The sequence below is a fragment of the Roseibium sp. genome (genome assembly GCF_039982295.1).
Taxonomy (GTDB): Bacteria; Pseudomonadota; Alphaproteobacteria; order Rhizobiales; family Stappiaceae; genus Roseibium.
This window is the reverse complement of sequence record NZ_JBDWYP010000037.1, coordinates 1-111620: the sequence shown is the minus strand read 5'-3', so window position 1 is coordinate 111620 and position 111620 is coordinate 1. Positions and strand designations below refer to the sequence as shown.

97 protein-coding genes and 3 pseudogenes are annotated in these 111620 nt (G+C 58.8%); 61 read left to right on the top strand and 39 right to left on the bottom strand.

The genetic code is table 11. The features are described 5' to 3' along the window. Positions 1-66 precede the first annotated feature (66 nt). From ABJZ52_RS07385 to ABJZ52_RS07345, 9 genes are all read right to left on the bottom strand, one after another. Positions 67-1278 carry a tyrosine-type recombinase/integrase gene (locus ABJZ52_RS07385; protein WP_348322592.1) on the bottom strand — a complete coding sequence of 404 codons (1212 nt, stop codon included), beginning with the start codon at positions 1276-1278 and terminating at the stop codon, positions 67-69. 1027 nt (positions 1279-2305) lie between these two features. Further along, positions 2306-2449, bottom strand: a complete 144-nt coding sequence (locus ABJZ52_RS07380; RefSeq protein ID WP_348322591.1) for a hypothetical protein — start codon at positions 2447-2449, stop codon at positions 2306-2308. A gap of 125 nt (positions 2450-2574) precedes the next feature. After that, a complete protein-coding gene (locus ABJZ52_RS07375; protein WP_348322590.1) occupies positions 2575-2943 on the bottom strand; it encodes a copper-binding protein in 369 nt (122 codons plus the stop codon). A gap of 73 nt (positions 2944-3016) precedes the next feature. Then, positions 3017-6187: an efflux RND transporter permease subunit gene (locus ABJZ52_RS07370; protein ID WP_348322589.1), complete on the bottom strand. Its 3171-nt coding sequence runs from the start codon at positions 6185-6187 to the stop codon at positions 3017-3019. After that, on the bottom strand, positions 6184-7812 hold the full coding sequence (locus tag ABJZ52_RS07365) for an efflux RND transporter periplasmic adaptor subunit (RefSeq protein WP_348199501.1): 1629 nt from the start codon (positions 7810-7812) through the stop codon (positions 6184-6186). The genes ABJZ52_RS07370 and ABJZ52_RS07365 overlap by 4 nt, the downstream gene beginning before the upstream one ends. Further along, complete coding sequence (locus ABJZ52_RS07360) at positions 7809-9188, bottom strand: TolC family protein (protein ID WP_348199499.1); 1380 nt, start codon at positions 9186-9188, stop codon at positions 7809-7811. The genes ABJZ52_RS07365 and ABJZ52_RS07360 overlap by 4 nt, the downstream gene beginning before the upstream one ends. 842 nt (positions 9189-10030) lie before the next feature. After that, on the bottom strand, positions 10031-10294 hold the full coding sequence (locus ABJZ52_RS07355; RefSeq protein WP_348199498.1) for a thioredoxin family protein: 264 nt from the start codon (positions 10292-10294) through the stop codon (positions 10031-10033). A 22-nt stretch (positions 10295-10316) separates the two neighbouring features. Next, positions 10317-11069, bottom strand: coding sequence for a MerC family mercury resistance protein (locus ABJZ52_RS07350; RefSeq protein WP_348199563.1), 753 nt, complete (start codon positions 11067-11069; stop codon positions 10317-10319). Next, positions 11056-11475, bottom strand: coding sequence for a heavy metal-responsive transcriptional regulator (locus tag ABJZ52_RS07345; RefSeq protein WP_348199562.1), 420 nt, complete (start codon positions 11473-11475; stop codon positions 11056-11058). The genes ABJZ52_RS07350 and ABJZ52_RS07345 overlap by 14 nt, the downstream gene beginning before the upstream one ends. Positions 11476-11585: 110 nt before the next feature. On the opposite strand from ABJZ52_RS07345, the gene ABJZ52_RS07340 reads away from it, so the two are divergent. The 12 genes and pseudogenes from ABJZ52_RS07340 to ABJZ52_RS07285 all read left to right on the top strand — a co-directional run bounded on the left by ABJZ52_RS07340 (position 11586) and on the right by ABJZ52_RS07285 (position 18634). After that, positions 11586-11939 (top strand): hypothetical protein, encoded by a 354-nt coding sequence (locus tag ABJZ52_RS07340; protein WP_348322588.1) that lies wholly within the window; start codon positions 11586-11588, stop codon positions 11937-11939. 137 nt (positions 11940-12076) lie between these two features. Continuing rightward, positions 12077-13504: a multicopper oxidase family protein gene (locus ABJZ52_RS07335; protein ID WP_348487732.1), complete on the top strand. Its 1428-nt coding sequence runs from the start codon at positions 12077-12079 to the stop codon at positions 13502-13504. Between the two features lie 12 nt (positions 13505-13516). Further along, positions 13517-14236, top strand: a complete 720-nt coding sequence (locus tag ABJZ52_RS07330) for a c-type cytochrome (RefSeq protein ID WP_348322586.1) — start codon at positions 13517-13519, stop codon at positions 14234-14236. Positions 14237-14284: 48 nt separating this feature from the next. After that, entirely contained in the window at positions 14285-14734 is a 450-nt protein-coding gene (locus ABJZ52_RS07325; RefSeq protein WP_348322585.1) for a DUF411 domain-containing protein, read from the top strand. After that, positions 14731-15180: a c-type cytochrome gene (locus ABJZ52_RS07320; RefSeq protein ID WP_348322584.1), complete on the top strand. Its 450-nt coding sequence runs from the start codon at positions 14731-14733 to the stop codon at positions 15178-15180. Before ABJZ52_RS07325 ends, ABJZ52_RS07320 begins: the two co-directional genes overlap by 4 nt. Next, positions 15177-15320 carry a hypothetical protein gene (locus ABJZ52_RS07315; protein ID WP_348322583.1) on the top strand — a complete coding sequence of 48 codons (144 nt, stop codon included), beginning with the start codon at positions 15177-15179 and terminating at the stop codon, positions 15318-15320. Before ABJZ52_RS07320 ends, ABJZ52_RS07315 begins: the two co-directional genes overlap by 4 nt. After that, a complete protein-coding gene (locus ABJZ52_RS07310; protein ID WP_348322582.1) occupies positions 15313-15900 on the top strand; it encodes a DsbE family thiol:disulfide interchange protein in 588 nt (195 codons plus the stop codon). Before ABJZ52_RS07315 ends, ABJZ52_RS07310 begins: the two co-directional genes overlap by 8 nt. Continuing rightward, positions 15897-16454, top strand: coding sequence for a TlpA disulfide reductase family protein (locus tag ABJZ52_RS07305; protein ID WP_348487731.1), 558 nt, complete (start codon positions 15897-15899; stop codon positions 16452-16454). Before ABJZ52_RS07310 ends, ABJZ52_RS07305 begins: the two co-directional genes overlap by 4 nt. Positions 16455-16461: 7 nt before the next feature. After that, complete coding sequence (locus tag ABJZ52_RS07300) at positions 16462-16749, top strand: hypothetical protein (RefSeq protein WP_348322580.1); 288 nt, start codon at positions 16462-16464, stop codon at positions 16747-16749. An 82-nt stretch (positions 16750-16831) separates the two neighbouring features. Beyond that, positions 16832-17416 (top strand): SCO family protein, encoded by a 585-nt coding sequence (locus ABJZ52_RS07295; protein WP_348322579.1) that lies wholly within the window; start codon positions 16832-16834, stop codon positions 17414-17416. Next, positions 17413-17913, top strand: a pseudogene (locus ABJZ52_RS07290) (copper chaperone PCu(A)C). Before ABJZ52_RS07295 ends, ABJZ52_RS07290 begins: the two are co-directional and overlap by 4 nt. Before the next feature lie 91 nt (positions 17914-18004). Next, on the top strand, positions 18005-18634 hold the full coding sequence (locus ABJZ52_RS07285; protein WP_348322578.1) for a class I SAM-dependent methyltransferase: 630 nt from the start codon (positions 18005-18007) through the stop codon (positions 18632-18634). Between the two features lie 208 nt (positions 18635-18842). On the opposite strand, the gene ABJZ52_RS07280 is transcribed toward ABJZ52_RS07285, so the two are convergent. From ABJZ52_RS07280 to ABJZ52_RS07260, 5 genes are all read right to left on the bottom strand, one after another. Further along, the gene (locus tag ABJZ52_RS07280) at positions 18843-19376 is read right to left on the bottom strand and encodes a hypothetical protein (protein WP_348322577.1); all 534 of its coding nucleotides are present in this window, start codon (positions 19374-19376) and stop codon (positions 18843-18845) included. Between the two features lie 144 nt (positions 19377-19520). Then, a complete protein-coding gene (locus ABJZ52_RS07275) occupies positions 19521-22181 on the bottom strand; it encodes a TRAP transporter large permease subunit (RefSeq protein WP_348322576.1) in 2661 nt (886 codons plus the stop codon). A 2-nt stretch (positions 22182-22183) separates the two neighbouring features. Further along, on the bottom strand, positions 22184-23197 hold the full coding sequence (locus tag ABJZ52_RS07270) for a TRAP transporter small permease subunit (protein ID WP_348322575.1): 1014 nt from the start codon (positions 23195-23197) through the stop codon (positions 22184-22186). Between the two features lie 9 nt (positions 23198-23206). After that, positions 23207-23746 carry a signal peptidase II gene (gene lspA, locus ABJZ52_RS07265; protein ID WP_348322574.1) on the bottom strand — a complete coding sequence of 180 codons (540 nt, stop codon included), beginning with the start codon at positions 23744-23746 and terminating at the stop codon, positions 23207-23209. 310 nt (positions 23747-24056) lie between these two features. Beyond that, the gene (locus ABJZ52_RS07260; RefSeq protein WP_348322573.1) at positions 24057-24680 is read right to left on the bottom strand and encodes a cation transporter; all 624 of its coding nucleotides are present in this window, start codon (positions 24678-24680) and stop codon (positions 24057-24059) included. Positions 24681-24798: 118 nt separating this feature from the next. Between ABJZ52_RS07260 and ABJZ52_RS07255 the strand changes: the two genes are divergently transcribed. Further along, positions 24799-25236, top strand: coding sequence for a helix-turn-helix domain-containing protein (locus tag ABJZ52_RS07255; RefSeq protein ID WP_348322572.1), 438 nt, complete (start codon positions 24799-24801; stop codon positions 25234-25236). Between the two features lie 162 nt (positions 25237-25398). Here the strand turns inward: ABJZ52_RS07255 and ABJZ52_RS07250 are convergent, their stop codons facing one another. The 3 genes from ABJZ52_RS07250 to ABJZ52_RS07240 all read right to left on the bottom strand — a co-directional run bounded on the left by ABJZ52_RS07250 (position 25399) and on the right by ABJZ52_RS07240 (position 27445). Further along, positions 25399-25857 carry an ion channel gene (locus ABJZ52_RS07250; protein WP_348322571.1) on the bottom strand — a complete coding sequence of 153 codons (459 nt, stop codon included), beginning with the start codon at positions 25855-25857 and terminating at the stop codon, positions 25399-25401. A 72-nt stretch (positions 25858-25929) separates the two neighbouring features. Continuing rightward, positions 25930-26316: a hypothetical protein gene (locus ABJZ52_RS07245; RefSeq protein ID WP_348322570.1), complete on the bottom strand. Its 387-nt coding sequence runs from the start codon at positions 26314-26316 to the stop codon at positions 25930-25932. A gap of 184 nt (positions 26317-26500) precedes the next feature. After that, complete coding sequence (locus tag ABJZ52_RS07240) at positions 26501-27445, bottom strand: DMT family transporter (protein WP_348322569.1); 945 nt, start codon at positions 27443-27445, stop codon at positions 26501-26503. Between the two features lie 58 nt (positions 27446-27503). On the opposite strand from ABJZ52_RS07240, the gene ABJZ52_RS07235 reads away from it, so the two are divergent. The 25 genes from ABJZ52_RS07235 (at position 27504) to ABJZ52_RS07115 (ending at position 51008) form a co-directional block, all read left to right on the top strand. Next, positions 27504-28214 carry a lycopene cyclase domain-containing protein gene (locus ABJZ52_RS07235; protein WP_348322568.1) on the top strand — a complete coding sequence of 237 codons (711 nt, stop codon included), beginning with the start codon at positions 27504-27506 and terminating at the stop codon, positions 28212-28214. Positions 28215-28257: 43 nt separating this feature from the next. Next, positions 28258-28944 carry a DUF6629 family protein gene (locus tag ABJZ52_RS07230; RefSeq protein ID WP_348322567.1) on the top strand — a complete coding sequence of 229 codons (687 nt, stop codon included), beginning with the start codon at positions 28258-28260 and terminating at the stop codon, positions 28942-28944. 128 nt (positions 28945-29072) lie between these two features. After that, the gene (locus tag ABJZ52_RS07225; protein ID WP_348322566.1) at positions 29073-29426 is read left to right on the top strand and encodes a YHS domain-containing protein; all 354 of its coding nucleotides are present in this window, start codon (positions 29073-29075) and stop codon (positions 29424-29426) included. Further along, on the top strand, positions 29419-29748 hold the full coding sequence (locus ABJZ52_RS07220; protein WP_348322565.1) for a DUF5676 family membrane protein: 330 nt from the start codon (positions 29419-29421) through the stop codon (positions 29746-29748). Before ABJZ52_RS07225 ends, ABJZ52_RS07220 begins: the two co-directional genes overlap by 8 nt. Before the next feature lie 50 nt (positions 29749-29798). Beyond that, the gene (locus tag ABJZ52_RS07215) at positions 29799-31163 is read left to right on the top strand and encodes an MBL fold metallo-hydrolase (protein WP_348322564.1); all 1365 of its coding nucleotides are present in this window, start codon (positions 29799-29801) and stop codon (positions 31161-31163) included. A 33-nt stretch (positions 31164-31196) separates the two neighbouring features. Then, complete coding sequence (locus ABJZ52_RS07210) at positions 31197-32711, top strand: thymidine phosphorylase family protein (RefSeq protein WP_348199004.1); 1515 nt, start codon at positions 31197-31199, stop codon at positions 32709-32711. Beyond that, entirely contained in the window at positions 32708-33598 is an 891-nt protein-coding gene (locus ABJZ52_RS07205; RefSeq protein ID WP_348322562.1) for a ribose-phosphate pyrophosphokinase, read from the top strand. Before ABJZ52_RS07210 ends, ABJZ52_RS07205 begins: the two co-directional genes overlap by 4 nt. A gap of 117 nt (positions 33599-33715) precedes the next feature. Further along, positions 33716-35530: a DUF3141 domain-containing protein gene (locus tag ABJZ52_RS07200; protein ID WP_348198550.1), complete on the top strand. Its 1815-nt coding sequence runs from the start codon at positions 33716-33718 to the stop codon at positions 35528-35530. After that, on the top strand, positions 35530-36744 hold the full coding sequence (locus tag ABJZ52_RS07195) for an acetate/propionate family kinase (protein WP_348322561.1): 1215 nt from the start codon (positions 35530-35532) through the stop codon (positions 36742-36744). The genes ABJZ52_RS07200 and ABJZ52_RS07195 overlap by 1 nt, the downstream gene beginning before the upstream one ends. Then, the gene (locus tag ABJZ52_RS07190) at positions 36731-37747 is read left to right on the top strand and encodes a bifunctional enoyl-CoA hydratase/phosphate acetyltransferase (RefSeq protein WP_348198552.1); all 1017 of its coding nucleotides are present in this window, start codon (positions 36731-36733) and stop codon (positions 37745-37747) included. The genes ABJZ52_RS07195 and ABJZ52_RS07190 overlap by 14 nt, the downstream gene beginning before the upstream one ends. A 5-nt stretch (positions 37748-37752) precedes the next feature. Further along, positions 37753-39516, top strand: coding sequence for an alpha/beta fold hydrolase (locus tag ABJZ52_RS07185; protein ID WP_348198554.1), 1764 nt, complete (start codon positions 37753-37755; stop codon positions 39514-39516). A gap of 57 nt (positions 39517-39573) precedes the next feature. Beyond that, complete coding sequence (fabI, locus tag ABJZ52_RS07180; protein WP_348322593.1) at positions 39574-40356, top strand: enoyl-ACP reductase FabI; 783 nt, start codon at positions 39574-39576, stop codon at positions 40354-40356. Positions 40357-40467: 111 nt separating this feature from the next. After that, positions 40468-41565, top strand: coding sequence for a hypothetical protein (locus ABJZ52_RS07175; protein WP_348322560.1), 1098 nt, complete (start codon positions 40468-40470; stop codon positions 41563-41565). Between the two features lie 25 nt (positions 41566-41590). After that, positions 41591-41890: a DUF2933 domain-containing protein gene (locus tag ABJZ52_RS07170; RefSeq protein ID WP_348198969.1), complete on the top strand. Its 300-nt coding sequence runs from the start codon at positions 41591-41593 to the stop codon at positions 41888-41890. Then, on the top strand, positions 41887-42540 hold the full coding sequence (locus tag ABJZ52_RS07165) for an isoprenylcysteine carboxylmethyltransferase family protein (RefSeq protein WP_348198970.1): 654 nt from the start codon (positions 41887-41889) through the stop codon (positions 42538-42540). The genes ABJZ52_RS07170 and ABJZ52_RS07165 overlap by 4 nt, the downstream gene beginning before the upstream one ends. Before the next feature lie 47 nt (positions 42541-42587). Further along, a complete protein-coding gene (gene petA / locus ABJZ52_RS07160) occupies positions 42588-43142 on the top strand; it encodes a ubiquinol-cytochrome c reductase iron-sulfur subunit (protein ID WP_348322559.1) in 555 nt (184 codons plus the stop codon). Next, a complete protein-coding gene (locus ABJZ52_RS07155; protein ID WP_348487730.1) occupies positions 43139-43564 on the top strand; it encodes a hypothetical protein in 426 nt (141 codons plus the stop codon). The genes petA and ABJZ52_RS07155 overlap by 4 nt, the downstream gene beginning before the upstream one ends. Positions 43565-43628: 64 nt before the next feature. Next, entirely contained in the window at positions 43629-44051 is a 423-nt protein-coding gene (locus tag ABJZ52_RS07150) for a cytochrome c (RefSeq protein ID WP_348198974.1), read from the top strand. Positions 44052-44095: 44 nt separating this feature from the next. Beyond that, positions 44096-45265, top strand: a complete 1170-nt coding sequence (gene nhaA, locus ABJZ52_RS07145; protein ID WP_348487729.1) for a Na+/H+ antiporter NhaA — start codon at positions 44096-44098, stop codon at positions 45263-45265. Between the two features lie 82 nt (positions 45266-45347). Then, the gene (locus ABJZ52_RS07140) at positions 45348-45752 is read left to right on the top strand and encodes a hypothetical protein (protein WP_348199735.1); all 405 of its coding nucleotides are present in this window, start codon (positions 45348-45350) and stop codon (positions 45750-45752) included. A gap of 23 nt (positions 45753-45775) precedes the next feature. Next, positions 45776-47110, top strand: coding sequence for an APC family permease (locus ABJZ52_RS07135; RefSeq protein ID WP_348199736.1), 1335 nt, complete (start codon positions 45776-45778; stop codon positions 47108-47110). A 136-nt stretch (positions 47111-47246) separates the two neighbouring features. After that, entirely contained in the window at positions 47247-49691 is a 2445-nt protein-coding gene (locus tag ABJZ52_RS07130; protein WP_348487728.1) for a heavy metal translocating P-type ATPase, read from the top strand. A 4-nt stretch (positions 49692-49695) separates the two neighbouring features. Further along, on the top strand, positions 49696-50088 hold the full coding sequence (cueR, locus tag ABJZ52_RS07125; protein WP_348487734.1) for a Cu(I)-responsive transcriptional regulator: 393 nt from the start codon (positions 49696-49698) through the stop codon (positions 50086-50088). After that, positions 50088-50564 carry a cytochrome c gene (locus ABJZ52_RS07120; protein WP_348487727.1) on the top strand — a complete coding sequence of 159 codons (477 nt, stop codon included), beginning with the start codon at positions 50088-50090 and terminating at the stop codon, positions 50562-50564. Before cueR ends, ABJZ52_RS07120 begins: the two co-directional genes overlap by 1 nt. Positions 50565-50684: 120 nt before the next feature. After that, positions 50685-51008: an SHOCT domain-containing protein gene (locus ABJZ52_RS07115; RefSeq protein WP_348487726.1), complete on the top strand. Its 324-nt coding sequence runs from the start codon at positions 50685-50687 to the stop codon at positions 51006-51008. A 116-nt stretch (positions 51009-51124) separates the two neighbouring features. On the opposite strand, the gene ABJZ52_RS07110 is transcribed toward ABJZ52_RS07115, so the two are convergent. Continuing rightward, complete coding sequence (locus tag ABJZ52_RS07110; protein ID WP_348487725.1) at positions 51125-51511, bottom strand: hypothetical protein; 387 nt, start codon at positions 51509-51511, stop codon at positions 51125-51127. Between the two features lie 219 nt (positions 51512-51730). Between ABJZ52_RS07110 and ABJZ52_RS07105 the strand changes: the two genes are divergently transcribed. The 5 genes from ABJZ52_RS07105 to ABJZ52_RS07085 all read left to right on the top strand — a co-directional run bounded on the left by ABJZ52_RS07105 (position 51731) and on the right by ABJZ52_RS07085 (position 57415). Continuing rightward, positions 51731-52357, top strand: a complete 627-nt coding sequence (locus ABJZ52_RS07105; RefSeq protein ID WP_348487724.1) for a cupredoxin domain-containing protein — start codon at positions 51731-51733, stop codon at positions 52355-52357. Positions 52358-52380: 23 nt separating this feature from the next. Further along, a complete protein-coding gene (locus tag ABJZ52_RS07100) occupies positions 52381-54300 on the top strand; it encodes a copper resistance system multicopper oxidase (protein ID WP_348487723.1) in 1920 nt (639 codons plus the stop codon). Between the two features lie 2 nt (positions 54301-54302). Continuing rightward, on the top strand, positions 54303-55016 hold the full coding sequence (locus ABJZ52_RS07095; protein ID WP_348487722.1) for a copper resistance protein B: 714 nt from the start codon (positions 54303-54305) through the stop codon (positions 55014-55016). 281 nt (positions 55017-55297) lie between these two features. After that, complete coding sequence (locus ABJZ52_RS07090) at positions 55298-56584, top strand: multicopper oxidase family protein (protein WP_348487721.1); 1287 nt, start codon at positions 55298-55300, stop codon at positions 56582-56584. Between the two features lie 57 nt (positions 56585-56641). Beyond that, positions 56642-57415, top strand: coding sequence for a TVP38/TMEM64 family protein (locus ABJZ52_RS07085; protein WP_348487720.1), 774 nt, complete (start codon positions 56642-56644; stop codon positions 57413-57415). Here ABJZ52_RS07085 and ABJZ52_RS07080 read toward each other — a convergent pair whose 3' ends face one another. Both ABJZ52_RS07080 and ABJZ52_RS07075 read right to left on the bottom strand, forming a co-directional pair. Continuing rightward, a complete protein-coding gene (locus ABJZ52_RS07080) occupies positions 57416-58765 on the bottom strand; it encodes an ATP-binding protein (protein WP_348487719.1) in 1350 nt (449 codons plus the stop codon). A 40-nt stretch (positions 58766-58805) separates the two neighbouring features. Next, positions 58806-59750 carry a response regulator gene (locus ABJZ52_RS07075; RefSeq protein WP_348487733.1) on the bottom strand — a complete coding sequence of 315 codons (945 nt, stop codon included), beginning with the start codon at positions 59748-59750 and terminating at the stop codon, positions 58806-58808. 53 nt (positions 59751-59803) lie between these two features. Between ABJZ52_RS07075 and ABJZ52_RS07070 the strand changes: the two genes are divergently transcribed. The 7 genes from ABJZ52_RS07070 to ABJZ52_RS07040 all read left to right on the top strand — a co-directional run bounded on the left by ABJZ52_RS07070 (position 59804) and on the right by ABJZ52_RS07040 (position 68351). After that, on the top strand, positions 59804-60937 hold the full coding sequence (locus tag ABJZ52_RS07070) for a porin (protein ID WP_348487718.1): 1134 nt from the start codon (positions 59804-59806) through the stop codon (positions 60935-60937). Positions 60938-61173: 236 nt separating this feature from the next. Continuing rightward, on the top strand, positions 61174-61473 hold the full coding sequence (locus ABJZ52_RS07065; protein WP_348487717.1) for a hypothetical protein: 300 nt from the start codon (positions 61174-61176) through the stop codon (positions 61471-61473). A 298-nt stretch (positions 61474-61771) separates the two neighbouring features. Next, on the top strand, positions 61772-62122 hold the full coding sequence (locus tag ABJZ52_RS07060; RefSeq protein WP_348487716.1) for a hypothetical protein: 351 nt from the start codon (positions 61772-61774) through the stop codon (positions 62120-62122). An 81-nt stretch (positions 62123-62203) separates the two neighbouring features. Further along, positions 62204-63424 carry a TolC family protein gene (locus tag ABJZ52_RS07055; RefSeq protein ID WP_348487715.1) on the top strand — a complete coding sequence of 407 codons (1221 nt, stop codon included), beginning with the start codon at positions 62204-62206 and terminating at the stop codon, positions 63422-63424. Further along, the gene (locus ABJZ52_RS07050; protein WP_348487714.1) at positions 63421-64698 is read left to right on the top strand and encodes an efflux RND transporter periplasmic adaptor subunit; all 1278 of its coding nucleotides are present in this window, start codon (positions 63421-63423) and stop codon (positions 64696-64698) included. Before ABJZ52_RS07055 ends, ABJZ52_RS07050 begins: the two co-directional genes overlap by 4 nt. Before the next feature lie 18 nt (positions 64699-64716). Further along, complete coding sequence (locus ABJZ52_RS07045; protein WP_348487713.1) at positions 64717-67914, top strand: CusA/CzcA family heavy metal efflux RND transporter; 3198 nt, start codon at positions 64717-64719, stop codon at positions 67912-67914. Next, positions 67914-68351, top strand: coding sequence for a hypothetical protein (locus ABJZ52_RS07040; RefSeq protein WP_348487712.1), 438 nt, complete (start codon positions 67914-67916; stop codon positions 68349-68351). Before ABJZ52_RS07045 ends, ABJZ52_RS07040 begins: the two co-directional genes overlap by 1 nt. Positions 68352-68478: 127 nt before the next feature. Here the strand turns inward: ABJZ52_RS07040 and ABJZ52_RS07035 are convergent, their stop codons facing one another. Then, positions 68479-69363, bottom strand: coding sequence for a hypothetical protein (locus tag ABJZ52_RS07035; RefSeq protein ID WP_348487711.1), 885 nt, complete (start codon positions 69361-69363; stop codon positions 68479-68481). Between the two features lie 109 nt (positions 69364-69472). Here ABJZ52_RS07035 and ABJZ52_RS07030 point away from each other — a divergent pair, with 109 nt between their 5' ends. Further along, positions 69473-71410 (top strand): hypothetical protein, encoded by a 1938-nt coding sequence (locus ABJZ52_RS07030; protein ID WP_348487710.1) that lies wholly within the window; start codon positions 69473-69475, stop codon positions 71408-71410. 164 nt (positions 71411-71574) lie between these two features. After that, positions 71575-72366 (top strand): hypothetical protein, encoded by a 792-nt coding sequence (locus ABJZ52_RS07025; RefSeq protein ID WP_348487709.1) that lies wholly within the window; start codon positions 71575-71577, stop codon positions 72364-72366. A gap of 113 nt (positions 72367-72479) precedes the next feature. Here ABJZ52_RS07025 and prfB read toward each other — a convergent pair. Further along, positions 72480-72650: pseudogene (prfB, locus tag ABJZ52_RS07020) on the bottom strand (peptide chain release factor 2); the annotation flags it as partial. A 48-nt stretch (positions 72651-72698) separates the two neighbouring features. Between prfB and ABJZ52_RS07015 the strand changes: the two are divergent. From ABJZ52_RS07015 to ABJZ52_RS07000, 4 genes are all read left to right on the top strand, one after another. Then, on the top strand, positions 72699-73082 hold the full coding sequence (locus ABJZ52_RS07015) for a helix-turn-helix transcriptional regulator (RefSeq protein WP_348487708.1): 384 nt from the start codon (positions 72699-72701) through the stop codon (positions 73080-73082). Beyond that, complete coding sequence (locus ABJZ52_RS07010; RefSeq protein ID WP_348487707.1) at positions 73082-74365, top strand: type II toxin-antitoxin system HipA family toxin; 1284 nt, start codon at positions 73082-73084, stop codon at positions 74363-74365. The genes ABJZ52_RS07015 and ABJZ52_RS07010 overlap by 1 nt, the downstream gene beginning before the upstream one ends. Before the next feature lie 136 nt (positions 74366-74501). Then, positions 74502-74813 carry a hypothetical protein gene (locus ABJZ52_RS07005; RefSeq protein WP_348487706.1) on the top strand — a complete coding sequence of 104 codons (312 nt, stop codon included), beginning with the start codon at positions 74502-74504 and terminating at the stop codon, positions 74811-74813. A gap of 51 nt (positions 74814-74864) precedes the next feature. Next, positions 74865-75032 (top strand): hypothetical protein, encoded by a 168-nt coding sequence (locus ABJZ52_RS07000; RefSeq protein ID WP_348487705.1) that lies wholly within the window; start codon positions 74865-74867, stop codon positions 75030-75032. A gap of 71 nt (positions 75033-75103) precedes the next feature. On the opposite strand, the gene ABJZ52_RS06995 is transcribed toward ABJZ52_RS07000, so the two are convergent. From ABJZ52_RS06995 to ABJZ52_RS06930, 14 genes are all read right to left on the bottom strand, one after another. After that, entirely contained in the window at positions 75104-75514 is a 411-nt protein-coding gene (locus tag ABJZ52_RS06995) for a hypothetical protein (protein WP_348487704.1), read from the bottom strand. A 29-nt stretch (positions 75515-75543) separates the two neighbouring features. After that, positions 75544-76374: a hypothetical protein gene (locus ABJZ52_RS06990; RefSeq protein WP_348487703.1), complete on the bottom strand. Its 831-nt coding sequence runs from the start codon at positions 76372-76374 to the stop codon at positions 75544-75546. Between the two features lie 27 nt (positions 76375-76401). Continuing rightward, on the bottom strand, positions 76402-76812 hold the full coding sequence (locus ABJZ52_RS06985) for a hypothetical protein (RefSeq protein ID WP_348322464.1): 411 nt from the start codon (positions 76810-76812) through the stop codon (positions 76402-76404). 225 nt (positions 76813-77037) lie between these two features. Then, positions 77038-77724, bottom strand: coding sequence for a hypothetical protein (locus tag ABJZ52_RS06980; protein WP_348322465.1), 687 nt, complete (start codon positions 77722-77724; stop codon positions 77038-77040). Next, positions 77711-78169, bottom strand: a complete 459-nt coding sequence (locus ABJZ52_RS06975) for a hypothetical protein (RefSeq protein ID WP_348322466.1) — start codon at positions 78167-78169, stop codon at positions 77711-77713. Before ABJZ52_RS06975 ends, ABJZ52_RS06980 begins: the two co-directional genes overlap by 14 nt. 4 nt (positions 78170-78173) lie before the next feature. After that, on the bottom strand, positions 78174-78413 hold the full coding sequence (locus ABJZ52_RS06970; protein ID WP_348322467.1) for a helix-turn-helix domain-containing protein: 240 nt from the start codon (positions 78411-78413) through the stop codon (positions 78174-78176). A gap of 104 nt (positions 78414-78517) precedes the next feature. Further along, complete coding sequence (locus tag ABJZ52_RS06965) at positions 78518-79447, bottom strand: hypothetical protein (RefSeq protein WP_348322468.1); 930 nt, start codon at positions 79445-79447, stop codon at positions 78518-78520. An 877-nt stretch (positions 79448-80324) separates the two neighbouring features. Further along, positions 80325-80963 (bottom strand): DNA-binding protein, encoded by a 639-nt coding sequence (locus tag ABJZ52_RS06960; protein WP_348322469.1) that lies wholly within the window; start codon positions 80961-80963, stop codon positions 80325-80327. Further along, positions 80938-82128, bottom strand: coding sequence for an XRE family transcriptional regulator (locus ABJZ52_RS06955; protein WP_348487702.1), 1191 nt, complete (start codon positions 82126-82128; stop codon positions 80938-80940). The genes ABJZ52_RS06960 and ABJZ52_RS06955 overlap by 26 nt, the downstream gene beginning before the upstream one ends. Beyond that, on the bottom strand, positions 82112-83500 hold the full coding sequence (locus ABJZ52_RS06950; RefSeq protein ID WP_348415816.1) for a hypothetical protein: 1389 nt from the start codon (positions 83498-83500) through the stop codon (positions 82112-82114). The genes ABJZ52_RS06955 and ABJZ52_RS06950 overlap by 17 nt, the downstream gene beginning before the upstream one ends. Further along, on the bottom strand, positions 83497-84072 hold the full coding sequence (locus ABJZ52_RS06945; RefSeq protein WP_348415818.1) for a hypothetical protein: 576 nt from the start codon (positions 84070-84072) through the stop codon (positions 83497-83499). The genes ABJZ52_RS06950 and ABJZ52_RS06945 overlap by 4 nt, the downstream gene beginning before the upstream one ends. A 230-nt stretch (positions 84073-84302) precedes the next feature. Then, a complete protein-coding gene (locus tag ABJZ52_RS06940) occupies positions 84303-85736 on the bottom strand; it encodes a UvrD-helicase domain-containing protein (protein ID WP_348415820.1) in 1434 nt (477 codons plus the stop codon). Next, the gene (locus ABJZ52_RS06935) at positions 85723-87546 is read right to left on the bottom strand and encodes an AAA family ATPase (RefSeq protein WP_348487701.1); all 1824 of its coding nucleotides are present in this window, start codon (positions 87544-87546) and stop codon (positions 85723-85725) included. Before ABJZ52_RS06935 ends, ABJZ52_RS06940 begins: the two co-directional genes overlap by 14 nt. Continuing rightward, a complete protein-coding gene (locus ABJZ52_RS06930) occupies positions 87482-89770 on the bottom strand; it encodes a helix-turn-helix transcriptional regulator (protein WP_348487700.1) in 2289 nt (762 codons plus the stop codon). The genes ABJZ52_RS06935 and ABJZ52_RS06930 overlap by 65 nt, the downstream gene beginning before the upstream one ends. A 262-nt stretch (positions 89771-90032) precedes the next feature. On the opposite strand from ABJZ52_RS06930, the gene ABJZ52_RS06925 reads away from it, so the two are divergent. Together ABJZ52_RS06925 and ABJZ52_RS06920 are read left to right on the top strand one after the other, a co-directional pair. Further along, entirely contained in the window at positions 90033-90152 is a 120-nt protein-coding gene (locus tag ABJZ52_RS06925) for a type II toxin-antitoxin system prevent-host-death family antitoxin (protein ID WP_348199538.1), read from the top strand. Between the two features lie 23 nt (positions 90153-90175). Then, a complete protein-coding gene (locus ABJZ52_RS06920; RefSeq protein WP_348415826.1) occupies positions 90176-90724 on the top strand; it encodes a hypothetical protein in 549 nt (182 codons plus the stop codon). A 258-nt stretch (positions 90725-90982) separates the two neighbouring features. Here ABJZ52_RS06920 and ABJZ52_RS06915 read toward each other — a convergent pair. From ABJZ52_RS06915 to ABJZ52_RS06905, 3 genes and pseudogenes are all read right to left on the bottom strand, one after another. Then, positions 90983-91278, bottom strand: a pseudogene (locus ABJZ52_RS06915) (integrase core domain-containing protein); the annotation flags it as partial. A gap of 43 nt (positions 91279-91321) precedes the next feature. Next, positions 91322-92491, bottom strand: coding sequence for a tyrosine-type recombinase/integrase (locus ABJZ52_RS06910; RefSeq protein WP_348487699.1), 1170 nt, complete (start codon positions 92489-92491; stop codon positions 91322-91324). Between the two features lie 259 nt (positions 92492-92750). Further along, the gene (locus ABJZ52_RS06905; RefSeq protein WP_348415830.1) at positions 92751-93800 is read right to left on the bottom strand and encodes a helix-turn-helix domain-containing protein; all 1050 of its coding nucleotides are present in this window, start codon (positions 93798-93800) and stop codon (positions 92751-92753) included. A gap of 278 nt (positions 93801-94078) precedes the next feature. On the opposite strand from ABJZ52_RS06905, the gene ABJZ52_RS06900 reads away from it, so the two are divergent. The 3 genes from ABJZ52_RS06900 to ABJZ52_RS06890 all read left to right on the top strand — a co-directional run. Further along, on the top strand, positions 94079-94360 hold the full coding sequence (locus ABJZ52_RS06900) for a hypothetical protein (protein ID WP_348415832.1): 282 nt from the start codon (positions 94079-94081) through the stop codon (positions 94358-94360). A gap of 29 nt (positions 94361-94389) precedes the next feature. Further along, on the top strand, positions 94390-96327 hold the full coding sequence (locus tag ABJZ52_RS06895; RefSeq protein ID WP_348415834.1) for a hypothetical protein: 1938 nt from the start codon (positions 94390-94392) through the stop codon (positions 96325-96327). Positions 96328-96404: 77 nt separating this feature from the next. After that, a partial coding sequence (locus ABJZ52_RS06890; protein WP_348487698.1) for a ricin-type beta-trefoil lectin domain protein occupies positions 96405-111620 on the top strand: 15216 nt, incomplete at its 3' end.

Genomic DNA, 111620 nt, shown 5'->3' with positions numbered 1-111620 from the left:
GCGTCGGGTGCGTAGATCTTCGAGTATTCGCTTTTGTCGATGATGTTTTTCATCTGACTGATCCTCCTATCCGGTCGACCGACCTGCCAAAATTTCGCCGACGGCCTCGGACGCTTGATGGACTGGGTCCTGTGCCAGATGCGCGTAGCGCGCCGTTGATTGCGGGCTGGAGTGGCCCAGGAGGCCGCCGATGATCTGCAGAGGTATGCCGGCCGAGGCGGCCGCACTGGCAAAGCTGTGACGCAGATCATGAATGCGCACGTCCTCCAACTTGGCAGCCTTGCGAATGCGGCCCCAAGGCTTCTGCAAATTAACCAAGTGTGTCCCGTCCTTGCGGCCGGAGATGACGTAGGCGTTATCGACGATGTTCTCATCCTTACGCTGGCGGGCCTCCGTCAATTCCTTGGTCGTCTTCGCAAGCTGCTTGAGGACTTCGATCGCCGGCTCGTTGAGCGGGATCGCCTTGAGGCCTTTTGCGTCCGTTTTGTGGTTGGCCAACAGGAGACGCTTGTTGGCGAGATCGACGGCTTCCCATTCGAGCGTGAGTATCTCGCTCAGGCGGCAGCCGGTGAGGACAAGCAAGCGAATAGCGCCTGCCTGATATGGATCGATGAGTTTCAACTGCTCCTGCTCGTCGATGACGCGGAACAGGCCTTTCAGTTCCTCGGGCGTGAGATAGCGCTGGCGCTTGCGCTCGCGATAAGGCTTCACCGGCAGTGCCGGATTACGGTGCGGCTCGATCAGCCCCCATTGGGCCGCCTTGTTGAACATCGCCTTGACCAATCCCAGAACCCTGTTGGCGTTGTAGGGCGTGTTTTTGAGCTTGCGATGCAGGGTGGCCACGTCCTGCGCCGTCAGCTCGTTTATCTTTCTAGCACCAAATGCTGGTCGAATGTAGCGATCCAGCAACCAGATATGCGCGTTCTTGGTGCTTTCCTTGCACCGGCCTTCACAGTGGTCCTCGAGATACCGGTCGGCCAGTTCACGGACCGTGTCACCCTGACGCAGCTGGGCGCGGGCGTCGGAGGGATCATTTCCGAGGGAGATACCGCCGCGGAGGCGTATGGCCTCGCCCCGAGCCTGGTCGAGGGTGAGCTGTCCGACCCGACCTAGGGTATAGCGGCGCAGGCGCCCGAACTTGTTGCGGTATTGCAGGATGAAAATCTTGGTGCCGCTCGGGCGCACCCTTACGCCGAAGCCGGGGAGGGTCGAGTCCCACACGCAGTAGTCCTTTTCCAGAACCTCGAGAGACTTGATGCGAGCCTTGGAGAGTTTCATGGGACTGACCTTGTGGAAATCATATGGAAATCAAACCAGGGGTAATTCTGGACTCCGTTTGAAATCCACGTCAAGCCTAAAATATGATTCAATACATTGAAAAATAACAATAATTATATCTCCTGCAATCTCCCTCATGCTCCTGCAATCAATCGACCGTTAAACTCATAACCTGAAGGTCGCAGGTTCAAATCCTGCCCCCGCAACCAATAATATCAACGCCTTAGAGAGAAATCTCTAAGGCGTTTTTTCGTGCGGGTAAGCTGGAGGTAAGCGGGAAATCCGACTTGGTGGAAAAATGATATGCAATTTAAAGAGTTTGAGTTAGCGACTTAGTCGATGTTCTCGTCGAGAAAACGGCGGATCTTCTTAAGTGTTTTTGAGGTCGGGGAGTCGTAGGCCTACGGGATATGGTATGCTGACCAGTAGACCGTCCAATCGCTCAGCCCAACCATGACGGTTAAGAAATGAATATCGCCCGGGCGCGGGGCGTCGATGTGTTTTTGTGGTGAACGCTGAACAGCGCAAGGCGACGTCCATGTGGAAGGTGTCGTCGATTCTTCCCAGAGACTGGAACCGGATGTCGGATCAATGGGTGGACGATGGAGAAGTAGTCTGTAGTCGATCCCGGATTTGGGAACCGTATCCAACGAGATCATAGCGCATCCAAATGACAATTTTTTACTTTAGGTACCCATGATCGGGATGGCCGGGCTTTGTGAGCGCTTAGAGGAACTCTGATGCCGGGAGCGTCGCCGATGTCTTCGGGTGGCCTTCGCCACTAGCCGCGGAGAAAGTGAGACAATTGTTGCCGGGGTCAGTTGTGAAGAACTCCAGCACCCGGAGATAGTGCGCTCAGTCGTCACCCAGATGGTAGACGTAGAGGAACTCGATGCTCCCCGTCTCGCACAGCTTGCTGAAGGCAGGCGCTGGAGGCCTTGTACATATGGTCATCGCTGAAACCGGCGTTGACCGGCAGGCCGTAGAGGTGGTCGTCAACGTCGAACTCCCAATGGTGCACGTCGTGTCACAGGAACGCCACCTGGATGGCGAAGTGCAGGCCCTTTAAGGTCATCGACAACGGCATCTCAATCTCGCGCCAGGGCGCGGATTTGAGGTCGAGTAGGGTGACGCGCAGCCGGACAGCGTCGGGCTCAGTGGAGATGCTCATCGGTAAGGCTCTTCGCACCAGTTCCAGGGCAGTAGCTCGTAGATTTGATGGAGTTGACTTGGTGGTTGGCACGACCACGTGATCGAATGATACAGCTTACGGCAATCCCTGGGTCGGTGGAGTCATCATCTCACGCTGGTAATAGCGTACCCCTTGCCCGATTGCACAAAGTCAAAGTCGACGGTTTTACCAACACTGAGTTTTTCCAGCAGGGCCTTATCCATGACCATGAAGCCCATCGTCATGGACGGCCAATTCAAGGTGCCGACAGGCTCGTGGGCCAACGTCACCATGCCACTGCTGCCATCGACCTTGGTCACCTTACCCCTTGTGGAATGGATCGTTTGGTCAGCGGCAGGCTTGTCCATCCTGTTGTTTTCCATAGTGCCCATCGGCATGTCCTTCATGTCGTTCATCATCTTTTGCTGAGCCGTGGCCGGGGCTGCGGCAATCGCCAGGAAGGCGGCACAAAGAACGATCGTTGATTTTTTCATCAAATTCTCTCCACAAGTTGGTGAAAGGTTGCAAGCTGGGGTCTGGCACCGCCGATTGACCCGAAGATATCCATCACGCGGTATCGGCAGATGACGGAATCAGTTGATCCGCCGCCTGTCGTCCTTTGCGCCGTCGGCGCATTAGGTAGTAGGCGGCGGGTATCACGAACATCGATAACAAGGGCGCGGTGATCATGCCGCCGACCATCGGCGCGGCAATGCGCTGCATGACCTCGCTGCCGGTCCCGACGCCCCACATGATCGGCAGCAGGCCGGCCAGAATCACCGCGACGGTCATGGCTTTCGGCCGCACGCGCAGAACCGCGCCTTCCCGAATGGCGTCGAGCAAGTCCGCCTCGCTTGTCAGACCTTGTTCAATCCGCGCGGACCATGCTTGCTTCAGGTACAGGAGCATGATGACCCCGAATTCGGCGGCTACCCCCGCAAGCGCGATGAACCCGACCACGCCGGCGACGGAAAGATTGTATCCGAGGCCGTAAAGAAGCCAGATGCCGCCGACCAGCGCGAACGGCAGGGTGGCCATCAGCAGCAAGGCTTCGCCGAAGCTCTTGAAGGTCAGGTACAGCAGCACGAGGATGATCAGGAGCGTAAAGGGTACGACAACCTTGAGTTTGGCGCTCGCGCGCTCGAGAAACTCGAACTGTCCGGACCACGTAACCGAATACCCCGGCGGCAGATCGACCTGTTCGCTCACCCTTTGTTGCATTTCGCGAACTGCTGAACCGAGATCCCGCCCACGCAGGTCCACGTATACGAACCCGGCCAACCTAGCATTTTCGCTGCGAAGCATCGGGGGGCCATCGTTAATCCGGATGTCGGCGACGTCACCCAACACCAGTTGCTGGCCACGAGGCGTGACGATGGGCAGGGCACGAAGCCTGTCGAGAGAGTCGCGCGTCTCACGGGGATAACGCAGATTGATGGGATAACGCTGCAACCCTTCGACCGTCTCACCAATATTCTTTCCCCCGACGGCGGAACTGACGACGGACTGAACGTCGGCGATATTCAACCCGTAGCGGGCGGAAAGCTCCCGCTTGATGTCCACATCGACGTACCGGCCACCCGTCATACGTTCGGCGAAGGCGCTGGTCACACCGGGCAGGTTCTTGACGGTCCGTTCAATTTCGCCGGTGAGCCTGTCTATGACCTTCAGATCGCTCCCGAGAACCTTGACACCAACCGGGCTCTTGATCCCGGTCGCCAGCATATCGATGCGGTTGCGGATGGGCGGTATCCAAATGTTCGTCAGTCCCGGCACGCGCACGGTTCTGTCGAGTTCCTCGACGATCTTCTCGGGCGTCATTCCGGCGCGCCATTCATCACGGGGTTTGAATTGGATCGTCGTTTCGAACATCACCAGGGGTGCCGGGTCGGTGGCGGTGACCGCCCTGCCGGCTTTTCCGTATACGGTCGCGACTTCGGGGACAGTCTTTATCAGGCGATCCGTTTGTTGCAGCAACTCGGCGGCCTTTCCCGCAGACAGGCCAGGAAGCGCCGTCGGCATGTAGAGCAGGTCGCCTTCGTCGAGCGGCGGCATGAATTCGCTTCCGATATGCTGCAACGGCCACAAACTGGCCACGAAAAACAGCGCGGCCACAACAATAGTCGACCTGGGAAACCGCAACACGACTTCAAGCATCGGCCGATAAACCGCGATCAGTCCGCGATTGATGGGGTTTTTGTGCTCATCGGGGATGCGGCCGCGAATCAGATACCCCATCAGCACCGGGATCAACGTGACGGCCAAACCGGCGGCTGCGGCCATTGCATAGGTCTTGGTGAAGGCCAGGGGAGAGAATAGCCGCCCCTCCTGCGCTTCGAGCGCGAAAACCGGCACGAACGACAGGGTGATGATCAGCAGAGAGAAGAACAGGGCCGGGCCGACCTCTGCCGCGGCATCACCGATGACCCGCCACCTTGCCTCTCCCGCCAGTGGCTCATCCGGGTGTTTATGACGCCAGTGCTCCAGGTGCTTGTGCGCGTTTTCGATCATCACCACGGCGGCATCGACCATTGCTCCGATGGCGATGGCGATCCCGCCCAGGGACATGATATTGGCGTTCACACCCTGCCAATTCATGACCATGAAGGCGGCAAGAATACCGATAGGCAACGAGACGATCGCGACCAACGCCGACCGAAGATGAAACAGGAAGATTACGCAAACCGCCGCGACGACAAGAAATTCCTCGAACAACTTGAAGCTCAGGTTCTCGATGGCACGTTCGATCAGACCCGCGCGGTCATAGGTCGGAACGATTTCAACGCCGTCCGGTAGGCTCGATTTCAGGGTTTCCAGCTTGTCTTTGACCGCTTGGATGGTGGAAAGGGCATTCTCGCCGGATCTCATCACGATCACACCGCCCACCGCTTCGCCCAGTCCGTCCAACTCACCGATCCCGCGCCGCATTTCCGGACCGATCTGGATATGCGCGACATCGCCCAGGACCACCGAGACACCGGCATCCGTGGTCATCAGCGGTATGGTTCGGAAATCGTCCAGGGATTGAAGGTAGCCGGAAGTCCGAACCATGAACTCGGCCTCGCCCATTTCGAGAACCGAGCCCCCGGCCTCCTGATTGGCTCGACGAATGGCGTTCACGACAGTTCCGTGGGCGATCCGATAGGCGGCCAGCTTGTCGGGATCCAGAACCACCTGGTATTGGCGCACCATGCCGCCGATCGTCGCCACTTCGGCTACGCCGGGAACCGTCTTGAGCTCGAATTTCAGGAACCAGTCCTGAAGGCTTCTTAGCTGCGACAAGTCCTGCCGGCCGGACTTGTCGACCAAGGCGTACTGATAGATCCAACCGACACCCGTGGCATCGGGCCCCAGGGCCGAGTTGGCACCGGGCGGCAGGCGTGATTGAGCTTGGTTGAGGTATTCAAGAACCCGGGATCGCGCCCAATAGAGGTCGATTCCGTCCTCGAACAACACGTAGACATAGCTGTCACCGAAGAAGGAATAGCCGCGCACCACCGCAGCGCCGGGCACCGAGAGCATCGTGGTCGTGAGAGGATAGGTGACTTGGTTCTCCACAAGCTGCGGCGCCTGGCCGGGCCACGTCGTCCGGATGATCACCTGGGTGTCGGACAGGTCCGGAAGCGCGTCCAGGGGCGTGCGGGTCAATGAAATGATCCCCCAGGCGGTAAGCAGCAGGGTGGCCAGCAAGACCAAAAAACGGTTGGCGATCGACCAGTAAATTAGACGGGCGATCATTTCGACTCTCCCGCGGAGGGTCCGTTCCGGGGCGTCAGGGAAACGATCATTGGCGCATCTCCCTCCTGCAACTGGAACCTGATCTCAATCTCGTCGCCGCTCCGCACGCCGGGCATCTTGATCTGGGGGGGCAACTTGAAATCCATGGTCATCGCCGGCCATTGCAAGGCCTGGATCTCGGGATGCACCAAGGTCAGGGCATCGGCCGACACTGCCTCGACACGCGCGGTCGTTTCATAGGTCCTGGCCGCATTGGACTCCGGCGTGCTCATTGGCGGCGGGGACATGCGTGCCTCGACTCCCTTCAGGCTGGCCTCGGAATCGATAAGAAACTGGCCGGATAGGACAACCTTCTGGCCTTTTAAGAGACCGCTTATAATCTCACTCCGGCCATTCTGCTCCCTACCAACCTCTACTTCGGTGGGGCGGAACCCGTTATTGTCCTCGGCCACCATAACCAAGGTGCGTCGGCCTGTTCTGATCAGCGCTTCGGAAGGCACCAACAAAACCATTCTGCTTTGCTCATCCAGAAGACGCATCCGCACGAACATTCCGGGGACAAGAAGTTCCTCTGGATTTGCCAATTCCAAACGCGCCTTGCGCGTTCGGGTCGTGGGGTTCACCTCGGGCAGCAGGGCCTGTACCTTGCCCTCGAATATCTTCCCGGTCAGGCCGGGCGCCTGCGCCGAAACCGGACTTCCCGCGCGCAATTTCGCCGCCTGGCTTTCTGGCACTTCGGCATGCGCCCACACCGTCGAAAGGTCGTTTATCCGGGCCAGAAGCATTCCCGAATTGACCGTGCTGCCCTCGCGGGCCGTCAATTCGGTGACGACGCCGTCATGCGGTGCGACGATCGTGGTGCGCGCCTGCACCTTGCCCGTGCGTTCGACATTCTCGATCTGGCGATCATCCATGCCGGCTTGCCGCATGCGTTGCAGAGAGGCCTCGACAAGAGGTTGAAGATCGCGCCCTTGCATTCGACGGACGCTAAGGTAGTCCTCCTGTACGGCAACCCAGTCGGGTACATAAAGTTCGAACAACGGTTGACCCTTGGTGACGCGGTCCAACGTCGCGCGGACATGCAGCTTCTCGACAAACCCGGTCGCGCGGGCCTGGATGGCAGACTGACCGCGTTCGTTCCAGGCGATGGCGCCGACCGCCGAAACTTCCTGCGAGAGGACGCCGTCAACGACCTCTCCGACGCGAAGGCCGAGATTTTGCTGGATACGCGGGCTGACGGTCACGGTTCCCGGGTCCGATCCCTCGCCCCCCGAATACGCGGGGACGAGCATCATATCCATGAACGGCGACTTGGCCGGGGAATCGAACTTTTTCCCCGGCACCATGGGGTCGTGATAATAGAGAATCCGACGATCTGTCAGGGGGTCCGTATCACCGGCCTTGAGGCCGCTTTCCATGTGGCGGCGGGTCGCTCTTTCTCCTTCGGGAATTCCCCAACTGGAAGGGTCTTCTGGCGCCGCGACGGTCATCGCCTGTGCCTCCATCAAACCAACCGAAGGAGATTGGGGCGCCGCGTGCGACATGCCGAGGCGATAAAGCCCAAAGCCGGCCGCGGTGATCACGCTGATCGCGAGCAGGCTCATCGATATCTTTTTGCTGTTCATTGTCCCGGCTCCTTGTCGGATTTGGAATTGGTTGCATCGGCTGACGCATCGGGTTCAGGTATGAGAAACTCCAACCACGCCCAGATGGCTGCGGCCTGTTTTTCGATTCGCAATCTCTCCAACTGGGTGTTGATCTCCATACGCCGGGCCTCCAGCACGGTCGCCAGTGTCCCCTTGCCGCCGCGGTATGCCGCAACGGATGCGTTGGTCCTCTCGGTGGCCAGGGGAATTAACGACTGGTCGTAGTCCCGCACCCTCATCAGGTTGGAGCGCCAAGTCGCCAACATGCGCTCGACTTCCGAATGATGCTCGCGGCGCATCTCTTCCCGCTCGGCCCGTATCTCGGCGACTTTTTCGAGGCGCGCGGCGAGTTCTCGGTCCTGGCGGTTTTTTTGGTTCCACTGAAGCGGGATAGACGCGCCGACGGAGACCATGTCGCTGAAGTTGTCACCTCGCCTGCTGAACATAAGGGAGAGGCTCCAGTCGGCGTTCTTGTCTTCCCTCGCGACCTTGACCTCGGCCAGCGCGACCTGCTCCTTTGAGTTCAGGGCTTGAATTTCAGGATGCAAATCGACTTGGTGCGCTGTGTCTAGTCCGTCCCAGCCGATATTGCTCAGGGCCGGTGCGGTGCCCAGCGGCAACCTCGCGCTCTCTCCAATCCATCGTGCCAAGAGAGTGGTGGAATTGCTGACATCCGCTCGCACCTCGTGAATTCGATTGTCGATGCGGGAAATCTCCTCTTGTGCCGCGATAACGTCTTTTTGCGGGCCTCGACCGCTTCGATAAGCCGTGGAAACAGCCTCTGCTGTAAGGACGGCTTCTTCACGCTGGCGTTCGAGCAGGTTCAATATGCGCTGTTGATAAAAGCGGTCGAACCAGGCACGCGCGGTTTCGGTTCGAAGACGCGCCAATTCCATGGACCGCATTGCCGACGCCAATTCTGCCTCGCGTTCAAACCGGTCGCGTCGGGCATCCCTTTTGTCACTTCCGATGAATGTCTGCGTAAGGCCGACCGAACGCATGGTCATGAAATCGTCGGTCAGGCTGTAGCGCATTGAACCAGTGACAGGCAGATTGTCGATCGAGAACCGGAGAACAGGGTCGGGCAGACTACCCGCCGACACCGCCCTTTCGCGGGATGACCGGCCCCTGGCGTCTTTAGCGTGCAAACTGAATGAACGTTCTTCCGCCAACCGAAGGGCGTGATCAATAGTCAATTCGGCTGATGGTTCAGGCGCCTGCGCGAGAGGCTCCTTGGGGAAAACGATCGTTAACGCGGCGACGGCAACAAGAAAAATTGAAAAGCCGCGGAAGGATTGAGCGAGAAAAGTGGGGGGCCCTTTGGCTTCCCGCGGGGACTCTTCACCCTTCGGCACTGGGACAGCGGCCAGGAGTTCGTGTTTCTCCGCGACACCATGAGATGGTGGCACAAGTGTGACGAGGGCAAGCCCAGGCATTCCCGGAGCCAACCTCTTGATGACGGACATATTGTTCGATCCTTCTTGGCGGACGGCCATCGGATGCCGCCGGAAACGGTGCACGCATACGCGAGACTAGCGGCCAGGCTCAGGCCCGGTCCAAGGCACGCGCAGAGGTCATCGAAGGATCAGGTTCGTGGGGGAGGGAATAACAGACCGATTGCCCACGAACGCAGGTTCTCGGCTTTAACGAGTCGAAGCGCGATGGTCTCCTGATCGGGAAATTCGTGCGTTGATGCACCAATGATCAAGGGAACAAGACAGGTTGAAACGCAGAACTCAGGCGGGCAGGACTGTTCCGTCGCGCAACAAGAACCTTCCGCTTCTCCGTGTCGGGCCGCATCGTTCTGACAGCTGATGACGTCCACTTGGCCAACGCTGGCGCCGCCTGATGTCGATAAGCTACCCGAGTCCGCCCACGCAGCGACCACAGGTGGAAGCAACAAGGCAGATACCAGTAAAATCGCTGAGATCAGACGAGGTAAAAATCGCATCAGGGTTACAGAGCCAACAATCTGAAGCAGGGAAGGCGATAAGGTACGATATCAAATTTTTTTTGCGGCGCACCATCTTTGTTTTCGCAGGGCATCATATTTTTGTGACCGTACGACAACCTCATCGCATCGGGCCGGAAAACCGACCAATCCATGGGGTCGAGCAAGAAATAGGCCGATCTCTTATGATATTCAAGGAGCCGAAGATCAAGTTCCAGAGGCCAATGACATATCCGCCATGCGGGGCTATGGTTGCCCTATTCCTGCGGTTCGAAGGGCGTCTTCGGTCACGCCTCGACCGGCACAACACGAGGCCAGAACGCCGTCAACCGCCACGGCGGGCAGCGTGCGCACGCCCAAGTCCTTGGCCCTGGCGATCACCTCGTCCTCTTTCATATTGAGGATGGAAACCTCGCAGTTTGAACAGGCCATCTGGTTGACCAGCTCAATGGTGTCCTCACACAAGCCGCATCCGGCACTGAAAACTTCGATCTTGCGTTTCTGGGGCATCGTCAAAATCTCCTTCGTTGAGTCATGAGGTTACGTATTCGTCCTTAATGTTCGCACAAGCAGGACAGCCCGCTGTTTGGCCCGATTGGCTTTTGCTTCGCATCGGCCAGGTGTTCCACAGGGACGCGGCAACGAGAACGCCAAGACCAGCCCACATGGCCGGGTCGCTGTCGAAGCCGAACTTGCCGATCAGCACGATCCCTGCGCCGACAACACCCAACCCAAACGGACCGTACCCGCGCCGTGTCGTCGCCCGGTAAGCCAATGCAGAAACGGCAACGGCAAGAAAGGCACCGGTGAGCGGCAATAGAAACGGGGTATAGTCGATAAATCCGATGCCAAGACTGCTGAACAAACCGGCATAGGCCGGCCAACAGGCGGGGCAGGCCAGTTTCGGCAATAAAGCCGCCCCGATGGACGGCACCATGGCCGCATTCAAATGCAAGGTTCCGGAGGGCTTGCCGGGTTCATAACCTGGCGTCAACGCCGTCACGATCTGGTCAAGCGGCGGCACGCCACGCGCATCGCCTTCCAACGTGTATATGCGGCAACACGAACTGGCTTCTTCAAGGGGAAGTCCCGACACGTCCTTACCATCGACCAAGATCGTCGGAGAGCCATAGGAACGAACGTGGTCGGGCGTATCTGGGGCACCAACCTCCCATTCCGACCAAGCAGGAGCCACACCGGCAGCGCCAAACGCCGCTATCAACTGTTTTCGGGCCGCCGCGATATTCGGGCATGATTTTTCATAGACGAATTCAACGGTCGGCATTTGCGGGCCCTTTCCTGGCTTCCAGGGCATCAAGAATCGGACAGGCACTCACTGGCCCTGTGCTGGGGCACGCATTCGTCCATGTGCTGAGGACATCCCGCATTCGCGATAAAACATCGATCTTCTCCTCGATTTCGCTGAGTTTCCCCAGCGCCCGGTCCCGAACATCGCTGCACGATGCCCCGGGATCGGTTTTAAGTGAGAGAAGGTCTCCGATATCCCGCAAGGTGAACCCAACATCCTGGGCGCGTTTGATGAACTGAATATGCCGAACGACCTCAGGCGCGTATTTCCGATAGCCGTTCGCGTCCCGATCAGGCGTTTCAATCAACCCTTGCTGTTCGTAGTAACGCAGGGTTTCGACGCTCACGCCGCCTTGCCGGGCGACATCTCCGATGTTCAACATTTCTCAGTATCTCCGTCGATTCCGGACAGCGTAAACCCTGTAGTATACTTTAGGGTCAAGGGCGAAATTTGCCTTGATCCGGCCATGATTGATGGCAACACTTCCGACCGATGAGACGACTGCTGCGATCCCGCCTTCTGATTGTCGCCCTGCTGCTTGCAGTGGGCGTGGGGTCCGTCGTCTCGGTGGTCCAGGCGGGACAAATGCGTGTCGACATGGCCATGACCGGCGATGTTCAAGGTCCCGATGGCGATAGCTGTACTGCGTGCGGCACCGGCGGTGATGGGGCAAAGGCATCGATAGATTGCGTGTCGGCCTGTCACCTTTCCGCAATCGATATGGTCGATGGCCGCGCGGCCGTCGGCATGGCCGATGACCGAACGTATCCCCTAGATCGCAGGCAATTCGCGCGGTCATCCGGGCCTCTGCTCGACCCCTCTCCCCCAAAATCCATTCTCGGTTAGTGCGCAGCCGGCGAAAGCCTTTGCTTTTGCCACGCGTCACGTCTTAGGCCCGCCTCCTCCATACGGGGCAGGTGAGGCTTTGTTGGTACAGGCTCGTCAGCCTGTCCGCCTCCATACCCGAGAATGGACATCATCTAATGAAAAACACGTTCAACAACGGCCTGTCGCGCCGTTCCTTCCTAGCTGCCGCCGGCGCCGCGGCAGGGGTGGCTGCCGTGCCCGCCTGGGCAGCACCTTCGCTTCCCCTGCGTCAATTCGATTTGGACGCCGGCCCCGGTGCGACCCACCTAGTGGACAGTGACGGGGCGAAAACCAAAGTCTGGTCGTACAATGGTCGCGTGCCCGGCCCGGAAATCCGGATACGCCAAGGCGAACGTCTGCGCGTCGCCGTGCGCAACGGACTGACCGAAGAGACGACGGTTCACTGGCACGGGCTTCGCGTGCCCCATGCGATGGACGGCGTGCCACATCTGACGCAAAAGCCCATCGCGCCCGGCGAAACCTTTGTCTACGAGTTCGATGCACCCGACGCCGGGACTTATTGGTATCACCCTCATCAGCGGAGCTTCGAGCAGGTCGGGCGTGGCCTTTACGGCCCCCTGATCATCGAGGAAACGAACCCGCCCCAAGTGGACCATGATGTGACCTGGGTATTGGACGACTGGCGCTTGCTGAAAGATGCGCAGATCAGCGAGGATTTCGGGAATCGCCATGATATGAGCCATGCCGGCCGCATCGGCAACACGGTTACGGTCAATGGCCGGATCACCGATATATTCGAAGCCAGGGCAGGCGAGCGTATCCGCCTGCGCCTGATCAATGCCGCCAACGCCCGTATCTTCGGCCTGGAATTCGAAGGTCATACACCCTGGGTCATCGCCTATGACGGCCAGCCGGTTGACCCGCACCAGGTGACGGGACGGTTGGACATCGGACCGGCCATGCGGATCGATCTGATCCTCGACCTGACCGGCGATCCGGGCGATGCCTTTGCCGTCAGGGATACCTTCTACAGTCGTCTGAAATACCGACTGTTGAATGTCGTCTACGGGCCCAAGCGGTTGCGGGAAAAGCCGATGCGCGAGGTCGCGGCGTTGCCCGACAACACCATGCCCGAACCTGACCTGGCTTCTGCCGAGCGTCATCACATCGCGTTCGGCGGCGGCATGATGGGCGGTATGTCCATGGCCAAGATGGGCGGACGTGAGGTCGGCATGATGGAAATGATGCGGAACGGCAAGGCCTGGACGGTCAACGGCGTCGCCGCCACGGGTCACGTCATGGACCCCATTCTGACGCTGGCGCGGAACCGCTCCTACATCCTGGCTCTGGACAACCAGACGGCTTGGCACCACCCCATCCATCTGCATGGACACTCCTTTCGCGTGATCAGCCGAAACGGCGAGCCGACCCGTCATAAGGAATGGCAGGACACGGTTCTGATGGCGCCGCGCGAACAGGTCGAAATCGCCTTCATCGCCGACAACCCCGGCGGCTGGATGTTCCATTGCCACATCCTGGAACACCAGGCCGGCGGCATGATGGGTGTCATACAGGTGACATGAGGAGGGCCGGAAATGAGACGAAATCTATTCTCCACGGCCGGCGCGATTATCGCGGCCTTGTTCACCGGATTTATCGACACGGCGCGGGCGGACGGCGACCCTGACCGTGGTCGAAAAGCCTTTTTGCAATGTCTGTCCTGCCATTCGGCCCGTCCCGACCTCCACAAGACCGGCCCCAGTCTGGCGACGGTCGCCGGGCGGAAAGCCGCGACGGTTGAAGGATTCGGGCGATACAGCGATGCCCTTAAGGCTTCCGGCTTGGTCTGGAGCGATGAAAAACTGGACGCCTGGATGCTCGATCCCAGGGGGCTGGTTCCCGGAACGTCCATGAACATTCCGGGCATCAAGTCGACGTCCGACCGTCGGGATATCATCGCCTTTTTGAAGGCCGTGAAAGCTGAACAGTCAGCTGAAAGGTCACCGGCGCCTTCAAATGAATCCGGTGGCAGCATGATGATGGGGGATCGCCCTATGCCTGATCTGGAAGCACTGGGTCCGGAGCGTCAGGTCGCGTCGCTGACCTACTGCCGAGGCACCTATCATGTGCGTACGGTAGCCGGGCAGGTTCAGAAAATCTGGGAGTTCAATCTCCGGTTCAAATCGGACTCTAGTGATAAGGGGCCGATGGCGGGGAAGCCGGTGATCATCCCCAAGGGCATGAGGGGGGATCGATTCTTCGTCATCTTTGCCCAACCGTCCGAGATCAGCCCGTTCATCGAAAACCGATGCTGAATCAGTCCGGCGTAACTCAGTTAATCTAGTGTCAAAAAGGAAATGATCATGACCATTAGAAACCGAATTCAAGCGGCCATCTTTGCGGTCTTGCTCAGCGCTGTTACTGCCGTTTCTACTCTTGCGGCCGACCGGCCTGACGCCACCATCATCAAGAACCCGCAGTGCGGCTGTTGCGAAAGCTACGCCGACTACCTTCGCGAGAACGGCTTCAAGGTAACGGTCAAGGCATCCCACGACCTTACCTTGATGAAGCGTGAGATGGGCGTGCCTGATGACTTCGCGGGCTGCCACACCATGGTGCTCGACAAATACGTTGTCGAAGGCCACGTCCCGGTTTCCGCTATCGACAAGCTTCTGACCGAACGCCCGGACGTCAAGGGAATTTCCCTGCCGGGTATGCCGCAAGGGTCGCCCGGAATGTCGGGCACAAAGGCAGCCCCCTTCACCGTCTACCAATTCGGCCAAGGGCCGGCAAAGGTCTTCACGGTCGAATGATGGAGGATTTCAACCCAACCGCCTTCATGCTGGTTGCGGCAACCGTCGGGTCAATTTCCCTGCCGGTTGCCGCGCAATCACCCGAGACGGACAACCTTGCCCGGGGTCGCACGCTTTACCAAACCCACTGCGCCAGCTGTCACGGCAAGAACCTGAAAGGGCAGCCTGATTGGCAGATCCGCCGGCCGGACGGCCGTCTGCCGGCCCCGCCGCATGATCGGACGGGACATACCTGGCACCATCCGGATGCGCACCTGTTCCGGATGACCAAGCACGGTCTTGTTCCGCCGTTGGCACCGGCGGGATACGAAAGCGACATGCCGGCGTTCGGCGACATCCTTTCGGACGACGAGATCTGGTCCGTACTCGACTTCATCAAAAGCACCTGGCCGGACCGTTTTCGGCGCCGGCAGCAGGACGTCACCAAAAGGGCGAATGAGAAATGAGCAATATGATGGGAACCGATTGCGCGATGGGCTGGGGCATGATCCTGGCAGGCGCATTAGCCGCCGGACTGGCGTTGTTGGTCGCGGCCGCGTTGATCAAGTATCTGTTCAGCAACGGCGGGAGAAACCGCCATGAGTGAAATGCTTCTTGAAGCAGGACAAAGGCGTCGCACAGCGCTTTTGTTCTGGGGGCCCGTGGTGGTGTTCGCGGGCTTGGCCGTGGCGTTGGGCTGGGGATTGACGCGCGATCCGAAGGTGCTGCCCTCGGCCCTGATCGACAAGCCGGTGCCCGAGTTCAATCTGCCGCCGGTCAAGGGACGAACCTCGGGCCTCGCGTCGGCGGATCTCTCGGGTGAGGTGTCTATCGTCAACGTATTCGCTTCCTGGTGCCTACCATGCAAAGCGGAACATCCGATTTGGATGGATCTCAAGGCGCGGAACGTCGTGCCCATTCACGGGCTAAACTATAAAGACACGCCCGATGATGCCTCGGCTTGGCTCAACCGGCTTGGCGATCCCTACAAGCGGACAGGCGCCGATCTCGATGGCCGTGTCGCCATCGACTGGGGTGTCTATGGCGTGCCGGAAACGTTCATCGTCTCCGCCGACGGGCGTATCGCCTACAAGCACGTGGGGCCTGTGACACAGGAAATCGTGGACGGCACGCTCATGCCCATCGTCGATCGCCTGCTGCGGAAAGCTGATGGAGCAAAGTCATGACAGTCATGACGCGCCGCCGGGCCATGACGGTTATGGCCGCAGCATCCGTGGTGTTGCCGGCTGCCGTCGCAGGCGCCGCGGGAACGGCTAAGACCTTTAGCCTGCACGATGCACCATTGCCAATGTCGGAGGTCACATTTACCCACGAAGACTGTCGGCCCGGGGCACTCGCGGACTTCAGGGGCAAACATGTGCTCCTGAACATATGGGCGACATGGTGTCCACCCTGCCGCGAAGAGATGCCGACGCTAGACCGCCTGCAGGGCCTTCTGGGCGGCAACGACTTTCATGTGTTGCCGCTTTCGATCGATCGGGCAGGGGTGAAGGTCGTGCGGGATTTCTATGCAAAGACCGGCATCGAGAACCTGAAAATCTACATGGATCAGAATGCACGGGTCATGCGTGTCCTGAAGTTAGGCGGTTTGCCGACGACCTTCCTGATCGACCCAAGCGGGCAGCAGCTCGGCCGGTTGGTTGGTCCTGCGGAATGGGATGCGCCGGATTTGGTCACCCTGTTCCGGGACCGGATTGCGTCAGCAAAGAATCAAAGGTGATAGAGCGATGAAGAATGGTCAACAAGCAGTGCTCGCGGTTGCAACCGCTCAACGCGCCGTCAACAAGCTCTGGCCCTATGTCACCGGGCGCCGTGGTTGGATTCTGTTCGGGCTCGCCGCCATCGGTGGCGGCCTGGCGATGAACTGGGGCACGGTGGTGGCGCTGGGCTTGGCGCCGCTTCTTCTTGGTGTTCTGCCCTGTGTCGCCATGTGTGCGCTGGGCATGTGCATGAGCGGGGGGAGCGGAAAATGTTCGTCCAAGCCAGGGGAGAAGGAAAAGCCAGACGATGTCTGACAGCACTTCCAGCGCGCCGAAGGATAGCCCCCGTCTCCGGGGTGTGCGATGGGCGGCTTGGGGACTTGTCCTGATCACGGCCATGGCTGTGGCCGGTATCGTCGGCTGGAGTACCTATAAGCCGGAACCGCCGTTGCCCACGGCACGGCAACTCGGCCAAGCCATGATCAAAAGCCAATTCACGCTGACAGATCACCACGGACGTAACGTCACAGAGCAGGACTTCCATGGACGATGGCAGCTGGTGTTTTTTGGCTTCACATTCTGTCCCGACGTCTGCCCGACAACGCTCGCGGTCATGGCCCAGGTTCTGGATATTCTGGGGGAGGACGCGAACAAGGTGGCACCGATGTTCATCACGGTTGATCCGGAGCGCGACACACCCGAGGTATTGGCTGAATATGTCGGGGCCTTCCACCCGGATATCGTCGGCCTTACCGGCACGCCTGAGCAGATCAAACAGGCTGCGAAGTCATTCCGGGTTTTTTACGGGAAAACCGAGAGAGCCGATGCGCCGGGCGGCTACGTCATGGGGCATTCGGGGTACATGTACCTGATGACGCCGGACGGCTCGTACGACGCGGTGTTCTCGGAAAACCTTCATCCGCCGGAGAAAATCGCGGCGGAGATCCAACGTCGCCTGAAGAACGAAAGAATTGAAAAATGAAATCACTGAAATTGAGTCTGTTCGCCTTCATTGCTGCCTTCACTCTGCTGATACAGGCACGCGGCGCGTCAGCAGGAGACGCTTCAATTGTCATTGAGAAACCTTGGGCGCGTGCGTCTATCCTACAATCGCGGCCGGGTGCCGCCTATTTGACGATCCGCAATACCGGCACGAAATCGGATCGACTTCTAAAAGTCACGTCACCAGCTGCGGGCATGGTGATGATCCATGAATCCAAAGTCGCAGACGGCGTCGCGTAAATGCAGGACCGCAATGAGGTGACTATCCTACTAGGAGCCGAAGTGGTCTTCCGCCTGGGCGGGCTGCATCTCATGCTCATAGAATTGCATGAGAAACCACGAAAGGGTGTAAATCTGACTTTGGCTTTGGAGTTCGAGCATGCCGATTCTCGAGCTTGGGGCGACCAGCCCGGAATAACCCGGCCACAAACCGCTTCGTATAGGTCCGTGCGATATAGGTCAATGCGATGGAATTGACTGTCGGGTTTTCTTGCAGAGTGTAAGACACTTGAATATAGAACGGCCAGACTTTGCGGCCAATCTGCCGGGCTGAAGGGAATGATTTGCTATGAATGATCGTCATGAGCATTGGAATGACGTGTATGGGGCCCGCGAAGAGACTGCGCTAACCTGGTTCGAGGCAATCCCCACCGTATCTCTCGAACTGATCCGTAAGTACGCCGATGCAAACGATCCTATCCTGGATGTCGGCGGTGGCGCTTCCCGGATCGTCGACAGCTTGATTGATCTCGGCTTCAGCCGCATCTCGATCTTGGACCTATCCGAAGCAGGAATGAATGTGTCACGCTGCCGACTGGGGTCGCGGGCAGACAAGGTAACGTGGATCACAGAAGACGTAACCAAATGGGTTCCCGATCAGCCCTACCGGCTCTGGCATGATCGAGCGGTGTTCCATTTCCTGACATCAAAAGACGACTGCAGGGCCTACGTTTCGAGGATGCTGTCAGCGCTCGAGCCCAGTGGAATTGCGATTATTATGACGTTTGCAGAGGACGGGCCGGAGATGTGCTCCGGGTTGCCTGTTATGCGTTATTCGCCCGAAGACCTGGTAGCCACCTTGGAAGAAATCGCACCGGGTGCTTTGAAAACGGTCGATATGCGGAAGCATGTGCACATGACACCCAAAGGGAACGAGCAGAGGTTTCAGGTTTCTGTCTTACGGAAGGCTGATCAATAAGATTTAGTTTGATCGCAGGCGCTAGGTGAAGAAACCTCCCCACTCAGAACCTGCGATCCTGATTCTCCCCTCGTTTACCTCGAATTTCGCCCTGCCAATTGTGTTGCTCGCTAACTACCAGCTTGCCGAATAAGAGGCGTAGTTGAATTTGAACATGATCAATCTCAGTTCACCTAGGCAATGGAAAAGGTAAGTTAAATGCCGTCACCTATTGAACGATCTGCATCCAGCCGGTGTGCCGGTCGACCTTGAGCTTCTGGACGACCTTTCCGTCTTTGTCCGTGATTTCGACCTCGATCACATCACCCTCTTTCTCGCTGACATTGCCAAGTTTGACGTTCTGGTTTCCGCTCCAGGCCAAGCGGTGCTCCATCATATGCTTAACTTCATCGGCCGTCAGGTCGCGGCGCAGAACCTGCATCCCTCCCCAACCGCCCATCATGGGCATTTGGCTTCCCATCATGCCGGACCCCATCATCGGCATCTGGCCCATCATGCCGTACCCGCCCATCATGGGCATTTGGCCTCCCATCATGCCGGGCCCCATCATCGGCATTTGGCCCATCATGCCGTAGCCGCCCATCATGGGCATTTGGCTTCCCATCATGCCTTGGCCCATCATCGGCATTTGGCCTTGGCTGGAATTCGAGTTTCCGGAGCCATGGGCGAACGCCGATGTGGTGATCGACATGGCCAAAACACAGGCCACGGCCAATCCGGCCAGCTTCGTTTTACGTGTCATGATCAATCTCCTCTCACACTTTTTCAAAAGACGCGCCGAAATAACGACATCTTTCTTAAGGCTAAACTATTCTCGGTGTCGGTACTTTGACCTGCGTCAACTCCAGTATTGTTTGTTCGTTGAGCATCGCACCGTCTGGCCATCTCAAAAATTCAAATAGATATCCCGGGGAGTCGCAACGCAGTTGGAAATTTCGGATGCCACGCGATCTGAAAGCCTCGAACGCCCCCGGATTCCTATGGTTTCCGCGATGGCGGTCTCATAAGCCATTAGGCTGCCCAAGACTTCTTGCGCTGCGCGGATGCGCCAAATCCGTTCCTTGGCGACAACAGCAAGCGCGCCTTGAACCTTTTCAGCAATCGCGGTGCGAGCGGTCGGGTTAGCACGCAAAACCCGGCGCGCTTGAGTTAGGGCATTTTCTATTTCCGTGGAATGGCGGACCAGGGCTGCCTGGCCATAGGCTGTTTTCAACCGATCTATCAGATCGTCCGCAGGCATCACCTCCACATTCGCCTTTAACTCTTGCAAAGCCTTTTGGAGGGAACCCACACGGTCTCCGTCATTGATCGCCTGGATCGCTTCGACCACGGGGCCATGAGCCGCATCAACGGTTCGTCGATAACGAATACGTGCGTCATGGTGAGCCTTCAGCTTAGCCGCCATGTCGGTCCGCACATCCGTCCAGCCTGCCGGAATTTGGGCCGTTAGTTCGGCGCGTTCGTTTGTTAGGGGCTTTATGCGCGCTTCTGCCCGCCGACCTTCCTCGGACGAGGCCGCCCTACCGGCCCAGGAAATGATAGCCCGGTTTTGCTCGATCTTCTTGTCGATCCGCCGAATATCGCGTTCGATCCGCCGCACCCTGTCGTGGACCGGCCGGTAGGTCTGCGCCGCCGTGTGTATCGCCGCAGCGGTTTCGGTGATTCGTTCCATCGTCGGAAACGCATTTTCCGCTTTCTCGAAGCTGCGTATTAGTTCGTTCTGAAGGTATGAAGGAAGTCCCTCCAGATTGATGTTCCGGGCTTTGCCGATGGCTTGCCTTATGGTCGTCCCGTTTATTTGAAACTCGTCCCTTATAAACTCTTCCATGCAGTACTGAAGCCGAGGATTGGTTGGCGGCGGTGAAGCCTCCGCCCCGAGCGAAACACGGGTCGGAAGATAGGTCACCAAGGTCGGATAGGCCGCAACCACACCAAGGACCAGCAACTGAATGGCGATGAAAGGCACAACGCCCTTGTAGATGTCGAGCGTACGGACGCCTTTCGGCGCGACCCCGCGCAAGTAGAAGAGTGCAAAACCGAAGGGCGGCGTTAGAAACGAAGTCTGAATGTTCAGCGCGATCATAACACCGAACCAGACAGCGGCGACGTTTGCTGCGGGGTCGGTCAGCAGAATCGGCGCGATGATCGGGACAACAACCACGGTGATTTCCAGAAAGTCGAGGAAAAATCCGAGGACGAAAATGATGATCATGGCGACTGCGAACTGACCCCAGAACCCGCCCGGCAGGCCACGCATGAAATCACGCACCAGGTCCTCACCGCCGAACCCCCGGAATGCCGCTGTCAGCATGACCGCACCGATCAGGATGGCGAACACCAGGGAGGTCGTCTTGGTCGTGTCCTCCAACACACGCTTTAAGGTGCCGCCGGTTGCCCATGTGCGCCAGAGGCTCCAACCGAGGGCGATGGCGAGGGCGCTTGAGGCGACTGCGGCGAGCACGATGCCCGCGATGTCTGCTGTGCCTTCGATCTTTCGCAGATTGACGTGGAAAAGGGCATTGATGATGCCAAGAGCAACTAGGGCGGCGATGGCCAGTAGGGTCGGCCAGAAGGCATCACGCTGACCTTCACGCAGGCGGTATCCGGCCATCATGGCCGCCCCTGCGGCACCGACGGCGCCGGCCTGATTGACCGTGGCGATGCCGGCGATGATCGAACCAAGAACCAAAAGAATAAGGGTCAGGGGCGGGGCCAAGGCGATGAGCAGCGCCGTAACGGCATTCTTGCCAGAGATATCTGTATGCCTGTGCACCGGTGCCAGGTCTGGCCGCAGATAGGCCGTGACGAGGATATAGAGGACATAGAGGGCGATAAGGACCAATCCCGGCACGAGAGCGCCCATGAACATCTCGCCTGCGCTGACCGATGGCACATCGAACTGGCTCGGCATCAGCAGGTCATCTGTCACGGTCTTGTAAAGGGCCCGCCGGGCGGCGTTGGCTTCGTTGACGGCGGTGGTGAGTTGGTGGACCAGGATCAGCAAGACGATCGACGGCGGGACGATCTGGCCCAGCGTGCCCGTGGCTGCGACAATGCCCGTCGCCATGGGCTTGGAATAGCGGTTCCGTAACATGGTCGGTAGCGAAATCATGCCCATGGCGATCACCGTCGCGCCGATCACGCTGGTGGTTGCCGCCAGCAAGGCGCCGACCAGGACGACCGAGACGCCGAGCCCACCGCGCACCGTGCCAAACAGACGCGCCATGGCGACGAGAAGGTCTTCGGCGACGCGCGACTTCTCCAGCATCAGGCCCATGAAGATGAACAACGGCACGGCGATCAACACATCCGTCCCGTCATTGTTATAAATTCCCCGAATGTTCATCGCTCCAGCGGATAGCCATTCGCTAGGGCCTCCGCCGTGGATAAAGAATGCATCCGGGTTTCCAGTGACCACCAGACCGGCGAACGCGGCCAGGCTGACGGCGACGATCGCCGAACCCGGAATGGCGAATGCGACGGGAAAGCCCGAGCCGAGGGCGACGGCCAATATCACGACCAGTAGGACGAGGAAAAAGAGTTCCATCCTCAGCCCCCCTCAGCGCCGCCCGTTGGCGTGGGCTCGCCCAGCACGTCGGCCATTCCGCCGAACATCATGCTGACGAATTGAATGATGAGTGTGACCGCGAACACCCCGACCAGTACGGTCATCAGGTACAGGATGTACATGCCGTCGCCGACGCCTTCGATCTCGAAGGTCCGCAGGGCGCTGTTGAGGATGCCGGTGCGGCCTGCCGTGCCGACGCTCAGGATTAGCCAGCAGAACGGCATGCCGAGCACCAGGGCACCGATGGCGTTGACCAGCCCGCGACGGCGGGGATTTGATTCCACGTAAAGCAGATCAATCCGCACATGGCCATCCTCATAAAGGGTGTAGGCGCAGCCCAGCATGAATAGGGCCGCATACCAGAAGCGGACCAGATCGCCCATGTAGGTCTGTTCGTAGGAAAACTCGAAGCGGAACAGCACGATTAGTAGTTCGGCGACGACGATCATCAGGACCAGCCAAGGTAGCGCTAGGACCCGTGTGCGAAGCGCGATGGCGAGCCCGATTGCGACCAAGGGCATGTGCACATAGGCACCGCGCAATTCCGCGCGCCCCAGAGTATCTGCCAGCGGCGCGCCGACCAGGCCGATCAGGAGTTGCTCGCCCTTCAGAAAGGCAAGAGTGAAGTCGACCAGACCGATCAACAGAACAGCCCAGAACCCGGCGCGGATGAGCACGGCATTGAGCCCAAAGACCCGCTGGTGGTCCGTTCTAAGGCTGCGGTCCCTGGTGCGTGCGACATGGGCGGCGGCGGCCAGTACGGCGGCAGCGTAGATGGCCACCTGTAACCAGATGCGGGGATCGTGGCCGCCAGTGGACGGGTTGGCCAAAATCCTGACGCCAGGCCATCCAAGCCAATTGGTCAGGAAATTATTGAATAGAAAGGCGGCAAGTACGCCAATGATGGCCCAACCAAAAATTCTCGTCAGGGCTATGGGGAAGTTCGGTATGGAAGCAAAGCCAGCATTTCGTTTGTTCTGCTTAAGCTCCGGCATGATGCCCCCTTAACCCTTATTTTTCGTGCCGTTCAGGAACGTCGACGTCAAAATTAAAAACGCGCCGATGAAAATGAAAACATCGGCAGCGTTGAAAGCAGGCCAGTGCAGTCCTTGCCAATGAAAATCGAGGAAATCGGTTACAGCACCTAGTCGCCAACGATCGATGATGTTGCCGAGTGCGCCGCCCGCAACCAGGGCCAGTCCTCTGCGCTCTCCCGGCAAGCGGGATCTTAATGCCCAGGTCATCAGCAGACTGGCGATCGCAAGGGAGAGAAGAGCCAGTGTTCCTGGTCGGGAGGCAAAAAAATCCTGAAACATGCCGAAACTTACGCCGGTGTTGAAGGTCAACATCAGGTTAAAAAAGGAAGTCACCTCGATCACTCTCGGCGGGTCCATCACTCTGGTAAGGATGATCCACTTAGTCACCTGGTCGCCAGCCGTCGCCCCTGCCGCCAGGAAAAACGGCGAAAGTGTATGCAAGCCGGTCTGCCGGCAGCGATTACCGAAGATTAGTCTGGGCAATGTCGCGCCAATCCATTTCTCCACTCCTTACCTCCCGGCCATCGTTGTCTCTAATTTACAATCGATATGGCCGATGCCTTTTGACGCTTCTGGGGGACTGATCGAATCGTAAAAAAAGACGGTGCAGAACGCCTCCCCCGAGCTTTTTCATTTAAAGCACCTCTGTTCAGCGCCTGCGCCGCCAACAGGAAAACCAACGGCTTCGATACGCACCTCGTCAATTCGAAATCTAACCGGCGCGCATATAGCAACTTCAAAGCTATCCAGCCTCCTGTTTGGTATCTCCCCTTTGGCACTCGTCGATATTCTTATTCTCATGTTTTCCAAGTGCCGTTTAGCCGGCCTGCGTGCTGGTCCACTCCGATCTTGCCTGGAGGACAATCTGCGTTGCCGACCAAAGAAACAGCCCGGCCATGAGGGCAGCGACGATAAGGTCGGGCCATGCAGTGCCGGTAAACCAGACACCTGCCGCTGCCAACATAACAGCCACGTTTCCGATGGCATCGTTTCGGCTGCAAAGCCAGACAGAACGGACATTCGCATCCCCGTCTTTAAATCGCCTCAACAAGAGGACACTGATAATATTGGCGGCCAGCGCCATGAAACCGATTGCGCCCATGATTGTCGCCGAAGGCATACCCAGAATTAGGACCTGATATGCTGTTGAGCCGAACACCCAAAGCCCCATAGCGCCGAGACTGAACCCTTTCGCGAGCGCTGCCATTGCCCGAATTCTGACAGACATGCCGATGACAAATAAGCTGATTGCATAGGTTACGGTGTCACCAAGAAAGTCGAGCGCATCTGCTTGCAAGGCTTTCGACCCAGCAAAAGCGCCCGCGGCCATTTCGACGAAGAACATTGAGCCGTTAATCGCGATAACAACCCATAGCGCACGTTTGAAATCCTTTGAAACTCCATCGAATTTGGCAGTATCTCCGCAACAATTGGCACTCATATGGATCGGTTCCTTTAATCCGTGATGGGCACGTTCATTGAAACTGTCCGCCGCTTTGCATTCGTCGATCCGCAGATGCTACAATCTACAATCGTTGTAGGAGCAATAGGAAAAACTGATGACCGTTGAAAGCACCCCCATCGGGGAATTGGCTGAGCGTGCCGGATGTACGGTCCAGATCATCCGCCATTACGAGAAAATCGGACTGTTGCCGGAGCCAAGACGGACCAGGGGCAACCGTCGCATCTACTCCGAAGATCAAGCATCTCGGCTGGTTTTCATTCGCCATTGCCGACAACTGGGTTTCAGTTTGGACAATATCCGCCAATTGCTGTCGTTCTGCGGTCAGTCCAATCAGTCATGCGCGCAAGTAGACATCATCGCTCGCAAACACCTCGGTCACGTTCAGGAACGACTCGCGCGCCTTCGGTCTATGGAGCGTGAACTCAAGCGCATGATCAACCAGTGTAGCGGCGGCAAGGTGGCGGAATGCAAAATCATCGAGGTCTTGGCCGATCACTCGAAGTGTATGAGCGATGACCATTCATCTGCCTGATTTTACCGTGTTTTCTGTTAGAAACGCCTTCGTGTGACATTTCCGCCCAGCTACACGAAAGTGTCTCGCGATCGAAGGTCAGGAGCGTGTATTCGTACGCTTTAAAGCATCAAATAGCTGTACTAGGTTGCTGTTCTTGAAGTGACCAATTAACGGCTAGGTTCACTTTAGCTTGCGCCAAACGGGTTCCACACAGGTCTGCCAGGACCAAAGTTTTACCATGGCGATATAATTGAATGATGCGGACCAAGCAATCAGCAACAGGCCGTTCAGGGTCTCGATTCCTGTGATGAAGCGCAAGTGATCCGACGGCACGATGTCGCCCATGCCGAGGGAGGTATAGGCGACAATCGAGAAATAGAAATAATCCAATGGCCCCACGATCTGAAGGCCTTCGAGGCTGCCGATCTCAAGCATTCGTTCCCCGAGGACATAGGCCGCTGCATATAGGGCAACTTCAACGACATGGGCAGAAAGGGTCAGCAGCCATATGATCAGAATTCGTCGCTCCGCTGTCATCGCAATGTTCGACATCCCGCCGGACAGCCATCGAAAGACGGCGTAATGCAGGAGGAAAGTCGTGATAACCAGAAAAACCGACATGCCCACTGCGGCGCCCATCTAAACCTCCCCTCGTTTTGTGTTCGCAGAGAACCCCACTGTTGCGTTTGGCATCGTAGAGCTGACATCTCTCTAGGGCTCTATCAGCTTAATATCCTCTCTTGTCCCGAGAACCGTCATCGCCCGCCCGGGATCGATCATCGAAATGAAGACCGAACGTTCATAGGCGTCGGTGATAAGGGAGGCTTGCCGCACGAGCTCTTCCTGGCGTTGCCGATAGCGATCAAGGCCCTGAGTATCTTCCAATATTCGATTTACGGTTTCCGGGTCTCTGACGAACGTCGCGAACTGCGGCCGACGCTCTGCTCCCTTGATGCCCCTCGCCTCACTTTCCCGAAGATCAAGGCGATCCGCCTGATCTGCAGCCAGAGGCGCCGATGGGGCAATCGCAGCCTCTGTCCCGACCGTTGGGATGGGCGGAATAAGGCCAGAATAAAAATCTGTCTGAATGCCGATCATCGAAGTCACTCCATTCCATTGGTTCTCCGATGGTTGCCAACATAGGACCTCCAGTCGCCGGAGGGTCAAGGATAAGATTGAAGAGAATGACGTAAGACCAATCGATCAGGGCGACGTGACGAGCCGTACACTGGCGAAGTCTGCGTCTGCGAGCCGAAGGCATGGAGATGACGTGAAATTATAATTAGTCGGCAGGCGACGATGCGGCCCGATGTCTGTTGAGTGAAAGCGTATCACCTGACCGGCTTACCAACGTCACGCCGACGATCGTCAACGGTATGCCGATAAAATGTGCCCACCCGAACGTTTCGTCAAAGAAGGTCATGCCGAGAAGAATACCGAATATCGGCACGAGAAAGGCGAAGGCGTTCGCCCGGTTGAGCGGGGTGTGTTCGAGCGCCGAGAACCAGAGGTAATACGCAAGAGCCGTCCCGAAGATACTGAGACCGAGCAAAGAGGCAACGAAGGCAGGCGTCCATTGCACGCTTGCGGGATCTTCCAGGTACCAAGCAGCTGCCCCTAAAGGAATGCTCCCGATAAGCGTTTGCAGGCCCATCGCCATCAGCACGTCAACCTTGCCGGCGATTTTCTTGATCAAGACGTTGCTGATCGTGATTCCGACTGCCGCCAGCAAAATGTAGGCGATACCCAGGGCGTAGGTTTCCCCGCCAGTTAAAAAGAACTGCGGGACGGCGATCACCACGATCCCGACAAATCCCAAAAGCAATCCAAGCTTCCCCCGAACGGAAACGGTTTCGCCAAGCATGAGTGCGGCAAGGAACGCCGCCATGAGCGGCTGTGTATTGGCGACAACCGTTGCGACGCCAGGCGTCACGAATTCAGCGGCATGGAACATGCCGAGGAATCCGAGGCTCGTTGCGCCCAGGCCGATAAAGGTGATGATGGCCCAATCCCTTCCGGTGGCGGGAAGAGGGCGGCGAAGTGCGGCCGCAAGGATCATGAGCGCTGCGCCCGCGATAACCGCGCGCAAGGCTGCGAAGGTCAAATGCGGCGAGAACCCGATCCCGGCCGTGATGAGCGGAAAGCACGACGCCCAAAGCACCATCACCACGAGAATCTGCAGCGTCGAAATGCGCGAGACGGAAGATTTCGGTTGGTCGGAATCCATTTAATGCGCTACCTCGATTTTATCGTGTTCCAGGAGGTGTAGCAGAAGGAGGCATGTCATGCATGAGCTGGTGCCGGAAAAATTCGTGTGGTTTGTCTGGGCGTCCGCATTCCTTGTTCCGTGGATGGTGGCTTTTGGCGCGTTCCCGGCCCATCGCAGAGTAATTCTTTGGGCGAGCCTGTTTACGACACCGTTCGGTTTGACGGAGCCCTTGTTCGTGCCTGAGTATTGGAACCCACCCAGTCTCTTCGATCTCGCGCAACGGACGGGGTTCGATATCGAAAGCCTCATTTTCTGCTTTGGCATCGGCGGGGTCGGCGCGGTTTCGTACAACATCCTGACGGGAAAAAGTCACGGACGAATGAGTTCGATGGCGCGCCGGCTCGCAAGTCATCGGTTTCATTTTTGGGCCGTGGCGACGCCGTTCCTTGTGTTCCCTGTCCTCTATCTGATGGAGTGGAACCCCATCTATCCGGCGATCGTCGCCATGGCATTGGGCGCCGTTTCGACGATGCTCTGTCGACGCGACCTGATTTCCAAAACTTGGGTCGGAGGCGTGTTGTTCCTTGTCTATTACCTAGTCTTTCTTGCCGGACTGGAGTGGCTGTCACCTGGTTACATCGGCAAGGTTTGGAACCTTGAGTCACTGTCCGGAATATTGATTTACGGCATGCCCATTGAGGAGCTTCTTTTCGCCGTCATGTTCGGCGCCTATTGGTCCGGGGTCTATGAGCATTTCACATGGCGGCGCGTGACAGATATACATTGAGGACTGAACTTATGAGCATGATCTGAAATGGCCCGCGCGAGAGATGTGTTTTTCTGAAGCCGTGAGTTTCGCGACCGGCGGCGTGTTGATCGCCGGCGGCGGTTTCGCGACCTATAAGGCCGCGGCGTTGAACAGGCGTTACCTCCCCTTCGCGTTGATGCCCGCGATGGCTGGCGTCCAGCAGTTGTTCGAGGGGCATGTCTGGATGGGATTGAATGTCGGCGATCCGACAATGGTCTGGTGGGCGGCGCTCGGCTTCATGTTCTTTTCCTGGTTCATGTGGCCTGCCTGGGTTCCCTTCAGTGTCTATGTATTGGAGCCTCCGGAAAGTCGTCGTAAAAAAATGTTCCTGTTGTTTGCGGTCGCCGGTGTCGCGTTGGGCGGCGTTCTCTTCGTGCCGCATCTTTTGAACGCGGATTGGATTGATGTCGGTATCAACAACCGGTCCTTGGCGTATGAAGACACCATGTTCCTCGACTATCTCATGCCGCGCTGGATGACATACTTGATCTATCTTTTCCTGATCGTCGCGCCGACGCTTTTGTCGACATACCTTCATGTCCGCTGGTTTGGGGTAACGCTGATCGTCACGCTTACCGTCGTCTATCTGTTCTTGAGCTACGCCTACATATCGTTTTTCTGTTTGTTGGCTGGACTTGGTACCCTCCATCTCATCTACATCATCCTGCGCAACAAATGCCGCAGGGAATGCCCGGTGTTGTTTTCATAGTAACCGCGCATTCCATTCTAGAAACGCGACCTAGAAACTCTTGACCCTCCGGTTGCAGGAGGGGGCATGTTCATTCTGTTCCCACCGAAGTCCGTAGGCGGGAAGGCGAACAAGGGAGTTCCGATAAAATGGAAGCTCTGGTCTACTTCGTCATCTGGGGCGTGTTTATCTTTCTCATGATGCGCATGGGATGCGGCAGCCATGTCATGGGGCATTCGCATCGACATGGCGGTGCCGGCGAGGAAAAAGGTCAAGATGCCGAAAGGCGGCAGGACTTGAAATGGTATCCGCCGGCAGAAGATATCGATCCCGTCTGCAAGAAGCAGGTCAGAACCGCCGACGCGAAGCCCAGCGTTTACGAAGGCTACGTCTATTACTTCTGCTCGCGCGAGTGCCGGGAGCTTTTCGAGACCAAACCGGACCTCTACGTCGGGCAGAGTGACGATGCTTCTAACCCGAGATTGGAGGCGCACAATGCCTAATCCGTCAGATACAAAGGTCTCTGAACCAGCCCGCCCCGGGACGCCACTGGCCGGCTCGAGCCGAGTTTCCCGCATGCCGGTCATGGCGCTTGGCAACAGCTTATGCGTCTTCTTGGCCATCACCTATCTGCTTTGTGTCGGCTTCGACCTGCTGTTCCCTGATTATGCCATGTACCGTGTCTGGCAGCCTCTGTTGCCGGGCTTTACCTGGCTGACATGGCCGAGCTTCTTCCTGGGTCTCGTCGAGAGCGCTGCGTACGGGTGGTACGTCGCGTTGGTGTTCGGGCCGCTATACAACTTCTTCGCCTCGCGGAAAGGTTAAAACCTCTCCAGAGCGATGCCTCTCATGTAAATACTCATTCGGAGTCAGTCATGACAGCGCAGCTCACGTTCCTTGGAGGTGTCGGCACCGTCACCGGATCAAAGTATCTGCTTACATTTGGTGGCCAGCGGGTGCTTGTCGATTGCGGCCTGTTTCAGGGTTTCAAGAAGCTGCGTCAGAAGAACTGGGCCCCGCTGCCAATCGAGCCGAGCGAGATTGACGCCGTGGTCCTGACGCATGCGCACCTTGACCACTCGGGATATCTTCCTCTCTTGGTCAGGAATGGGTTCAAGGGACCTGTCTACGCCACCTCTGCGACGACTGAATTGTGTGGGATCCTGCTGCCGGATAGCGGTCATCTGCAGGAACGCGACGCGGAATTTGCCAATCGACACGGCTTCTCCAAACACCGGCCGGCCGCCCCTCTATATACTGAAAGGGATGCGCGGAATTGCCTTGGCCACTTCCGCGCATGCCCATACGAGGTCGACACCGAAGTCATTGATGCGCTTCAAATAAGATTCCTGCTGGCGGGGCATATTCTTGGCTCTGCGTTCGTCCGTGTGTCATTCGGCGGTCGATCACTACTGTTTTCCGGCGATATCGGGCGCCCGAACAGCGCGACGATGGTGGATCCGACGATCGTGCGCGGCGCGGACTATCTCATCATGGAGTCGACCTACGGAAATCGCCTTCATGATCGGGTGAACGTAGAGGACGCTTTGGCCGAAACGATCTCAAGGGTGGCTGCCAGAGGTGGAACCGTCCTGATTCCGGCTTTTGCTGTCGGCCGCGCCCAGTCGATCCTGTTTCATCTGCAGCGGCTCAAGGCGTCGAAACGTATACCAGACCTCCCGGTGTTCTTGGACAGCCCCATGGCTGTCAGCGCCAGCGAGGTTTTCTGCCGCCACATGAAGGAACACCGGCTGACTGCCGAAGAGTGCCAGGCGGCGTGCAACGTCGCGACCTACGTAAGAGAAGCGGAGGAATCGAAAGCGCTTGATGAAAACCCGATGCCTAAGATCATCATATCGGCAAGCGGTATGGCGACAGGCGGGCGGATACTTCATCACCTGAAGTTCTATGTGCCGGATGAACGGCATGCGGTGTTGTTTACGGGGTTCCAGGCCGGCGGAACGCGCGGCGCCAGCTTGGTGGCAGGTGTAAAGTCGGTGAAAATACATGGACGGCATATTCCCATCCGCGCGGAGATCGCGAACCTCTCCATGCTGTCCGCGCATGCCGATGCGGACGAAATCCTGACCTGGCTCGGCAATTTCACGCAGCCTCCTAAACGGACCTACATCACCCATGGTGAGCCGGATGCTTCCGAAGCGCTGCGCGTTCGCATCTCCGATGAATTGCAGTGGCCCTGCGTCGTGCCCGAGTATGGCGACCAGGCCACGCTTGATTGAGCCGTGGATAAGACGCTGGAAGTAGGACGTCGCGTGAAAGATACAGCTACAAACTCCTTGCGCCTGAAGCGCCTTGGGATCGATACGCAGCAGGAAGCGGTCATCTATATGCGGAGCGATTGCCACGTCTGCCGCGCGGAAGGGTTTGCCGCCATGGCCCGTGTCTGCGTGACTGCCGGCGACCGATCGATCATCGCCACGCTGAACCGCGTGAAAGGCGATTTGTTGGCGGAAGGAGAGGCGGGGCTGTCAGAAGCTGCTTGGGGCAGATTAGATGCCCAGGAAGGCGACATGGTGGCGATCGGGCATCCCCGCCCGCCGGACTCCCTGAGCCTCGTTCGTGCGAAAGTCTACGGTTCGGAGTTTTCGGACACAGGTTTGGAAGAGGTCATGCAGGATATCGTGGCAGGCCGCTATTCCGACGTTCAGGTCTCCGCTTTCATCACCGCCTGTTCATCGCACGGGTTGAAACGGCGGGAAATTGTTGCCTTGACCCGCGCCATGGTCTCCGTCGGAGACACTTTGGACTGGGGAGCATCACCGATTGTCGACAAACATTGCGTCGGTGGTCTACCCGGAAATAGAACCACCCCAATCGTGGTCGCAATCATGGCGGCCTGTGGGCTGACCATGCCCAAGACGTCTTCCAGGGCAATCACGTCACCCGCCGGTACAGCGGACACGATGGAAACGCTGGCGCCGGTCGATCTTAACATCGATGCAATGCGGCGCGTGGTCGAGCGTGAAGGCGGGTGTATCGTCTGGGGAGGTGCCGTCTCCCTTAGCCCAGCGGATGACATCCTGATCCGGGTCGAAAGGGCCTTGGACATCGATGGGGAAGGGCAACTCGTTGCGTCGGTGCTATCGAAGAAACTATCCGCAGGATCAACGCACCTCGTTCTCGATATTCCTGTCGGGCCGACGGCCAAGGTGCGAAGCGAAAAGGATGCGCAATCCCTCAGCGAAAACTTGACCGCTGTGGCTTCCGAGATTGGTCTGAAGTCGACTGTTTTACAGACCGATGGGCGGCAACCGGTCGGGAACGGGATCGGGCCCGCTCTGGAAGCCTTGGATGTCCTCTCCGTGTTGAAGGGAAAGCCGGACGCGCCGCATGATCTTAGGGCGCGATCGGTCGCGCTCGCGGCCGCTTTGCTCGAGTTGTCGGGTGCTGCTGGCTCCGGCATGGGCTTTCAGAGAGCCGAAGAAACTCTGGATAGTGGCGCGGCATGGGCCAAGTTCCAGGCTATATGCGAGGCGCAAGGGGGTATGCGGACGCCGCCTGTTTCATCCCAACGACGGGTAATTGACGCAGACGTTTCCGGCGAAATTCTAGGCCTCGACAACCGTCGTCTGGCCAAGGCGGCGAAACTTGCGGGTGCGCCGGACGCGAAAGCGGCAGGTGTGCAATTGCACACACGACCCGGGGACCAGGTGGAGAAGGGGGCGCCGCTTTTCACGCTTTATGCTGAGACGCCGGGCGAGTTGGCTTACGCGCTGGATTACATCGAGCATCATCCGCCCATCTTCGATATCGGAGTTCCGGGATGAGCGCCATCGTGTACCCCCTGCCGGGAAACGAAGTGGTTGCTCATTCGCTTGCCGCAGAAATCGATGGTGAGATCGGAAAGCTCGTTGTGCGCCGCTTTCCCGACGGTGAATCCTACTTCCGGTATGAAACGCCCATCGATGGAAGAGAGGTCATCCTCGTCGCCTCGTTGGACCGTCCCGATGAGAAGGTTCTGCCGGTGATATTCGCGGCCGGGACGGCGAAGGAACTTGGTGCGTCGAAAGTCGGGCTTGTTGCGCCGTATCTCGCCTATATGCGCCAGGACAAAAGGTTCAATCCGGGAGAAGCGGTGTCGTCCATCTATTTCGCCAAAGTCCTCTCGTCATGGATTGATTGGCTTGTCACGATAGACCCTCATCTCCACCGGCGCAGTTCACTTGACGAAATTTATTCGGTGCCGAGTGCCACCGTGCACGCGGCCCCGTTGGTCTCTGAATGGATAAGAGGAGCGATCTCAGCACCTTTGTTGATCGGTCCCGACAGCGAAAGTGAACAATGGGTTGCTGCTGTTGCGGCGGATGCCGGGGCGCCGTTCGTCGTCTTGGAAAAGACGAGGCGAGGAGACCGTGACGTCGAGGTCACGGTTCCCGACGTGGACAAATGGCGCGACCGAACGCCGGTTCTGGTGGACGATATCATCTCGACCGCGCGTACGATGATCGAAACGGTTGGGCATGTCCGGGCGGCCGGCCTGCAAGCGCCGGTTTGCATCGGCATCCACGCGGTATTTGCAGACAATGCTTACGTGGAATTGAAGCAAGCCGGCGCGGGTGAAATTGTGACCTGCAACACGATCGGCCACGACAGCAATCGGATCGATGTCTCAGGATTGATCGCTTCGGCCGTCCGCCGGGTTTTACCCATTTAGATTAGCCTTGACCCTCCGGTCGCCGGAGCCATTAAGGATAACGCGTTACGTTGATGGCCATAAATTCGGATGGCAAACCCCAAGTGACCAGTAAGGTTCTGCAGAGGTGTATTCCCGATGAACGAAACAACGAAACGAAGGCATGCAGTCCGGGGGAACGCGGGAGATTCGACCACCAAGGTCGGAAAGGCAGCGCAATCTAGTCGAGCGAATCAGGCATCGCCGGAACTGTTAGGCGTTCCGGGAGAAAAGGTAGTTCAGGCTGCCGAATATGGGCGAGATCTCTGGCAGCGGTCGATACTGTTTCTGGACACGCTTCGTGAACGCGCCAACAACATGTTGGACCATGAGCGCGCTGGCCTGCCGCCTTTGCTCGATTTCAAATATGAGATGATCCTTGATGGGCGCGATTTTGAGGCTCCTTCAAATTATGCGCTGTTGCGGATTACGGAAGTTGGCGATGATTGTTGGGACGATTGCGTCGATCCAGAAAAACCACCTGTCATCGTTATTGATCCACGCGCAGGGCACGGACCGGGTATCGGAGGATTCAAACACGACTCCGAAGTCGGCATGGCCCTACACGAAGGTCACCCGGTTTACTTCGTAATGTTCTATCCCGAACCATCGCCTGGCCAGACGCTTGCGGACGTGTTGCATGCCCTCCGGCGTTTCGTCGATGAGGTTGCTCAGCGCCACCCTAAAACACCTCCCATATTGTATGGAAACTGCCAAGCCGGTTGGGCGGTGGCGATTTTATCCGCGGATTGCGAGGGCTTGGTCGGCCCGGCTGTGCTTAACGGCTCGCCAATGTCCTATTGGGCGGGGGAAGCCGGCGTTAATCCGATGCGGATAACCGGCGGGCTTCTCGGTGGCGTTTGGCTCGCACATCTTGCCGCCGATCTCGGTAACGGGCGTTTCGATGGCGCGTGGCTTGCGCAGAATTTTGAGAATCTGAAGCCGGAAAAGGCAATCTGGGAAAAGTACGCCGGACTGTTCGCCAAGGTCGATACGGAGCGCGAGCGGTTTCTTGAATTTGAACGATGGTGGAACGGGTTCTATTTCATGAGCCGCGAGGAAATCGTCGCGATCGTCGAAAACCTGTTCATCGGCAATAAACTTGAAAATGGCGAATTCCGAATTTGCAACGGCTGTACCGCTGACCTTCGGCGAATTCGAAACCCGCTCGTCATCTTCGCCTCCTACGGTGATAACATCACCCCGCCGCACCAGGCCTTGGGATGGATCCCGGCCGTGTACAAGGATACGGATGACCTGAAGCGCGCAGGGCAACGTATCGTCTATTTGACGAACCCGCATGTCGGGCATCTTGGGCTATTCGTCTCGGCCAAGGTCGCTCGGCTTGAACACCGCGCGATCCTTGAAAGCCTTGATGAGATCGAAGAGTTGAATCCCGGGCTCTATGAGATGCAAATCGACAACCCGAGCGGCGATCCGGACTGCCATAAACCGCAATTTTCCGTCCGGTTCATAGAGCGCAAAGTCGAGGACATCGACTTTGCGAAACAACCGGAATCTTTCGAACGGGTTCGAGCAGTGTCGGAGGCGAATGAAGCTTTCTATCGGACGTTTGTGAGCCCTTGGGTGCAAGCCGCGACAAATCCTTGGATCGCGGAAACCCTCAAATGGCAGCACCCCATGCGTGTCAGCCGCTATGTATTTTCGGAAGTTTTTAACCCTTGGATGAGGGTTGTCGCGGGTCTCGCCGACGTGGTGGCAAAAGAGCGGCGACCGATGTCCGACAACTACCCAATGATAAAGAATGAGCGGGAATTTTTCGGCCGTGTGTCCGAGGCAATGGAGATGGTCCGAGAGTTGCGCGATGCGGGCAACGAGCACGTGTTCCGCTTGCTCTACGGCCAGAACTTGTTTGAGCCCTCCCAAAAAAAGCCTGGCAAAGATGAGCCGTGATGATGGTTGAAGAGGCGATCATTGTTATCAACTGTGGGTCATCAAGCGTAAAATTTGCGCTTTTTTCTCCTGAGTTCGAGAGTTCTGTGCGGATTGCGCGTGGCGCGGTCGAGCGGATCGGCATAGGTGCCGGCCGGTTTTCAGTGTTGGATGGTTCCGGCGCGACCATTTTAGACGAGACACTCGAAGTTGAAAGTCACGCTGCCGCCATCGACGCGCTCCTCGACTGGCTTCAGGGCACCCAATACATGCCTGTGTCCGTCGGGCACCGTATCGTCCATGGCGGCGAAGAATGCGATTGCTCGCTCATCATCACTTCCGACTTGGAAGATCGCCTAAGCCGACTGATCCCTCTTGCCCCATTGCATCTCCCGCATAACCTGACGGGTATCAAGGCGATGAAATTGCGTTGTCCGGAACTTCCGCAGGTCGCCTGTTTCGACACGGCGTTTCACCATGGACTTCCACGCGTTGCACAGTTGACCGGACTGCCTCGCCGGTTCGATGACGACAGCATACGACGGTTCGGTTTTCATGGCTTGTCCTATGAGTACGTTGTCGAGCAAGTGCGTCGTTGGCATGGCGATGAGGCGGCGGACGGGAAGATCGTTGCCGCGCATTTGGGCAACGGCGCGTCCATGACGGCGATCAAGGGGGGACGGAGCATCGAAACCTCAATGGGGTTCAGCACCCTAGCGGGCCTTCCCATGGGGACGCGACCTGGAGATCTCGATCCCGGTGCCGTCCTTTACCTTCTGATGGAAAAGAACCTAACTCCCGCCGAACTGCAGCATATCCTTTATCGTGAATCCGGGTTGCTCGGCCGGTCCGGCCTAAGCCGAAACATGCGGGATCTTCTGGCGCAACAGGATCTACCCGAGGCGGCTGAGGCGATCGAGTTTTTCTGCCATCACGCTCGGAGGCATCTAGCCGCGCAGACGGCGTCTCTCGGCGGTCTCGACCGGCTCGTCTTCACCGGTGGAATTGGTGCGAATTCGCCTGAAATCCGCGCCCGAATTTGTGAGGGATTGTCCTATTTGGGTGTCGAAATCGACCCAGAGAGAAATGCCCAAAACCTTCCGGTCGTATCTACTGATCGGAGCCGCGTCCCCATTGATGCGTTCGACACGGATGAGGAATCAGTGATCGCTCGGCATGTCCGGACGGTTTTGGAAAGCGCCTCGGGGAAAGGGGAACTAAATGCCTGTGCATAGTCATGCTGAGGGGCTCGAAGAACTGGTTGAGCGTGCAGAAAAGCTTCCGCCGATCCGAATGGCCGTAATCGCAGCAGACCAGGCACTAGTCCTTCAGTCTGTCGTACAAGCTCGGAAGGCCGGTCTTATTGTGCCGCTCCTCATCGGCGCGCCGGACGAGATTGTTGCATGCGCCGGTGAAATTGACGCCGATATCACCGGTGTTGAAATCATCACTGCAAAAGATGCGGAGGAAGCGGCTCGGGTTGGCGTTGACCTCGTTCGTGGTGGACGAGCAGATGCACTCATGAAAGGGCGAATTCACACAGACGCTTTGATGCGGGCGGTTCTCGATTCTGATCGCGGGCTCAGGCTGCCCGACCAGCGTGTCAGTCACGTATTTGTGGTCGATATCCCGACCTATCCGAAATTGTTGGCGATTACAGATGCGGCGATAAACATTTCTCCGGACCTAAACGCGAAGGCGCAAATTCTTCAGAACGCCATCTCGCTCTTTCATCTCCTTGGCGTCGCTAGACCCAAGGTCGCAGCGCTCTCGGCTGTTGAAACGGTGAATCCGGCGATTGTATCGACGGTGGACGCGGCTTGCCTCGCGTTGATGGCAAGACGGGGGCAAATCTCCGGCGCTGCCATTGATGGCCCCATGGCCTTTGATAATGCGATCTCGAGTGACGCTGCAAAGGTGAAGGGGATCGTGTCCGAGGTCGCGGGAGATGTCGATATTCTCCTCGTTCCCGATCTCATATCCGGCAACATCTTGGCCAAGAATCTAGAATATCTGGCAGGCGCCACGGCGGCGGGTATCGTATTGGGATTGTCCGCGCCGGTCGTCCTAAGTTCGCGTGCCGATCCGACTCAGGCGCGCTTGGCGGCAATGGCGCTTGCCGTCCTAATGCATCAGTCATCGGCGGCTCAACGACGACAAGGGCGCGAGGAGGAACTCGAGTCTGCGATTCACTGTGCAGCCCAACCTGAAAGCGCCTGTTGTCCTATTGGAGCGTGAACAAAATGAAGAATGGCCTGGAGTGTGAGGCGCCTGATCTCAAGTATGCCCCCAAAACCCAACCTTCGTTGGATCAACCGCTGAATGCTGCGCTTGGGCGGGTAACTGGTGGGATTAGCCCCACAGCTCTCTTTCAGGCGTACATCGATTGGGCTCAACATCTCCTTATGTCGCCGGACAAACAGATTGAACTTGCACTCAAGGCACAACGAAAGTTGTTGCGGTATATTGAATTCAGCCATAGTGCCTGTTGCGACCCTCAATGCGCACCATGCATCGACCCTTTGCCCCATGATAAGCGGTTTGTGGCTGAGGAATGGCAGGATTGGCCTTATCGGCTTGCCTACCAAGGGTTTCTTCTTACCCAGCAGTGGTGGCACAACGCCACGACCCAGGTTTCCGGCGTCTCTAAACATCATGAACAGATAGTTTCCTTTGTCGCCCGCCAACTACTTGACGTTGTTTCGCCGGCGAATTACCCGGCGACCAATCCGGAGTTCCGAAAGGCAACGCTGGAAAGCAGAGGTCATAACCTGGTTCAAGGGACGCTGAATTTTGTAGAGGATTGGAAACTGGCCCTTCAGGGTGAACGCCCGTCCGCAGTAAAGCAGTTCCAGGTCGGGCAAAATCTGGCCGTCACGCCAGGAAAGGTCGTTTTCCGCAACGAATTGATTGAACTTATCCAATACACGCCAGCATCCGGAAAGGTTTATCCAGAGCCGATCCTGATCACACCGGCTTGGATAATGAAGTACTACATCCTCGACCTCAGCCCTGGAAATTCACTGGTCAGGTTTCTTGTCGAGCAGGGACACACGGTTTTCATCATCTCCTGGAAAAACCCGTCGGTGGAGGACCGCGAACTCAGTCTGGAAGACTACCGTTTGCTTGGTGTGATGGCGGCGCTTGATGCGATCTCTGCGATCATGCCTGGGAGGGGCATCCACGGCGTCGGATATTGTCTCGGCGGCACTCTTATGGCTATCGCGGCCGCGTGGATGGCCCGTGAGGATGATCGTCGTTTGGTATCCTTGACATTGTTCGCTGCGCAAACCGACTTTACCGAGGCTGGCGAACTTATGCTGTTTATCGATGAGGCGCAGGTCAACTTCCTCGAGAATATCATGGCAGAGACAGGATACCTGGACACCAAGCAAATGGCTGGGGCTTTCCAGCTCCTGCGCTCCAACGACTTGATATGGTCAAGCATGGTGAACGCATACCTGTTCGGCGAACGACTGCCTATGATTGACCTGATAGCCTGGAACGCAGATGCAACACGGATGCCGTCGAAAATGCATTCAGAGTATCTCCGTAAGCTCTTCCTGAATAATGACCTTGCCGACGAGCGCTATGTCATCGGCGGTCGAGCAATCTCATTGCGGGACATCCGTATTCCGATATTCGCGGTCAGTACTTTGTCCGATCATATCGCTCCGTGGCGCTCCGTATATAAAATCCATGCTCAGACCAACGCCGATGTCACCTTTGTTCTATCTACTGGTGGTCACAATGCCGGCGTCGTTAATCCGCCAGGCAACGCGAAGCGATCCCACCAAATCGCCGCTCACGATGATCTCGAAGCCTATCTCGATCCTGATTCCTGGCAGTCACAGGCGGACAATCATGAAGGATCTTGGTGGCCCTGTTGGCGGAAGTGGCTTGCGACGAATTCGGGAGTACTGGTCGACCCGCCTCGAATGGGGGCTGCGCGGAAAGGCTATAAACCGCTCTGCGATGCCCCTGGGACATATGTCTATATGCAGTGAATTGATGGCGACGTGAGATTGGTTCACTCGCTCGAACTGCAGGAGGAGTATCAGAGAATGGAAGTCATAGATTTGAATGGCCGGAAAGGACTGGTCGTTGGTATTGCCAACGAGCACAGCCTTGCTTGGTCGGCGGCGCAGCGTTTCCGGAATGCTGGCGCCGAACTGGCGATTTCCTACCTGAACGACAAGGCGATGCCGTTTGTTGAGCCGCTTGCCCGCGAAATCGAAACCCCGGTTTTCCTTCCCTGTGACGTCTCCGTCCCCGGGCAATTGGAAAAGTTGTTTGACACGATAGCGGAAAAATGGGGTCGACTGGATTTTCTTCTGCATTCGATCGCTTGGGCCCGGAAAGAGGATCTGCATGGCAGGCTGACCGACTGTTCGAGCGATGGGTTCGCTGAATCAATGTTGATATCTTGTCATTCCTTTATCCGCATGGCCAAGCTTGCCGAGCCATTGATGCAAGAGGGCGGCAGCCTGATGACTCTAAGCTACTACGGTGCTGAGAAGGTGGTAGATCACTACAATGTCATGGGGCCTGTGAAGGCTGCTCTCGAAGCATCAGTTCGGTACTTGGCACATGAACTCGGACGCTCTTCCATTAGAGTGAACGCCATCTCGGCGGGCGCTGTGGCAACACGCGCTGCTTCCGGGATTGAGCATTTCGACGAACTCCTGAATGAAACGGTGCTAAAGGCGCCGCTTCGGAGAACCGTCGAATCCTGTGAAGTTGGGCGCGCCGCATTGATGTTGGCGAGCGATTATTCTTCCGCCATTACAGGTGAAACGCTCCACGTCGACGCCGGATTTCATATTGAGGGCATGGTTTTTCATTGAGATTTGGTCGCGGGGCTGTTTGCGACCGAGGCAGAAAATTTTGACTTGACCCTCCTGCTGCGGGAGCCCTCATACAAAGATTTATTCGGTTTTGAGCGAATGGAGAGGGTTATGTTTCAGCAATCGATCAGTCGAGTTTCGGAGGCCCGCGCAACAGGATTGGGCTTTCTTATCATGGCGGCCTATTTCGCGATGGCTGCGCTTTCCTCGGCCTCAGCCGGAGAACGGAATGTGGTTTTTGTCCCCATGGGCGGCAACAATGAAATCGCGGTTATCGATGTCGATACAAACAAGGTCGTCGAGCGCATCACCGGCGTACCGGCTGTCCACGGGCTTGCCAAGACGCCCGACGGGAAGCTCCTTATCGCCGGCAGCTTCACGGAGGTCGAGCCCGGCGCCACAATACCTGAACGGCCTGCGGGTGTGTCGGCGGAAGACCATGCCGCGCATCACGCGAAATCGGCAAGCCGACCAGTGGCGAAGAGCGCCGTCATAAGCCGCGTAACCTTCATCAAGGTCAAGGACCGTTCCGTGGTTCGTCGGGTCGATGTTCCGGGTGGAGTTCATCATGTTGCTGCGTCGCCCAATGGTTTCTTCGCCGCTGTGACCCATCCCAATCAGGATGCGGTATCCGTGATCGATATTCGGACGTTCACGGTCGTTGCGACCGTCAAGACCGGGGCCGTGCCCAACTATGCCGCCTTTTCTCAGGACGGAGCCCGCCTTTACATCAGCGATTCCGGTGACAACTCCGTCAGCATTGTGCGCACGGCCAACTGGCGGGTTTCCGACAGGGTGAAGGTTGGAGAAGCCCCGGAGCACCTCGTTGTTCGAGATGATCTCGGAAAGATGTTCGTCAACAACGTCGGCGACGGCACTGTGTCGGTCATTGACCTTAAGCACCTTGCCGTTGCCAAGGTTTTAAAGGGCGGTGAGGATCCGCACGGCATCGACGTGTCTGAGGACGGCCGGACGCTCTTTGTGAGCGCCAAGGGCGCGAACAAGCTCATTGCGATCGATCTGAGTTCCGGTGACCGGCGCGAACTAACGTTGGCACCGCAGCCCTACCATCTGGCGGTGATCAAGGGCCAAGGCGTGATCTATGTCTCGAGCGTCGAACTGCCGAAGCTATGGGTTGTCGATGCGAAGACCCTGAAACTGACCGGCACGATCGACGTCGGCGGCAAGGGACATCAGTTAGTTCAGTAATGGGCTTCAGTTGGAGGGCGATAAAATGGCTGAAAGACATTCCAACGGCATATTGAGCGGGTTGTTTTCGCGAAGCGGCTTGGTCCTTGCTGGGTTTCTCGGTGTTGCCGGATACTTTCTCTGGACCGAGCATCAGGCGCACGTGGCCAGTGCGTTACCGTATCTTCCATGGCTTCTTATTCTTCTGTGTCCCTTGATGCACCTCTTTATGCACCACGGGCACGGTGGCCATGGCGGCCACGAGGGGCACGAAGGCCACCAATCGGAAGGGAAGGCCGAGGGCGGTCGGGACGAAGGCAATAATCGTGGAGGACCAAGCGCATGAGCGAGACAACTAACGCCTACGGTCTTTGGTCCCTTGTGATCATTAACTCCGCGGTATTTATCATGTTTGCCTTCAGTTTCTTCAAGCCACAGACGGCAACGGACTGGCGGTCCTTCGGGGCGTTCAGCGCGTTCCTGGTCGCGTTGTTCACTGAGATGTATGGCTTTCCGCTAACCATCTACCTTCTATCCGGCTGGCTTCAGAGCAATTATCCGGGGATCGACTGGTTAGCTCATGATTCGGGCCACCTGCCCGAGATGATCTTCGGCTGGCAGGGCAACCCGCATTTCGGTCCATTCCATATTCTGAGCTTCGCATTCATCCTGGCGGGATTCGCGCTGATTTCGTCCGCTTGGCGCATTCTTTACCAGGCGCAGAAATCCGGCACGCTGGCGAGGACAGGCGCTTATGCGAAGGTCCGTCATCCGCAGTACGTTGGATTTATCGCCATTATGATCGGATTCCTTTTTCAGTGGCCGACGGTTCTGACGCTGGCGATGTTCCCGGTCCTCGTCTGGATGTACGTCCGGCTGGCATATGCGGAGGAACAGACGGCGCTAAAGGAGTTCGGCGCCGAATACGAAGACTACCGGTCCAGGGTTCCGGCGTTTATCCCTCGGTTTGGGAATTTGGTCGATACGACGACATAACCGCATCCGGGGTTAACGACCAAGCTAAGTGAGCAGGTTGTTTCACGATGATGAAATCAGAAGGACATATTGAAAGCCTCAGGATTGACGAGCGGTCGAGACGCGATTTTCTGATCGTCTCAACATCGACGCTCGCAGCTACCGGCGTGGCTTTGTCGGTTTGGCCGTTGATCGACAGCCTTAATCCGGCATCCGACACGCTCGCGCTCGCATCGACAGACTTGAACCTGCGGCCTATTGAGCGCGGCCAGCGGGTTACGGTCGTTTGGCAAGGCAAGCCGGTATTTGTGGATCGTCGTACTCCGGAGGCCGTTACAAAAGCGAAGGCAGATGATAGCGCGGCCTTGCCGGATCCGGAGAAGGATGCGGACCGGGTCCAAAGGGAAGAGTGGTTAATTGTCGTTGGGATTTGCACACATCTGGGCTGCATTCCCCTTGGTCAGCGAGAAGGGAGCCGGCGAGGCGATTTCGGCGGCTGGTTTTGCCCCTGTCATGGGTCTCACTACGACACCTCCGGCCGCATCAGGAAAGGGCCGGCGCCGCGCAATCTGGTCGTGCCGCCATATGCTTTCCCCAACCCTGAGAAATTGGTGATCGGATGACATTGGAAATGGAAGGATTTGTTATGAGAACAAAGTTGACCGGCGGGGCGCACGCTTTTCGTCGATATGGTCTCGCTTTCCGGTTCTTCGTCGTGGCGGCGGTGGCGGTGGTCTCAGTTACGGCGGTATCTAGCGCGCGGGCTGAGATGAGTGCGGACGAAATTCGAAATAAAGTCGCCGCTGACTACGGTGTTACGGTTCTGAAAATAACACCTGTGGAGAGCGCGTCAGGCACTCGTTATGCCGTGACCGTGATGGCTCCTGGTGGCAACCGGAACCATGCGTTTCAAGTCAACACCATCGTGGTTGATAGTGAAACCGGCAAACCGGTGATTCTGTATGGCCATACCGGCGGGCAACAGCAATCGGCGGCGCCGTCGATTTCACACCGCACGCATCCACGCATGGCTGGGGATGAATAGAATGATCGGGCAGAGCTGTTGAACACCAGAGATGTCGTCGCCGTGGAGGGGAGTAGTGAAGATCATGGACAAGGTGCCCGCTATCTTTGTGAGTGCGTTTGTCATAGGCGGCATTGCCATCATCGGTTGGAAGATTTTCTCCTCGGAACGGGCAGACACGGTCGTTTCGGTGAAGGTGCCCACGCTGTCGCAGCCGGCGAAGGCCGGCAAGGCGGCGTTCGATGCGACCTGCGCTCAGTGCCACGGTGCTAACGCCGCCGGATCTGACAAGGGGCCGCCTCTGGTACATGACATCTACAATCCCGGCCATCATGCAGACTATGCGTTCGTACTTGCGGCCCAGCGGGGCGTGCGGCAACATCATTGGCCGTTCGGTGACATGCCGCCGCAGCCACAGGTGAGCGAGGCGGATATCGGGGCCATTGTCCGCTACATTCGCGAGTTGCAGGCCGCTAACGGAATTGGATACCGGCCACACAACATGTGAAGTGGCCGTGTGCATTCCTCCAACCTCTGTTTCTGAGAGAATAAATGAAAAGCCTGCTTCGCAGTGATCAAGGTGCCGGCATCGTCATGCTTGCATTCATGGCGCTTGCTTTGGTCGCTGCCAATTCACCCTTCGCAGCATTGTATCAGGCCGTCCATCACACGCCGGTCCACTTGCGTATCGGCGAACTCCTCATCGAAGGCCCAATGGTTTACTGGATTAATCAGGGACTCATGGTGATCTTTTTTGTCATCATCGGTTTCGAAATCAAACAGCAGGTCCTCGAAGGACAGCTCAACACCTTGCGGAGTGCGGCGCTACCGGCTTTCGCGGCGCTGGGAGGCATGGCGGTGCCCGCGATCGTCTATGCGTCTTTCAATCAGGGTGACGCTGTGGGCATACGGGGTTGGGCGGTGCCGACTGCGACCGACATTGTGCTCGCTCTGAGCATTCTCTCGCTGATGGGGCCGCGTGTGCCGATCGGACTGAAAGTCTTTCTGACGGCTCTCGCCGTGTTCGATGACATCGGGGCGGTCATCATCATCGGTGTATTTTATGGTGAGCATTTTTCCCTGGTACCGGCGGTGGTTGGGTTGGCTGCGGTTGTCGGGCTGTTCGCGCTTAATCGCTGGAAGGTTACTAACCCCGTTGCATACATCATCGTCGGAGCGGTTCTGTGGGTAGGCATGTTGAAAGCGGGTGTCGAGGCTGCTCTTGCAGGGGTTATAATTGCGGCTGCAGTTCCCATGCACGGAGACCGGACAAAGTCCAAATCCCCTCTGCGTTCCGCTGAAAACACCCTCCATTTGTGGAGTTCCCTGCTCGTCGTTCCCCTATTCGTGTTTTTCAATTCCGGCGTGGTTTTGGACGAGAAGGCATTTTCCAGCAGCAGCGAAGGGGTTTGGCTTGGGATCGTCCTGGGGTTGTTCCTTGGGAAACAGGTCGGCATATTCGGTGCAGTATTTCTCGCGGTTCGTTCTGGTCTTTGCCGTTTGCCGGAACGTGTCAACTGGATGCAGGTATTCGGTGTTTCGATTCTTGCGGGGATCGGATTCACCATGAGCTTGTTCATCGCCACACGGGCATTTCCGGATCCGGCGGTGTTGTCATCAGCGAAGCTTGCGGTTCTATCCGGGTCGCTGTTGTCTGCCGTGATTGGTGTTCTGGTTCTTCAGTATGCGACTATCGGGTCCGGAACGATCACGCACGATTGATATTTTTCGGGATACTTGGTGTTGACCCTCTTCCTACAGGATGCTTCAGGATTTTCATCAGTTTTTGGGAAGGAGATGTAAAATGACATCCAAGTTGGCGATCGCCTCCATCTTTGTTGCCGCACCTATCCTGGCGGCCTGCGCGAGCTTCAGGCCGGGGAAACTCTTTGAAAAGGCCGTTCTGGTACCTGCCGGCAACTCGTCCGTAGCGGAAGTCGACCAGTTGCAGGCGTGGCAGACGGAAGATGGCTACGTGCTGACTGGCAGGTTGATGCAGTTCGGAAGCGCAGGGCTTCGCCGAGGGCATATTCATGTCCGCGCCGCCGATAGCGGTGCCGAGCCCGACGCGGGGTGGGCGGCCTTCACGGATCGGGGAAGAAGGATCACGACGGCACTTAAGGTCTCGCGGTTCAGCGTAAATCTCGGGAAGTCAGTGCCGCCGGATAGCAAACTCGAAGTGCGCTACCATGGCGACGCCCATTCATGACGGCAAAAACAGGATAAAGCGATATGACCGATCCGCACGGCCACGAAGGGCATGGCAGTCACGATCGCTCGGCCAAATATCAAGAGAACAGCCTGTCGCTGACGGGTGCTGTTTCCTTGGGAACAGGCGTCATGATCGGTGCCGGGATTTTCGCGCTGACTGGCCAGGTCGCCGAACTCGCAGGCGAATGGTTCCCTTTCGCCTTTCTCGCGGCGGCGATCATCGTTGGATTTAGCGCCTATTCTTACGTCAAGATGTCGAATGCCTATCCATCGGCTGGTGGCATCGCCATGTTCCTGGAGAAAGCCTACGGCAAGACCATGATGACCGGCGCCTGCGGGCTCCTGATGTATTTCTCCATGGTCATCAACGAGAGCTTGGTTGCACGGACATTCGGCACCTACACGCTGCAACTGTTTGACGTCGATGCAGACAAAAATTGGTTGGTACCTGCAATGGGGATCGGACTGCTGACTTTTGCCTTCTTTGTGAACGTTCTCAGCAACCGCTTTATCCAGACATTCTCCTTCGTCATGGCATTTCTCAAGATCGGCGGGATTGCGGTGTTCGCCGTGGGCGGGCTTTGGCTCACCGGGTTCACGTTCAAGAGTGTTTCCGTTGATCCGGCGACGACCAGCGCTGGCGGCTTCCTCGGCGCCACCGCCCTGGCGATCCTTGCCTACAAGGGGTTCACAACGATCACAAATAGTGGCGGGGAGATTGTTGAGCCGAACAAGAACGTCGGCCGCGCCATCATCGTCTCCATTGTCATCTGCGTCGTCATCTATTTCCTGGTGGCACTTGCAGTTGGGGGGAATTTGACCATTGAGGAGATCGTTCGTGCGCGCGACTTCGCTTTGGCCGAGGCCGCGCGTCCTGCCTTCGGAAAAACGGGTCTATGGTTTACGGTCGCTTTCGCCATTATCGCGACGGTATCGGGCGTGATCGCCAGCGTTTTCGCAGTCTCGCGCATGCTCGCAATGCTGACCGATATGAAGCTGGTGCCACACAGCCATTTCGGCATGCCGGGGGATATCCAGAGGCACACCCTCGTCTACACCATCGTACTGGCGATGCTTTTGACCGCGTTCTTTGACCTCGGCCGCATCGCTGCGCTGGGCGCTATCTTCTATATCATCATGGATATCGTCGTTCATTGGGGCGTTCTTCGCCATTTGCGCAAGGAAGTGAACGCCTCGGCGACAGTGCTTATCATCGCCATTGTCATGGATGTCGTCGTGCTCGGTGCGCTGTTGGTGATCAAGGCGCAGTCCGACATGACGGTGATCTATTCCGCGGCGGTCGGTATTGCCCTCGTTTTCTTTGGGGAAAAGCTTTTCCTCCGCCGTACCGGCTGAATTCGGTACGCCTTGGTGCCAGGCGAAATGGCGCTTGAGAGTGAAAGTTTTTGCTTGACCCTCCTGTTGCTGGAGGCCTCAAAATTCCATCGTCAGTTCAACCGGGGCTCTTGAGCAACGTGAGAGGGATTTAGTGATGGATCAGCATTCCAAACAGGGTGAAGGCGAACGTAAGCAGGTAGAAACCGCTGCGGAGTCCCACAAACTCCAAGGCCACAATTGTTGCTCCGGCCATGGTTCGTGCGGCGGCCCTGGGCATCACGATGCGCCGGCTGTGGTGAAAGACCCTGTATGCGGCATGACGGTCGATCCGAACGCGGGAAAACCGCGGTTCGACCATAACGGGTCGACATATCATTTTTGTTCCGAGAAATGTCTCGGTAAGTTCAAGGCTGATCCCGACCATTATCTCTCTGGCGCTCAAGAAAAGGCTGCCGAGAATTCCCCCGTCGGCACCAAATACACCTGCCCCATGCATCCCGAAATTGTCCGAGACGCTCCCGGCGATTGTCCCATCTGCGGCATGGCATTGGAGCCCATAGGGGTGCCGACAGGCGAAGAAGGGCCTAATCTTGAACTGATCGACTTCACCCGGCGGTTTTGGGTGGGGGCTATTCTGACCGTGCCGTTGCTGGTCTTGACCATGGGGCCGTTCGTCGGGCTTGGGTTCATCCGTGAGGCGGTCGGCGAACGTGCGGCACTTTGGATCGAGTTGATCCTCGGAACGCCCGTGATTCTTTGGTCCGGCTGGCCATTTTTCGTGCGCGGCGTGAAGTCGGTCGTGAACCGCTCGCTTAACATGTTCACCCTCATCGGTATGGGCGTGGGGGCAGCCTACCTGTTCAGCCTCGTCGCCGTTCTGGCACCCGATATCTTCCCCGATGGTTTCAGGTCCGTGGACGGTCACGTCGGCGTTTATTTCGAGGCTGGTGCGGTTATCGTCGTTTTGGTTCTACTCGGGCAGATGATGGAACTTGGCGCACGTGACCGGACGGGGGCCGCGATCCGGGCGCTTTTGGATATGGCGGCGAAGACGGCCCGCGTTATCCGCGATGACGGCTCGGAAGAAGAAATCCCGCTCGAGGACGTCAAGGTCGGCGACAAGCTGCGCATCCGCCCCGGTGACAAGGTTCCGGTGGACGGCGTCGTCCTGGAAGGCCGCTCAAGCATCGATGAGTCCATGATTTCCGGGGAGCCGGTCCCGGTCGAGAAGACGGAGGGCGATGACCTGACTGGCGCCACCATCAATGGTACGGGCAGTCTGGTCATGGAGGCCAAGCGGGTCGGATCCGATACCATGCTGAGCCAGATCGTTGAGATGGTTGCGAATGCGCAGCGTTCCCGTGCTCCTATTCAAAAGGTCGCTGACTCTGTCGCCGGCATGTTCGTCCCGGTTGTGATCTTGGTCGCGATTGGTGCCTTCATTGCATGGTCCATCTGGGGGCCGGCACCGGCTATGGCGTATGGTTTGGTTTCGGCGGTTGCCGTGTTGATCATCGCCTGTCCTTGTGCGCTGGGCCTGGCCACACCCATGTCGATCATGACGGCAACCGGCCGAGGGGCCCAGGCGGGCGTGCTGATCAAGAACGCAGAAGCCTTGGAACGCTTCGCCAAGGTCGATACGCTGATCGTCGATAAGACCGGCACGTTGACGGTCGGCAAGCCCAAACTGGTCGCCGTTCTTCCCAACGACGGTCATGGTGAAGCGGAAGTCTTGCGGCTTGCGGCAAGTTTGGAGCGCGGTTCGGAACACCCGCTGGCCGAGGCCATCGTATCCGGTGCCGAGGAACGGGGCATCGAATTCGCCAAGGCAGAGAATTTCGAGGCCGTCACCGGCAAGGGTGTCAAGGGCATCATCGACGGCAAACAGGTCGCGCTGGGCAACGCCAAACTTGCTGCTGACCTTGGTTTGGATGGCGATGCACTCTCTGCCACCGCGGATAGCCGCAGGGATCAAGGCGAAACGGTGATGTTCGTCATTCTCGGGAATGAAATCGCGGGCCTGATCGCCGTCGCCGATCCCGTCAAAGAAACCACCGTCGGCGCGATCAAGGCCCTTCACGCCGAAGGATTCCGCATCGTTATGGCCACTGGCGACAATGAACGCACGGCGAAGGCCGTGGCCGGCAGACTGGGCATCGACGAGATTCGCGCGGATGTCCTGCCTGAGGATAAGGCGCGGATTATCAAGGATCTCCAAGATCAAGGCCGTAAGGTCGCCATGGCCGGAGACGGTGTCAACGACGCGCCTGCGCTGGCCCAGGCCGATGTCGGTATTGCAATGGGAACCGGCGCCGACGTCGCCATTGAAAGCGCTGGGTTCACCCTGGTTAAGGGAGACCTAAACGGCATTGTCCGTGCCCGCCGTTTGGCACGAGCAACCATGCGCAATATCAAACAGAACCTGTTCTTTGCCTTGGTCTACAACGCGGCCGGCGTGCCGGTGGCGGCGGGGGTTCTCTACCCGTTCTTCGGAATTTTGATCTCGCCGATCTTCGCCGCGGCAGCCATGAGCCTGAGCTCGCTCTCCGTCGTAGGGAACGCGTTGCGTCTTAGGACCGTCTCAATCGAGGAGAAGTGAGATGATGAACGTGGGTCAAGCCGCCGAGGCAAGCGGCATGTCGGTCAAGACCTTGCACTACTATGAGGAAATCGGCCTGGTTGTGCCGAAACGTCAGGAAAACGGCTATCGCGCCTATAGTGAGACGGATGTCCACAAACTGAACTTCATTCATCGGGCGCGCGGCTTGGGGTTCACGGTTGAAGCTTGCCGCGAACTGCTCTCGCTCTACGAGGACAGGAGCCGAGCGAGCGCCGATGTCAAGGCGATCGCGGGCCAGCACCTTGAAGAAGTCGAAACGAAGATCGAGGAATTGAAAGCCCTTCGGGAAACAATCAAGGACCTGCACGATAAGTGCCGGGGCGACCATCGGCCGGACTGTCCCATCATCAACGGCTTGGCCAGTACGACGCACTGATGAGAAGACTAAAGGTCGTCGTTACCGGCGCGGTATGTGTTGCGGTACTTGGAGCCGGCGTTTGGTTCTGGATGCCAAGTGCGGAGGCGGATATCCGATTGCGTCCGAATGACCCGGAGGTAGTGGCTCATGGTCAGAAGATTTACATGGCCCAATGCGCATCCTGCCACGGCCCGGGGTTGGGGGGGCAAGCCAACTGGCGCGAACGCCTGCCCAACGGACGCCTACCCGCACCTCCTCATGACAAGTCGGGGCATACTTGGCACCACCCGGACGCTCAATTGTTCGATTTGACGAAACGCGGCCCTGCAGCGGTCGTTGGCGGCAGTTACGAAAGCGACATGCCCGCCTATGCCGGCATCCTAAGCGACGAGGACATCGTTGCCGTTCTGTCTTTTATCAAAAGCACTTGGCCGGGAAAAACTCAACGGCGCCACGACGACATAAACATGCGAACCAAAAAGCCGGGTAATTAGTTAAATGAAGGTGTTGACCCTAACCTTAGGGGAGGCTTCAAACTCCGAACTTGTGCAAGATTGGATTGAGCTAACAATGTTTTGTCTGCACCTTGAAGGAAGCAAACAAAGGACATGGCCATGAAAGAAAAATTGGCGATTTTCGGATCGATTCCCGGAATATTCTGGGGCCTGCCTGCCCTTGCTGATGCAACCGATCGGGGGGGCTACTATTACGGTCATCCCATGTGGTCCGGTGGCTGGGGCGGCATGTTCATGGGCTGGGGCATGATGGCGATTTTTATGATCGCGGTGATCGTCGTCATCCTGTTTGTCGTCAAGGGGCTGACCGGCGGTGACCGTTCATCTTCCGCCCTTGATGTCCTGAACGAACGCTATGCCCGGGGCGAAATCGACGCTGCTGAATATAACGAGCGCAAAAAGAACATTTCAGGAAAGGGATGAGGGCAAATCATCCGAAATCGAAATTTCAACAACCCTCAAACTGATATAGTATTTGTGTGTTCAGAGGAATGATCCAGGCAGTGAACATGAGATGCGGTTTTCTCCGAATATGCAGTTTATTGCTGGCTGTTTCCGTTCTTTTCGCGGGGATGAGCGCCGGTCACGCTGCCGGTTTTCAGGGAGGAGGGCACGTTCATGTTGCGCATTTTGGTGCGGGTGCGAGTGACGGAACCCACCTGAACTCTTCTCCGCAGCACAAAGCTGATTGCGATAAGCCCTCTGAAGAAAAAGCCGGAGCCGGGAACAAGAGTTCTGGCGGAATGGATGGTTGCTGCCACGTTGCCTGTTTCCCATCCGTTGCCGCGCAAGACCTCTCGGACTTGTCCGCTCACGTGTTCGAGGCGGAGAGGCTCGTTCTGCCGCACGATGAAGCGGTTGTTTCCAATAATCCTCAAGAACAATTTAGACCTCCGCGCCCTCGCGGCTGACTTCCATGCGGTCATTCGGGCTGCCGACACGTCAGGCCATCAGGACCGCGTAGCAGGGTAGATGGCGACAGGCCGTCCGAAAATGAATCGAAACGCTGAAATATGCGTGATCGTGCGGCACGGAGTTCTGCCCCGTTCGCCTTCCAAACGCATGGATATAAATTTTCCAGTAAGGCTTGGGCCTTGCTGACCAACAATCAAGGAAACCCAAACTTTGGGACAAGGATATCGAAAATGTTGACCTTAACGACCAATGCGCCCCGTCTCGTGATCACTTCCCTTGCCTTCGCTACTTTCTTGACCTTGAGCGCTTCGGCCTGGGCCGGCGCGGGGCACGGTCCGGCGAAGGGCGAGCCGCAAAACCAAGGACACATGATGGGCGCTCAAGGGGGCGATAGTCACGGCCCCGCGGGGCATCACGGTATGGAGATCGGCGCGCCGGGCAAGGCTGCCGACGTGACGCGGACCATCGACGTGGCGATGCACGATAATTACTACAAACCGGAACAAATCACCGTTAAGGCGGGAGAGACAATCCGCTTCAAGATCACCAACAAAGGCGAGTTCTTACACGAATTCGGCCTCGGCACTGCGGTTATGCACAAAGCCCACCAGAAGGAAATGATGAAAATGTGGGAGCACGGCATGATCGAAGCTGATCGGATCAACCGCGATAAAATGATGATGGACCATGGCGATGGGCGCGGGATGAAGCATGATGACCCGAATAGCATCCTGCTGGAGCCGGGAAAATCCGGTGAGGTGATTTGGAAGTTCTCCAAGCCGGTGGATCTGGAATTTGCTTGCAACATTCCAGGGCATTACGAGTCCGGAATGATGGGCCCCATCAAATTCAAGTAAAGATCGAAGGACAGGAGAATCCGATGATAACTATTACACGCCAACATGTTGTCGGTGCCGTGATGGGCTTAGGGCTGGTAGCCGCTCTGGGGAGCGGCTCCGCCCAAGCCGGCGAGTACAACATTACTATCGATCCGGTAACCATCGACACAGGCGACTTTACGCGATCCGGGGTGGGGTTCAACGGCGCCTCGCCGGGGCCGGTGTTGCGGTTCAAGGAAGGTGAAAACGTTACCATTAACGTGACCAACAATCTGTCCGAGGATTCGTCGATCCACTGGCATGGATTAATACTGCCGTTCCAGCAGGACGGCGTGCCTAACATCAGCTATCCAGGGATCAAGTCAGGCGAGACTTTCACCTATAATTTCCCGATCAAGCAATCCGGCACCTATTGGTTCCACAGTCATTCTGGATTTCAGGAACCGGATGGCGCCTATGGCGCCATCGTCATCGAACCAAAAGAACGCGAGCCTTATCGCTACGACCGCGAATACGTGGTTCAACTCGCCGATGCCCATCCGCATTCGGGAAATCGCATCATGCGAAACCTGAAGATGATGGCGGATTACTACAACCGTAAACAGCAAACGGTGTTCGACTTCTTCAAGGACAGTGAAAAGATGGGTTTGGGTGCGGCGCTGTCGGATCGCATGGCCTGGGGCGACATGCGGATGATGGCCACGGACATCGAAGACCTTCAGGGGTTTACGCCGCTGATCAATGGCAAGGGTCCCGACCAGAATTGGACGGGCCTGTTTAAGCCAGGCGAACGCGTCCGCCTTCGCTTCATTAATTCATCGGCGATGACATATTTTGATATTCGCATCCCCGGCTTGAAGATGACCGTGGTGCAGGCCGACGGAAATAACGTACAACCTGTGTCTGTCGACGAATTCCGCATCGCCGTGGCCGAAACTTATGATGTCATCGTTCGGCCAGCGGAAGACAAAGCCTATACCATCTTCGCAGAGTCCATGGGGCGCACCGCCTATGCGCGTGGCACCCTTGCGCCTCGTGAGGGATTGACTGCCGAAGTGCCGGACCTGCGGAAGTCCCCACTTCTTACCATGGCGGACATGGGGATGTCGCACGGCATGGATCACGGAGCGATGGCCATGGGAAGCGCAACGCACAAAATGCCTGACGGCAGCTCGATGAGTGGTGCGGCCCATGATGCTCATAGCAGCACAACCCATAAAATGCCGGACGGAAGCGAAATGAAAGGCGCTGGCCACGCGATGCCCGACGGATCACAAATGCAAGGTGCTGAGCACCAAGGTATGGCGCAGGGTGGCAGGCATCAAATGTCCGACGACGCCATGATGAAGGGCATGGACCATTCAGCCCAGGGTGCCATGGCACAGAGCGGCATGGATAATTCCATGCACGGCGGCATGGCAAAAGGTGGCATGGCCAAGGAAGCCGATTCTTTCTACGCATCCAACAGCGGTTTGATGCCGAGCGCGGCGAACGGCGGAAAATTTCTTTCCTACAATGATTTGAAAGCGCAGAAACCGCTCTATAAACAGCGTCCGCCGACGCGCGAGATCGAACTGCGTCTGACCGGCAACATGGAGCGCTACATCTGGTCCATTAACGGCGTGAAGTTCAAGGACGCCGAGCCCATCCGCCTGAAGTACGGGGAGCGGGTTCGATTCAAGTTCGTCAATGAAACCATGATGACCCACCCCATGCACCTGCACGGCATGTGGTCGATTTTGGACAATGGCAACGGCAAATGGAACCCGATCAAGCACGTTGTCAGCGTGTCTCCGGGAACTACGGTCTATATGGAGACTGAGGTCGATGCGCCCGGCCAATGGGCGTTCCATTGCCATCTCTCCTATCACGCCGACGCGGGCATGTTCCGCAAAGTCGTGGTCGAGGGTGGTCCCAAAGAACAGGCCGACGCATCGGCCGTCCGGCACGAAGGGCATTGATCATGACGCTGCAGAAAATTCTCGCGGGGCTTGTCGCACCAGCCTTTGTGATCTCGGTCTTACCAGCCACACCCGTTCAAGCGGAGCCTCTGATTTGGGGCGTTCAGGCGGAACAAACTGAATTCCGGTATGGCAAGGATACGGACGTGTTCGCCTGGAACTTCGATGCCTTGGTCGGCAGTGATGAATTGAAACTCGTGTGGCGCTCCGAGGGTGAATTCGCGACCAAGAATGATAATTTTGAACGGTTGGAGAACCAGCTCCGGGCGCAGGTCCCGATCTCGACTTTCTTCGATGCGGTGGGCGGTATTCGCTTCTCAAGCCCATCCACCGGCAACCGTTTCGATGGAGTCATCGGACTACACGGATTGGCTCCGCAGTTCTTTGAAGTGGATGCCGATCTATTCGTTGGCGAGTATCCGTCAGCGAGGCTTGACGTGGATTACGAAGTTCTACTTACGAACCGCCTTATTGCGACACCAACCATCGAATTGAATCTACCGTTCACGGACGATACAAAATATGGCAAAGCGGCGTTTGGTCCCAGTTTGGAAGTTGGGTTGCGTCTTAGCTATGACGTCGTAGACCGTTTGTTGTCACCCTATATCGGGATTCATTACGAACGGTCGTTCGGCGGAACGGCGAATATCAAGCGTAGCGAAGGCGAAGATGCAGGTGCCGTATTTTTCTTGGTTGGGGCGAAGATGATATTCTAACCCCTTATCGTTTTCTCCCCAACCTGGCCCCTGGTGTCCTCGAGAGAGAGAGCATCAGGGGCCGCTTTTTATCATCAGCCAGAGTCTAGGGGGATGTTATAGAATTGGGAAAGATTCTCAGTTCGGTAAGGAAGGCGAAATTGGACATCAAATCCTTTCATGTTTCCCGTCGACACGTCCTGGGTGGGATTGCTGGTGCAGTTGCGGTTGGCGCTTTTCGGCAAAGCTTGGCGGCGATGCCGTCGCCCTCGTTGGTTCTACGTCCCAGCCCGGGTCGAAGCATGCTGACTGAGAACGGTGAACCTACGGCGGTCTGGAGCTATGGTGATACGGTTCCTGGACCGTTGCTCCGCGTCCGCCAGGGCGAGCGCGTAAACGTTCGCTTGGAAAACGGCCTGGATCAGCCGACGTCGGTTCACTGGCACGGCATCCGTATTGAAAATTCGATGGACGGCGTTGCCGGGATGACACAGGACCCTGTCCCACCGGGCGGCGAATTCGATTACTCCTTCGTTGTGCCGGACGCCGGCACCTATTGGTACCACCCTCATTTCCGATCTTGGGAGCAGTTGGCCAGAGGTCTATACGGCGTTTTGATCGTCGACGAAGCCGATCCCCCCAAGGTCGATCATGACCTTGTTTTCTGCGCCGACGACTGGCGAATGACCAAGAATAATCAGATAGACGCGCAAAGCTTTGGGCAACTCCACGACTGGGCACATGCCGGCCGGTTGGGGAATTGGCTGACGGTGAACGGCCTGACGGGCATGGAGTACTCCGCCAGGCCAGGGGCAAGGGTACGGCTGCGGATGCTGAACGTTGCCAACGCGCGCATCCTTGCGTTCAATCTGGGCAGCCTGCCTGCCCGCGTCGTCGCAATCGACGGCCAGCCAATCGTCAGTCCAGCTGAGCCTGGGAATAGATTGATTTTGGCTCCGGGGCAGCGGGCCGATGTGATCCTCGATCTACCGGGCCCGGGGCCGGGCACCTACGTCATCCAGGAAGTGTCGGGCGCGGAGCCAATCGAGGCTGCTCGTATCGTTACGCAAGGCGTCGCGGTTGCGGCCCCTCGACCGGCCCTGGACGCTGTCGCCTTGCTGCCCAATCCGGTGCCGGGGGATTTTGAATTTGAGGACGCGGTTGTCGTGCCGTTGCGGATGGAGGGCGGCGCCATGGGGCGGATGGAAGGTGCAACCTACAAAGGCGCCTATTACGGCATCCGCGACCTTGTGGGAAAGAACCAGGCGTGGGCATTCAACGGCATTGCTGGGCTCCCTGAAAAGCCTTTGGCATCGGTCGCCAAAGGGCGAACGATTGTTGTCGATATGATCAACGATACTCGCTGGCCGCATGCCATGCACCTCCACGGCCATCATTTCCGCGTCATCGCCCGCAACGGCAAGGCCGTAACCGGCACCCCCTGGCGGGATACGGAACTGGTCGACGCTGGGGAACGCGTCCGCATTGCTTTCGTGGCGAACAATCCGGGAAAGTGGGTGTTCCATTGCCATATGCTTGAGCATCAGGCGGCGGGCATGATCACCTGGCTTGAAGTTGTTGATGGGTGAAGCTCAGCGGCAAATCCTTCACTCCTCTAAAGAGATGCGTTTAAAAGTCGGCTTATCATGTCATCTGACGACAATTCACATTCGGCACCTCCGGTTGAGGATCATCCCGCTCCGAAAAACGGGATGGCGGGCGATGGTCCCAGTGACCGCAAGCGCACCAAAATTCTTCTTACCGTTCTTATTCTTGTCGGCCTTGTCGCGGCTTATGGTGCGCTCTCGTGGAGTGGCGCGCTCGACGAAATGATGAACAGTGAGACGCTTCGGAAGCATGTCGAAAACCTCGGTCTCTTCGGTCCTCTTGGCGTCGTCATTTTGATGTCCTTGGCGATTGTGTTGAATCCAATCCCAAGCGCACCCATAGCGTTGGCCGCCGGAGCGGCCTATGGCCATTTCTGGGGAACAGTGTATGTAGCGATTGGCGCGGAGATAGGGGCTTTGATTGCGTTTGGCATTGCCCGCCTAGTTGGCTACGACGTCTTGCGTCGATGGTTGGGCCGCGGCCTTTCATTGGGCGTTTTCGGCTCCCAGAATGCGTTAATGGCTGTCGTCTTTCTAAGCCGTTTGTTACCCTTCATATCGTTTGATCTGGTTAGTTATGCGGCGGGCCTCTCGCCCCTCAAATGGTGGCGGTTCGCGGTCGCAACAATGGCCGGCATCATTCCGGCAAGTTTCCTGCTCGCCCATTTCGGTGGAGAAATGGCATCCCTCGATAGTGCGCGGGTTGTAGAAGCGGTCGTCGCTCTCGGTGCTCTTACAGCCCTTCCGATCGCGGGAAAATTGATTTGGGATCGTGTTCGGAAAAAATCCGTCCGAACAGAGGGCAACGAATGATTAGCGGGGAAGGGTGACGGTCACGGTCAATCCGGAGGTGGCTTCATTGTTCAGTTCGACAGTCCCGCCGTGATTCTCGATGACCGTTTTCGCCAAGCTGAGGCCGAGGCCCGTACCTTCGGTGTCTTCCGAACGGGATCTATCGCATCGATAAAACGGTTCGAACACGCGCTCGATCTCTTCATCGGGAATTCCTGGGCCGTCGTCCTTTATGCGGACAGATATCCTGTCTTCGGTACGTTCAAGAAAAGCCCGAACGCGATGTCCATAGCGAAGGCCGTTGTCGATCAGGTTGCTGAATGCCCGGCGCAAGGCCACGGGCTGGCCATGGATGATGATTTTCCCTGAAAGCGGCATGACGGTCACGTCATTCCCTATGTCTGAAGCATCGTCGCAAATGGCCTGTATCAAGGCTCCCAGGTCGATGTCCTGCCTATCTTCCAAATCAAACGCCTGCCGAGCCAGGCCCAAGGTTGCCGAAACGATGAATTCCATTTCCGAGATTGACGAAAGGAGTTTCGTCCTTTCGTCGGATGAGGGCAAAGCCTCGGTCCGGAGTTTGATTAAAGACAACGGGGTCCGCAGATCGTGGGACAGAGCACCCATCATTTCCGTCCGGCTTCGGATCATGCTTCTGACCTGATCCTGCATATCGTTGAAGACCGCAGCGACTTCTCGAACTTCCGCAGCGCCTCTGATCGGCATCGGCGGTGCATGAATGTCAGATGCAAATCTCCGGGCAGCGCGGGCAAATACATCCAAGGGAGAGAGCATGCGTCGTACAACCCAAATTGAAATTAGGATGATCGAAATGGTCATGACCCCGACGGTGGTTAATGATGGACTCCAGAGTTCTGCCGGAAACTCGGGGATCACATATGCGATGTTGAGCCAGCCTCCACTGTTCAAAGGTACGGACATTCTTACGTTCAGGTGAACAGGTAAGCGGTAAACAGTTCGAAGCACATGGAGGAACCATTCGCTGACCGTGTCCCTGTGGAGAGAGGTTGACATCGGTGGTCGTTCGACCATGCTGATTCGTACGTTTGCCATTTCGTTTGAATGGGATTCGCGTTTTATGTGCTCCCGAAAAACTTGATCGTAAGGAGAGCGATAAGGTTCATCTGAAAAAACCGGGTCGCCACTCAACGATGCGCGAAGATGAGGTTCATCCAGGGTATTCACAATATCAAACCGCCAAGCGGTATTTGATGCAGCGACCGTATGTGTGACATGCGCAAAGGTTTGCGCCGTTGTGCGCAAGCTTAGATGAATGAGTGCGTCGAGCCGGTCTCTCGAGTAATGGAACAGCCCGATAAGGTAGGCTGTTGTGAGGCCGAGGGTGACCATGATGATGGTCTGTGTTGTCAGGGACCGGATACGCATGGTTTTACTCTCGCGTCACTTCGGCTGAGAGAACGTATCCTCCTCCCCAGACTGTCTTGATAATTGTCGGATTTTTGGGATCGTGTTCGATCTTGCGTCTGAGCCGACTGACTTGTGTGTCGATGCTGCGGTCGAAAGCAACGGAATCGCGTCCACGCGCCAAGTCTAACAGTTGCTCACGGGAGAGTACCCGGTTTGGGCGTTGGACCAACACTTGGAGCAGGCTGAATTCACCGGTGCTCAGTGGTACGATGACGTTATCAACCGCAATCAGTTCGCGACGTTCTACATCCAGACGCCAACCGTTGAACTTATAGATTTTACTTGGCTCGTTAGGAGGAGAGGTTGGTTCTCGCTCTATCCTTCTAAGGACGGCTTGCACGCGAGCGATGAGCTCAAGTGTGCTGAACGGCTTTGGCAGATAGTCATCCGCACCCATCTTGAGACCTAAAACGCGGTCGAGTTCTTCGCCTTTAGCGCTGATGATGATTACAGGTGTTGTGGCTTTCGAGCGAAGATCGCGGCAAAGAGTCAATCCATCATCACCAGGCAACATGACATCGAGAATGATTAAATCTACGCGCTCATTATCAAGCGCTTTGTTCATTTCTTTGCCATCACCTGCGACAGATACACGGTAGCCTTCTTTTCTCAAAGCCTTGCTGACGAGTTCTCTCATTTCTCGGTTGTCTTCAACGACGAGAATTTTCGGTGTCATTTCCATATTCGTTCCTGCTGCCATCAGGGAAATTTGTGACTCCATTGGATGCCTGGATTGAATTATCAAGGCTCCAGTAGCAGGAGGGTCAAAGGAATTAGATCTGTTTATGGAAATATTGTGCCCTTGCCATCTGATGGTCGAAGGAAAAAATGTGACAAAAAGTTTCAATTCGGGTTTTTGAAATATTTTGTCACAAAAAACCACAGATTCGAAAAACTTCAGTGGCATTTCCAAGGCGTACTTCACCTCTATTCAACATCTCGAATGAGGAGGCTATTAAATTGAAGAACGTCACCAAAATTGCTCTGAAATCTTGCACGTCACTTTCCCTTGCGGGGGCTGCGATGTTCGTACTTTCTGCTCCGGCAGAAGCGGGCTCGGTCAAGAATGGCAACGTGACTGACCTCACCGTTTATGGCCAAGTGAACCGTACCTTCATGGTTTATGACGACGGAGAGGAGATGGGCTATCGCAACATGGATGGCGATGCGGGTTCAACCCGTTTCGGCCTAAAGGCGTCAGGTAAGATCAATGAGTCGGTTTCTGTAGGGGCCCGTTTGGAAGCGGAGTTGCAATCCAACGACCCTGCCACGATCAGCCAGTCAACTGAAAGCGATAGCGCCAGTGGCTTCACTGAGCGCCTTGCCTTCATTTACATCAACCACAAACAGTTCGGCAAATTAACCATGGGTCAGGCATCTGCCGTATCCGACGGAATGTCCGATGGGTTGGACCTTGGTTATGTGGCCGGAGCGTTTGACGGGGTGGAGACCGGACGACGAAGTGTCAATGCCGTCCTGTTCCGCGAAGATAATGCGGGTGCGGCGCTTAGCAGCAGAAAGATCGGCAATTTCTTCGGAACTTATGACCGTGGCCGTCAAGATCAGATCAATTATGTCAGCCCGAATATCAACGGCTTCAAGCTTGAAGCTGGTTTGTATGACGCCGGAGATTGGGGCGCGGGTGTTCACTATGACAATAAGATCGGTGCGTTCAAAGTTCGTGGGCGAGCATTTTATGAAAGTTTGACTAATTCGAGCACAAGCGAAGGTGCCTGGCAGGTCGGCGGCTCTGTGAAGCATGACAGCGGGATTTCTTTGACCGGTGTTTATGGACAGAGCCTTGCAGTGGAAGGTGCGGAGGATGATGCCCGTTGGGCGGCTACTGTTGGCTATACGGCCAATTTGAATGCCCTAGGCCCCACCGGAATCGGTGTCAACGTCTCTGGTAGCCAGGATCGTACGGTTGTAGGTAGCGAGGCGATCGCAGTCGGGCTCGGTTTCAACCAACAGATCAAGGGGGCCGGTACCAACATATACGGTAACGTTGCTTTTTGGGATGTTGACCTGCCTTCGAGTCAGACCCAGCTTGATCAGGTCGTGACCATGCTGGTGGGTATGCAGGTCAAGTTTTAAGGGGGCGCTGGCAGGAGTGAGCTCTCCTGCTGTTCAAGTGACCTGACATTGGAAAACGGCCGCCGTTGGGGCGGCCGTTTTTCTTTGATCCGCTTTTTTCGCAAATTATGTGACGAAGTTTGTCAAATCGCAGATCAGAAAACTTCCGTCACAAGAAACCTCGTTTCCGGCAAAGTTGTGAAACACCTAGGTGGTTTGTTGAGGGCATCAACCAACCACAACAAGGAAACTTTGATATGAACAACATGACTGATACGATTCTTAAAACCCGCGCTCCGTTCTATGCTCTGGCGTTTGCAGCCCTGCTTGGCGTTGCTGGTGCAAACGGTGCACAAGCTGCCGAGTATCGGGAAGATTCCACGATCAATACGGAGGCAGCTCATTCCCACGGCAATGATCACATCCACGACAGCCAATCGATGAAGAAGGCGGGCGAGTACCGGGAAGACTCTTCGGTCGCTACCGAGATGGCGAGTTCCGATGGGCAAACCCACGAACACGACAGCCAGTCGCTGGACCAACGTGCAGGTGACTGAGCGATTATCAAAGACCATCGCGAGAGCGGGGGCCGATATCGGCCCCCGTTTCTACTGCCTCCGTTTCTACTGGAAGCGTGATTTGTGGAGACTATCGAGCACTTTCGGAGCACCCCATGCATCATGCCTGACCGCGTGATGTCTCAGGTTCTAAAGCCATAGCGTGCCGCTTGGATTAGGGTGTGCGTGTTCTAATGGAACCTTATGCGATAGGGCCGAAAGCATTTTGAATAACGACCGGTCTACTTTGTCATCGATTTGAGAAAAGCCTTGACCCGTCTTTGAGGCAGCGCCTTATATGCTTTTAATGATGCGAAAAATCTTTAATTTGCCGGCCAAGAAAGCGCTTTTGGCGTGCGTCCTGTTCAGCTTTGTCGTGCTGACGATGACAGCAGTGATCGCTGCGTCTGCAGACGAAGGCGTTGCCGGTGATTTGATTTCCGTCGCTCATTTGGATCATCCGACAACAAAAAACAATCTCGCCAACGAGCATGACGATGTATGTCATTATCTGACCCATCACCTTTCCTGGGTTGAACATAAAATCGAATATGTTTCATGGATGGATAGTGAGGAGCTTCCTCTTACTGTCTCAGAAAACCGAACGGGATTGGTTTTCTCCGGATTTTATCGTCCCCCCAAAGTCTGAGTTTCCACGCATTGCACCTAACTGCGCGAGGCCCTGTGGCCACGTGATGTCGTTCATTTGTGCTCATTTGGAAACTCAAACATGCTCAATATCAATCGAGCCGCAGCAGCGCTTGCGCTAGCAGCGGTGTCTTTGGCGCCATTGTCATTGGCTGCTCAGCAGCCTCAGCGCCTAAGCGCTTTCATCGATCAGACGATCAATCTCCATCCGGCAATTCGAGCGGCGGAAAAAAACCTGTCCAAAGCCAAAGCGTCAGCGAGTGCGGCGGGTCAGTATCCATACAATCCAGAACTTGAGGCCGGTTACGAAGAGACAGCAGAAAAATCCAGAGAGTTCGGCCTGTCGCAGACGATCGATGCCTGGGGCCGGCGCGGAGCCGCTGAAGCACAGGCAACCGCAGAAATCGAAATCGCTCGCGCGGAATACAATCTTGTACGAACGGATCTGCTAGAAGCCCTGCTCCGAGCGTTGGGCGCCAATAGGAAGCAGATCGCTCTCCGGCAGTTGGCGGAAAAACGCCTTAACTTAAGCGATCGCTTCCTTACTTTGACTCGCAAGTTTGCTGCTGCCGGTGACATTGGTAGCGCAGATGTGCTGACGGCCGAAGTCGGACGTTCTAGCGCCGAACTTCAGGTCGGCGCTGCGAAAGCCGCAGTCGCGGATGCTCAGTCTGCGCTTATTGCCCTGGCGGGTGAGCAAAGAAAGGTATGGCCGGAGCCAGTCGAAATCGTCGGACGGGCCTTTGACGCCCTTACCGCTGATATCGAAAAAACACCCGAAATGATCATGACCCGCGCGACATTGAACGCGAGCAAGGCAAGTATCCAGGTCGCTGAAAAGTTATGGATGCCGGATCCGACAATCGGCGTGCGAGTTGGAAAGGATGGGGACTCCGATCTCTTTGGTGTTTCTCTTTCCGTGCCCCTTCCCGTCTGGAACCGTGGGTCGGCTGAAAAGCTCGCCGCATCCGAAGACGCGGCAAGCAAAGAGTTCTTGGTGGTGGAAACGCGTAGGCGGTTATACGCACGTCTCGCCACAGCGGAAGTGAATTTACGGTCCGCCAGCGAGGCTGTGACACATTGGCGGTCAATCGCGCGGCCGACGATCGCCCGTCAGGAAGCGCTTCTAGAACGGCTGTCCGAGGCACGTGAAATCGGTGCTCTGGAATACCTGCAGCAACTCGATCGCCTCTTGGAAACCGAGGCCTTGGGTATCGAACTGGAACAATCTCTATGGAGCGCATGGATCGATCGCCTGCGTGCCGGCGCAAATCTTCTGACCTGGGTGGAGGAATTGAAATGAAGAGCAAGAATTTAATGATTTCAGCCTGTGTTGCGGGGCTAATTATTGTCACTCCCGTGATTGCCTTCGGCGCCGACTCTCACGGGCACGGTCCTGAAGAGATTAAAGGTCACGAAGGAAAATCTGATCATTCTGAGGCGTCTTCTAGCGCGCGAGATACGGAAAAAAAGGGCCATTCAGGTAAAGAAGCTGATGGAGATCATGCGGAAGGCGAAAAGCCGCATGGCAGTGAAGGGCATGAAGAAAAAAAGGCGGAAGGCATTTCGCTTTCAGAAGCCCAACTCCGAGAAGCCGGTGTGATTGTTCGCCCGCTGCAGCCTATGCAGGTGCCCTCTCGGCTGAATGTTCCGGGCGAGGTTCTTTTCAACCAGTACAAGACCCGTATTGTTACTCCGCGGATCACGGCGATGGCCCTGAAACGCGAGGCCATCATGGGTCAGCAAGTCCGAAAGGGAGATGTCCTTGCGACCTTATTCAGTGTCGAAATGGCCCAGGCTCAAGGCGAATACATCGTCGCGTCCACTGAATGGAACCGAGTCCGAAATATCGGGGAAAAAATCGTCTCAGAAAAACGGGCGACCGAAGCTCGTGTAAACCAGCAACAAGCCAAGGCACGTCTGATTGCATATGGCCTGACAAAAGATCAAATCGCGGCCCTGTCCGCCCAGGTCTCTCTGGAAGCGCCGGGCCAATTCGACATCCTTGCGGACCAGGACGGTCTTATCGTGGTCGATGACTTTCTGGTTGGGCAGGTCATCGAGCCGGGCACGCCGATCTATAAAATTACGGATCCGGAATCACGATGGATCGAAGCCAGGATCAGCCCCTCGGAAGCACGATTGGTCGAACCAGGTGGTCTGGTCAGGGTCGAAACAGAATCGACAGGTGCTCAAGCGTATGAGGGGCGAGTCCTCCAGATCGAACAACAAGTCGATGAGAAAACCCGGACCCTGGGCGTGCGGATCGAAGTGATCGACCCTCAGCAACAATTGCGCCCTGGACAGTTCGTCACGGTTTCGTTGAACGGGGGCGGACACGCGAACGTGTTGGCCTTACCGAAAAAGGCCGTGCTTCGGGGGCCCGATGGAGATTGGACAGTATTTCAGCAGGTGTCGGCTGAGAGGTTCGAGCCTGTGGAAATTCGTGTCATTCGAGAAACCTCAGGGTTGGTGGTGTTCGAGGGAATCCCGGTCGGCGCAAAGGTGGTGACCGACGGTGCTTTCTTCGTGCAGTCGGAGCTCGCGAAAAGCGGGTTCAGCGTTCACAACCACTGATCGGCAGGAACTAGCACCATGTTGAATAAGATCATCGACCTTGGGATCCAGGGACGACTTCTCGTCGTCCTTGTCCTGTTTGGAATCATGGCTGGCGCAGCGATTCTGCTGCCCCGTCTTAACCTTGACGCTTTTCCGGATGTTACAAATGTTCAAGTCTCGATCAATACGGAAGCACGCGGCCTTGCCGCCGAGGAAGTTGAACAACTGATCACTTACCCGATCGAGGCAGTGATGTACTCGATGCCGGATGTATCGGAAGTCCGCTCAATATCGAAATCCGGCCTATCGGTTGTCACCGTCGTATTCGCCGAAGGGACAGACATCTACTTTGCACGCCAACTCACGTTTGAGCGTTTACAGGCGGCAAAAGAACAAATCCCGGAGGGTATCGGTTCTCCTGAAATGGGGCCGAACACGAGTGGTTTGGGGCAGGTGTTCCAATATGTCCTGCGTTCCGAGGCTACGGATGCCTTCGACGTCACGGCATTGCGTAGTCTGAATGATTGGGTCGTGAAGCTGTTGCTCATGCCCGTGGATGGCATTACCGAAGTTTTGTCCTTTGGGGGGGAAGTTCGCCAGTATCAAGTGTTGGTCAATCCGGAACGGTTGCTTTCCTACGGCCTGCATGTCCGCGAAATCCAAGAAGCGATTGAAAACAACAATCGCAATGCGGGCGGGTGGTTCATGGACCGAGGTCAGGAACAACTCGTCATCCGGGGCGTCGGCTGGGTCAGAAGTGAGCAAGATGGCTTGCGGGACATCGGTAACATACCGATCAAGGAAGAAGACGGTGTCGTTGTTCGGGTGAAGGACGTCGCGGAAGTCGCCTTCGGAAACGAGATTCGACAAGGGGCCGTTTCGATGACCGCGCGCTCCCCCGACGGATCGCCAGTCCAGTATGGCGAGGTTGTTACGGGGATCATCCTGAAGCGGACGGGAGCGAATACCAAAGCAACCATCGATGGCGTGAAATCACGATTGCCGATCATCCAGAATGCCCTTCCCAAAGGGGTATTGCTCGAGCCCATCTATGACCAGGCTGATTTGATTACAAAAGCAGTGGAAACGGTGACACGCGCCTTGATCGAGGCGTTTGCATTGATCGTCGTGATTCTTCTTTTGTTTTTGATGAACCTGCGGGCGTCGCTCTTGGTTCTGGTCTCCGTGCCTGTGTCGATCGGTCTCGCCTTGATGGCCATGGCTTATTGGGGGGTATCGGCTAATCTTATGTCGCTCGGCGGATTGACGATTGCGATCGGCATGATGGTCGATGGTTCCGTCGTGATGATGGAGAACATCTTCAAGCACCTGACCTCCCATGGCGAGGGGAGTGCACCCCGAACATTGGGGCAGGAGCCTCATGCCTTACGCTTGAGGGTTCAGGAGGCCGCCAAAGAAGTCGGCCGGCCGGTTTTCTTCGCCGTCCTCATCATCATCGTGGTGTTTGCCCCGCTGTTCAGTCTTGAAGGGGTCGAAGGAAAACTCTTTCAGCCAATGGCGACTTCAATCGTTTTGGCCATGATGGCATCGCTTGTCGTCGCGCTGATCGTCATTCCCGCGTTGGCGACTTATGCTTTCAGTCGACCGGTCAAACATCGCGACAGTCCCATTTTCAAGCCGATTGAGGCAACTTACAGGTGGGGACTTGCCAGAGCACTGAACAATCGTATTGCCGTGACTTTGGTGGCGCTTGCGATCTTCCTTGGGTCTCTTGCCACGGTTCCATACTTGGGAACGGAGTTCGTGCCGGAACTGGAGGAGGGCACTCTCAATGTCCGGGTAACTCTCGGGCCCTCCGTGAGTCTCGATACCTCTCTCGAGGTCGCAAAAAAGCTTGAGCGGAAGCTGATCGACTTTCCAGAAGTTACCTACGTTTCTGCACGCGTTGGTCGGCCGGAGCTTGGGGGTGATCCGGAACCCGTTTCCAACATCGAATTATTGGTCGGGCTTTTGCCCGTAGATCAATGGACGTCGGCCGAAAACCGAAAAGGACTTCAAGCCTTGATGGAGGCCAAGATGTCTGTTCATCCGGGTCTATTGTTCTCCTTCTCCCAACCCATCGCGACGCGCGTCGACGAACTGCTTTCGGGTGTGAAAGCTCAATTGGCCGTTAAGCTATTCGGGCCGGACCTGGACACTCTTGCCAAGAAAGGACAAGAGATCGAGGCATTCATTAAGACTGTGGATGGTACGCGTGATGTCGCCATGGAACAGGTCGTGGGTGAGGCTCAACTGGTGGTCAGCCCGGACCGTGACCGTTTGGCGCGCTACGGCATTCCTGTCAGCCAGGTAATGGACTTGGTGGCCGATGCCATTGGCGGTGTCTCAGCGGGGCAGGTAATCAGCGGAAACGAACGCTACGATATCTATATCCGTTTGGCTTCGGAGTTTCGTGACAGCACAGAAGCAATCTCAGGCCTTGTCCTCCAGGCGCCTAACGGCGGATGGGTCCGTCTTCGCGATGTTGCGTCCGTGGACATTATCAGCGGTCCGCCACAAATTCGAAGGGATGACGTACAAAGGCGTGTCGTTATCCAGGCAAACGTCGAAGGACGCGACATGGGTGGGCTTGTTTCGGAATTGGAGAAACGAATCCCCGAAGCTGTCGAACTCCCACCGGGCTACTCGGTGGTATTCGGAGGCCAATTCGAGAATCAACGCCGCGCACAAGAACGTCTGACCATCGTCGTTCCGCTTTCTCTGTGCCTGATATTTCTGTTGCTGTTCTTCGCCTTTGGGTCCGTTGGTCAGTCGTTCTTGATCATGGTGAATGTGCCACTGGCGCTGATCGGCGGAATCTTCTCGTTGTTCCTCACGGGACAGTTTCTGTCCGTTCCGGGATCGATCGGCTTTATCGCGTTGTTTGGCGTGGCTGTCTTGAACGGCGTGGTGATGGTCAATGCCATTAACCAGAACATTCTCGGCGGAATGGAGCCTGACGAGGCCGTGTATCAAGGCGCGTTGTCGCGTCTTCGGCCCGTTCTAATGACGGCGTTGATTGCCGCACTGGGCCTGATCCCGATGCTGCTTTCGACGGGTGTTGGTTCTGAGGTTCAGCGGCCTTTGGCGACCGTGGTGGTCGGGGGGCTGCTCAGTTCGACATTGCTCACTCTACTTCTGTTGCCCGCGCTCTACACGTGGTTCTCGCGAGGCATGCTCCGCTATTGGCGGCGTACTCATCAGTCCAACTATCAAACTTCGGAGGTAATGTGATGCGTAAACTCTTTCCTGTAACAGCCGCCCTGTTTGGAGCCGTTCTTTTAGCGGGCTGTGCCTCTAACAGCCAAGAAATCACAAAAATGGGTGGCCTTTCGATCAAAGTTGAAAATACAGCCAGGACCGAGATCGATATGGTCAAAATATGGAAAAGGGAAGATGGAGAGCTCATCCTTACCGGACGAATTATGCAGCGTGGGTACGGGCGGTTGATCCGGGGGCATGTAGATGTTGAGTTCATCGACAATGGCACGAATGCGCAGCGGCAATATGTCGGCGAAATTCAACGAGCGATACCGATCACGAAGCACTTCAAGCGAGCGAACTTCGATTCCAATTTAGGGAACTTGGAATTGGCCGCAGGGCAATTGAACCTGCGTTACCACGAAGAAGCTCACCAGCTTGAGCCGATGGAACTGAAGAAGAATACGTGATTGCTTATCACAGCTTGAATGTATGAAACATCGAGAGGCCCGCATTTTGCGGGCCTCTTTCACCGACGTTATTATGCGATCGGGAGTGCTGAATAGGGGAGCAAGCGGATATAGGCGAAGGAATACGTTAATGACCTCTGCGGGACTCACCGATAGGAGACGGTGCCCAGCTTTGGGGGCCAAACTGCAACCGACGTGCTTCGCTCTTGGGGAAAAGCGTCCAATTCACGTGTGCGTACGCTTCCTCAAGGTCGGTGCAAATTCTGCTTAAGATACTCCCGGCTTTATTTGTCGAGCCATCAGTCGCGACCTTAAGTGGACGCTTTCCCGATAACGCCAATCTCCGCTCGTCTTCCAGCCAATCAAGCGTGAGCTGCTCGAAGACAAAGGCTTTGCCGAACTCGTCGGACTGGACTGACTTGGAGCGCGCCAAGACCCAGAAGGTTTCGGGGACCGTCGAACGAGCCTTGGAATGCAGCTCAAGCTGTGAGTAAGGCACGCGGGGCAAGGTCGTGGCATACGTTGCCGCACGTTCTATGAGACCGGTGTTGTCGAAACTTAATTCCGCGCCCGGCTCGCTTGGGAGTTCGGTGATGACCCAAACTCTCTTCGAATTGCGATCCCGAATTTGCGTGAACCCGTAGCGGATGAAGGTGGTTTTGACGGAAAAGGGACGGGCTTCGTTGTGCCAGGGAACGACCAGGATCTTGAATGGAAGTTCATCCTGACCAGCCCAAGGTTCGAGTCCGATCGCGATCTCCGTCGTATTGCCGCGCATCGTCATGAAGCGTACGCCGGCACTTTCGAGAGCTTCCGAAATGGCGCCGATCACTTGGCGCCGGCTTGGTGAGAGAAAATTTCTACGAGGAATGATCGTCCGGAAATCGGTAGAGCCCTCTTCCATGCGGCGGACGGTGCCCACTCCGATGCCCGCAGCGAACGCCAAATTGCGCTGTTCCCAGCCTAACAGGGCCCGGGCGGCGGCGATCTCCGTGGAGGTGAGCGGCATCATGGCCTTACTTTACTCAGCAAAATGGGTGCTTAGCAACAAATTGGTTGACATTTAAATATGTTCTGTCAAATAAATGCTAAGCATCAATTTATCGGTGAAAAGAGATAAAATGTCCACGCCTCTTCAAAACTGGATCACGGACTCTCTGAATGACCCTGAGTTGGCGCGCGTCATGACGTTTGACGCGGCCAAGGCGCTCTGGCGCCAGGATTTGACCGCCCCGTTGCCAGCGAGCAAGCGGACGCGACAGGGGGTCGGGTCGGCTTACCTGGCGCTACGGCTACGCCTGCGCCAATCCGCGCCGGAGATCGACCGCATCGTCGGCCGCCAGGCCCATCAACTCCAGGCCATGCTGTTCTGCCTGAAGCGTCCGGATGTCGCCCGCCGCGTGGCGGAGCGGCGCCATCTGATCGAGATGCTGGACGCTGCCGGGCACATGGTCTCGCCGGAGGTGTTCATGGTGGCCCCGGACGAGGTGTGTCTGATCGTCACCAACATGCTTTTCGGGTACCGGGAGGACATTCCTTCCAGCGCTTATCCGGTCGTCGATAGAAAAAGGGCCGAAGAGCTCGCGGTGCTTGCCGAAAAGGCCCGCGCCCAATGGTCGGAACGTGTGCGCCTGCTTCCGGTGCTCTGTTTCCTGTCGCCGGCACAGCTCGAAATCCTCCGCCGCGAAGAGGCTTTCGATCCGGCGCTCGCCTGGACTCTTTTGAAATGGAGTTCCGCCTGGGCCCGATCGGGCCTGCCAAGCCGGCTATACGACATCGGATGCCACCGCGAGGTCGTGGAGAGCATGCTGAGGATCGTGAAGGTAGCGCCCGCCCCGAAGGAAAGGGCGCCGTTGCCACGCTTCCTGCAGCGGGTCGGCGACCTGGGATTGTCCCGGCGGAAGTCCGAGCGTCAGAAGCCGCGGCCGCCGAGCAGAACGCATTGCAGCTTTTCTATCCTGTCCGCCCGCCGTCCCGCCGGCTTGACCAATCAAATCTTGGGCGGCGGAAGCAGCCTCCTTAACGATCTGACGGATGAGCCGACGGCACGGTTGTTCGAGCCCATGCACTGCGTGATCCGCTTCGCGCTCGAGGCATTCCCCGGGTTTGAGGCTTGGTTGATGCGGGAGGTCGATGAAGGTCGCGGCTACGTTCTTGCGCTCTGCTTCCACTTGGCCGCTCAGGCCCTTGAAGAGGGCCGCACGGGCTTGACGGTGTTTGCACCAGCGGAAATACCCCCTTTGCGCACGTATCAGCGCCACGCCCCTGGGTGGTGGGCCTTCTTTGAGAATTTGCAGGCGTGGGACCGGGAGAAAATTCTGTCGGAGGTCGCGGGTTCGGTGGTGGCGCGCGGCGAGATCCGGGCGCTCCATAAATTGACCGCGGACCTGACCGGCCCCTGGCCCGACGACACGACCCTGGGCCGTCTGTTCGAGGTCATCCGGGCGGCGAACAAGGGCAAGACCGTCCGCCACCTGGAAAGCCTCAATCGGGCCCAGGTCAAGGCGTTGCTGGAGCTTCCCGATGCCATCTGCCGCGCGAACGTCGTACGGCTGATAGTCGAGGGAGATTCAAGCGCGGCCGAGAGCCCCGTGCGAAGAACGCTCTGGCTCACGCGCCTCTCACCCTCGGCGGACGTCCGCAGGCTCGCCGGCGCCCTCCGGCATGTCCACACACGGGAAAGCCTGGAAGGCGTCCTCCTCGCATGGGCCGAAAAACTTCGGTTCCCGCCGCCGCCGTTTAAGCCGGCGACGGAAAACCTGCTGCCTCTGGACACACCGAAAGCCATGATCCGCGAGGCGCGTCTGCAGCGGAACTGCTTGGCCCACTTGATCGACGATGTGTTGAACGGTCACGCCTATTTCTACCGGTTTGATGATGTGCACGGGACGCGTTGGACCCTTCGGTTCGGTCCCGCCCGCTCGGCCGCGGGAGGGATCACCCATTGGTCCCTCGACCGCGCGGAACGAGAGGGCAGCGTGGCCGCGACGCCCGACGAGTTCGCCGCGATAGCGGCGGCGGTCCGCGGTCATATGGGGCGGCGGGGTGGGTCGGCTTGATCGTGCCTCTCCCTGATTCCTCCCAACGCGCGCCTTTCATTGAAATTCCAAACCTTGATACCCCCTCCGGTTGTGTTGGTCAGAAATCAGACGAATGCGGTCAATCCGCAAGGCGGTCCCGGCGCAACGCCATGCGGGCCGCTTTTCTTGAGGGGGTTTGGTTCATGCGCTTCAAAAATGTTGCCGTATTGGGCGCCGTTGCCGTTGGCCTTATGTCGGCGCCCGTTATGGCGGGCGACAAACCGGCCGTGTCCGCGATCAACGGCAAGGTCGAAGCCATCGGCGGTGAGTTGAACGATTCCCAGCTCTGGGCCGCCGCCGGCAGCGTCGCCGTGCCGATCAGCGGCCAGTTCGGCGCCCAGGTCGATGGTATTCTCGCCGACTACAGCGCTTCCGACACCTACGGCATCGGCCTGCATGGTTTCTGGCGCGATCCGGAAATCGGCCTCGCCGGCATCGTTGTGTCCCATACGGACATCGGCGGCACGGACATCAATCGCTATGCCGCCGAGGGCGAATACTATCTGAATAACCTGACCTTCGCCGGCACCGCCGGTTATCAATCCGGCGATAGCCTGGAAACAGGCTTCGGCGCCGCCGATATCCGCTGGTACGCGACCGACGACCTGATGGTCGAGGTCGGCGCCTCGACGATCTCCCAGGCCCGCGTCGGTCATATCGGCGTCGAATGGAAAGCACCGGTCCGGTTCGCCGGGGTCAGCCTGTTCGCGGACGGCGCGATTGGAACAGACAGCTACGATCATGTGATCGGCGGCATCCGCATCTACTTCGGCGGTGGCGACAAGAGCCTGAAGCGCCGCCATCGCGAGGATGATCCGATCAATAGCCTTGTTACGGGCGTCGCTAGCGCGGTATCGGGAACGGCAGGCGCTTCTTCGACAAGCAGCGGAACATTGGGGTCTAGCTGCGTGCCTGGTCCCGGAGCGCCTTGCTAGGCTGATACGGCTCCTCGCACCAGGAGAAGAAGGCCGAGGCGACAGTTTCGGCCTTTTGTATTCCGCGACGCTTCATGATCGGAGAGCCCCGGCGCCCGCCACTCGGTTCTCGGTTAGTCGGCCGCGTCCGCCCCCTTGACCCTGGCCGCCAGGGCCGCCGCCATGAACTCGTCGAGGTCGCCGTCGAGCACCGCCTGGGTGTTCGACGTCTCCACGTTGGTGCGCAGGTCCTTGACCATCTGGTAGGGCTGCAGGACGTAGGAGCGGATCTGGTGGCCCCAGCCGGTTCGCGATCAGCGGAAAAAAAACCACCCGTGGGCGGCCCCGTGTAATTGGCCGCATATGTCTTCGTTCAACGACATTTTGGATTGTCAGCGTTCGTTTTCATCTGTAATATGTCGCCGTATGACGACATTCGAAAGGATGAACCGATGTTGATACGCACCGCGCGCGACCTGGGCGCCGTAATCCGCGACCACCGGCGGCGGCTGGGCCTGGGTCAGCAGGCCCTGGCCGACCGTATCGGCGTCAGCCGCCAATGGGTGGTGGAGGTGGAAAAGGGCAAGCCGCGGGCCGAGGTCGGCCTGATCCTGCGCGCGCTGGATGCGCTGGGTGTCACCCTGGTCCTGGGCGGGGGGATTTCAGGGGCCGACGACCAAGACGGCGCCGCCACCGACATCGACGCCATCGTCGATGGCGCCCGGGGGGCGCGCTGATGGACTCCGAACTGGTCGCCCTGATGAATGGCCGACGGATCGGCGAAGTCCGCAGCAACCAGCGGGGCCGGCTGTCCTTCGTCTATGATGAGCCCTGGCGGCAGGGAAAGAACGCCTATCCCCTGTCGCTTTCCATGCCGCTCGCCGCCGCCGAACACGGCCACAACGTGATCGAGGCCTTCCTCTGGGGGCTGCTGCCGGATAACGACCGGGTGCTCGACCGCTGGGCGCGCTGGTTCCAGGTCTCGGCGCGGAACGCCTTCGCGCTGCTGTCCCATGTGGGAGAGGATTGCGCCGGCGCGGTCCAGTTCGTGCCGCCGGCGCGCGTCGATGCCTGTACCAATGCCGCACCGGAGCCCGTGACCTGGCTGTCGGAAGGCGAGGTGGCCGACCGTCTCAGGGCGCTGCGCGAGGATCATGCCGCCTGGCGCGCCCCCCGCGACACGGGGCAGTTCAGCCTGGCCGGGGCGCAGCCCAAGACGGCGCTGCTGTTCGACGGCGGGCGCTGGGGCATTCCCTCGGGCCGCACGCCGACGACGCACATCCTGAAGCCGCCCACGGGAGAATTCGACGGCCATGCGGAGAACGAGCATTTTTGTCTGAAACTGGCGCGGCGTCTGGGCCTGCCCACGGCATCGACGCGGGTGACGCGGTTCGGCAACGAGACGGCGATTGTCGTCGAGCGTTACGACCGTCGGCGCCAGGACGGCGATATCCTCCGCGTCCATCAGGAAGACATGTGTCAGGCCCTGGCCGTTCCGCCCACGCGGAAGTACGAGAACGAAGGCGGCCCCGGCGCGGCGGAGATCGTCGACCTGCTGCGCGCCGTTTCCGGTGCGCGCGAGACGGATGTCGCAACCTTCGTCGACGCGCTGATCCTCAACTGGCTGATCGCCGGCACGGACGCGCATGCCAAGAACTATTCCATCCTCATCGGTGCCGGCGGGCGGGCGCGCCTGGCCCCGCTTTACGACGTCGCCAGCGCGCTTCCCTATGACGACATGGATCAAAAGCGGTTGAAGCTCGCCATGCGCGTCGATGGCGAATACCGCCTTCGCGACATCGCCGCGCGGGATTGGAGGCGTCTTGCCGACCGTCTGGGGATTCCGGCGGACGGCGTGCTGGAACGCATCGGCGACCTTGCCGGCCAACTGCCCGATGCCGCCGCGGCGGTGCGGGACGAGATTGCCCAAGAAGGTTTGGCCCACGGCATCATCGACCGGCTGGCGGAACGCATGGCGGCGCGCGCGACCGAATGCGGCCGGATCGCCGCGCGGACCTGACCGCGCCGGCCCGGTGCCGCGCGCGCCATTGAAATACCAGGCATTGATACCCCCCCGGTTGTACTAGCCTTCGTCCCGACGACCCGGGGTTCCCCCGCGGTAAGGACCAAACCAACGGACGGGGGGACTGCCGCCCATGAATTGGACGAAAACCGTGTGCGTGGGCATCGCCTTCGCGGCGCTGGTGGTGGGCGCGGGCCCTATCCATGCCGGGGACCGGTTCCAGAGCCTCGAAACCAAAACTATCCCGTTCGCCGAGGCCTTGGCGCTGACCACGAACCACAAGATCGGCGCCGCCTTTGCCTGGCCCTCGGCCAACATCTCCTATGACGTGGTGGTCGATTTCGCGGGCGGGCCCGATTACGAGGACGCTTCGGGCACCGGCGACCGGCCGCAGGTGTCTCCCGGGGAACTGGAAGCCATGATGCGCTTCGCCCGCAACCCGTAGGACGACGACGCCACGGCGATCCTGAAGGACGGCGCGGTGATCGGCATCGCAGTGCCGCGCAGCACGGGCTTCGTCGATTTCGACACGGTGAAGAACAGCTACACCTTAGAGGGCAGCGCCGAGGGCGGCGGCGGTGGCGGTGGCGGCGGCGGAGGTGGCTCCGGCGGGTCTGGCGGCTCCGGATCGGGAGGTGCCGGCGGCGACGGCGGTGGCAAGTAGCCCGAGCCTAACATTGCTCAATATGCGGGGCTGCGGGCGGGGGTCTTCTGTCCTCCGCCCGCAGTTCGCGATTACATCTCCATGCCGCGCGACCTGCGCTGCTGCTGGATGGGCTTGCGTTGCGCCTGTTGCTGGGGCGGGGCCAACTTGGCCTGCAGGTCCTTGATCTGGACATGGGCGGCGGCGAGGGCCGGACCGCGGCCGCCATCACCGCTGCCGGTGCCGGTGTCTGATTTCGCCGATGCGGTTGCCCCGCCGATGCGCCGCGTGATCTCGGTGGCGAGCGCGTTCAGTCCGTCCTCGAGCTGGCGCAGGTCGTACTGCATTTCGTAATAGACCCTTTGGCGGAAGGCGGCGATCGCGGTGTTGCCGTGAAGGCGGACGAGTACGTCCGGTGCCAGGTCCTCGAGGTGAATGCGGTTTTCCGGTTTGATCTGGGCCGTCGGCATCATGACGATGAACGAATTTTCCGTGATGGACATGGTCGGGTTCCTTTCCTTGGTTTGGGGGGTTAAGCGGGCAGGGAGACGTCGCCGCCCTGGTCGCGGGGGTTGTCGGGGGTAAGGCCGAGGGAGTTCAGCATGCGGAGCGACTCAAGCGCCCATTGCAGGAAATCGACCTGCGCGCCGGCGGCCTCGAAGGGATTGAGTCCGAACTTCTTTTCCATGTCGGATGGGTCCATTTCGGCGACGTCCGCCATGTTGAGGTAAAGCCGTTCGATGAACGGCCAGAGGGCGCTGGTGCATTTCCGGAGGCGGCCGATCCGAAGACCGTGCTCCTCCTTCATGCGCTGCAGGCGGGTGAAGTCCTCGTTGGTGCCGTAGGTGTCGAAGCCGCCGAACGCTTCGTTCAGTAGCAGGACACGGCGGGTGATTTGCAGGTTTCCGCCCTCCGAAATGGACCGCTCGAGCAGGTGCAGGGCATCCTCGAGGGCCTGCGCCTGGGCCTGGGTCGGAACGACAAGGGTGACGGGCGGCGCCTTCCGTTGCGCCAGGACGGACCCGGCATTGCGTGCGGCCGCCCAGGCGAAGATGGAATCGATGACATTGGCACCCACGTCGATGACCGCGCCGCCATTCAGAAGCTCCTTCCCCACCGCATCCCAGTGGGCGAGCATCGCCTTGGAATCGGACCGCAGGGATTTTTCGTCCGGCGAGACGCGAATTTCGCGGACGCGTTTGCAGAACTTTCCGAACTTGGACTTGCTTCCCTCGCCGATACTGTCGATGGCGATCCGCCGGGGCTCGAGCCCGCCGACCTCCATCCCCCAGATCATCAACTGTGCGGCGACGGTCTTGCCTTGGCCGCCGGTACGGTTGGCGACGATGATGGCCTCACTCATGGTCTTGTTTCCTTTCATGTGTTTGGGTCAGTCGATGAGGTCCGCCAGCCCACGCGGGCGAGGGCGGTCGTTGGATTGATGGATCGGCTCGGCTCTGGACATCGTCTCGGTCTCCTTTGCTTCGGTTGATGGCGGTGTGGTGATCGGTTTGGGCGTTCCGACGTGGGTGCCGCGGAAATCCAGTTTCGGCCTTGTCGAGGCGATGAGGGAGCGGAGCTGGCCCGCCGTCACGGGTTTGCCGTTTGGCCAGCGCAACCCCTCGGCGAGAAGGATCTCGGCGACCTGGCGCCAGCCCCCCGCTACGCCGCGCAGCTCGATGAGCGCGTCCCGGTTCAGCCGCACGAACTTCCCCACCGACGTTCTGATCGCGGTCTCCCGTTCGGCTTCTGCCGCCGCGACGGCGGCCCGATGCAGGCGCTCGATAAGTGACGCGGTCATGCGGCGCCTCGTTTATCTGGCGCGGGACGGAGGACTGCATCGAATGCATTCGATGCGGTCCTCGTTGCGAAAGGCGCTGTGGCTTCCGCTGCGAAAACTGCTGCGGTCCGCGCTTCGGCGCATGCTGCGAACTTCGCTGCGCAGCGCTGACGGAAAGGTGACCAGGGACATGCACCGTAACGTCGGACAATTCCGCGCTTGATCGGAAGGATGGCCGGCGGCATGTCAAAGCTCCATCCCGCGCGACTTCACGCGCTGCCGGCGGCGTTTCTTGCGGATCTCCCGGGGGGCATGTTGGGGCGGTTCCGGCTGTGCCGGAGCCAGAGTTCTGTCCGCATCGTTCTCTCGTGTCGACGAGGTTTCGGCGTTCTGTTCTTGTGGCTGGGGAATATCCATGTCTCGGGAAAGAGTGAGGTCGATCTCCTGCCGCACCTGAAGCGCTACCGCCTTGAGGCGTTCGCGCAGGCAATGCTGGGGGACGGACTTTCCGGTTTCGGGCGAGGGCAGGGCGATGACGGCATGAAGGTGCTGCGCCTTGTCGCGTCCGTGACCGGCGCCATGGAAAACGGCGAGTGCGATGCGGTCCTCGGCGCCGATGGCGCGCATGGCGCGGGTAAGGGTCGTGAGACAATCTTGCCGGGACTGCGCCGGACCGCATCGTTCGGCATGATCGGGAGCGGGCGAAATGACGAGATGGAGTGCTCGGTTCTTGAGGCCAGGACGAGAGTTGGCGCAGGCGGTAACGACCGCCATTGCGTCGGGCAGGGGGATGTCGCCGACGCCCGTGAGCCCCGCGTTCAGAAGATATGCCTGGCCCGCGACTTCGTCGGCGCGGTCAAGGTAACGTCCGCTGCGCGTGAAGTAGGCCAGGACGCGGCCCACGGTGCCGAGGCGGCGTTCACGAATGATCATCGTCGCGTCCTTGGCTGGTGTTCAGGATATGGAGGATCAGATCGTTCGAAGGCGGCGTCTGAACGACGGACGTCAGGCCGGGATCGGTCGGTTGGACGGGAAGGGGATTGTCTCCGGCCTTCGGTGTGGCGCCTGCCCTGACGAGTGTCAGCGCGGTTCGGCACAGCAGCCGAAGATCGTCTTCCACCGCCGGCGGCAGGGAAGGGGAATGTTCGGCGAGCAGCCCGTGGACGGCGCGGAGAAGGACCACGGCGTGCAGCAAGGGCGAGCAACGCGTTCCGCTCGATCCCGGGGCGCCGGCGCGGCCCCGTCGGGTCCGCGCCGGCATGATGCCGCTGAGCAAGTATTCCGCCGCGCCGGAGTGAGTCAGCCCGTGTCGCCGGGCGGCGTCATCAACTCGGGCGAGCGCCCGCGGGCTGAGCCGAAAGCTGACTTTCGTCCGCATGGTCTCAGCCCGACGTCGAGGTACGCATGCACTTGGCCCGGAACCGTTTCAGCTCCGACAGGAGATAATAGACCTTGCGCCCGATCTTCAAATAACGGGGTCCATCGGACCATCGGACCCGCCAAGTCGCGAGCGTCGACGGCGCCTGCCCCAGATACGCGGCCGCTTCTTTTGTCGTCAGAAGCGGGTCGTCATCGTAGGTGGGTAGGATGACGGGAAGGTTGTCGTGTTCGAAATCGTCCATGTCGGCCTCCGTTTGTTGACGATGGCAGGAGCATGGGCGGTGATGTCAGAGTGCGCGTAGATGGAAGAGTCAGAAAAAGGATAACTATCAGAAAATAAAGAAAATTATAGCCTCTTCTGCACTGGGAAATCTTTGCGCGTAACTAGGTGTTTTTGGTTTTTCAATCGAATAGTTTCTTCGAATGCCAGTCGAAGCCATTCGCGCAGTGTTGAAGGATTGATATCCTCGCGATGTGCTTTATGGATGTAGTCTGCGAGCGCACTCGCGTTGCGTTTCCAAGTCGGATCGGATTTGGCCAATGGGACGAGGGCTTTGCCGAGGGATTTTGCGAAGTGCCTGCGTTCCCCTGACAGGTCTGTCTTGTCGATGATATTCAGAATTCGTGGAGATACGCGTCGATCGATGACTGCGTTTCTCGCGCCATTACATTGTCTTCTTCTATTGTGATGCCAAGACCACGACAGCCTTGGGTTAGCTTCAATTTCAGAGAGCATCTTGGGTTCCTCGCCATAGACCTCTTTGACCCATCGGGAAAAATCATTCTTATCTATGCGGAGGGCGTTAAGGAAGGAGAGTAAGCTTTCGCGGTTGCGAACTTGCGCCAAGATGGCAGCACAGATGTCGTATGCTTCTTCAGGTGCTAGTGCGTTCAGATCGCCAATCTGCATCTTGTAGAAGCCGAGTGGTTTTGGAAGCGTCCGGCATGCAGACAACCAATCGAACAGAGTTCTGCGAGTAACTGCATGCAACATATGAAAGAGCGGACTTGAAGGGCTCTTGCGCCCGGAGAAGTGCCTATGATTGGCAGCAACTGTTAGGTCGAACATATCAATACCAATGAAGTCAGGGCCGTCTTCATGATCGAAGTATCCCGACAATACAGAGCCGAAAAACCTAGCGATGGTATCGTCAAACGACGCGTACCGACCTTCGGCGAACCGCTTTAGAAGCGGAAAAACGGATAGGGAGGTGTGTCTGGATCGGCGGCGCGGCTTCGGTTGATTATTCCAAGTGTTTTGGGGCGTGTCGGTCATCGGTTTATCCTTGGGTGCGTCAAGCTATCAAGGAAAAATTTAACAAAATAGATGCTTAGCATCAAATAATATTTTTTATCTAAACATTCGACACCTTACCTCGGCGGCCACCGAGCCAAACGTCGCCTGCCTTCGATCATTGATTTTTCCCCTCGAACCCAAAAGTTTGAGTTTGATGACTCATACCCTGCTCCGCGTTGTCCGGGATTGCTGGCGTTGGAGCCAGAGATTGCAAGGCCCATCCCTCCGCCCCAAAGGAACAAGTCCAAGATTGCCGGGCATATCTGGAGAATGAGGGCTCGCGCTTACCTTGCTTACTCGGCCAAATTCGCTCATCGGTCGTCGTTCCTGATCCCCTCTGCATGACCAAATTTCTCACGCTTCCGGTCCATCATAAGGAACTAGGCAGCGTATGATTTTGGGCCCCTAATCGAAGGCTGCTTCGCCAAATCCTTGGCGCGATTCCTGGAAAGGGCGTTCTTAATGAAAGTTTTGAAATAGAGTTTGGGCAATACGGAAAATCAATCTAAATCGTGTCGAAGAAATTATGTGATGAAAGCCCACTTTTCTTAGAACGAGAATGCGCACGTGCATTCATATGAGGCCATGTTTGTCCAACCATGTCGGGGGCTACGACTTTGTCATAGACCTGACACATGACAGCAAGCCATTCCGAATGCTGACGGCGATTGATGAATATACCCGTTGGTGGATGGCGATTCACGTGGAAGGGAAACTCAAGAGCGGCAAAGTCTTGTATCGCCTGACAGCAAGTTACTTGTCTCCGAAGTTTCTCGTCCTCCGTAGCATGATCCCCCTGGCAGGTCGAACCTGCGTGCGAGGGTACTTAGCTATCTTTTCGAGCCAGCAACGTACATTATTTTGAGGAGACAGTCTCTGCTTGCCAATCCAGCCGACGGGCTTTGTAGCCAGGCAGGCTACGGCAATTGAGGGCACGTTTTGGCCCAATGATATTGACGACGTGGCCGCAGTGATTGTCGTGAATGCGCATGCGTCCGTCTCTAAGAGCCAGGTAGAGCGCGTCAATTTCCTGTTCCGGTCCTAGGGCCGCGATCACCTGCGGATGATGCAGGAGGTCGAGTGACCAGGCGGGTTCTTTCTGGCCCATAGAAGCCAGCGCGCGAGCGCGGCCCTTTTTCTCGTCAATGAGGCAATGCAGGTCGCGCGTCGAGGCAATGGCAATGGTGGCGGCTTCTCCATCGTCGAGGGACGGCGAGCCTGAGGTGAGCGCAGAAAACTGAGTGTATTCTTCATCGGTCAGGTCGGCGAGCGTGACCTCACCATTTCCGATCAGGCCATGAAGGAAGCTGTGCTCGCCATTCTTGCGGCTGGTTTCATGTTCCAGCTCGTTGGCCACGATCCTGGGAACAAGTATATCGTTGGGAACGGCCCTGAGAATCCGCTCGCCGTAGGTGCATGCGTGAAGGTTGATCAGAACGCTCGTATCGAGAACAAGCGGTTTCGGGTCATCAATCAGGGAGCTTGAGAAGGTCATCCGTCTCGCTTTCCTCAAGCTCGATCTGGTCGATGATATCGCGCAGCTCGACACGACCAACATTTAACAATTCTGCTAGTTGGCCTTCCGACATGAGCTCACGCTTCCAGGCCGCATGGGCCATCAGGCTCATGCGGTGGGAAAGGAGACGATCCGCATCACCTTTGGCCGGGTCGCGACGATCGGTCATCTCACCGAGAACTTCCCGCACGTCCTTATCGGTAATGCCGCCATTCTTCTCAAACCACGCCCAGGTTCCTTTTTTTGCGAGACCGAGTTCCTCCAGTCGCAGGCCACAAGCCTGGCGCGAGATGTTGTACTGATGGGCGAGCAGGATGATCAGCCGCCGCGTCGTCTTGCCGGTGATTTCCTTCAACTGCCGGAAGCTCTCAGAGAAGCTCGCAGCGGGGGTCAGGAATGCCCGACCGAAAGCGTTGGCGTAGCGTTCCTCGCGCGACAGGAACTTCTCATCCTCCTCCAGTACCTCGGGCGATTGGCGCGTGCCGTAGAAGTGGCCGATCTCGTGGGCGGCAGACTGAATGCGCCGTGGCAGGGGGTGGTTTGCATTCAGGAAGATGCAGGCGCCCACTGCCTCTTCATACGTGAACAAGCCCGCCACCTTTGACTTTGACGACAGGCGCCGCTGGTACAGCCGGATGCCGAGACCAAGCTCGATGACCGAGAAAATATCGGCAATCGGTCCGGGGCCGAGACCCAACCAGTCGCGCAGGTCTTGAGCATGCTGCTCAGCAAGCGCAATGACGTCGCCTTCGTTGACGCCATGCTCAGGCGGGTAATTTCGGCGCCGCTCAATGCCCAGCACGTTCTCCAGCTCAACATCCGCCTTAATCAGATTGTTGAAGAGTTGCACGGCTTCTGCGGTGTCCTTGTCCTCCGTCTCCCGGAGCTTTCGGAACCGCGGCACTAGGTCCGTATGCACGGCCTCCCGCCGAAGAAGGGCATTGACCGAGATCCCGTAGTGACGGGCCAGCGTTTGCAGTTCCTGAATGCGCACACGGCGTGCGCCTTTCTCAATTGAGACAAGGGTGGGCCGGGACATGCCAATGACCTGGGCCGCATCATCCTGCCGAATGCCCGCGTTCTCCCGAGCCAATCGCAGACGCCGGCCTATTTCCTGTGCGCTCAGTTCATTCAGATCGGCCATGGCGTCCTCCTTCCATCCAGCTCCTCAAGAAGCTTTGTTCTCCTTGGGCAGACAGAAATGCCTGCCACTCTTGCGCATGGGTCACGAGCAAGGTCCTCAGTTTCTTTAGCGTTTCTTCGTAGCTTGTGCCCGTCGCCGCTGCGATTTCCGAGACGTGCACCCGGAGTTCGCTGTCAGGCAGGACCGCCATGTCGGCGAGTTGCTGCAAGTGGCGCGCACCAACGCTCCCGTACTCAATCATGATGTCCCGGTCAGGTTTTCGGGGCAGGACGGATAGCGCCTTGTTCACGTCCGGCGCACCCAGGTCCGAAATGACATAGGTGCCGGGCTTCTCGCTGATATCGGCCGCATGCATGCTCAAACGCCGCAACAGGCAGGCCGCGCAAAGGCCGCACTGTTTCTTACCGCCGCCCATATTCACGATGCGACGGTTCTGCCAGCAAGACCGTGCACCGGTCAGTTCCTTTTTTGTTTTCCCATGAATACCCAGGAAGGCGCGCAGCGTCTGACCTTTCGTGAACCAGAGTCGGGGTTGTTCATACCGAATCCGGTGATCCAACACCGACTTGATGAACCACTCCATTTTTCGAAAGAACGTCGGATGGTTACGGTAGTCGGCGTAGATGTTGTGAAGAGGGAGCAGCACAGGCCCAAGTGCACCCTGGCCACTTTCAGGGACGACAATCCGCGTCAAATTGGATAGGTGGGATGCTATGGCGGTTATCGCGGCAAACTGGAATCCGCGCGAACGAAAGCTGCTTTCATTGCTGCGGAAGCCTTTTACCTTGAAGGGTATCTGCGTGAAGTAGCTGTCGCCGTCTTTCAGGCTCTGGCGAAAGTTTGCGACCCGAATGCAGAGCGCCTCATCCTTAGTACCTGTCAGGGCCGAAACGGCGCGGGAGTCCAGGCCATCGCTATAGGCGATTGCAAACGCTTTAGTCGTTGGGAATCGCAGCAACCCCTGTCGCTCGCCAATCGGTGATCGGTTTTTCGCCTGAACAAACGTGAAGAGCCACTCGTCACAGGTCAGATGGCGCAGAACACTCCGCAGGTTTGCCTGAACGATGGGCTTCTGCCACGTCGCGAGGTCAATCACGGGCATCGTCACATGCAGGGTCCGGCTCCAGCCCTGCGGACGCTTCCAGCGGCGATCGGCAAATTCGATGGCGGCACAGAGGACCAGCAGATCGTAGTGCAGCGGTTGGCATCCCTTTACATCGAAAGTATCGAGAACCGCCGCATTGAAGGTGATCTTCCGGCCGATTTCAGCGGTAGCGACGCCCCTTGAGCGGGGGCGACCAAGTTTCTGACCCTTCTCGACCACATGCAAATGCTTGCCTGCCAACATCAGTTTCTTCGGATGCGCGTTCACTCGTCAGGTCCCTCATCTACGCCGGTCTTTTTTTGTTGAGCCTGTTTGAACGCGCGCTTGTCGCCGGTGGTCAGAGCGTCACAGAGGGCATCGGAATTGATATTCGCAAACGTCTCGCGGTTGCGCTCAATCCCCTTGCGGTAGTCGTTCTCGTTCATGTCGCCGAGATCGCGGGCGCGAATGCATTCTTCGTCCAGGCGGTTCTTGGTAATGCCGATCCAATCCGCAACGGTGCTCGGGAGTGCCTGGTCAAGGGCAGTGCCGAGGGGCATCTGGTCGCGGAGATTGGCAATGAGGTGCTTCTGGAGCGTGTCCGTGAGAGGCGATTTCGGGTGACTTTCGAAGAGCGCCTCCATCGACGAGATGGCATCCAAGTCCATCTGAGGGCGTTGGGCATGGGCCTTGATGTCGGCGAGGATGGTGCTGATTGCCGGCAAATCATCGGTGCCGATCATGCTGTGGCAGGCTTGGGCAGTGCGTTCCTCCAAGCTCGTTGCGTCGCTCACCAAATCCTTGCCGTACTGTTTCCAGCGGCTACTCAGCTCTGCATTTCTGAACGGTCCATCGGTCATGGCAACCTCCTACGTTAACAACATAAGGACATAAACTGACAAAGTCAATAACTATATAAAAATATCTGACATCAGGATATGCACACGGCCTGAGTTTCTGAAGTTGGGGTAGGGGAAAGCCTTTCCCTGCCTGCAACCGCCTCCGGCGTTTTCCGTCACCCCTTCGAGCGACGGCTACAGCTCCGTAAGGCGACTGGAACCGCCCTTCAGGGGTGATTTGTCTCTAACAGTCAGAGACCTGCCCGTGGATTGAGGATTGGCCCAGAAGCGCACACTATCAGGGACTTCGAGCCGCGCGTCATGGCGACGTAGAGATTGCGCGCATCCAAGTCGCTGCCGTTGAGGATGACAGCTACCTCTGCCTCCAGCCCTTTCAGCAGGAGTGTGCTACCGACAGCGCGCTTCGGGAGGGGCCTGCCGACCAATCGGTTCTGCTCGCGCATCCGGACTGCGGCCTCATGGAACGATAGACCTTCTGTCCCGCCGCAAAGCTGGAGCGCCTTGATGCAAGCTCGCAGGACAGCAGGCCGGTGCGCGCTGACCCCCGCTTCCTTATTGATTTCCACCAGAACATCAACCGCAGCGCGGTGCGACGGCGTGCGAACAAATGACAAAGCGATGGCCTCGACATCCGTCGGCGGGTTGCGAGCGGTGCCGCGTTGCAACGATTGCACGCGCCTCACCAAGTCTGCGGCGCCGACATTTCGCATGACGCTTTGGGCAAAGCCGGCAAGGCGTTCAAGTGCGTCCGGTGCGGCGAGGTCGAAGGCTCCGGCGAACGTCACCAGATCCCGCAGGTCAACGGCTTCAACGGTTATGGCCCCTGGCGTCTGGCTGGCAAATTGCCGCTGACCGTCCGGGTTCCTGCTGTCCCCAATAATGAGGACGCAGCCCTGATCGTCCAGCGGACGCACACGCGCAGCTCGCAGGCGCCGCTGGTGATCTTCGGTGCCGTCCAGTTCGACCCAATTCACACCTTCCGGTGCCGCCCGCAGGTCAATCGGTTCGCCGCGCAGCAGCTTGCCGCGCACGTCGAGCAGCCAACGGCCTAATGGTTCCGCGCCAGCGTTGATCCATCGCCAGGGAGTGACAAGCTCGCCCGCCAGCGGGAAATAGGTGCAGACCTCTTCGTTCCACTTCGCAAGATTGTCGCTGCCGAACCCGAAAATCGCCTGCATCGGATCGCCGAGCACGCACGTTGGCAGTATTTGTGCCGCATATGCCACGACGGCGTGCTGCCGAATGGAGCAGTCCTGATACTCATCTACGATGAGCCGGGTATAGCTCGCCGCAAGGACGTCGTTGACGTGACCTGCTTGTAGCAGCTTGGCGGCCGCGAAGCGGATGTTGGGATAGTCGGTGCCGGGACGCGCCAGTTGCAGTAAGTCGGCGTCGTGCGCGCTGCGTGCCGGGAACGTCGAGATGAGCCGCATGGCCCATCCATCAATCGTCGAGAGGCGATAGGCTTTAGCGGGCACACCTGCGCTATCGAGCCGTCCGCGCAGCGCCACGACACCGGCATTGGTATGCGTCAGCACGAGGATTGGCTTGCCACCGCCGTGGCGGGTCAGAGCTTCGGCAATCAGGTGCGTTTTCCCGCACCCTGCAGGCGCGGTCACTGTGCCGCGATTGACGGCTAGCAGGTCGATGTCATTGTCCGGCATCGCCCGCCCACCCGAAGACGCCGTCGATGAGCGCCCTGAAAGCCGCGTCAGCATTTGCCAAGTCTGGGCCGACAATGTCGCGGGCGACATCCTCCATCCAAGTGACAGACTTGAACCAGCCGGCCTTCTTTGCCCGCGCGGCCTTACCAAGGATAGCCCGGCTCTCCGCGGTTATACCGTCAATCAGAGCTTCGGTTTGGACGCCGTTTAAGTCCTTTGCATTCTGCGAGGCCGACTTGATGTGCTCATTGACCAACTCTTCGCCATGCAGCTCGACCGCCCTGTCAAGGAGCTTGCCGACGCCATCGTCGGTCAGGCTCAGGAAAAGTTCGTCTTCTAATGCCCGCCCATCGCGCCACGCGATAACTGTCCCACCGTTCGCGGTGAAGGCTGCCTCCACCGCTGCTGTCGGCTTCTTGTCATCGTCCCTGACCACCGCCGCCCGGTATCCCAGCGCATGGAATGCGGCCGCGCGCGCAAAGGGCCGGTCGGAATCGCCGCCGCCAGAATCGACGAGGGCCGTTCCCTGAGCGGTGATGGCCTCGTGGCCGCTCGCGGTCCGATACTGATCGAGGCCGCGGATCAGGCCGACTTCACTCGCGCCTTCGCAGACAATGACGTTCGGCGCAAGAAAGGCGTCAGGGTGCGAGCGGATCGTACTCTGAGTTCCGTCCGCCGTTCCGACCGCGCGGACATCGTGCTTATCGATCGCGCCACGCGCCACGAACAACTGATTCCCCGACAGCTCGCGCAACGCGACAGGTGAATGCGTCGTCATGAAGACTTGCAGCGGTGACGGTGTTTCCTTTGCGCCGAGAGAGCCGAGGAGCCGGATGATACGGTGCGGCTCCAACCCGTGCTCCAACTCGTCGATCAGGATGATGGAAGCTTGTGCCGCCGCCCTCCGTTGGAGGCCGGCGATGAGCAGCCGAGTCGAACCGATGCCCAGACCACGCAATGGTACGCCGTCTTCATCGTGCAGGGAGATTGTGCCGCCGCTGAACGATACGGAGTGCGCATCCAGCATGGCTTTGATGTGCTCGCCAATGGCGATGCCAAGCTCCTTCGCCGTGGCCGCGACGATGCCCAGCGTCTCCCCCAATTGACCCTGCGCCTGGTCGCCGAAGGCAGCGCGAGCATCACGGGCAGCTTTAGCCAAAGCCGCCGACGCATCGGCGCGTTCTTCCGACACGCGGTTCAGCACGGAGCCGCGCCGCCAGCCCAGATGGTAATCGGCCATCGCGCCAATTCGCGTGGGGGCAAGCCGAACGCGGTCGCCCCAACTCAGGTTTCGCGTCAGCCCCTGCACTTCGGCCCGCGCCGACACCAGCGCCCACGTCGGCTCTAGATCGCTGGCGACGGTGAGTTTCACCGTCAGGACTGTTTCGGCATCTTTTTCTGGTTCGTCCTCAATCGTGCCGGTGTCCGCATCAAATCCGCGGAGATACATGCCGTAAGCATCAAGATTCTTTAGATCGTCGTCGAGGTCTCCGAGAGTAACCTCGATGGCAATCGGCGTCTCTACATCAAGCAGATGGAAATCCGCGTCAGTAAACTGGATGCTCCTGCGTGCGCCGAGGCAGAAATCAATCGCATCAAGGATCGATGACTTCCCGCTATCCCCGGGACCGATCAGGCAATTGATGCCGGGAGCAGGATACCAGGTCAGTGCCTTGATACCTCGAAAGTTCCTGATCTCTAACACCCGAACCCGTGCCATAACCTGCTCCTGATTTTTCTTCGTGTCAGGCCGACATGCGGCCTTTGAACGGAATAATGTTACCGGGCGTGGGATCGGCTTCAGGTGCACTCTCCTCGACCAGCCTTACTAGAGGCGCAATTACCATCTGCTCCCATAGCCCGTTGATCATTTTCTCAAGGCGGTCTTTCAAGCTTGCCTCTTTGACGAACCAACTCTCCAGGTGTCCTGCTACGCGCATTTTGAACCCAGGACCGCGACCCCATTCCGAAGCGCATGCAGACCACACAGGCGATTGCGATAGGGGTTCGCGATAAACCTCGAAGCCTCCGAGCTGGGCTGCTTCGAGGAAGGCGCGTTTCGATGCTGCCGCGCTCGCGGCAATCTGGTCGATTGAGCGGTTGGCTAATGCCAGGCCGTCGTCTGCCTTCAGCGACTTCAGGAATGCATCAAGGCCATTGAACCAGCTTTCGCTCCGCCGCTTCGCGTCCCTGGCAGCGCCGACGCCAATCAGATGCACCACGTTAAGGCCCGTGTAGTCTCCGCTCCGCCGAGTGGAGGCCCAGAGCGTCGAGGCGTACCTCACGCCCTTGATGGTGTTGATCGCATCCACATGCGCCAGTTGTTCTCGGGCACCTAGCCCCCGATTGCCTCTAAGAAAGGTGTTGAGCCTGTTGGCTACCTCCTCGATAGCGGCGTTCAACGCTTGTGCTTCATGGTTCTTGATGATGTCCCGCGAGGCGGCGCACAGGTCGAAGAGCCGCTCCTCGACCGCTTTCCGCATCCGGCTCAACTGCCCGAACAAGTCGCTGCGGACCCTGGCGGCGTCGTCGGCCTCGACGTTGTAGAAAAGCATCGGGACGCCGGCGAGATCCTCGGCCGCAAGCTCAGATGAGACTTGCATCCGTTTGAACTCGTAGCCCTCCGCATCCGTCAGCGCCTGTTCGCCCATATCATCTTTCATCGCGCGTGCTTCCTCGGATCGAGGTAACGCCAGAACCGAGACCTTCCCGGTATCGAAGCGCTCAGAGAAGGTCTGGCGCATATGCTGAAGCAGCACGCGCGTACTGGTCCCCGGTGCGTCGTTGAAACGCGAGCAGAAGATAATCGCAGTCCTAGGGTCCTTCAGCCGATGGTCTAAATCCTCGCGAACGGCCACGTCATCGACGCCCTTGGTATCGATAACCGTGATGTCCAGTTCGCCGAACGCCCGCCCGAAGTTCGGGATGAGCAGGTCGATGCTCTTGGGCAGCGGCACGTCTTTCAGGCGGCCGTTATTGACTGCCTTGAATGTTTCGGTCACCCATTCCATTGGATGCTTGCGGGTTGAGCTGTCGTACCAGAGTTCTCGCCGCGTCCGGTCGTCGAGATTTATCAAGGTGAGGATGCGGGTCCGAAACTCGTCCTCGCTACTGCTGGACTTGGCCAAGTCGCCCACGGGGTCGTGATAAACGATCTTCCCATCGACCGTCTCCCGCTTGCGTCCAAGCCCAGACATATTACGGATGGCGCGCTCCGCTTCCCGGCTGACGCCGACGGTTTCTCCCGCCTCACGCTGTTTGCTCGCGTGAACAGCCCACTTTGCGGCACAAAAGTCCGACACAAGTTCCCGCATCTCTACATCGCTCATGGGCAGCAGGGAGATACCGAACTCAGGGCCACTCTTGACGTGCACCTCGCAGATCGTGGTGCCACCGGCACCGGTTTCCAGCACCGGCCGATTGATTGTTTTGTCGGTGAGGGACGGGGGCACGAGCAGATCGAAGATGAAACTGATGGCTGTGGACTTGCCGACACCCATGTCTCCGACGAAAGCTATATTGTGATTGAGCCGCCCTAGAAAGCTCGCCGCGCGGAGGAGTGATTCCCGCTGTCGTTCGATTTGACGGCGCAGTGGCCACGGGTGCTCGTCATCCGCAAGGAAGGTCCCGATTTCGTCGAGTGTCTCTTCGGTGATCTCAAGGCACGCGCGTTCTGGGTTCCAGAAGGATGGCGGCTCGATGTGCTGCCAATCCCGACCGATGTACTCCCTGAATGCTTTGGCTTTCGGGGTGCCGAGCGCGTCAAGAGCCTCCAGCACCCGATCGACATCCGCGCTTGCAAAAACTTCGCCCTTTTCAATGCGCGAAACCCTGCTTTGGTCGAGTCCGGTTCTTTCTGCCAATACGGCCTGTGTGAGATTGGCTTCGGCGCGCAGGCGTGCGATTGCCGTACCAATCTTCTGCGTCGGGGTGTATTCGGTCATTTTCACCTCCAAGAAATAATGTATGCGGCATATATGCTGCATGAACACAAATATGTCAAGTCGGAGGGGAAAGCCTTCCCCTGCCTGCAACCGCCTCCGGCGCTTTCCGTCACCCCATCAAGCGGGATTCCACCCCGCAACGCCGCGCTTCCGCCTCTATCTCATGGAATGTGAATGGCGCTTCAACTGCCGCCTGACAAGCGATCTGTTGGAGGCGCTACTGCAATGGGCGAATATGTGTTCAGTCCGGGCATATCCACGTCAGCCTATGGGGAAAAGTGCACCTCGCCACAGGCGACTGGTTGCCAAATTCGTCCAAAATAGACAGAATAGCCAAAACTGGACGGTCGCCATGAAAACCATGTCTGCGAAGGACGCGAAGAACGGCTTCGGCCGATTGATCGACATCGCACGCGCGGAGCCAGTCACCATAGAGAAACATGGTCGCGCAGTTGTCGTGGTACGGAACTGACCCGTCATACCTTAGCTGACATCTTGAAGCGGTCGGGCCGTCTCAGCGAGTTCAAGGTCAACCCACAGGCTTTCATGGTTGCGGTCGCCAAGGAAATTTCGAGGGCGCTCCATGACCTCATGCTGGAAGGAATCAAGTACGAAAAGGTTGCCGGACAACACTGGGAAATGAGCCGGATTGAACAGGATGCGGAAGAAGGCATCATCCGCTACCTGAGCAACCTTTACGAGGTGCAGAACCGCGCCAAGTGCCTTTTTGACGCGATCGAGTATGAGTCGGAGGTGGAAAAGCAGTTTGCCCGCGACCTCGACAGCAACGAGAACGTCAAGCTGTTCGTCAAGTTGCCGTCATGGTTCAAGATCGACACGCCAATCGGACCGTACAACCCCGATTGGGCGTTTGTGACTGAACGGGATGAGAAGCTCTACTTCGTGCGCGAAACTAAGAGCACGCTCGATTCCGAAGAACGGCGCACAAAGGAAAACCAAAAGATCGCCTGCGGACGCAAACACTTCGGTACGCTCGGCGTGGACTATGACGTCGTGACCTCTCTGGCGGAGGTGCAAATATGAGGTGGGACTTCCACCTCGATGGCAGAAAGGGAGTTGACCCTGTCCCTGAGAATACGTCCATTGAGAATGAGAGATTCTGGCAAATTCGAAGCGTTTGAGATTGGAGGAATTTGCCATGAAGACGTCGAAGTTCACAGGTGAGCAGATCGCCTTCGCGCTGCGTGTACAGAGACGGTAATCACCTGACACCTGCCGCTCCGGCGGGGTCAGTTTAAGCGGCCTTTGGCTTCGTTTCTTCCTTTCCGTTTTGCCCTTGGGCAGGCCCGCGATGAAGACGGCGGTGGGCGTCCTGCCGTTCATCTTGCGGCCTTGGTCGGGACGCTTAGTGTTGTAGGTGACGAGGTAGGCGTCCAGGTCGGCCTGTATCTCGTGTTGCCCTCGTAGAACTTGGTCCGGCCCATGACGCGGAAGTGCTCGTCGAGGAGCGTGCGGTGCAGGCGCTCGACATAGCCGTTGGACTGCGGGCGGTGCACCTTCGTGGTGCGGTGCTCGATCTCTTCGAGTTGCAGGAACAGCTCGTAGGGATGGCGGTCGGGCCGGCCGCAATATTCCCGTTAACTTACGGAGGCGGGGAGGCGACGTCCCCAGCGATTTTTCTCAGAGGCCAAAGGCGTTCCCGATCACGGTCCCCACCTGCTCCGTCGTTTGCCGTAGCGGATCGGCGGCGAGGTGAGCATAGACGGCGGTGGCCTGCGGTGTTCGATGTCCAAGCAGGCCGCCGATAATCGGCAGGGAGCCACCGACGCTGATGCCCATGGAGGCGAAGGTATGCCGCAGATCGTGAATGCGGACATCTGAAAGGCCGGCCCGCGAGCGGATCCGGCGCCAGGGGCGCTGCAGATCGGTGATATGTTGGTTCTCCTTCATGCCGACGAAGACGTAAGGATTTTCGTCGACGCGTTCGATGCTCTCCAATATTCGGCTCGCCGCCTGGCTCAGGGGGATCGCCTTGGCGCCATGCCGATCCGACTTGTGCTCCTTGAGCAGGATAAGGTCGTTCGCAAGATCGACCTCTTCCCATTTCAGTTTCTGGATTTCGCTGAGGCGGGCGCCCGTGAGCACCAGCAGGCGATAGGCGGCGCCCACGGTCCGGCTGATGGTGCCGTCCTGTTCCGCGAGGTCGAGAGTGATCGCCAGTTTCTTCAGTTCCTCCATGGAGAGGAAGCGCTGCCGGCGCGTCTCGCGGAACGGCCGGACACCAGTCGTCGGATCGACATGGGGCTCGACGAGACCCCAGATCCGCGCGCGGCCATACATGGCCTTGAGCAGCCCCAGAACCCGGTTGGCGTTGTAGCGGGTCTCCTTGAGGCTTTGATGGAGACGATCCACGTCCGAGTGGCGCAGCTCATGGATGCTGCGCCGGCCCAAGGCCGGAATGATGAACCGGTCGAGCAGCCATTGGTGGGCCTTGATGGTGCTTTCCTTGCACCGGCCCTCGCAGTGATCGCTCATATAACGGTCGGCGAGGTCCTTGATGGTCATGGCCGACCGGCCCTCGTCCCGGTCCTGGCGGGGATCGCTGCCGCGGGAAACGGCGCTCAATTGCTGGCGTGCTTCCGTCCGCGCCTCCTCCAGGGTCATGACCCCGTACCGCCCGAGGGTCACCCGCCGGCTGCGGCCATGCCGATTGCGATACTGGATCACGAACGATTTCACGCCCGACGGCTTGATGCGCACGCCGAAGCCGGGAAGGGAGGAATCCCAGAGAACCACCTCCTTGACTGTGGCGCTGGTCTGGTCGATGTCGCGTTTCGTGAGTCTGGCCATGATTGCGGCTCCGGTAAGCGTGAGGTAAGATCATGCTTACCCATTCGAGCCATGGTGGGTAATCGAAGTCAACGATAAATTTTATATAAAATGTTTTAAAACAATATATTACAAACAATAGCAATGCCGGACAATGCGGAGCAGGGTATGAGTCATCAAACTCATAACCTGAAGGTCGCAGGTTCAAATCCTGCCCCCGCAACCAACAAATTCAACGCCTTAGTGGGTAACCGCTAAGGCGTTTTTTGTCGTGGGTAAGTTAGAGTTTGAGCGTCTGTGACAGCCAGATTTCGTAGTCGCGATCACCGATCTGCGGTGTGTCGGACATTTGAGCATCCAAGTCCACGCCGGTACGTCCCAGGTCGCGGGCGTCCTTGGGTGACATGCCGAACCGGGCCTTGAAGGCGCGCGAGAAATGAGCCTCGCTGGCGAAACCCCAGTTGAAGGCAATGTCATAAACATATTTTTGATGGTGGCGGAGCGAAACCAGGTCCGCGGCCGCGCGACGCAGGCGGCGGTCCTGGATATAGGCCCGGACTCCGCCGTAAGGGGCGAACAGGCGGTAAAGCCCGGCCCGGGACAGTCCGACGGCGCTGCACAAAGTTGAAACCGACAGGTCGGGCGACGCCAGATTGCGCTCGATCTCCGACTTGGCTCGATGCAGAAGACTGGCGGCGGCGGCGGCGGCGGCGTTTTCGACATCGTCCGCGGAGCCGTTCAGGGCGCTGGCCATCAGCGCCAGCGTCGGTTCGACCGACAGGGCAGCACTTTCCTCGGTCAGGCCGTCAGACATGGAAAACAGCATTTTCAGATGATTGACCGCCATGGCGGTCAAGGGATCGGCGCCCTTGAGGACGCGGCCTTCCTGGCTGTCCGGTCGGCGCAGGTAGGGTGCGAGGAGTGGTCGCGGCACGACCAGGGTCAGATGCGAGAAATCGGACGTCTCCGCCACGTGACGTTCCGCCAGGTCGATGATCAGCAGGTCGCCGACGTCGGCCTCTGAATGGTGTCGTCCACGGCGCACTTCCTGACCGCCCTTGAGGTGGGTCTGAATCAGAAAATGATCCAATCCGTCCTTGGATGCCCGAAGGGAATCCCGTTCGAACCGCTGTGCCTTCGTTTCACAGCGGCTGAACATGATCTGATCGTTCAGGAGAAAACTGGTCAGCGAGGCATCAAAGCCGTCCGCCGCAGCGCGGACCGGTGGCGTGACGTCGAATAGGGCTGAAATGCTTTCCCGCCAGATATCGAACCGTTGATCGGTTGGCAGGCGGGTGGTCGAAAATTGGGATTTGCTGATTGCGTTCATGGCCGATACCGCCGATGGGACTTGTTCATCCCGATAGGGGACTGGTCCACTGTCATCGCATGAACACCCAAATGGGGGCGGGCGGCCCGCGCTCTGCATAGCTGAAAAGGTATCCTCCGTCCTGGGGGGGATCAAGAAATTTGAGACGCTCAGTCAAACATGCGTGAGGGAAAACAAATATGCTTTGCCCTGATCGGTCCGGAACATGCCGTCTTCGGGTCGTGAATCGCGTCCGCGCGGTTTCTGAAAAAAGATTTCCAACAAGGGGGTAGAACGGCATGAGGTTTATCGCAGCGACCATGATGGCATTGGCCGTATCAGCTTGGGCGACCGATCCGGCCTGGGCCGATGATGACGAGGGACGCTACCGCATCGTCAACATCAAGCGCGATATCGACGCAGACAAAGGGCCGCGCACGGTCAACGGCACGATGATGATCGATAGCAAAACGGGCCGCAGTTGGGTCCTGGACGAAGAACGGGGGCGTTGGGTGCCCGTCGGGTTCCGTGCGGCGAAGTTGGGCAACGACGTCACTGTCCTTCCCGGCAGCGCGAAGTAAGTCGGCATCCAGTGCGGAGCGTATCCAAAATGAATAAGTACACACTGGTTGCGGCCATGGTCGGCGTGTCCATGCTGGGCGGTTGTATGCAGATGTCCGGGGATGAACCGCGGCTTGCCACGGGGATTGGTGGCGCGGAATTGGCAGAGGCCAAGCCGAAAACGCACCTGAAGCTGACCGAGAACGATTACCAAAAGCCCTTGTGGAAAGCTCTAGATGCGGTCCGTCGAGGGGCGCTTCCGGAAGCCAACTTCATCCTTAATCAGGCGCTCAACCTGGCGCCGACCGATTCGGACCTGCATTTCCTCAATGCCTATGTCTACGAACTGCGCAGCCGCAGCGAAGGGGCACGGGTAAGCGAATTGGCCCAATCCGGTTATATTGCCGCGTTGAACAACGATCTGCGCCACTGGCCGTCGGCCTATCGGTTGGGCCTGTGGCACATGCGTCGCGGCGAGCACCACGAGGCCCTGCGCTGGCTGGGTGAGGCGGCGTTGATCAAGGATGACTCGCCGGAAATCTTCGAGGCCCTGGCCGAAGCCAGTTACCTGGATTTCGATGCCGCCGCCGCCGAGGCATTCCTGAACCGGGCCGCCGAACTGACCGGCGAGACGGTTGAAAACGTGCGCGCCCGCGCCGTGGTCAATGCTGCCCTGAACGACCGCGAAGATGCCGACAAGTTCGTCGAGAAATACAGAGACCTTGTCTCCGATCAGGAGGCCCGGCACCTGAACATGCGGGTGCAGCAGTGGCATGGGTTCCACGACAATGCCCTGAAGAATGCCGCCATACGCGGCGGCGGCCACATCCAGCAGGCCCAATTCTTCGGTGGCAAGACGCCCGCCGGGGTGCCGTCCAGCAAATCCCCGGGCAGCGCGTCGGGTGCGGCCAAGGGACAACAGGGAGCGGCCGAGAGCGCGGAAAAGCCTGAAGAATTGAAGAAACTGCCGGGCATGCTGGTCGTCGATGCGATCATCATCCGCCAGGCCTCGTCCCTGTCCGAACGGCGCGGCGTCAATCTGATCTCCCAACTTCAGGCGAGTTTCAGCGGCGACGTTTTCCAGTTCGCCCAGGACAGCGGGACCTCAGGCAGCACCGCGACCAAGCGGATCCAAAAGGCGTTCAAGATCGCCTTGGGCACCAATTCCTCAAGCTCCATCGATTACAGCCTGAACATCGCCAACAACACGGACAACCGCACCGAGGTTCTGGCCCGGCCGTCGATCACCGTGCTGGAAGGGGAGACGGGCAGCTTTTTCCTGGGGCAGGAAGTTACCTATTCCGTGGATGGAGACGGCGCCGATTCCTTCGACAAGGAGGTCGGGATTTCCTTCGAGGTGACGCCGGAAATTCTCGACGGCGGCAGGGTGCGGCTGGAAACCAAGGCCGAGTTCGATTCCTTCACTACATCGACGTCCAGCGTCACCTTCAACCGCGTCATCCCGACCCTGAAGAACCGCCTGAGCAGCACCGCCATCCTGTCCATCGGCCAGACCCTGGTTTTGGGGGGCGGCACGGAAGAGGAAAAATCGAAGTCGTCGGACGACGTGCCGGTTCTGGGCCGCGTGCCGCTGTTGCAGTATTTCTTCAGCTCGAAGACATCGACCACGGAAGACACCTCGCTGATCTTCCTGGTCACGCCGCGTCTGGCCGAAAGCCTGGACGATCGGGAAAACGTGGACGCCGCCGCCGGGGAACAAGGGGTGAAGACGGACGGCAATATCATGCGCCAGTTACGTCAAAGGTTCCGCAACTGGTTCGACCCGACCAGCAACCTGACCAAGGCCTTGGTCGGCCTGTCCTATTCCGATCTGTATCGCGAGTTTCGCGACGGCGACCTCAAATTCTCAGATGACGACAAGGATGGTGATTTCGATCGCCTGTTGGCCAACGACGGGAACGGGTTCCTCAACACGTATGAGGACGGGTTTTTCCCGGAACTGCTCCGGTACTTCTATTTCAACTGAGTGGTCGATTTAGGGATTGCGGCATGCTTAATCACGCCGCGCGCAGGGACGGATTGGTCCGGCCTCGAACACGCGCTTTGACCACCGTCGCGGCATTGGCGGCGGCTGGGATCCTGGCGGTATTTCCCACCGATTTGTCCCAGGCGCAAACCCCGGTTCCCGGCGCGCCTGCCCTTACCGCACCCAGCGTCACGGCGCCCAACGTCGAGGCACCCAAGGTGACGGCGCCGGATGCCGGGACGCCGTCGTCGGCGGAATCCGAGCTGCAGAAGGAAATCACCAAGGCGTTCAAGAAATCCGGCCTGTTCAAGGGACTGGACCTGGATCGCCTGGGCCAGGACGGCAAGGCGCGGACCCTTAAATTGTCCGGCAACAAGGGCGAGCTCGAATTTTTCCATTTGTCCGAAGGGGCGAAGGACGACGACACGGTGCCGTCTGCGACCACACCGGACGGGCAGACGCCCCCGCAAACTCAGCCCGCCGTCCCCGGCGCCCCGACCCCGGCGCCCGTGGACAAGGTGGAAAGCCGCCCCTTGGACGCCCCCGCACCACCGTCCCCCGCCGCTTCGTCCGTAACCGCGCCAGGGCAGGACGATGACACGGTCAAGGGGAGTTATCATTTCCTGCACAAGCGCGAGAGCCTGCCCCTTCGCCTGTTCGCCGAAGCGGCCGGCCGGACCGGCGCCGTCGATCTGGTGCTCAAGGACGCCGTGCTGATCTACAGTTCGGAAGCCCGCGAGACCCGCCTGTCCAAACTAAGCATCCCCCCCGCGACAACCCGCTATCTGAAGAAGTTCATCACCGCCAAGCGCCGCGCCATGGACCTGCCCGCGGGCGGGCTGATCTTTGCCCGGCTGGTCATCCGTGAAAATTCGTTCCTGGACAATCTGGATAAGGCCCTGGACTTCAAGGAGAAGGAAGTCCTCGTTCAGGGGCGTCTAAGCTACCGCATGTTCCGCCGCCTGGTCGGGCTCGGCGTGACGAAAGCAAGGCCGGACGTCACGGATGACGATATAAAGCTGACGTTCAACCTGGAAGGATTCCGGCCGCCGAAGATCGGACGTTACGTCGACGCCGCCGACCTGGCGTTGACGATCGCACCGGACAAGGATGGGCGGTTGGACATGACGGGAACGGCGGCGGCCCGGTTCGGGTTTGGCGCGCGTAAGGTCAAAGCCGCCGGGACGCTCGATTTCGACGCCGTGTCCGGCGATGGCGAGCCCGTATTCCGGATGACCGCCAAGGCGGGCCCGCGCGACCTGCGCAACATCAAGGTCGATGGCGCCCAGGCCAAGGAGATCGATTTCCTGTTCTCGCTGGACGATGCCTATGTGCCCAAGCTGCGGGCCGAAGGTTACGGCGAGCGCTCGGGCGAGCGCATCCCCATCGCCGGTGAATTGGACGAGGAAGACGGCAAAAATCTATTTAAGCTGGACGGCAACACCCTGGAAGCCGTCGCCGGCCTGGACATTCCCGGGTTCGATGAGATCAAGCTTGGCAGTGTGCCGAAGCTGACCACGGGCCGCGCCGTGTCGGTCGATACGATCATCCGCGGCCAGCCGGCGAAGCTGGTCATCGGCCCCGTCACCAACAATGACGCCGCCTATGTGGCCTTGTCCGTCGATGGCGGCGGCATCGAGATGCTGGTGCCCCAAAATGCCCTGGGTGACCTGGGCAAGGTCGAGACGGGACGCGCCGTGTACCTCTACGTGCCCAAGGGGCGGGGGCCGCCCAAACTGTCGGACTTGCCGAAACCGTTCCGAACCCTGTTCCAGGAATTCTTCACGGACAAGGATCTGAGCAGCGCCAAGCCGGGGATGAACCTGTTTCAGGCCTCCGGTTTTGCCGAAAAGCATCCGTTTTCCACCTTGCTGTCGCTGTTCCGCCAAGGGCGGGCCAATGAAGGCGGCATCAAGATTGTCGGCCAGATCGATCCCCTGGTGTTCGACGAACCGGATGAGCCCGCGGCCGAGGCCTGGCGCAGTGGCGATGCGCGCGGGCGATTGAAGCGCATCCTGGCGACCCTGCGCCTGCGGGGTGAGGTGTCGGGGTTGGAGGGGGTCGGCTTGAGCAACCTGTTCCGTCTCGCCGACCGGGCGGAATTCGTCTTCGAGGGCGGTTCGTCGGGCAAGGTGTCGGCGGGGTTGGATTTTGGCGGTACGTTGACGCTGCCGGGGGCCAAGGCGCCGCGCCGCTTCGAATTCGCCGCCGCGGCCCGGTCCGACGGCGCATTCCGCTGGCAGGGTGACGAGGTCGATGCCCAAGGCGAGGATATCCGGGGCGGCCAGAGGGTCACCCTGACAGGGGCCATCCGCAACAAGCGTCCGGTTGACCTGAGTCTGGCACTGGCCGGCGGATTTCGGTTGGGGGATCTGTCGCACCTCCAGGTGCCAGGCCTGGCGGATTTGGAAATTCAGAACGTCTATCTGAGCCGTAGGGTCATTTCCGGCAGCTTGGGCCGGGGCAATGCCCGGTCGACCATCACCATCGTCGATAAGCCGGATGCCCGTCTGGCCGTGATCGACGTCAGCCGCGGGGTGCGCCCGGCGGCCTATCTACCGGGGTTGAACCGCACGCCCCTGGCCGGTCTGGAATTACCGGAAACGGCGGTCCTTATTGCCGAGCCCGGCACTGGCGCGGAGGCGATCGACGGCCTTCCGGACGCCATGGCGCAGTCCTTGAAGAAAACGCTGGAAGGCGGCGGCATCGTTTTCAAGCCGGGGATTTCGTTCCTCAGCCGCCTGTCGTTCGACGGCGATGATCCCTTGGCACGATTGGCCAGGCGTCTAGGCGTGCCGAAAACGGAGACGGCCTTCCTGTCAGGCGATATTCCCGCCGCCGTGGTCAAGGCGATTGCCGGGGGGCGTGCGCCCCAGGTCCTGGCCGGATTGTCCTTGAAGGCGCAGTTGCCGCGATTGACCCTGCCGGGGCTGGAAAATCTGTTCAAGCTGTCCGACGTGACGGAACTGGCGCTGACCAGCGACGCCGCCGGGGCGATGGAACTGGCCCTGAAATCCGGGGGCACTTTTACCATTCCCATCGTCGGGCGTGATGAGCAGGTCAAGGTCGATGCGCGCATTACCGGGCAGGGCGCCAAGCGCATGGCCACGGTCGATATCGAGGCCGCCGCCAAGCTGCGCCTGAGGGCCGAAGCCCCGCTTGATTTCAAGAACCTCGCCAAGGCCAAGGATTTTACCGTTTCCATCGATAATGGCCTGACCCTGTCGGACCTTCTGGGCACGGAGGTGCCCGGCATCGGCAGCTTGCGCCTGGCCGAAGCGAAATTGTCTTTAGGCCATGTCCAAGGAACCCTGGCGCTAGGGGACACAAAATTCACGGTCAACCTGGCGGCCCTCGATGGCGGTGGCGGCGGTGGAAATCCGCTGGCCCGGCTGATGACGATGGAGGTCTCGGACCTGCCCGGCCTGTCGGTCATTCCCGGCCTGGGGGCGACGCCGCTGGCGGATGTGCGCCTGGGCGATCTCGTGTTCGCCTATCTGCCGACCTTGGGTGGGGGCAATGGGGACGGCATGTCGTTGGGCAACCTACCAGACCCGATCAAGCATCTGGCGGGCAAATTGTCAGGGCCTTCGGGCGGCGGAGGCAAACTCCTGCCCGGCCTGAACCTGGTGTCGGCCGTTGATCCGGCCAAGTTGGGCAAGCTGTCCGACTTGTTGACCAAACTGGGCGCCGGCGGTGGCGGCAAACCGTTCAAGCTGAAGGCGGTCATGCCGGGCGAGGCGCTTGCCTTTATCCGCGACAAACTGCCCAAGGGGAAAAGCAGTGGTTCCGGCGGTGCGGCGGCCAAGGCCAAGAAATTGGCCGGGACGGTGGTCGCCAAGATCATCCAGAAAACGGACCTCACCATTCCGGTTCCGGCGATCAAGCTGCCGGGGGTCGGTGACTATCTGTCGTCACGGGCGGCCCAGATCAAGCTGACGGGCGGCGAGGGCGCGAACGGCGCGGCCCTTACCACGGCGATCACCGGCGCCTTCGATTTCGTCCTGCCGGGCACGCCCACGTCGGGCAGCCTGGACCACGAAATCAGGATCACCGTGGACGGCAGCCGCAATCTGGCGGCGGCGGTCAACGGCATCGGGCGGCTCAACAACGTGGCGGGGCAGTTGACCCTTGCCGGAGCGCTGGCCACGGCCGGGGGACGCAAGGCGGATCTGGCGCTCGCCCTCGACGGCGAGGGCTTGACCCTGGCCAATGTCATGGGCCTGAACGTGCCGGGCCTGTCGGATGTGGCGCTGACCAAGGCCGCCGTCCGCGCCGGGCTGGTCAGCGGTGAGATCATGGTCAAGGGCGCGACGTTCCAGGCCACGGCCTTTGATTTCGCGCGCGATAAAAAGCCGGCCCTGGCCGTGGTGGCGGCGAACCTGGATATAGCCCAGGTCCTGCCCGCCGTGGCCGGCACGGCCCTGGACGCGGCGACGCTTGAGCGCACGACCTTCCTGTACCTGCCCTCGGGCCGCAAGGAGACCTTGTCCGAAACCGGGTTCCCGGCGGAACTCGTCGGGCGTTTCGACCTGGCCAAGGTCGGCGACGGCTTCAATGCCGAATTGATGGCGCAGCCGAAACAAGGGGGCCAATTGGCCGACCTGCTGGGCGGTCTGGGCATCCGCCTGACGGACCCGCTCGAGATCGAAGGCCGGTTCAGCGCCAATCCCTTCACGGCGTCGGCGAAGGACCTGATCGCCGCGATTGATCTGACGGCGACCCTGCCGACCCTGAATTTCAACAAGATCGGCCCCGTGGCCATCAATTTCCCGTCGCGCCCGGTTTTGGCGCTGAAGGGCAGCGACGCGGGATTGACCACGCGCGTCGATACCTCGATCCGATTTACCCTGCCGGGGCCGGGGCGCGTCTATGAAGGCGAAGGATCCTTCATGACCGAGCCGATGGAGGGGGGCAAGCGGCTGCTGACCTTCGCGGGCTCGGCCCTCGATCCGGGCGGACGGAAGGCGCTTATCGAGGCCTCGCTTCCCTTGCCCGGATCGCCGCGCGATTTCAGACTGAAGTTCTCGGGCGAACAGACCCTGTCCAGCCTGCTCGGCGTGGACATCCCGGTGATCGGCGACTTGAACCTGAAAGAGGTCGAACGGGACACGGATTATCTGATCGCCAAGATCGCCTTGAAGAGTTTCGAGACCACGGTCGGCGCGTTCCGCACGGAAGGGCGCTGGGCGGTGACGTTCTCCGCCGCCGGGCTGAAGCCGTCCGAATTCATCCCCGGCCTGGAATCGTCGCCCATCGCCGGCCTGACATTGCCGCAGGCTGTGTTCACCTATATCCCCGGAAAATCGAGTGACAACAAATCCCTGCGATTGCCGTTCGACGTGGCGGCCCTGCCGGACAAGGTGAAAACCGCCGTCGGTCCCTTGCTCAGTCCCTTCGGCGGCGGCGGGTCCACGTTCCGCCCCGGCCTTAACCTGAAAAGCTTCCTCAAACCCGGTGATCTGCCGGCCCTGAAGAAATTGTTCGCCTTCACCGGTAGTGGGGGCGGGCAGCCGCTGAAACTATCCGGCGTGTTGCCGGTAGAGGCGCTGAAATCTCTGGTCTCGGGCGGCGGCGGTGGCGGCAACAGCGCCATCAAGAACCGCGCCAAGGAGGCCGTCGCGGGCCTGATCCAGAAGGTCGATCTGGAAACCAAGCTGCCGGCCGTAAACCTGCCGGGTGTCCGCGACGTGGTTTCTTTCAACGATCCCACGTTGCGCATCCAGGGTGTTTCCGACAAGGGGACGGTCGCGCTGGTGACCCGGATTACCGGCGACATGCAGGTCACTCTGCCGGGCGTTTCGCCGCTGAGCCTCGCGGGCAGTCTGCGGCTTGCGGCACGGATGGACGGTGTCGGCCTGGATGTCGAGGGCGGCAGCGACCGCCTGCATTTGACCGGCAGCGTCAATTTGAACAAGGCCGATCCGCGTCTGCAACTGGCGGTGACATCGGACATCACGGTTCAGGACTTGATCGGCGCCTCGGTGCCGGGGATCGGTGATCTGGCCCTGACCGACGCCCGCATCGGTTCGGAAGTCATCTCCGGCACGGTCCAGTTGCGCGGCTCCCAGACGACCCTGGCCGTGTTCGATTTCAAAAAGGATAAGAAACCCTTCGTCGCCCTGGTGCCGGAAGGCGTGGATGCCGCCGACTTCATTCCCGGTGTGCGCGGCACGCCTTTGGACAACGCCAAGCTGATCCGGGGGGCTTTGGTCTACGTGCCCGGCGACAAGGACGCGTATCCTGAAAACGCCGCCTATCCGGACAGTGTCACGGCGGCCCTGAAACTGGTGTCGCGCGGCGGCGCCTTGCCGCCGTCCCAGGGTCTGCGCGCGGGCTTCATCGTCGAACCCAAGGCCGACAGTCCCCTGGCAAAGGCCCTGGCCTTCGTCGGGGTCAAGGAAGACACCCTGGAGGTCGCCGGGGTTCTGCCGTCCGTCGTTCTGGCATCCCGGTCGGGCGGCACCGGCCGCGGGTTGAGCGGTGATGCCCTGAAACAGGCCGTCGCCGCGGTTGATCTGGAGGCCAACCTGCCGGCCATCAATCTGCCCGGCATCGACAAGGTGCTGACCCTTGGCGCGCCGTCGTTCCTGATCAAGGGCACGCCGGTCACCGATATCAAGGGCCAGTCCACGGGCGAGGTCAGGCTGCGCGTCGGCATGGCAGGCGACCTGGTCCTGACCCTTCCGGGGCATGCCCTGGCCTTCGATGGCGGCATCGACATCGAAAAGACCACGGGCGGAAAGGCGTTCCGGCTGGCCGTGCGTTCGACCTCCACGGTCAACTGGGACAAGGCCTTCGGTCTGCCGTTTCTGGGGCTGAACAAACTGGCCCTGAGCGGCGCCATCGAGCGCACGGCGGAAGGTCGGGCGTTGTTGGAGGCGTCGCTTTCGACCATGGCGCGGCTCGACAAGCAGGAATTCGAGGCCGTCAGTTCCCTGACCCTCAAATCCAACGCCGCCCCGGAATTGCGGTTCACGATTCCCGGCAAGGTCGATGTCGCCAAACTGCCGCTGGTCGGCGGGCTTAAGGGCATCAACGAACTGAGCTTCGCCAATCTGTGGATCGGCACCGGCGGCCTGGGCGGCAAGGTGCGGATCGACAAGCTGGGCATCGGCGGCGAGGGGGCGATCTTCCTGCACGGCGGCAAGCCCATTGCCCTGGTCAAGGCCGATCCGTTCAAGATTACGGACCTGGTCGGCAACTCGGGCCCGGCCAGCAAGTTCAAGCAGGTGTTGGAGGGGGCGGCCCAGATTTCCCTGCCTGAATCGGTCTTTGCCATTTCCATGGCGGATTTGTCGAACGTCCCCGCCGGCGACTTGCCGCCGGGCTTGCTGTCCATGGTTGGGGGGCTGATGCCGAAATCGGGCGGCGACAAACGCACCCTGCCATTCGGTGCGGGGGTGTCCTTGATCGCGGCCCTGTCGGAAGAAAACCTGCCGTCGGCGATCCGTCAGGTCGCGACCCGCGATATCAATATCTTCAAGGCCGTGGACGGCCCGCTGCTGCTGGCCGGCAGCCTGAAGGGGGTGTTCGACGGCAATCTCGAGGCGCGCCTGGACATGCGCCTGCCTAACTTCAAGCTGCCCGAGGGCCAACCCTGGCGCCAGCTGGTATCCATCGACAACGTCGGCGCCGAGGGCTTCCTGTTCGTCGACGTGCCGAAGCTGCAGATGGGACTTGGCGTCAACGGTAACATCACCCTGGACGTGCCGCGCCTGAGCACGCCCAGCAAGTCCGACAAACTGAAGTTCGGCGGTGATCTCTATACTTCCTTCGACGCCGTGTCCTGGGCCGGCAGTTTCAAGCTTGCGGCCAACATGAAAGGTGATTGGCATCAGCCGTTCGGCATTTCCAAGAACCACACCCTCCGCAACCCGGCGATCCTGATCGGATTTGATTCGGAAGGCAGCGTCGAATTCGGCGTCGGCGCGTCGGCGATCGTGACCGGTTTGGGCCGCAAACAGGAACGCACGGTAACGGCGGATGCGGACTTCCTGGTCAACATCAACTTCTCCACCTCCATCCCCCTGCCGAAAAAACTGGCTGTCGCCTACAAGGCCAAGGGCGAATTAAGCCAGTGGACGTCGCTGGAAATGATGGAGGCGAATTTCAAGGGTGTCCTAGGCGGGCCGATGGCCAATGAGGTTCTCAAGGTTCTGCCCGACAAGACATCCCGCGACGCCGCCAAATACCTGCAGACGGAAATCCTCAAGCGCAGCATTTTCGACATCATCCGCCTGGACGATCTGCCCCTGCCGACCTTCAGCGTCGTCGATCCGGTGATCTTTTTCGCCACGCCGGGGGCCAAGATTCCCGGGCGTGACGATACGCTGGATACCATGGGCGTGCGTGTCAGCGGCGGCGCCTACATGTCCTTGTTCGGCAATAAGAAGCGCCTGGGCGGGGCGGACCTGCGTCTGACCTTGTCGGACGGCCTGATTTTGAAAGGCGATCTTGCCGACATCACCGTGCCGCCGATCCTGAAGGTGCAGAACGCCAAGGTCGACATCGTCGCCAACATCAAGCAACTGCCTCATTTCAAGGTGTCGGGAAACACCAACTTCCTGGGCGCCAAGGAAAACATCGATATCGAGTTTTCCAAGGACCGCATCCATTTCGAACTGGAACGGGATCTGGGCCGCCTGATCAAGACCCGGTTCCTGGCGCAGACGGACAGCGGCGACGTGATGGGCGCGCGCGAATTCCTGGTCGAGGCGGATACCAAGACAGAGATCGACAAGCTGATCTCGGACGACGTCTTCCCCCGCATGGGCATTCCCAAGGTGGTGTTCGACGCCATCAAGTCGTCGACACCGATCTTCATCCACGGGGCCAAGTTCCGCGGCAAGCTGGTGGACTTCCTAAAGGGCGGCGAGGTGACGCTGGAGATTGATCACAGCTTCTTCGGCACGCGCATGAAGGAACCGGCCGTGGCCAAGGTCAAGCCGGCCTGGACGTCGAGCAATCCGGTTGAGGTTCTGCCCGCCGCGGCCATCGGCGCCGCCATGGGTAAAAGTTTCTTTGCCTATCTGGTCGATCACCCCTTCCAGTTGGGCAAGATCAACCTGGGGCTGGTGTCGTTGGAAAGCGCCAGCCTGAGCGCGGAACAACGCGACACGTCGAGCCGCTTCAAGATCACCGGCAAGGTCAACGCCCTGGGGCTGCCGTTCTCGGAAACCACGGCTTATCTCGACAACAAATCGGGGCTGACGCTCGATTCCAAATCGGAAATCAATGTCGGCCTGCCGTTGGGGCCTGTGGGTAATCTTGCACGCAGCGAGACGACACTTCATTACGAGCTCAATCCCGCCGCGGTTAGCCATAAAATCAATCTGAAGATGTCGACAGCGGCGCTTGGTTTCACCGACCATATCCTGTTCGACCTGGATGGTAACCTGACGGAAACCAACGTTGCCTTCCGTTCGACCCATCCTTGTGCTCGGTTCTCGTCCTCCACGAGCATGGGCGCCGGCGATATGCGGAACCTGATGTTGAAGATGAATCAGGACAAGGCTGCACCCTCGGATTTCATCCGCGCGGTGAAGTTTCAGCCGCAGATCAGCCTACCGTCGCCTAAGGATGCCGTGGCATGTGGTGGGCGGGTCCTGGAGTTGGCACATAAGGCCGTCGACGTGGCGGAGCAGGGGCTGCGGGACGTGGCGAACGCGGCCAAAGCGGTGGTCGGCGCCGTCGGGAATTTGGCGGGCGACATCATCAAGGGGTTGAAGTCGTTGGACTGCAAGCTGTTGCGCCTGGGCGATTGCCCCCGGCCGTCTGACTGCCGGGGCAGTGAGCGCTGGAACAACAGTTTGAAGCGATGCTGGATTCCGAACGAGGTCCTGATGCGGCATTATTCCATCGCCAATCGGGACAAGTCCTGGTGCGCCGACATCCGCCATGCCAAGGACAGGGATGGTCAGGAACTCATCCCCTATGGCTGCCACGGCAAATGGAACCAGGCATGGCGATTGCTCAGCGACGGCAGGCTGCAGAATCGCAAGGGCGGCTGCATGGGGGCCGATGGATATACGGAGGGCCGTAAAGTCACCCTGGCGCCGTGCAATTCGTGGCGGGCGCTGAAAATGGAATTCCTGGCCACGGGGCAGATTATCGCCCACCGCAAGAACGGCAGCGGTGGTGCTTGTCTGGCAATTGACAAGGGAAAGATCGTTCTGTGGGGATGCGGGCGCATCGGCGACAAGCATACGGATCTTTGGCTGCCCTTTGACCCGTTCAAGGGACGCGTGGTCAATCCGGCGCTCGATCGGGAGGCCAAGGCCTTGGAAGCCGCCTACAAGGCGCCGATCAGCAATGATCCGCCGGTCCCGTTCATGCGCTATTGGAAGCGCAGCACCAACGAGTATTACCATACCGCGGACCCGGAACAGTTCGGCAACGGCCGCGACGGCTGGGCCTATGACGGCAAGGTCGGGATGATCTTCGCCAAGCGCGCACCCGGCACGGTGCCCCTGTTCCGTTTCTGGCGCACGGCGCGGAAGGGACAGAACCATGTCTACACAACCGAGCCCAACGGATTCCGCGGCGGTCAGCGCGGCTTCAATTTCGATGGGGTGGCGGGATACGTCTACAATCGGGGAATCCCCAACACGGTGCCGTTCTTCCGTTATCACGAAAGCAACAACACCAATTACTTCTACACCGGCGACATCGACCAACTGGGGCGTAACCCAAGTGGACCCTGGCGTTTCGAGGGAACCGCCGGCTACCTGCCCAAGGAAGAGCCACCGCTGACGCCGCCAGTGGAACCGTCGAACCCGGTGCCCCTGGCGTTCGACAAGAACATCCAGGTCTTCCCCAAGCCGGCCGAAGGCACGATGCCGCTGTATTTGTACGGCCGTATCGAGAACCGCCGCCGTCAGGCGCCCGATATCCTGTCCGGTGACTTCAAGGAATACGGCTATGGTTCGCCGGAAATCTATTTCGCGGGCATTGCCGGATACGTCTTCCCCGACAAGCGCCCGGGCACCCTGCCGATCACCCAGCGCCGGTACGGCAAGACGATCGGGCTGGGACATTTTCCGGGACCCGACTACGGCCCGGGCAAGGATGCCAAGATCGTGCGCGTCGATCCCGTGCCTTTGCTGCGCTATTTCAATCCCAAGGCTAACGACCATCTGTACACCGCCGATCCGGCGCAGCTGGGTGACGGCCGTGACGGCTACGTCCGCGACGGCGTCGCCGGGGCCATCTTCCCGGGGCGGGTTAAGGGCACGGTGCCGCTTTACCGTTACTGGAACGGGGCCAAGCAGGACCACATCTTCACCACCGATTTCCAGGAATTGTGGTACGGCAAGGAAGGCTATGAATACGTGGCCATCGAAGGTTACGTCTATGCCAAGGAACAGAAGGGTACGGTGGCGCTGCATCGCTACCGCAACGGCGCGACCAACGATAACCTGCTGACCACGGACTTCGAGGAGTTCGGTGGAAAGAAAGGCGCCAAGGGCTTCAGCTACGTCAAGGTCGAGGGCTGGGTTCCTGCCTTCACGCCGCCGGGGGCCAAGGACCGGGCGGTCAAGTCCGAGCCCGAGATGATGTTGCGTTACCGCCATCCGGGCACCGGCGATCACGTGATCGCCCGCGGGTTCGGCGAAATGGGCGAGGGGGCGGACGGCTATGTCCTGGACAAACCCCTGGGCATGATCTTTACCAAGAAGGCCAAGGACACGGTGCCGCTGTACCGCTATTTCCACGCGGGCAACAACGACACCTATTACACGACGACGTTCGACGGCCTGGCCTGGGGCAAGGCCGGTTGGGCCTATCAGGGGATCGCCGGCTGGGTCTATGACAAGCAGCGGCCGGGCATGGTGGCGCTGCGCCTTTATCATTCGTCGGCCAACCGCGAACACATGCTGGCGCGCGACGGAGACGCCAAGCCCGGGTACACGCCGCAGGCCATCGTCGGCTGGGTGCCGGAATTCCAGGCCCCCGGCGCGGACACGCCGGTGGTGCAATCCACGCCGGTGATCCTAACGCGCTACGTCAACGCCAAGACCCGCGATAACCGCCTGACCGCCGGCGACAAGGAATTCGGCCAGGGGGCGGGCGGCTATGTGCCCGACCGCTACCTGGGACACATCTGGCCGAAGCGGGCCAAGGACACGGTGCCGCTCTACCGGTATTTCAGCGCGTCCCGGAACGACACCTACGTGGCGACCGATTTTTCGGAACGTTGGTATGGTACCGACGGCTACGTCTATGAAGGCATCCTGGGCTACGTCCAGGCCAAGGAAGCATCGGGGACCGTCGCCCTTCATCGCTATGTCAACGAGGCCACGGGCGACACGCGGGTCACCACCGACTTCGCCGAACTCGACGGCAAGCGCGGTCGCGACGGCTATCGCTATCAGGGGGTCATCGGTTGGGTTAAACCGTTCACCCCGCCGGGTCTGGACCGGCCGGAAAGGGCGTCGGACCCGGTGCCCTTCGTGCGCTACCGCGACGGGAAATCCGGCGCCTACCTGCAGACAGCGGGGGCTGAGACCCATGGCGCCGGCAAGGGCGATCTGATGATCGAACGGGCCCAGGGCCGCATCTTCAAGACCCGCGCACCCGGCACGGTGCCGCTGTATGAATACGGCCGGGGCAAAAGCCATGTGCGCCGCTATACCACCGATTTCCGCGACCTGCTATTCGGGCGCGACGGGTTCGATTATCTGGGCCTGGCCGGTTTCGTCTATCCCGCCGCCAAGTCCGGGACGGTGCCGCTGCATCGTTTCGACACCCGTGCCGACGGCGGCCATGTCCTGGCCGTCGACAAGGGTGAATTCGCCGGCAAGGGCGGCTATGCGGGCGGCGGGGTCGTCGCCCATGTTCCGGCCTATGACGAGACGCCGTCGCCGGCCTTCCGCAACCTTTACGTCGCGACCAACCGGAACTTCAGTTGCCTCAACGCCCAGGCTCAGGCCGGTGGGGGGCTCGACTCACGTCTCTGCGCTGATGATGGCAACATGCGGTTCACCTTCTGGTCCGACGGCACCTTGCGCCACGATCCCAAGGATCTGTGCCTGGGCATCAGCCGCCAAAGCGGCAACGCGGCCGACGTGGGGACCTATACCTGCGATTACTCGCCGGGCCAGCAATGGGATGTCCGGTGGATCGGCAAGAAGCCGTCGCGCCCCGATCCGGCGGCCCGCTTCCAACTGGTTCATCGGCAGAGCGGAAAATGCCTGGGGCTGGCCGACGACAGCGCCCGCGACGAGGTCGAGGCCGTTCTCGCGAAATGCGCCGCCGAGGGTAAGGCCGGCGGGCAATTCTGGACCGCAGGTCAAGAGGTTCCCGCCTATGTCCTGCCGGGCACGGACGCGCCGGTGCGGCCGTCGGACCCGCAGTTGCTGGTGCGCTACGTTAACCCCAAAGCCAAGGGAGGAGATCATCGCTTGGTGCTGGGCCTGGATGAATTGGGCCGGGGCAAGGATGGATTCCTGCCCGACGTCGTCATGGGCCGCGTTCATGCGACCCGGGCGGCGGCCGATCTGGTGCCGCTCTACCGCTATGTCGCGACGAAGGACAGCGACCACATGTACACGGCCGATTTCCATGAACTGCGGTTCGCCACGGACGGGTATCGGTTCGACGGGGTGCTGGGTTATGTCCAGTCGGCCAAGGGGCCGGGATTGCTGCCGCTGCACCGCTACTTCAACAAATCCCGCCGCGATCACCTGGTGACCACGGACGGGGAAGAACTGGACGGTGCCAACGGCAAGAACGGGTATCGTTACGAAGGCGTCGCGGCCTATACCCCGGACACGGGCGCGGAAGTCCGCAAAGGATGGGCCAAGGTTTACCTGGCCAACCGGGACGGCATGGTGTGCCTGACCCGAGGTGGCGACGGCGGCCTGTCGTCCCGCCGCTGCGAGGACGAAGGGGACCAACCCCTGGCGTTCTGGACCGACGGCACGCTGCGTGATCTGAGCGGCGGCAAATGCATGACGACCGACCGGGCAGGCACGGCGCCGCCGGAAATGGCGGCCTGCGACAACCGCCTGGCCCAGCGCTGGACACCCGAGTGGCAGGGCGGCAAGGCGCCGGGACAGCCCGACGGGCGCACGGCGATGCGGCTGTCCCATTGGCTGTCCGGGGCGTGCATGACCTTGGCCGACGGATCGGGCCGCGACGGCGTGGCCGCCGTGATGGCGCCCTGCGGCAAGTTCGCCAAGGACGACCGGCGCGGCACCTGGTGGGCTCATGGCGCGGTGCCTGCGTTCTCCGCACCTGGGGCGGACGCGCCGGTGGTCAAGACTGATCCGCTGCCGCTGATCCGTTACGTCAGCGCCAAATCGAAAAGCGGCGATCATCGCCTGACCGTGGGGCCGGATGCCCTGGGGCTGGGACGGGACGGCTACGCCATGGAAACGGCGCAGGGCTATGTCTGGGCCGGACGGGCTGCGGGCACGGCGCCGCTCTACCAGTATCATCACAAGGCCACGGGCGATCATTTCTGGACCCCCGACTTCCGCGAACTGGGATACGGCGCAGAGGGCTACGCCTATCAGGGCGTCGCCGGGTATCTGCATGGGGACAAGCAGCCTGGAACGGTGGCGCTCCATCGCTACGTCAACAAGGCCCGGGGCGATCACCTGCTGACTGCCGATTTCGACGAATTCGGCGGTAAGGCCGGACGCGCCGGCTATGCTTATGAAGGTGTTGCCGCCTGGGCGCCAACCTATCCGGAAGCCCAGACGGACGGCTACGCGGGCCTATACCTGGCGACGGCCAAGAATTTGAGCTGCCTGGACGGCGAGGCCAAAGTGGGCACAGCTGTGCGCGCGTCCTTCTGCCACGATCACGACAGGCCCAAGTTCTCGTTCTGGCAGGACGGCACCCTGCGTTTCGACGGCGGGACCAAGGACGGCACCAAGCTTTGCCTGAATGCGGACAAGGCCGGCGTGACCTTGGCGCGCTGCGCCTATACCCGGGCGCAGCAATTCAAGGCGACCTGGCAGGGCACCGCCCCCAAGGCCGCCGATCCGGCTCGCCCGATGCAGATCGTCCATGTCGATTCCGGCAAATGCCTGGGCCTCGCCGCCACCTCGGGTCAGGACGGCGTCGCCGCCGTTCTTTCGTCCTGCAAGGCGCCCGGCGACAATGTCCAGACATGGTCCGCCGGCACCGCCCAGCCCCGCTTCACCCCGCCGGGGCTGGAAATTGCCGAGGCGGCGTCGACGCCGCTGCCCTTCATCCGCTATGCGGCCAAGGGCGGGAAGGGCGATCACCTGATGCAGCCGGGGCCGGAACCTTTCGGGCTGGGCAAGAACGGCTATGAG

Bases quoted from the DNA above. Each gene is read 5' to 3' on its own strand.
- ABJZ52_RS07385 (WP_348322592.1), bottom strand. From the start codon at position 1,278: ATGAAACTCTCCAAGGCTCGCATCAAGTCTCTCGAGGTTCTGGAAAAG.
- ABJZ52_RS07380 (WP_348322591.1), bottom strand. From the start codon at position 2,449: ATGAGCATCTCCACTGAGCCCGACGCTGTCCGGCTGCGCGTCACCCTA.
- ABJZ52_RS07375 (WP_348322590.1), bottom strand. From the start codon at position 2,943: ATGAAAAAATCAACGATCGTTCTTTGTGCCGCCTTCCTGGCGATTGCC.
- ABJZ52_RS07370 (WP_348322589.1), bottom strand. From the start codon at position 6,187: ATGATCGCCCGTCTAATTTACTGGTCGATCGCCAACCGTTTTTTGGTC.
- ABJZ52_RS07365 (WP_348199501.1), bottom strand. From the start codon at position 7,812: ATGAACAGCAAAAAGATATCGATGAGCCTGCTCGCGATCAGCGTGATC.
- ABJZ52_RS07355 (WP_348199498.1), bottom strand. From the start codon at position 10,294: ATGCCCCAGAAACGCAAGATCGAAGTTTTCAGTGCCGGATGCGGCTTG.
- ABJZ52_RS07350 (WP_348199563.1), bottom strand. From the start codon at position 11,069: ATGCCGACCGTTGAATTCGTCTATGAAAAATCATGCCCGAATATCGCG.
- ABJZ52_RS07345 (WP_348199562.1), bottom strand. From the start codon at position 11,475: ATGTTGAACATCGGAGATGTCGCCCGGCAAGGCGGCGTGAGCGTCGAA.
- ABJZ52_RS07340 (WP_348322588.1), top strand. From the start codon at position 11,586: ATGAGACGACTGCTGCGATCCCGCCTTCTGATTGTCGCCCTGCTGCTT.
- ABJZ52_RS07335 (WP_348487732.1), top strand. From the start codon at position 12,077: ATGAAAAACACGTTCAACAACGGCCTGTCGCGCCGTTCCTTCCTAGCT.
- ABJZ52_RS07330 (WP_348322586.1), top strand. From the start codon at position 13,517: ATGAGACGAAATCTATTCTCCACGGCCGGCGCGATTATCGCGGCCTTG.
- ABJZ52_RS07325 (WP_348322585.1), top strand. From the start codon at position 14,285: ATGACCATTAGAAACCGAATTCAAGCGGCCATCTTTGCGGTCTTGCTC.
- ABJZ52_RS07320 (WP_348322584.1), top strand. From the start codon at position 14,731: ATGATGGAGGATTTCAACCCAACCGCCTTCATGCTGGTTGCGGCAACC.
- ABJZ52_RS07315 (WP_348322583.1), top strand. From the start codon at position 15,177: ATGAGCAATATGATGGGAACCGATTGCGCGATGGGCTGGGGCATGATC.
- ABJZ52_RS07310 (WP_348322582.1), top strand. From the start codon at position 15,313: ATGAGTGAAATGCTTCTTGAAGCAGGACAAAGGCGTCGCACAGCGCTT.
- ABJZ52_RS07305 (WP_348487731.1), top strand. From the start codon at position 15,897: ATGACAGTCATGACGCGCCGCCGGGCCATGACGGTTATGGCCGCAGCA.
- ABJZ52_RS07300 (WP_348322580.1), top strand. From the start codon at position 16,462: ATGAAGAATGGTCAACAAGCAGTGCTCGCGGTTGCAACCGCTCAACGC.
- ABJZ52_RS07295 (WP_348322579.1), top strand. From the start codon at position 16,832: ATGGCTGTGGCCGGTATCGTCGGCTGGAGTACCTATAAGCCGGAACCG.
- ABJZ52_RS07285 (WP_348322578.1), top strand. From the start codon at position 18,005: ATGAATGATCGTCATGAGCATTGGAATGACGTGTATGGGGCCCGCGAA.
- ABJZ52_RS07280 (WP_348322577.1), bottom strand. From the start codon at position 19,376: ATGACACGTAAAACGAAGCTGGCCGGATTGGCCGTGGCCTGTGTTTTG.
- ABJZ52_RS07275 (WP_348322576.1), bottom strand. From the start codon at position 22,181: ATGGAACTCTTTTTCCTCGTCCTACTGGTCGTGATATTGGCCGTCGCC.
- ABJZ52_RS07270 (WP_348322575.1), bottom strand. From the start codon at position 23,197: ATGCCGGAGCTTAAGCAGAACAAACGAAATGCTGGCTTTGCTTCCATA.
- ABJZ52_RS07260 (WP_348322573.1), bottom strand. From the start codon at position 24,680: ATGAGTGCCAATTGTTGCGGAGATACTGCCAAATTCGATGGAGTTTCA.
- ABJZ52_RS07255 (WP_348322572.1), top strand. From the start codon at position 24,799: ATGACCGTTGAAAGCACCCCCATCGGGGAATTGGCTGAGCGTGCCGGA.
- ABJZ52_RS07250 (WP_348322571.1), bottom strand. From the start codon at position 25,857: ATGGGCGCCGCAGTGGGCATGTCGGTTTTTCTGGTTATCACGACTTTC.
- ABJZ52_RS07245 (WP_348322570.1), bottom strand. From the start codon at position 26,316: ATGATCGGCATTCAGACAGATTTTTATTCTGGCCTTATTCCGCCCATC.
- ABJZ52_RS07240 (WP_348322569.1), bottom strand. From the start codon at position 27,445: ATGGATTCCGACCAACCGAAATCTTCCGTCTCGCGCATTTCGACGCTG.
- ABJZ52_RS07235 (WP_348322568.1), top strand. From the start codon at position 27,504: ATGCATGAGCTGGTGCCGGAAAAATTCGTGTGGTTTGTCTGGGCGTCC.
- ABJZ52_RS07230 (WP_348322567.1), top strand. From the start codon at position 28,258: ATGTGTTTTTCTGAAGCCGTGAGTTTCGCGACCGGCGGCGTGTTGATC.
- ABJZ52_RS07225 (WP_348322566.1), top strand. From the start codon at position 29,073: ATGGAAGCTCTGGTCTACTTCGTCATCTGGGGCGTGTTTATCTTTCTC.
- ABJZ52_RS07220 (WP_348322565.1), top strand. From the start codon at position 29,419: ATGCCTAATCCGTCAGATACAAAGGTCTCTGAACCAGCCCGCCCCGGG.
- ABJZ52_RS07215 (WP_348322564.1), top strand. From the start codon at position 29,799: ATGACAGCGCAGCTCACGTTCCTTGGAGGTGTCGGCACCGTCACCGGA.
- ABJZ52_RS07205 (WP_348322562.1), top strand. From the start codon at position 32,708: ATGAGCGCCATCGTGTACCCCCTGCCGGGAAACGAAGTGGTTGCTCAT.
- ABJZ52_RS07200 (WP_348198550.1), top strand. From the start codon at position 33,716: ATGAACGAAACAACGAAACGAAGGCATGCAGTCCGGGGGAACGCGGGA.
- ABJZ52_RS07195 (WP_348322561.1), top strand. From the start codon at position 35,530: ATGATGGTTGAAGAGGCGATCATTGTTATCAACTGTGGGTCATCAAGC.
- ABJZ52_RS07190 (WP_348198552.1), top strand. From the start codon at position 36,731: ATGCCTGTGCATAGTCATGCTGAGGGGCTCGAAGAACTGGTTGAGCGT.
- ABJZ52_RS07185 (WP_348198554.1), top strand. From the start codon at position 37,753: ATGAAGAATGGCCTGGAGTGTGAGGCGCCTGATCTCAAGTATGCCCCC.
- fabI (WP_348322593.1), top strand. From the start codon at position 39,574: ATGGAAGTCATAGATTTGAATGGCCGGAAAGGACTGGTCGTTGGTATT.
- ABJZ52_RS07175 (WP_348322560.1), top strand. From the start codon at position 40,468: ATGTTTCAGCAATCGATCAGTCGAGTTTCGGAGGCCCGCGCAACAGGA.
- ABJZ52_RS07170 (WP_348198969.1), top strand. From the start codon at position 41,591: ATGGCTGAAAGACATTCCAACGGCATATTGAGCGGGTTGTTTTCGCGA.
- ABJZ52_RS07165 (WP_348198970.1), top strand. From the start codon at position 41,887: ATGAGCGAGACAACTAACGCCTACGGTCTTTGGTCCCTTGTGATCATT.
- petA (WP_348322559.1), top strand. From the start codon at position 42,588: ATGATGAAATCAGAAGGACATATTGAAAGCCTCAGGATTGACGAGCGG.
- ABJZ52_RS07155 (WP_348487730.1), top strand. From the start codon at position 43,139: ATGACATTGGAAATGGAAGGATTTGTTATGAGAACAAAGTTGACCGGC.
- ABJZ52_RS07150 (WP_348198974.1), top strand. From the start codon at position 43,629: ATGGACAAGGTGCCCGCTATCTTTGTGAGTGCGTTTGTCATAGGCGGC.
- nhaA (WP_348487729.1), top strand. From the start codon at position 44,096: ATGAAAAGCCTGCTTCGCAGTGATCAAGGTGCCGGCATCGTCATGCTT.
- ABJZ52_RS07140 (WP_348199735.1), top strand. From the start codon at position 45,348: ATGACATCCAAGTTGGCGATCGCCTCCATCTTTGTTGCCGCACCTATC.
- ABJZ52_RS07135 (WP_348199736.1), top strand. From the start codon at position 45,776: ATGACCGATCCGCACGGCCACGAAGGGCATGGCAGTCACGATCGCTCG.
- ABJZ52_RS07130 (WP_348487728.1), top strand. From the start codon at position 47,247: ATGGATCAGCATTCCAAACAGGGTGAAGGCGAACGTAAGCAGGTAGAA.
- cueR (WP_348487734.1), top strand. From the start codon at position 49,696: ATGAACGTGGGTCAAGCCGCCGAGGCAAGCGGCATGTCGGTCAAGACC.
- ABJZ52_RS07120 (WP_348487727.1), top strand. From the start codon at position 50,088: ATGAGAAGACTAAAGGTCGTCGTTACCGGCGCGGTATGTGTTGCGGTA.
- ABJZ52_RS07115 (WP_348487726.1), top strand. From the start codon at position 50,685: ATGAAAGAAAAATTGGCGATTTTCGGATCGATTCCCGGAATATTCTGG.
- ABJZ52_RS07110 (WP_348487725.1), bottom strand. From the start codon at position 51,511: ATGACCGCATGGAAGTCAGCCGCGAGGGCGCGGAGGTCTAAATTGTTC.
- ABJZ52_RS07105 (WP_348487724.1), top strand. From the start codon at position 51,731: ATGTTGACCTTAACGACCAATGCGCCCCGTCTCGTGATCACTTCCCTT.
- ABJZ52_RS07100 (WP_348487723.1), top strand. From the start codon at position 52,381: ATGATAACTATTACACGCCAACATGTTGTCGGTGCCGTGATGGGCTTA.
- ABJZ52_RS07095 (WP_348487722.1), top strand. From the start codon at position 54,303: ATGACGCTGCAGAAAATTCTCGCGGGGCTTGTCGCACCAGCCTTTGTG.
- ABJZ52_RS07090 (WP_348487721.1), top strand. From the start codon at position 55,298: ATGCTGACTGAGAACGGTGAACCTACGGCGGTCTGGAGCTATGGTGAT.
- ABJZ52_RS07085 (WP_348487720.1), top strand. From the start codon at position 56,642: ATGTCATCTGACGACAATTCACATTCGGCACCTCCGGTTGAGGATCAT.
- ABJZ52_RS07080 (WP_348487719.1), bottom strand. From the start codon at position 58,765: ATGGTCACCCTCGGCCTCACAACAGCCTACCTTATCGGGCTGTTCCAT.
- ABJZ52_RS07075 (WP_348487733.1), bottom strand. From the start codon at position 59,750: ATGCCACTGAAGTTTTTCGAATCTGTGGTTTTTTGTGACAAAATATTT.
- ABJZ52_RS07065 (WP_348487717.1), top strand. From the start codon at position 61,174: ATGAACAACATGACTGATACGATTCTTAAAACCCGCGCTCCGTTCTAT.
- ABJZ52_RS07060 (WP_348487716.1), top strand. From the start codon at position 61,772: ATGCTTTTAATGATGCGAAAAATCTTTAATTTGCCGGCCAAGAAAGCG.
- ABJZ52_RS07055 (WP_348487715.1), top strand. From the start codon at position 62,204: ATGCTCAATATCAATCGAGCCGCAGCAGCGCTTGCGCTAGCAGCGGTG.
- ABJZ52_RS07050 (WP_348487714.1), top strand. From the start codon at position 63,421: ATGAAGAGCAAGAATTTAATGATTTCAGCCTGTGTTGCGGGGCTAATT.
- ABJZ52_RS07045 (WP_348487713.1), top strand. From the start codon at position 64,717: ATGTTGAATAAGATCATCGACCTTGGGATCCAGGGACGACTTCTCGTC.
- ABJZ52_RS07040 (WP_348487712.1), top strand. From the start codon at position 67,914: ATGCGTAAACTCTTTCCTGTAACAGCCGCCCTGTTTGGAGCCGTTCTT.
- ABJZ52_RS07035 (WP_348487711.1), bottom strand. From the start codon at position 69,363: ATGATGCCGCTCACCTCCACGGAGATCGCCGCCGCCCGGGCCCTGTTA.
- ABJZ52_RS07030 (WP_348487710.1), top strand. From the start codon at position 69,473: ATGTCCACGCCTCTTCAAAACTGGATCACGGACTCTCTGAATGACCCT.
- ABJZ52_RS07025 (WP_348487709.1), top strand. From the start codon at position 71,575: ATGCGCTTCAAAAATGTTGCCGTATTGGGCGCCGTTGCCGTTGGCCTT.
- ABJZ52_RS07010 (WP_348487707.1), top strand. From the start codon at position 73,082: ATGGACTCCGAACTGGTCGCCCTGATGAATGGCCGACGGATCGGCGAA.
- ABJZ52_RS07005 (WP_348487706.1), top strand. From the start codon at position 74,502: ATGAATTGGACGAAAACCGTGTGCGTGGGCATCGCCTTCGCGGCGCTG.
- ABJZ52_RS06995 (WP_348487704.1), bottom strand. From the start codon at position 75,514: ATGTCCATCACGGAAAATTCGTTCATCGTCATGATGCCGACGGCCCAG.
- ABJZ52_RS06990 (WP_348487703.1), bottom strand. From the start codon at position 76,374: ATGAGTGAGGCCATCATCGTCGCCAACCGTACCGGCGGCCAAGGCAAG.
- ABJZ52_RS06985 (WP_348322464.1), bottom strand. From the start codon at position 76,812: ATGACCGCGTCACTTATCGAGCGCCTGCATCGGGCCGCCGTCGCGGCG.
- ABJZ52_RS06980 (WP_348322465.1), bottom strand. From the start codon at position 77,724: ATGATCATTCGTGAACGCCGCCTCGGCACCGTGGGCCGCGTCCTGGCC.
- ABJZ52_RS06975 (WP_348322466.1), bottom strand. From the start codon at position 78,169: ATGCGGACGAAAGTCAGCTTTCGGCTCAGCCCGCGGGCGCTCGCCCGA.
- ABJZ52_RS06970 (WP_348322467.1), bottom strand. From the start codon at position 78,413: ATGGACGATTTCGAACACGACAACCTTCCCGTCATCCTACCCACCTAC.
- ABJZ52_RS06965 (WP_348322468.1), bottom strand. From the start codon at position 79,447: ATGACCGACACGCCCCAAAACACTTGGAATAATCAACCGAAGCCGCGC.
- ABJZ52_RS06960 (WP_348322469.1), bottom strand. From the start codon at position 80,963: ATGACCTTCTCAAGCTCCCTGATTGATGACCCGAAACCGCTTGTTCTC.
- ABJZ52_RS06955 (WP_348487702.1), bottom strand. From the start codon at position 82,128: ATGGCCGATCTGAATGAACTGAGCGCACAGGAAATAGGCCGGCGTCTG.
- ABJZ52_RS06945 (WP_348415818.1), bottom strand. From the start codon at position 84,072: ATGACCGATGGACCGTTCAGAAATGCAGAGCTGAGTAGCCGCTGGAAA.
- ABJZ52_RS06940 (WP_348415820.1), bottom strand. From the start codon at position 85,736: ATGCCGGACAATGACATCGACCTGCTAGCCGTCAATCGCGGCACAGTG.
- ABJZ52_RS06925 (WP_348199538.1), top strand. From the start codon at position 90,033: ATGAAAACCATGTCTGCGAAGGACGCGAAGAACGGCTTCGGCCGATTG.
- ABJZ52_RS06910 (WP_348487699.1), bottom strand. From the start codon at position 92,491: ATGGCCAGACTCACGAAACGCGACATCGACCAGACCAGCGCCACAGTC.
- ABJZ52_RS06905 (WP_348415830.1), bottom strand. From the start codon at position 93,800: ATGAACGCAATCAGCAAATCCCAATTTTCGACCACCCGCCTGCCAACC.
- ABJZ52_RS06900 (WP_348415832.1), top strand. From the start codon at position 94,079: ATGAGGTTTATCGCAGCGACCATGATGGCATTGGCCGTATCAGCTTGG.
- ABJZ52_RS06895 (WP_348415834.1), top strand. From the start codon at position 94,390: ATGAATAAGTACACACTGGTTGCGGCCATGGTCGGCGTGTCCATGCTG.